This is a genomic window from Pseudomonas fragi (assembly GCF_002269505.1).
GTDB lineage: Bacteria > Pseudomonadota > Gammaproteobacteria > Pseudomonadales > Pseudomonadaceae > Aquipseudomonas > Aquipseudomonas fragi_D.
Map to the genome: position 1 here is coordinate 115343 of NZ_NQKQ01000003.1, position 115343 is coordinate 230685.

Below are 115343 nucleotides of genomic sequence, written 5' to 3' on the forward strand. Positions count from 1 at the left end.
ACCTGCAGGGCTGTCCTGTGACTGAACGGCCCGGTGTCGAAGCGCAGGCGTGCACCGGCGTCGACGGTGTAGCGCTCGACTTCGAATTTGTAATAGCCGGGAACCGATGAGGTGTCGCCGGCCGCGTTGATGATGGTCGGCGTTTGGTCGGACATTCGTGCGACGTCCGATTTTCCACCACCCGCGTGGGCGAACACGGTCAACGCCTCGCTGAGGTCGTATTCGCCGCTGAGCAGGGTCGATTTGTCACGGGTTTCGGACCTGCCCCATGCCTGGCTCACGTTTGTACGGCCATTGGCGGCGGAGGGAATGTCCACGGCCGAGGCGATCAGAAACGGTCGCGAGGCGGCATCGAAGTGTTCTTTCTGGTTGAGCCAGTCGAGGGTGGTACGCAGTTGTTCACCCAGATAGTCGATGGATATGGCGCCGATATTGATGTGACGGGATTGATCGTCGATCGCTGTGTTGCCCTGCTGAGTGCTGCCGTTGATGCGCACGCCGAACCGGCGCTCCTCACCAAAGCGTCGGCTGACATCGAGGTGGCCACCGATCTGCGAATCCAGGGCATAACTGGCGGTGAAACGGGCCAGGTCCTCATTGAGGGAGCGCTTGGGCACGACGTTGATGACGCCGCCAATCGAGTTGTTGGGCGACATGCCGTAGAGCAGGGTGCCGGGGCCTTTGACCAGCTCGATGCGCTCGGCGTATTCGGTGAATACCCGGTAGTTGGGCGCCACTCCGTACACGCCGTCGAACGCCAGTTCGCCGAGGTTGCCTTCACCAACCGGAAAACCGCGGATGAAAAACGAGTCGACAATCCCTCCCGTCTGTCCCGTGGAGCGTACCGATGAGTCGCGCTCCAGCACATCGCCGACGGTGACGGCCTGCTGATCCTTGATCAGCGTCGAGGTGTAGGTGCTGACACTGAAAGGCGCGTCCATCACATCGGTGTTGCCCAGGATGCCCAGGCGCCCGCCGTTGGCGACCTGACTGCCGAAATACACGGGTGGCAGGGCATCGGTGCGTTTGTCGGTGCCGATGACGGCCGTTTCATCCAGCGTCACCCGGCGTTGCACCAGTGTGTAGCTGCCGTCGCGGTGTAACACCATGTCCAAGCCACTGCCCTCCAGCAAGCGAGAGACCGCCGCTTGGGTGGAGTAGTTGCCGACCAGTCCGGGGCTGATCAGGCCTTCGGTCAACGATGGCTGGAACGACAGCGCGATGCCGGCGTCCACGGCAACGCTCGACAGGGTCGCGCCAAGGGGGGCGGTAGGAATGTCATAGGCATGGACCGCGACAGAATCCAGTTGCGCAGGCACGAAAGCCGAGGCAAACGGGCACATGGAACCGCTCAGGACAAGGCTTAGCACCGCACTGCGAAAAACTGGGCTGAACTGACGATCCGGGCGCAGGAGGCGTGCAGCGAACATGAATGGATGAACCTATAAGCAGGACGAAAAAGTACCTCTTCTCCCTTGCCAGTCGAGATCAAAAAAAGTATCACCTGTGCGCACTTTTTTTGGCTCAGGCCGGGGAGAGCATGACCCAGAAGCTATTCAAGTGGCCGCTGACGAGGATCGGATAGGTCTGCGCCAACATGTTCAACGTGCGCTGGGTGTCGCTGATCGGATAGGCACCGGAAATGCGCAGATCGGCAATTGCCGGATCGAGACGCACGAAGCCATGGCGATAGCGGGTCAGTTCGGCGACGAAATCGGCCAGGCGCATCTTGTCGGCCATCAGCATGCCTTGGGCCCAGGCGCCGATGTTGCGATCGGTGGCGGTGACCAGGCCAAAGGTGTCGGCCGAAAAGTCGGTGCGTTGTCCGGCATTGATGATTGATGGCGATCTCTGGTGATTGTCGGCAAGTTCGACCTGCACCGCGCCTTCCAGCACAGCAAGGTGAGTGCATGACTGCAGATCTCGAACGGTGAACCGGGTACCCAGTGCCTGCATCCGGCCCTGGCGGGTGCTGACCAGAAAAGGCCGCGTCAGCGGGGAAATGTCCGGCGCGGTCTGCACCAGTATTTCGCCTTCGCGCAGGTGGATGAGCCGTTGGTGGACATCGAACAGTACGTCGATGGCGGTATCGGTGTTCAGGGTGATGTGTGAGCCATCGGCCAGGGTCAATTCACGTCGCTGGCCGACAGACGTGCGATAGTCGGCCGACCACTGCCGGGACTCTGCCAGTTTCCAGCTGCCCCAACCGGTCGGCAGGATCGCCAGAATCATCGCCAGTTTGCCCAGCGCTTCGCGACGTTGCGGGCTGCTTGGGCGATCCAGTACCGACATCGCCAGTGACGGTGGCAGGCCGCCAAATTTGCTCTGCAATAACTGCGCGCGCGCCCAGGCACGACCACGCTCGGGCGTGCTGACTTTCCAGCATTCCCATTCGGCACGTTCAGTGTCACTGAGTTCGCCCTCACTCAAGCGCATCAGCCAGTCTGCAGCTTCTTCAAGGGCTTGGTGATCGGGATGCAGCTTTTGGCGGCGACTGAGCATTTACTCCACCAACAACAGGCATTGGACGAAGGCTTGCTTCATGTAGCGTTTGACGGTGATCAGTGACACCCCCAGTTGCTCGGCGATGTCGTCGTATTTCAGGCCGCTGATCTGCGACAGCAGGAAGGCACGCTTGACCAAAGGCGGCAGGGAATCGAGCATTGCATCGATTTCGTGCAGGGTCTCCAGCACCATGAAACGCAATTCGGGCGAAGGCACTTCGGGAGCGGGCAAATGGGCGAGGACATCCAGATAGGCACGTTCCAGTGCCTTGCGTTGGTACCAGTTGATCAGTATGCCCTTGGCCACGCAGATCAGGTACGCGCGAGGTTGTTCGATGACAGTGACCCGGGAGACGAGGATACGGGTGAAGGTGTCCTGCGCCAGATCCGCCGCATCCATGGCGCTCCCCAGTTTTTTCCTCAGCGTCGTATACAGCCAGCCGTGGTGGCCGCTGTACAGGGCTTCGATCGCGCGCAGGTGATCGTTGTTGTTCGCGGGAAGGGTTTCGCTCATGGCTGCAGACCTCAGTGCAATTGAGAAGTATTCACAATGCTAGATTGCAAAGCGGCTCTGACACAAGTGGCTGGCCAGTTGTTGAATCCGTTGCCACATTGGCTCGATTCCTTGAGCCTGCGCGTATTCTACCGCTGCACCGAGGCCCAGCTTGGCGGCGACGTTGCATTCCCAGTTCTCGACGCGTCGTGTGTCAGCGCGAATCTTGAACGTGTCGGATGACAGCAAGAACGCCGCATGCATGTCGAGAAAGGCCGGCTCCAGGTTCTGGCAAAGAGAGCTTTCAACATACAAAAATTCCATTCCCCTCGGCCCAAGCAAATATTTGCGACTTGTTGCAGCGAGCATTTGACAGCCGATTTTTTGCACGTCGATCGGCATTTTCCCGACACCTTGGCAGGCATCCAGCATAAACAGCACGCCGGCGGCCCGAGCGAGGGCGCCGATCTGCTCGATGGGTTGTACCGGCCCGCCATTGGTGGCGATTACGGGCATGGAGATCAATGCGACGCGATCATCGTCGAGCATGTCATTCAGGTCTGGTAGCGACACCTGGCCCTGCTCATCATTGGGGATGATGCGGATTTCAATGCCGCGCTGCTTTTTCTACTGCAGGTAGGGAATGTAGTTGCCAGCGGCAACACCGGGCGTATCGGCACGCAGTTGTTCAATGTTCAAAGCCAAACTCCTTGATCAATCCTCGGGCGGGGCATGACTCGGTTGCATCTGCGCAGGCCAGTACCGCAGCGCAACAATCGGGATCAGTGCCACCCCGTAGGCCAGGCAAACAAACAGGTAGGTGTATTGCAAGCCATAGGCCTGGCTGAGCCAACCACCGGCCGAGATCCCCGCAATCGAAGCGAATTGGGCGGTGCCCTGGGCAATCCCCAGCACGTGACCCTGTTGTGAGCTATCGGCGGTTTTCGAGATCAGCGCCATGAGTACCGGCGTTGTGGCCCCTAGCAGCACACCCCAGATGAAGTAGGCGATGACAAACATCACAGGGTTGTGCGTGACGCCTGCCACTGCCGTCAGGGCGATGCAGCCGATGACGACGTAGGTAATGCGGTGAAAGGTTTCCTGCTGAGTGAGGTGTTCGAAATAACGCGACCAGGCCGTTGCGCAAAGAATGAAGCCCAGCGCCAACAAGCCGTAGCACAGGCCGACCACCGAGTTACTGACCTCGAACACCGAGCTGACATAGAGCGAGAAGGAGGTCTGCGGCAGCATTCGCGCCAGCAGCAGAATGCCCATTACGCCCAGCAACGACAGCAATGGAGAACCTTGCCAGAGGTTGCCCGAGCGGCTGGCCGGTGAGGCTTTGTCCGCGACCGGGTTTTTCTTCACCGGCGGTACGTCGGGCAAGGTCACGGCCGCGACCACGGTGCAAATAGCGCACAGTGCCGAGGCAATGATGTTGATCCAGAAGAACGTCGCGTAGTCGAGGATCAGTCCGCCGACGACAGCGCCGAGCAACGAGCCGACGTTGGTGGAAATCTGCAGGATGGCAAATAGCCGAGCGCGTCGCGAAGGGGTTTCAATGCTGACCCCGTAGGCTTGTGCCGGGGCGATGTACCCGGCGAATGCGCCTTGCAGAAAACGCAGGATCAGAATGCCCCAGATGTCGCTGAAGAGTGCCAGCCCAAGCTGGGTCAACGACAAGCCGGCGAGGGCGCGGATCATCATCAACTTGTGGCCGTAGCGATCGCCGATACGGCCCCAGAATGCACTGGTCAGAATAATGCCCAGCATCGGCCCGACGTACACAGCGATGCTGGCGAAGCTGAAAACCGACTCCGAGGAGGTCAGCCCACGCAGGTGGACGGGCCAGAAGGGCCCACTCATTTCCATCGCGCCCATGGACACAAGCTGGATCGCAAATAGAAGATAAATCAGGATTCTTACAGTCGAACCCTGGATGGCACCTGCATGGGACATGAATCAGCCTCGGTGGTTAAACGCTAGCGAGCGGGTTGGTCAGGGTGTGTTGCAAACGATAGTTGGAGTACTGCATCAAGTGCATGCGCAACAACGACCGGGTTGGCCATGGATCCTCCACAAACGCCAGACGTTCGATTTCCCACAGATCGGGCGAGACACGGTCGCGTACGGCCGCGAATGCAAGATCGGTTTCCTCGCGCAGAACTTCCCAGAGCCGCGTGTTGTTCAATCCGTATTCCTTGGTCAGCCACAGGGCCATTTCGTGCAGGTGCGTCAGGAACGCGGCGTCCAGCACGAACATCCGCACCGGTTCGATATCGCCTGAGAACACCGTCGGCAAAATGCCCGGCTGAACATGCGGCTGCAGGGTGTAGCCACGTGCTTCCAGCAACGGAGCGTAAGTCCTGCCATCGCCGAAATCGCGGATCAGCAGGCTACGTGCGTTGCCGTCGGGGGAGAACAGCACCATGGTGTTTTGTTGATGCGCTTCGAGCCCGATGCCATACATCAAATAGATCGCCACCACTGGGTGGGTGACCACTTTGGCGTACTCGCGGAACCAGCCTTCAACCTGGTCAGCATTGGCCCGAGCGCCATCACGCTCGATCAGATCGGTAAACAGCGGTCGGCCACTACCGGGCAACCGAGTGAACAGCGACGCCACGGTAATCGGCAGGCAATTGTCACTGCGTTCAAACGCCTGTTGACTGTTGCGATAGACCACGGAGAGATGACGCCCGGGATTATCGTCCTGGGTGATCGCATTTTTATAGCGCACACCGATTTCTTCGGGGAAGATTTCCAGGCGTTTGTCGAAGCCATTTTCGGCCTCCAGAATCCGGGTGATCACCGTGCTGATGCGCGGTCCCATGTGAATCGACTTGGCTTGCAGGCTGCGCAGTTCGCTGGTCATCCACACGGCGATAGGCAATTTGATCAGCGGTGCGCATTCGTCCAGCACCGGCATCATCGTGCGGTAGGACATGGTCGGCAGGGTTTGAATGTTCGGGCCGTCGATGATCAGGATGCCTTTTTCGATTTCCGCAGCAAACGTCTTGAGCACATAGGCCTGCAAATGCCACACGTGAATCGGCAGCGGAAGCCACTGGGTCTCATCCAGCCCTTTGCTGTTGAGCGAGGCTTTCCATTGCTCCCATTGCGCCGCAAAGTTGCTGGCGAACCACTCGTGGTAACCGGTCACGTGCGGCATGCTTTCGCTTTTCGAATGCTCGGCGCGCAAGGAGGCGATGCGCAGCGGTACCTGAGCGTTGAACTCGGGTGACAGTTGCTCGACCTCAGCATCGGTCAGGCACGGACGGGATTTCCACGTCGGGTAAAACGGATGGCCTTCCAGCGAACCCCACTGGTCCAGCAGAATGGCGGCGTCTTTGGTCGTGGCATGCTGGCGCAGATAGTCGGTGAAGCTGTTGAGGCCCTGATCATTGGCCGCCTGCTCCAGTCGCGGGTTCCATTGCTGGCGATGCTGGCGGGCGTGGGCATCATTGGTCAGGCTGTTTTCCATGTCAGCCTTGAGCCCGCTCACGCCTTCGTTGGTCGGCTCGAAGTCGAAGCTGTCACGCAACACATCCAACATATCCTGATGGCAGGTGATCACCCGGCGTACGCCTTTGTCCGTCAACAGCACTACATCACCGTCATTGACCACGGTATCGGCCGGGTGCTTGGCGATGTCGGAGAAAAACAGGTGGGTGCGGGCATCCTTTAGCGGGTAGGTGGCCTGGTTCCCTTCAACGGAAAAGCTCAGGGCCGAACGATCGAGGATGTTTTCCGCAAAAAGGCAACGGATCAAGCGTCGCATGGCGTTTTTGCGGGAGTAGGCGATCAGTGTCTTGAAGTCATCCATATCTGCTGTCTGCTGTCTGCTCGTCGAAAATAGAAGAAAGAGATCAAGCCCACGGCTCATGCCGTGCCTGGCCAGTGGCTTGGAAAATAGTCGAGCGCCGAATCGCGCAGGCCTTGCATGTAGGTAACGCTCCACTGCAAGACTTCCTCGATGTGGGGCACCTTCAGTTCAAAGCGTTTGGCCATTTCCGCCAGCAACACCAGGCCATAGGCAACGTCTTCGTTGAAGGCGCGGCTCTCGCGTTCGATGACGTACCCGGCGCGGTTGCCGTCGGCTGGCACCATGGGGGCAAGGATGTGGTTGTAGGCCCGATTGGTGCGCAGAATCGAAAGCATGCTGCTCTGGTCGCGGATCTGTTCGCCGTAGGCCTCGATAATTTCCTGTTTCAAGGATTTGACCGATGACAGGTCGATGCCCATGCGCTGGCTGATGACCGCGCACAGATCCTGGCTTTCCTGATCCATGCGTTCGAGGAAGTAGGCACCTAGTTCCGGGCACTCGGTCCACCAGCACATGCGTTGCGGGAATATTTTGCGATGCCATTGGCCAAAGGGGCCGATCAGCCCGTAGATCACCGAGCTGTGCATGATTGGGTTACCCGGCGTCAGGGTTATTTCCAGGTAATTGTCGAGCATCGTCACGCACCGGCCGTACAACACGGTGAGCATTTCCTGGAGCCGCTGACGGGACTCTTGCGATTCCCTAGCGTGCGTCGCCGCATACAACCGGCTTTTGCCGCCGCCCATTTTGATCGATCGCCCGGGGGTAAGCCCGAATGCGGTATGCGGGACGTCCTTCATCCCCCAGATCACCAGGTTTGGGCGATCGGCCAGCGTGGCCTCGGCCAGCCAGTCAAAACCGCAAAAACCCGGTATCGCGCCGACGCACACCGGTTTGTTTGAACTCAGATGAGGTGCGATGGCTTGCAAGGTTTGCGGCCGGGCATGGGCGGGCACGGTGATGATGACGATGTCGGCATCCTCAACGGCAGTCCTGGCATCGGTGGTTACCCGATCCAGCCGGGCGTCCAGTGTCGAGCCATCCGGCAATAAGGCCTGCATCGGCGTGTGACGAACGTGCTGTTCAATGAGCTCCAGATTGCTGGTAAGCATTGAAACCTGAACATTGGGAAGCTGCTTGAACAGGATGGCGTTGAGATGGCCGGTCCTGCCGCCACCACAGATGGCGACTTTCAACAGTTTCATCAAGAGGCGTTCCTCTGTGATGGGTGGGTCATGCGACGCTTAATTGAAGCGGTGCGGAAACGGACTCCAGCCACTGGGTCTTGCCCAGCCAGGCATCCATTTGCGGTGCGATGTTGGGATCAAGCAAATCACGCTCTTGCAGCCATTTATCGTCAAACACGGTGTGCAGGTATTTTTCGCCGCCATCAGCGATCGGCACGACCACGTTGCCGCTCAGTACGCCTTTGTGGATCAACTCCAGTGCCTTGAAAATCGCACCGCCGGTCGAGCCACCCACCAACAGCGCCAGGTTTCGGGCGATGTAGCGGGCGGTTTCGAAGGCTTGGGAATCGGTGACTTGCACGCCCAGGTCGATGCAGCTGTAGTCGAGCACCAGACCGACCGTGTCACCGGCCGGGGTGCCGGTTCCGGACTGATAGTAGGGATAGCCGGGATGGCCGAAGACAATGGAACCGGCCGGTTCCACCGCAACGGTCACGGTGTCGGGGTTGTGCAACTTCAAGCCGCGTGCAATGCCGGTCATCGAGCCACCGGTGCCGACGCAACCCACGTAGGCACCGATAGAACCTTGTGCCTGAGCAATCGTTTCGCGGACGAAATCACTGTAGCCACCCGCATTGGCGGCGTTGTCGGATTGGTTCATGAACACGGCACCGGGAATGTCGGTCGCGAGTTCAGCCGCCAGTCGTTGGCGCTCGACCACCGCCACTTCGTCTTCTCGATAGGTGCCTTTGACGAATCGAATGTCAGCGCCCAGCGCCTTCATCACGGCGATCTTGTCTTGAGCCGCGTGATGATCGACCACGGCGATAAACTGCAGGCCGAATTCGACGGCGGCCATGGCCAGGCCAATGCCGGTGTTGCCGGACGACGACTCGACGATGACGCCGCCGGGTTTCAGCCGGCCAGCCTTGAGCGCTGCCAGCACCATGTTCCGTGCCATACGGTCTTTGATGCTGCCACCTGGGTTGTTCTTTTCAATCTTGAGTAACAGCCTGGCGTCGGTGTCCGGAACATAAATACCCAACATCGGCGTGTTGCCAATAAGATCAGAAACTTTATTCAATATCATTTCAGTTATTCCCTTTAGTAGTCAGGTGTAAATGCATAGTTACCTTCTGTGCTACAGGTCGCCATCAATCGCCGGGGCAGGGGATGGCGATGAAACTCGTTTTCCAGCAAGTCCATCTGATAGCCGGCGGTATTGACGTAAATCAATAAGTCGCCTGTTTGAGGGGCGGTGCCAAAGTTGATCAGGCGATGGGTGATGACGTCATCGTCCAGGCAACTATGGCCTGCGATATAAGCTTGAGTCGGTGTGTGCGGCAGTGTATGTGTGCTGATAAGTATCGGATCAACGAGGTATTCCGACGAAAACCAGGTTTCACAGGCACTGAAACTACTGCCTTCAACAAAAATGACTATTTTGTTATCGGCCAGTTTTTTTGTGCGTGTGACGCGAAACAAGGAAATGGCCGCCTGATCCACGAGGCTTCGGCCGGGCTCCAGTCCCAGCGTAATCTTTTGCATGTTCAAATAGTTGGTAATGGTCAGTCCGGGCGAGTGGTCGGCCCGGAGGAATAATGTCAACCATTGAGGCGCTGTCAGTTCACTGCCATAGGGATAATAAGAGTCGGGCACTAAGTCGTTGTAATAATGATCAGGCTTATTGTCATTCTGTAAAAACCGACGATACCCCTGAGGCTCGACATAACGAATCGGCAGGCCTCCGCCGATGTCGATCATCTGCGGATTCAGCCCCATTTCACGGGCTGCCTCGACAAACTCGGTGACCTCACGGAAGGCTTGCGCACGGGATTCGAATCCATAACCGCCCAAGTGGAAATGGAAACCCTCGAACTGAAAAATCCCTGGTTGTCGGGCCAGCCGCTGAAGGCATTCAAGCAAGTCGTCAAAGCCCATTCCAAATCGGCTCTTGGGACAGCTTGCAGGCCTGTAACGCAGTAAAATCCTGGCTTTTACGAGGTTAGGGAGGGATTCGATCACTGATTTCAGGTGCTCGAATTCCTCCAGCGAGTCCACACAGATCAGTGCACCTTCGCTGATCAGCTCTTGATGAAATACGGCAGTTTTAGCGGGTCCTGTCGCACAGATGTGTGCCGCAGGCGTACCGGCTCGCAGGGCTGCCTCCAGCTCATGAATGCTCGAAACATCGACACCAATACCCGAATTCGCCGCAGCGCTCAGCATGCACTGTGACTTGTTGGCCTTGGCGCCGTAGAAGATGGCGTGGTGCACATTGTGCTGGTTCAACACCGTTTGCAGCGCCTTCGTATTCAATTCGAAAGCATGTGGCCAGACCAGATTTAAAGGTGAGCCATGTTGTTTGACCAAGTCTGTCAGTGTGCCCGGGAAGTGGTTGATTAATGTGGTAATAACAAGGTCGATAAGCGGTTTTAGCGAGTCGGGATGATGAACTTCAATTCGCTGTTCAACGAGCGGCGCATTAATGGCAGGCATAGTTAACCCTCTGGCTCGAAATAGAACGTGGCCATTGATATTCGACAGCCAGCAGTTATCGACGCAAACAGTCTATTGTCTCGTCAGGCACGAGTTTTTAATGCGTCGGAGACAGAGGCCACGCGAAACCGGAAGATGGTTTTATAGCGTGGTACGTAATAAATGGTTCACAAAACAATTGCATGAGAACCCCTTTCCATAAGTTTTGTACGGTTGCTTTTAGTGGCCACTAGTTGATGGCCATCCTGTGTAGGTGATCAGTAGCTGACATTCATGTGCCATTACTGGCATGTACTTCCCATTGCATCTGATGCCGTGCTTTGAAAAGCGGATAGTTCCTCTTGGTGGCGTGAACAATATTGCTAGCGCGAACGATTATCAAGTAAGGTTTTCAAGTATTTTTGAATGATGACCTGCACAGGGTGAATCAATGAGCGTGTATTTACACGCACAAGTACGCGTTCGTCCTATTTAAAAAGCCCCCGTAATTCCTTGATGAACAAGGCGTTGCAGGGAGGTGCGAGGAGCCATGGGCAGGCGCGGAAATCCGTCGCTGGCCGGGCCTGATTTTTTCCAGATTCAAAACGTTTCACGCCAAGGAGTAATGCCATGACATCCGATCGACCTAGCAGCAAAACCTCACTCGCGATCAGCTACCTGTTTGTGCCAGGCAACCGCCCCGAACGCTTTTCAAAAGCGGTCCAGGCGGGTGCCGATGCGATCATTTTCGACCTCGAAGATGCCGTTCATCCGGACAGCAAAGCCGCTGCCCGTGCAGCCATCCGGGCATGGCAGGAGCGTATGCCGCGCGTTTCCTGCGAGCGTTACATCCGCTTGAATCGCGTCGGCAGCGCGCTGTTCCGCCAGGACCAGAACTGGCTGATCGACATGCGCTATCCCGAACGCTGCAACGGAATTTTCCTGCCCAAGGCGCAATGCTGCGAGGCCCTTGCCCAGGTCGTCGAACGTTTGCTGGAGTGGCAGTCGGAGCTCAAGATCATCGCGATCATCGAGACGGCCAAAGGTTTACAGCAGGTGGAATCGATTGCCGCGATTCCAGGGATTGCACGCCTGGCCTTCGGCTCGCTGGATTTCGCCCTCGATATCAATTGCAGCCAGATTCCCGAAGCGTTTCTCTTCGCCCGAAACCGCATCGTGCTGGCTTCACGCACAGCGGATTTACCCTCTCCGATTGACGGCGTCACGCCGGCGATCAGCAACATGGCGATGGTCGTCAGGGACTCCCATTACGCGCGTTCGTTGGGGTTCGGCGCCAAGCTGTGCATCCACCCCTCGCAACTGGTCACGGTGCAGCGCGCCTTCCTGCCGGATTCGCGCCAATTGGCGTGGGCCGATCGTGTGATGAGGGCCGTGGCCACCGGCAGTCGTGCGGTACAAGTGGATGGCGAGATGGTTGATTTGCCGTTGATCGAACGCGCCCGACGCCTGCTCGACATGGCCAGACGATACGCGCCGATTGCCCGCGCAGTCGCTTGCTGAATCCCCGGCGAATCAGGAGATCAACCATGGAACACGGTTATCAGATTGCGTTGCGCCCGTTGTGTGAAGTGCTGCAGTCCGAGCAGGTCAACACTGCCAACGTGACGTTGCTGCGCGAGTCGATTGTGCGGGCCGGGCATTGGCTGGAACCGATCATCGTCGAGCGCTCGCAGGGCATCGTGATGGACGGCAATCACAGGCTCAACGCAGCGTTGCAATTGGGGTTGAAGAGGGTGCCTTGCATTCAGCTCGATTACACCGATCCGCGGGTGTGTGTGCGGCATTGGCAGACCGGCAAGGCGTTTGAAGTGGCGCGGATTTTTACCACGATCGCCCGCGGTGAGATCTTTCCATACAAGACCACCCGGCACGTATTTGACCCGGCGCTGCCGATGATCGCGATACCGCTGGAACGCCTGTATGCCTAACGTTGGCAGCATCGCTGCAAAAATAATTGACTGAGAGTGATACTTTTTCGCATATCGACTGGCAATAGGAGTGATTACCATTTTCCCTGTTTGAAAAGGATCCTCACGTCATGCTTGTTGTCAGTCGTCCTTGCGGTGAGCGCGTGTTAACACTCGCCATTCGTACCGCCATGCTGAATTTTGTCTTGGTTGCAGGAAGCGCCAACGCCTGGGCCGCAGCCCCCGAGCAACAGGACGTTGCCGGTGACAAGACCTCGAACATTCCGGCTGCGACACCGGCTGATCACAGCACCAGTACGCTGACGCTCGGCACCATCGATATCAACGCCAGCTATAGTGGCTCGACCGCATTGTCGGAAGTTTTCGCCGGTGGCCAAGTGGCACGCGGTGCCCGACTGGGCATGCTGGGTAACAAAGACATGATGGACACCCCGTTCAGCGTGACCAGTTACACCGCCAAGACATTGGCCGACCTGCAAACGGTGACCGTGGCCGATGCACTGGAACGTGATCCATCGGTGCGCTCCACCGGTCAGACGGGCGGCATCGTCGACTCGTTTTTCATCCGTGGCTTTCCGGTCGGTGAAGGCAACCTGGGCGAACTGGCGTTCGATGGCGTGTATGGCGTGGCGCCCAACTACCGGGTATTCACCGGGTATGCCGAGCATGTCGAAGTGTTGAAGGGGCCAGGCGCCCTGATGTACGGCATTTCGCCAAACAGCGGCGTCGGTGGTGTGATCAATATCGTGCCCAAACGTCCACTGAACGAAGACCTGACCCGTGTTACCACCAGCTACGCCTCGGACTCCCAAGTCGGTGGGCATCTGGATGTCAGCCGTCGCTTTGGTGAAGACAATCAGTTTGGCGTGCGCTTCAACGGCAACCTGCAAGGGGGAGACACGGCCGTTGATGATCAGCATCGAGACTTGGGTATCGGTGCCATCGCGCTGGATTATCGAGGCGAGCGCTTGCGCTTGAACCTTGATTACATCAGCCAGAAAGAAAGTTTCGATGCACCGTCGAGGCCATTCACCGTCGCGCCTGGAATTGATATTCCCTCCGCACCCAATGGCCGGACCAATGTGTCGCAGGACTGGGGTTGGTCAGATACGAAAGAGCAGTCGGCATTGCTGGGCGCAGAGTATGACCTGAGTGATGCGGTCACCGTATTTGCCCATGCTGGGGGCGGTAAGTCAGACGTCAAGCGGATGTCCGACCAGGTGCCGAGAATCGTCAACGAGGCAGGCGATACCAGCAACATTCCCGGGTATTACAAATTCAACGTCGACCGCTCTACCGCCGACGTCGGGATTCGTGGAGTGTTCGCAACCGGTGCGGTCACCCACACGACTACGCTGATGGCGACCCAATACCAGGATGAGCTGTCCCGAGGGATCAACAACGGCACAGAAGTTCGTTCGAACATTTACCATCCGGTGGAGGTGCCCAAGCAATTTATCAACGCGCCAAAGGTGCTGCGTATTTCCGAATCGAATTTATCCGGAGTCGCGTTGACCGACACGCTGTCCATGCTTGATGACCGCTTTCAGTTTACGCTGGGTCTGCGTCGACAAGACATCGAATCACGCAATTACAACGCGGCAGGTTCGGTCAGCTCGAAATATAACGACAGTGCCACGACCCCGCTGGTTGGCGTGGTGGTCAAGCCTTGGGTAGACGTGTCGCTCTACTACAACTATGTCGAAGGCTTGAGCAAAGGAGACATCGCACCGGGCTCGGCAGTCAACGCCGGCGAGGCGTTCGCACCTTACAAGTCGAAGCAGCATGAAATCGGCGTCAAGTATGAACACGGCACGTTCATGACCACCCTGGCGTTGTTTCAGATCGAAAAACCAAGTGGCGAAATCGGCGCCGGCAATGTGTTTTCGGTGCAGGCCGAACAGCGAAACCGCGGTATCGAGCTGAGCATGTTTGGTGAAGTGGCGCAGGGTACGCGCTTGATGGGGGGCGTGACACTGCTCGATGGCGAGTTGACCGATTCCGCCATCGCCGCCAATCGCGGTAACCAACCGGTAGGCGTGCCAGACGTGCAAGCCAACCTGTGGGCCGAATATGACACGCCTTGGCTTGAGGGCTTTACCCTCACCGGCGGTGCCATTTACACCGACAGCCAATACATCAATCAAGCAAACACCCAAGAGCTGGAGTCCTGGACTCGCTTCGATGCCGGCGCGCGTTATGCCACCAACATTGAAGGGCGGCCGACGACGTTCCGCGCCAACGTACAGAACGTGTTCGATCGTGAGTACTGGTCGGGCGTCGCCTCCTACGGCGCGTTCTCGCCTGGTTATCCGCGCACCTTTGAGTTATCTGCCACGATCGATTTTTGAGAGGGGCGCAAAGGGGTAGCGACTATATTGATCAGCAAATTTGCCCTTGGGCTCTTGGAAGAAAAAACTGGCTCTGTGTGTCACCAAGGAGGCGTCATGACGACAGCATGAAAACGTCGGCATGACACTCCATGTTCCAAGATGGATGGAGGCAGGCCCTCCGGTCAGGGCGTGTAGGCGAACTGATCAAACGACCCGATGCTGCGAGCATGTTCAGCATGTGGGTGTTCCAGACGCTCCTTTCAAAGGCTCTCCGGATCCCCGAAAAACATCTGAATCCTTGACCGCAACCAGCGCTCGCCAGGGTCGTTGTCCTGGGCCCCGCGCCAGGCCATATGCAGTTCGAAGCTTTGCGTGTCCAGCGGCGGATCTTCGGCGCGCACGCCACCCGCTGCGGTAAGGGCCTCGGCCGTATAGTCGGGCACGGTAGCGATGATATCAGTGCCTGCCAGCAGGGTACTCAGGCCATTGAACTGCGGTACGGCGAGCACCACATGACGCTTGCGGCCCATTTTTTCCAGCTCGGTATCGATAAACCCGCTCAGGTCTCCGGCGAACGAGACCAAAGCGTGGGGGCGTTCGCAGAAGTCGTCGAGGCTCAGGGGGCCTGGCATGGTGTCGGCACGCAACAGTTTGGGGCGGCTGCGACGCAGTACTTTGCGCTTGGCGTTGGCGGGCAGGTCGCTGGTGTAGCTGACACCCACCGATATTTCACCCGAGGCCAGCAGCGGCGGCATCAGGATGTAGTTGACCCGCCGGATCACCAGCACGATACCCGGAGCTTCTGCACGCAAGCGTTTGAGCAGCAGCGGCAGCAGGGCAAATTCGACATCGTCCGACAAACCGATGCGAAACACCGAGGTACTGGTCGCCGGATTGAACTCCGAAGCACGGCTCACAGCCGTGGAAATCGAGTCCAGGGCAGGCGAGAGCAAGGCGAAAATTTCTATCGCCCGCGCAGTCGGCTCCATGCTGCGTCCCGTGCGCACAAACAACGGGTCGTCGAACAGGTTGCGCAAGCGTGACAGTGCCGCGCTGATGGCCGGCTGGCCCAGAAACAGCTTTTCGGCAGCGCGGGTCACACTGCGTTCATGCATCAGGGTTTCAAAGACGATCAGCAGATTCAGATCGACGCGACGCAAGTCGTTACGGTTCATCAGGCAGGCTTCGCAGTCGGTTCAACAGGTAGTGAAGTAACGGATCTTACTGGCAAAACTGTTTTTTCGTCACTCGGTAGATTTTCTTTCTTGCTGTGCTGTGGCAGGTATAACTCCTGTTTATGGCGGTTTACCCTGCTTTTCACGGCTCACGCTTGCGGTGAACCTGTCTGCGGATCAACGCCAGGCATGTCGACTATTAATGCTGTCTGTTAGTCTTGTGCACAAAGCCCGGATAAAGTCCCGTGGTATTAGCGATTAATTAGGCGAGGTTGGTAATGTCGCGCACGATCCGTTTTCACAAGTTTGGTCCGGCCGAGGTGCTCAAGTGCGAAGAGCACGAAGTCGCCGCGCCTGCGCCCGGCGAAGTGCAGGTCCGTGTTCAAGCCATTGGCATAAGCTGGTATGACGTGCTGTGGCGGCAGAACCTGGCCCCCAGCCACGCCCGTTTGCCTGCGGGTATTGGCCATGAAATGGCGGGTGTCGTCACCGCTGTAGGTGCCGGGGTTGATGATCTGGCGATTGGAGACAAGGTCGCCAGCTTTCCGGGTCAGAGCGCCAATGACTACCCGACCTATGGCGAGCTGATTCTGATGCCGCGTTCCACGCTGACCCGCTACCCGGACGTTTTGTCTGCGGTTGAGGCCAGCGTACATTACACACCGTTGTTGATCGCCTATTTTGCTTATGTCGATCTGGCGCAGGTCAAACCAGGGCAAACGGTGCTGATTACCGATGCCAGCCACTGTGCCGGGCCTTCGTTCGTGCAGTTGGGCAAGGCGCTGGGCCTGAAGGTGATTGCCGCGACCAAGGATGCCAGCGAGCGCGAGTGCCTGCTGACCCTGGGCGCCGACAAGGTGATTGTCACCGAAGAGCAAGACTTGCTGATGCAGATCAACAAGATCACCGACAGCAAGGGCGTCGACGTTGTACTTGATGGCTTGGGCGGCCCGCAAATGTCAGTGCTGGGCGATGTTCTGGCGCCCCGTGGCAGCCTGGTGCTATATGGCTTGCAAGGCGGTAACCAGACAGGGTTTCCGGGCTGTGCGTGCTTTCAGAAAAACATCAAGTTCTTCGTGCACTGTATCGGCAACTTCACCGGCAAGCCCGAGTTGGGTATCGCCCAGGACGAAGAGGCGATGAAACGTGCCTTGCGTGAAATCAACCAGTTGACTGCTGACCGTGTGCTCACGCCGCTGGAAATCAAGGTTTTCCCTTTTGAAGACTTTGTTGAAGCCCATCGTTATATGGATGGTTGTCCGTGCCGTGGACGAGTTGCTTTGCAAGTGGCAGCGACCTGAAGCCTGGCGGGCTCCACCATACTTGATCCCACCCCCCGCATAAACGCGGCCCTGAACACTCTGTTCAGGGCCGCGTTTTTGTGTGCGCAGACCACAGGTACTTTTGCTGCCTTGCCCGGAAAGAAGATACGGCTGAAAAAGCATGTCATAAAGGTGTAGTGCAAGAAGTTATGCATTGTATTGAATGATTTTTGTAGGTTTGTTCCTGTGCATATGTGCGCCTCGTCTCTTCTGGGTCCAAGCGCTGTAGTAAATCTGGGCGCGTCTAATTGGGCATGCTGATAATGCAACGCTCGATCCGGAGGATAATCCATGAACAATTTCCATGAACAAGCCATGGGCTTTGTGTATCAACAAGTTCTGCATCGACTCCTGGGGTTTTTCAGTCGTCCCGAGCGCATTGCATTGCAGTTGTTGATTCAGCGTTTATTAGTGGCGGCCGGTGGCGTGGAGCGCATAGGGCACTATCGGGTAATGGTTGTTCATGAGGGTGGTAAGGAATGTGCCTATACATTGGCTTTTTTGCGTGCCGCACAACTGAGTATTGCCGGGCGCTCGCCAGAGACGTTCAAGTTGCGCATTGCAATACTGCGCCAGCCACGCATGACCGCCAATGTAATGGAGCGCATTCAGACCCAGTGCAGCGAACTGTTTATATATGAAGATATGCGTGTCGAGTTACTGCTTGTCGATGAGCAGGGCACGACCAGAATGCATAAACAGAGCGTTTTCGGGAACCTGCCATCAATGATGAATCGTACCCAGGTGTTGATGTCGGGACACCTGACCCAAGGCGACGCCAGAGCGACTTTTTTTTATTCCGACCTATTGGCCCGCGCCAAGCTCTACGGTCAGGCCTGCAGATGGGGCGCCAGGGTCGACGCACTGATTGACCGCCGCCCGCCCAGTCATTTGGGGCAATACGTGAGGTGGATTAAACAGGTTGCAGAGCAGCAGGGGCATGCATCGCTGGGCGTTGACCACGAAGACTTTGAAAGTGCGGTTAAACTATGCAGCCAACTGGATGATGACTATAAACAGCTATTGCAATTGCCGCCCACGTCCAGTGCCGAGTTTTCTGCGATCTGTGGCAGCAATGATGTCAGTGTGATTAATATATTTGACTGCCTGTGTCACGAAGTGGATGTCTTGCACTCACAAGTGCTGATGTTTGTGGAAGGGCCATGGAATATAAAAGCACTGGATATTGAAGAGCCACAGGCGGCGGTTGTGTTGTTGGCTGCCCATCTCCAGGGTTTGCGTGGTACTTACCAATATGGGGTGGAGTACAGCGTTGGAGCGGATGCATACTTGCGCCGGGCATCCCTGGAAAATCAGTGCAATGAGCGGTTCAAAGGGCAGTTGATAAAGAGCCTGGGGGCCTCGTTCAATACGCCGAAAAGGATAAGGAGGCTGCACGGTGTCGCCACTCAGTACCTGGGTGAGTTGCACGGTGTCAATAATGAACAGTTAGGCTGTTTTATATGTTCGCCTTTTGTGAGTAAAGCGGATGATCTTGAACAGTTTTTACAAAATCGTTACCCCGAAAAGTTGCAATATCTCCACGAGTTTCGGCGGGTGTTAATGGACCCGGACACATCGTCGCAAGTTGATATAACGTGGTTGGAGTCTGTCAGCGGGCTGCCCCTTGCATCGCTGCAAGCGTTGTATCACATGGAAAAAATAGACCTGAGAACAAGCAAATCGCTGATTGCCACATTGTGTGCCCATGATCCAGGCAAGAAGCCTTGGGGCTCAGCTCCTGCGGGCTGAGTCAGGTTATTTTCGGCCGGGTGAGTCCCCGGCGAGCGCACCGCTCATCCAATAGCATTTGCCAGAGCCCCGGGCAAACTGATATCTGTACGCATGTCCAGTACTCATGCTCAGTGGTTAGCTTTGCCCGTGATTTCCAACCCCTTCGAAGACCCGTTTTACTACCTGAAAAATTTCCGGCATGTGCTTGACTGGATCGCCGCGCGTTATGAGGACGTGCTGAGTGTCGACGAGCAGAGGTTTATCGCAGCTTTTGCCCAGTTGCCCGGCCCCTCGCAAGCGCTTTGGGTACGCATGATCATGCGCAAGGGCGAGCACTTCCGGGCTAACCGGCTCAATTACGCGGAAATCGGTGATACCGCATTGGCAGCGGCACCCTTGCTGGCCCTTGGCTGGCTGGATGATCAAGCGCCTTTAGCTTTGGTCGAGGTGTTTGATGTACTGCAAAAACCGGAAATTCTGGCCTGTTTCAGCGCCCGCATTGCGCAACCCAAGGGCAAGAAATCGGACTGGCTTGAGCAGTTGGCTGTTGACTATACCCAGCGGCAAAGCCTGGCCCAATGGCATCCCGGCCTTACCGAGCCGCTCTACACCCTTAACCACCGAGCCCTGTGTGATCGCCTGCGGTTGATGTTTTTTGGCAATCTCGGGCAGAGCTGGTCCGATTTGGTACTGGCCGACCTGGGCCTGTTTACCTATGAGAAGGTCGATTTCAGCCACGAGTCCCGTGCTCTGGGGTGCCGGGCCGATATTGAGGGTTATTTGCACCTCCATGCCTGCCGCGAGCAATTTGAGCTTAATGGTGATGCCGAGGCGGTGCTGCAACAGGTGCTCGACTACCAGGCCGCCAATCGCTGGCTGCAACGGCGCCGTGGGCGCCTGTTGTTTCAGCTGGGCCAGCATCTGGAGCGGGCAGGGGATTTGAACCGGGCGCTAGAGGTCTATCAGCAAAGCCGCCATCCCGAAGCGCGCCAGCGCAGCATTCGCGTGCTCGAACGTCAGGAGCACCATGCACTGGCGTTGAAGCTGGCCGAAGACGCGCAACAGGCCCCACTGACTGATGCCGAGCTTCAGCATCTGCGACGAATCATCCCGCGATTGCGACGCAAGCTGGGTTTGGCGCCATTGCCCGCTACCAGGGCCGTGGCTGCGGATCGGCTTGACTTGAGCCTGCCACAGGGCGAAGCGATCTGCGTGGAGCTAAAGGTAGCCGCGCATTTGCACCGCACTGCGGAGCCTGTGCATTACGTGGAAAACACGCTGGTCAACGGGCTGTTCGGTTTGCTGTGCTGGCCGGCGATTTTTGCGCCTTTGCCGGGGGCATTTTTTCACCCTTATCAAAGTGGTCCGGCTGACTTGTTCGAAGAGGACTTCTATCAGCAACGTGCCGACAGGTTCGAGGCTTGCCTGGCGCAGCTGGATGATGGTCGTTACCTGGCCACTATCCTGGACACCTATGCCGCCAAGTTCGGTGTGCAATCGAATTTCGTGGCCTGGAATTCCCTGAGTCAGGAGCTGCTGGAAGAGGCGCTGCTGTGTTTGCCACCCGCGCATTTGAAACTTTGGTTCCGGCGCCTGTTGCTGGATATCAGGGCCAATCGCAGCGGCATGCCCGACCTGATCCAGTTTTTCGCGGCGCAAAAAACCTACCGCATGATCGAGGTCAAAGGCCCGGGTGACCGCCTGCAGGACAACCAGCTGCGCTGGCTGGCCTTTTGCGAAGAGCACCGGATGCCGGTGACCGTATGCTACGTGCAATGGCAGGAGCCGCAGGGGTGAGTTATCGCGTGGCAGTGCGTGCCTTGTGTGAGTTCACCGCCAAGGCTGGTGATCTGGACTTGCGTTTTACCCCTTCGCCTACGGCCCAGCAGGGGATAGCCGGGCATCGCACGGTTGCCTCCCGGCGCAGTGCCGGGTATCAGGCAGAGCTGAGCCTGGAAGGCCAGTTCGGCGCGCTGACCGTACGTGGCAGGGCAGACGGCTATGACTGCGTCGCCAATGTGCTGGAAGAGGTGAAAACCTTCCGTGGCGATTTCGGCGCAATACCTGCCAATCACCGTGACTTGCACTGGGCTCAGGCCCGCGTCTACGGCTGGTTGTTGTGCCAGAGCCTGCAACTGCCACAGGTTGACCTGGCGCTGGTGTATTTCGACATCGTCAGTGAAAAGGAGTACCGCCTGCAGGAAACCTGGTCAGCGACTGATTTACAGCGCTTTTTCGAACAGCAATGCGGGTTGTTTCTGGCCTGGGCCGAGCAGGAGCTGGCTCATCGTCAGGCCCGCGATGCCGCCGCCCGTGCCCTGGCGTTTCCCCACACGCAGTTTCGTAGCGGGCAGCGGTCATTGGCCGAAGCGGTGTACAAAACCGTCAGCACCGGGCGCTGCCTGATGGCCCAGGCACCCACCGGGATCGGCAAGACCATCGGCACCCTGTTTCCGTTGCTTAAGGCCATGCCCGGCCAGCAGCTCGACAAGCTGCTGTTTCTGACGGCCAAGACGCCGGGGCGCAAGCTGGCCCTGGATGCGGCACAGGTGCTCTATCCCCGGGAGCAGCACGCAGTATTGCGGGTGCTGGAGCTGGTGGCACGGGACAAGGCTTGTGAATACCCGCAAAACGCCTGCAATGGCGATTCCTGCCCTCTGGCCAAGGGCTTCTACGATCGTTTGCCCGCTGCGCGAATGGCTGCAGTCGCCCGATCCCCCCTCGATCAACAGACCCTGCGCAGCGTCGCACTTGACCACCAGGTGTGCCCTTATTACCTGAGTCAGGAGATGGCGCGCTGGGCTGATCTGGTGATCGCCGATTACAACTACTACTTCGACTTCAGTGCATTGCTCTACGGTCTGGCCCAGGCCAATCAGTGGACAGTCGCGACCCTGGTGGACGAAGCCCATAACCTGGTGGAGCGGGCACGGGGGATGTACAGCGCAAGCCTCGATCAGCAGACCCTCAACAGCCTGCTACGCACGGTCCCGGTAACGCTGGACAAGCCTTTCAAACGCCTGAACCGCGAATGGAATGCCTTGCACAAGGAGCAGGCGGGCCCCTATCAGGTTTATCCGCAACTGCCGGCTAAATGGCTGAATGCCTTGTCTGCCTGCATCACCGCCATCGGTGACTACCTGAACGATCATCCCCAGGGCCTGGCGGGCAATTTGCAGGCGTTCTACTTTGAAGCCTTGCAGTTCAACCGGGTGGCGGAGCTGTTCGACGGCAATTATTTATTCGATGTCAGCCTGCGTGAAAACGGCAAGCGACGCCTGTCGCAGCTCAACCTGCGCAACATTGTACCCGCCGGTTTTATCGGGCCGCGCCTGGCCAGTGCCCGTAGCAATGTACTGTTTTCGGCCACCCTGAGCCCGCAAACTTATTACAGCAACTTGCTGGGCTTGCCTGCAGATACGCTGTGGATGGACGTTGAATCGCCATTCAGGGCCGAACAACTTGATGTGCAGGTGGTTAGCCGGATTTCGACCCGATTTGTGCATCGGCAGGCTTCGTTGGAGCCGATAGTGCAACTGATTGCCGCTCAGTACCAGCAGCGCCCAGGCAACTACCTGGCGTTTTTCAGCAGTTTTGACTACCTGCAACAGGTTGCCGAGTTGCTGGCCGAGCGCCACCCGCAGGTGCCGCAGTGGCTGCAGGCACGGGGAATGGATGAGCACGCCCGCCAGGGCTTTCTAGACCAGTTCACCCTGAGCAGTCAGGGTATCGGCTTTGCCGTGCTCGGTGGCGCATTCGCTGAAGGCATTGATTTGCCGGGTGCGCGCTTGATCGGCGCGTTTGTCGCGACCCTGGGGCTGGCCCAGTTCAATCCGGTCAATGAACAGATCAAACAACGCATGGGCGCATTGTTTGGCGCCGGTTACGACTACACCTACCTTTACCCGGGGGTGCAAAAGGTGGTGCAGGCCGCCGGGCGGGTGATTCGTACACAGAGCGATCAGGGCACGCTGTTTCTTATCGATGACCGCTTTGCCGAGCCGAAGGTGCAGCAGTTGCTACCGCGCTGGTGGCGGCTGGACTGAACGATACCTCTACAAACCCCAGCCCTGTCCCGGCGGGAGAGGGTGAGGGCAGGGGGCGCATGTCAGTCGCGGTAAAACACTTGCACCAGGTGGTAGCCGAACTTGCTCTTGACCGGGCCATGCACCACTCGCAGCGGTTTTTTGAAGATGATCTGGTCGATAATGCCAACCATCTGCCCGGGCCGCACTTCGCCCAGATCGCCGCCGCGTTTGCCTGAGGGGCAGGTAGAGAATTTTTTCGCCAGCACATCGAAGGCTTCGCCCTTGGCAATGCGTTGCTTGAGCGATTCGGCTTCTTCGGCGGTTTTCACCAGGATATGGCGGGCTTGAGCTTTCATGTGATCTGTACCTTGGAACAGTGGGGCATAGTGCGCGGGCGCGGATTATGCCTGAGTTTTTGCCTGCGGGGAGTGATGACGCGGCAGGTACAGGCACACCCGCGTGCCTTGCCCGCTTTGGCTGCTGATGCTGACATGGCCGCCAGACTGCTGGGCAAAGCCGTAGATCATCGACAAGCCGAGCCCGGTACCCTGGCCCACCGGCTTGGTGGTGAAGAAGGGGTCAAACGCCTTGGCAAGGGTTTGCGGGCTCATGCCCGTGCCATTGTCGCTGACTTCAAGCATCACGTAGTCGCCAGAGCTGACGGACTCCAGGGTGCCAAGATCACTGGCATCCAGGTATTGATTGGCGGTCTTGACCAGCAGGGTGCCACCGTCGGGCATGGCGTCGCGAGCATTGATCATCAGGTTGAGCAGGGCACTTTCAAGCTGGCCAGTGTCGGTATTGATGGGCCAGATGTTTTGCCCCAGTTCCAGGACCAGGTCAATCTGCGAACCCTTAGTGCTGCTGAACAATGCTTGCAGTGAACGCACCAGTTGATTGGGGTCCAGCGGCCTGCGGTCCAGTGACTGGCGGCGGGAGAATGTCAGCAGGCGGTTGGTCAGTGCGGCAGCGCGTTGCGCCGAGTTGACCGCGGCATCGGCAAAACGCTCAACCTCGTCAATGCGCCCGGCGGCGATATACCGCTTCATCAAGTCCAGGCTGGCGATGATCCCGGTAAGCATATTGTTGAAATCGTGGGCAATGCCGCCGGTCAGTTGGCCTACAGCCTCCATTTTTTGCCCGTGGCGCAGGGCTTCTTCGGCCCGTGCCCGCTCGAGGATCTCGCACTGCAATTGCAGGTTGGCCTCGGCCAGCGCCCGGGTGCGTTCGGCAACGCGTTGCTCAAGGGTTTCGTTAAGCTCAAGCAGAGCTTGTTCGGTGGCAGTGGCCTGCAGACGCTGGCGGCGCCTTGAACTCTTGATTGCCATGGTCGTTCCCGGGTTTGAATCTGTGAGTCAGTGTATGTAATGCCGAATACCGGCTCAAGGCTATCAGCCTTGCTGCAAGGTGCGGTCTTGACCGTTCGACTAAGGTCGAATGAGGCTTGAGCTTAGCCTTTCGTACAATTGCGCCCCTTTTTTTGATTGAGGACGCTGGCTGTAATGCCGGGCGTACCTGCGATCGTTTTCACCTTGCCAATGATTGGCTGCTGGAGCTTGTACATGGTTCATCCTTTTTCATTGTTGGCGCACCGCCAGGTTACCCGCCTGGGCGCGCTGGCAATGTGTGCCGGCTTTGCCGCACCGTCACAGGCCGGCGGTTTTCTTGAAGACAGCAGCGCCAAACTGGAAGCGCGTACGGTGTACTTCAACCGTGATTTTCGCGATGGCAGCAGCTCAAACCCCCAGGGTGCTTCCAAGCGCGATGAAACCGCGCAGGGCTTTATCCTCAACCTGCAATCGGGCTATACCGAAGGCACTGTCGGTTTTGGCCTCGATGCACTGGGCATGCTGGGCCTGAAACTGGACTCCAGCCCTGCTGACAGCAATAGCGGCCTGTTGCCTTCGACCGGCAGCGACCCGCGTCGTTCCAAGGACCAGTACGCAAAATTTGGCCTCACGGCGAAAATGCGCGTATCCGATACCGTGCTCAAGTATGGCGCGCTGCTGCCTGACCTGCCGCTGCTCAAGTATAACGATGGTCGCCTGCTGCCGAACATGTTCAACGGCGCCATGCTGGTGTCTCAGGAAATCAAGGGGCTCAAAGTCATGGCCTCGCGCCTTGACCGCTACACCGCACGGGATTCCACCGACTCCCAGGACCTGCGCCTGAACTGCAAGAACAAGCGGTATGGCTGCAACATCACCGCCGACCACTTCAGCATGTATGGCCTGGATTACAAGGTTAACGAGCGTCTGACTGCGCAGTACCACTACGGTGAATTGCAGGACATCTACCGTCAGCAGTTTGTCGGTTTGCTGGCCAGCCAGCCGGTCGGCCCTGGTGTGTTGTCGGCCGATGTTCGCTTGCTTAAAAGTGATGATTCGGGTTCAGCCAAAGCTGGCAATATCGACAACCGCGCATTGGGCGCCATGCTCGGGTATTCGCTGGGCGGGCACAAGGTCAGTGCCGGCTGGCAGCGCATGAACGGCGATACCTCGATGCCGTACCTGGATGGCAGCAACCCGTACCTGGTCAACTACCTGCAGGTCAACGACTTTGCCAATGCCCAGGAGCGTTCGTGGCAACTGCGTTACGACTACGACTTCAAAGCCATTGGCATTGACGGCCTGTCGTTCCTGACCCGTTATGTCAATGGCGACCATATCAAGGTGGTCGGCAGCAGCGAAGAGGGCAAGGAATGGGAGCGTGACAGCGAGCTGAAATACATCGTGCAGAGCGGTACGTTCAAGGACGTCAGCCTGCGCTTGCGCAATGCGACCTACCGCACCAACTACTCCCAGTTTGCCCGCGATGTGGATGAGACCCGCTTGATCGTCAGCTATAACCTGTCGATCTGGTAAGGGCTGTAGTCGCTGAGGAGCGAAGCGATGCTGCGATGGGTTGCGCAGCGACCCTGAAATCTTGAAGGTCCTGCGGCCCTTATCGCAGCCTCGCTTCGCTCCTCAGCGACTACAACGGTTACAGCAGCTGCGCACGATAGGGCAGGTCCGGGCCGGTTTTGCTGCAGGTGAGTGCTGCAGCCCGGCTGGCAAAGTCGAGCAGGGCGTCCAGTTGCAACGCACTCAGGTCCTGTACACCTTCGATCGAGTCCAGTTGATGCTCGGTCAGCCAGGCAATCACCGCGGCCTGGAAGGTATCGCCCGCACCCACGGTATCGGCCACTTTCACCAGGCTTGCCGGCACCGAACGCTGGCCATGTTCGCGGCTGAGCACACTGGCGCCCTGGCTGCCACGGGTCAAAAACACCAACTGGCAACGATGGTTGAGCCATGACTGGGCAATCTGCTGCGCGTCTTGCCCCGGGTACAACAGCTCCAGATCTTCATCACTGACCTTGATCACATCGGCGTAGGGGATCAGTTCCTTGATCCGCTGGCGCCAGCGGTCGATATCCGGCTCGGGATTGAGCCGCACATTGGGGTCAAGGCTGATCAGCCGTTTCCCGCTCTCGCGCTTGACCAGGCCCAGCAGGGTATCGCCTACCGGCTGCACTACCAGCGAAAATGAACCCACATGCAAGCCCCGCACCTCAGGCCCCAGTACCGGCAGGTGACGGGCGTGCAATTGCCGGTCGGCGCAGCCCTCACCGCGAAAGCTGTAGGCGGGCGAACCGTTGCTATCCAGGGCGACCATGGCCAGTGTCGTGGGCGCGTCCAGATCATGCAGGTAGCGTGGGCTGACGCCTTCGTTGAGCAGTACCTGTTTCAGCCGCCGGCCCAGGTAGTCGGTCGAAAGGCCGGCAAACAGTGCCGTTTCGACGCCCAGGCGGCGCAGACCCACGGCTACGTTGAAGGGTGAGCCGCCCGCAATGGCCTTGAAGTCCACCTGGCCCGTCGCCGTGTTCTCGGGCGACTGGGCAAAAAAATCGAATAAGGCCTCTCCGCAAACCAGATACATAACATTCACTCGGTTAAGGCTGCGACCTGTAGTCGGTAGCGTTGATAGAAGTGTTCGTAGGCCCGTACGTTATCGGCCACGGGCCAGGTTTCGCCAGCAGGATCAAGGCGAACGCAGCGCTGGCACAGCTCACTGAGTGTCAGCGAGCCTGCACCCAGGCACCAGGCTGCCTGAATCGCCGCGCCCAGTGCAGCGGCTTCGCTTTGCTCGGTGCAGACCACCGGGGTGGCCATGATGTCGGCCACCATCTGGCGCCACAAGGGGCTTTTCGAACCGCCGCCCACCAGCCGGATGGTGCGGCTTTGCAGGCCATTGCGGCGCAACAGATCCAGCCCGTAGCGCAACCCCCAGGTGGTGCCTTCCATGGCCGCACGGCACAGATTGGCCCGGGTCAGGTTACCTGCGGTCAGCCCCTGAAAACTGCCCGTGGCATCGGGCAAGGCAGGCACCCGTTCGCCGTTGAGGAAAGGCAGCATGCTGACCCCATCGGCCCCCACGGGGGCCTGGCTGGCCAACTGGTTGAAGGCCTCCAGTGACAGACCGAACAGCTCGCGTACGGCTGCAGTGACATTGGTCAGGTTGAGGGTACAAATCAGCGGCAACCAGCCACCGCTGCTGGAACAGAAGCAAGCTAGCGCGGCATCGGGGCTGACCTGTGGTTGCGGCGCAAAGGCATACACAGTGCCCGACGAGCCCAGGCTCATGGTGATGATTCCCGGTTCGATATTGCCGGTGCCGATCGCTGCCATCATGTTGTCGCCACCCCCACTGGATACGACGGCTTTGGGGTTCAGGCCCAGTAACTTGGCGATCTGCGGGCGGATGCGCCCGACTGGCTGGCGCGGCTCGATCAGCTCGGGCAAGGCCCGCTCCAGGTGGCCGTCGGGGTCAATGTGACGCAGCAGCTCGCGGTCCCACTGGAGGGTGCGCACATTGAAATAACCGGTGCCGGACGCATCACCGTATTCGCTGCAACAGCGGCCTGTGAGCCAGTAATTAAGGTAGTCGTGGGGCAACAGGATATGGGCCGTGCGCGCCAACACCTGCGGATGATGATTTTTCGTCCACAGTAGCTTGGAGACCGTATAACCCGGTGCGATGACCAGACCCAGCCGCTCCAGGGAGCCGGCCTCGCCGCCCAGCCATTGCAACAGCTGGCTGTTTTCGTCATTTGATTCGGTGTCACACCACAGCTTGGCCGGGCGCAAGACTTCGCCTTGGCTGTCCAGCAGCACCAGCCCGTGTTGCTGGCCCGACACGCCGATGCCCTGAATCTGTTGGCCGCTGATGCCGGCTTGCACCAGGGCCTGGCGGGTAGCGTCTTGCAGTGCGTGCAGCCATTGCCCGGGGTCCTGCTCACGCCGCCCCTGTGCGTCCTGGATCAGCGTGTGTGCGGCGCTGCCCAGCCCCAGCACCTGGCCGGACTCGCTGTCGAGGATCAGGGCCTTGGTGCCCTGGGTGCCGCAATCGATGCCCAGATATAAGTGGGTAGTGGTCATGGGAACCTGCTTTTAACCAGATCAAAAGCCCCTCACCCGAATGGAGAGGGAACTGATTGGGGATAGCTGTGCGCTTGTATCTACCCCCCAGCCCTCCGGGGGTCGGTTCAACTATGCAGCAAATTTTCCAGGGTTTTACTCACCCCGGCATCACGCAAGCTGTTCAGGCACCACTCGAACGCGGCCACAAACTCGGCAGACCGGGGAATGGCGCTGCCAAACACCTCTTCAACGCTTAGTAAGCGCTGTACGATCAGCGCGTCATCGGCCACCAGCGCCTGACAAAATGCAGCCCGTGGATCGGGAATGGCATAGATCTGGCCATTTTCATCGACGCCCTTGAGGTACAAGGCCCAGGCCGCTACCACCAGGGCCGCTCGCTTGAGCTCAGCGCCGTCGGCGATCAGGCGGTTGATGGTCGGCACAGTGAACTTCGGAAGTTTCGAGGAGCCGTCCGAGCACACCCGCTCCAGCTGGTCGGCGATGGCCTGGTTGGAAAAACGCTGCACCAGGGTGTTTTTGTACGCCTCAAGATCGATCCCCGGTACCGGTGCCAGTTGCGCAGTCACGTCCTTGTCCATGTAGGCGCGCATATAGGCCACAAACAGCGGGTCGTTCATGGTTTCGTGAACAAACCGATAGCCCTTGAGGAACCCCAGGTAGGTCAACGCCAGATGGCTGCCATTGAGCAGTTTGATTTTCATTTCTTCGTAGGGCGTGACGTCATCGGTGAGTTGCACGCCCACGGTTTCCCAGGCCGGACGGCCGTCGGCAAACTTGTCTTCGAGTACCCACTGGATAAACGGTTCGCACACCACTGGCCAGGCGTCGTCTATGCCCAGTTCATCGTGCAGTTGCAGGCGATGGGCGTTGCTGGTCATGGGCGTGATGCGGTCCACCATCGCATTGGGGAAGCTGACATGGGCGCCGATCCAGTCATGCAGGCCGATATCGCTCAGCGCGGCAAAGGCCAGCAATGCCTTGCGGGCCACGGCGCCGTTGTGGGGCAGGTTATCGCAGGACATCAGGGTAAAGGCCCGGGTGCCATTGGCCCGGCGTCTGGCCAGGGCGGCGCAAAGCACGCCGAATACGGACCGGGGTGAATCAGGGTGGGCAAGGTCATGCTGGATTTGTGGCAGTGCCGACATAAATTCGCCGCTGCTGTCATCGATGCAATAACCGCCTTCAGTGATGGTCAGCGAAACAATGCGAATCCCCGGGCTGGCGAGCTTTTCGATCACTGCCTGGATGCTGTCTTCAGCCAGCAGCATATCGCTGATCGAGCCGATGATACGGCTTTGCGTGTCGTCGCCGTCGCCCAGTTCGAACAGGGTATAGAGGTAGTCCTGGCTGGCCAGGTCATCACGCACTTTGCGGTCTTCGTCGCGCAGGCCGATGCCGCAAATGCTCCAGTCCAGATCGCGGCCGCGGTTCATCAGCGCATCGGTATAGAACGCCTGGTGGGCACGATGAAAGCCGCCCACTCCGATATGGGCGATGCCATGCCGGGTTTGGCTGGCAAGGTAGGCTGGCTTGGCTACTTTGTCGGTGAGACTGGCGAGGTTACGGCGATCAAGTTTCATGGGTGCAATCTCGGTCAATTAGGCAGCTGCGCGCAATGGGCGGGTGAGGGCCAGCCCGTCAGCATCGAATAAATGGCAATGTTCACTGTCCAGGTGCAACTGCAGCTGTTCGCCATAACGGCTGGCCATATCGCCGCGGATGCGCAGGGTCAGCGGTTCGCCGCAGGCGGTAATCACATGGCAGTAGGTGTCACTGCCCAGGCGTTCGCCGACATCGGCGGTGACGGTCAGCGCGCATTCGCCGGGCTTGGCCAGGTTCAAGTGTTCAGGCCGGATGCCCAGGGTGACCGGGCTGCCCGTGCTTAGCGACGGGCCGCTGAGGGGCAGCTGGATGCGCGTACCGGCATCTAGCTCGACCTCACAACTTTGCGCATCCAGGCGGCTGACCCGACCTTTGAGAAAGCCCATTTTCGGCGTGCCCAGAAAACCCGCGACAAACAGATTGGCCGGCTGGTGATACAAATCCAGCGGCGAGCCAACCTGCTCGATTCTGCCGCCATTGAGCACCACCACCTTGTCGGCCAGGGTCATGGCCTCGACCTGGTCGTGTGTCACGTAAATCATCGTTGCCTGAAGCTCCTGGTGCAAGCGCGCCAGTTCCAGGCGCATTTGCACCCGCAGTGCCGCGTCGAGGTTGGACAACGGTTCATCGAACAGGAAGATCTTGGGGTTGCGCACAATCGCCCGGCCTATGGCCACGCGCTGACGCTGGCCACCCGAAAGGTGTTTGGGCTTGCGCTCAAGCAAAGGCCCCAGTTCAAGAATGCGTGCGGCTTCATTGACCTTTTTTTCCACCTCGGTCTTGGGCACGCCCGCCAGATCCAGGGCAAAGGACATGTTTTTCCGTACGCTCATGTGCGGGTAAAGGGCGTACGTCTGGAACACCATGGCCAGGTCACGCTTGGCCGGGCTGACTTCGGTGATGTCGCGCCCGTCCAGCTCGATGGTGCCGTCAGTCACTTCCTCAAGCCCGGCAATCAGGCGCAGCAGGGTGGATTTGCCGCAGCCCGACGGCCCGACAAAGACCACGAATTCACGGTCGTTCACCTCAAGATCAATGCCTTTGATGATCGAGAAGCCTTCAAAACCCTTTTGCAAATTTTTGATTTTCAGGTTGGCCATGACGGGCCTCCAATCAGTGTTTTTATTTGACTGCGCCGAAGGACAAGCCCCGTACCAACTGCTTCTGGCTGATCCAGCCAAAAATCAGGATCGGTGCACAGGCCAGGGTCGAAACGGCAGACAACTTGGCCCAGAACAGACCTTCGGGGCTGGAGTAGGACGCGATGAGGGCGGTTAGCGGTGCGGCGCTGGAAGAGGTCAGGTTGAGTGACCAGAACGCTTCGTTCCAGCACAGGATCAGCGACAGCAGCAGGGTCGACGCCAGGCCGCCCTTGCTGATGGGCAGCAGCACGCGAATTACTTCTTGCCACAGGCTGGCGCCGTCCAGGCGGGCGGCCTCGAGGATGTCCCTGGGGATGTCCTTGAAGTAGGTGTAAATCATCCACACCACGATCGGCAGGTTGATCAGGGTGTAGATGATGATCAGCGCCGCCCGTGTGTCCAGCAGGCCAAAACTCTTGGCCAGCAGATAAATGGGCATCAGCACGCCCACGGGCGGCAGCATTTTGGTGGAGAGCATCCACAGCAGCGTGCCCTTGGTGCGTTTGGTCTCGTAGAACGCCATCGAATAAGCCGCGGGAATGGCGATCAGCATGCACAGGGCCGTGGCGGTGAACGAAATCACCACAGAGTTCCAGGCGAAGTGAAAATAACCGCTGCGTTGTTCGATATGCAGGTAGTTCTCCAGCGTGGGGGTAAAGATGAACTGTGGCGGTGTGGCGAAGGCGTCAAGTTCGGTTTTAAAGCTGGTCAGGACCATCCAGAAGATCGGAAAAAAAATCAGGATGGCGATGGCCCAGGCCAGGGTGCCCAGCAGCAGGCTTTGCAGGCGGCGCGATTGTTGAAGTGTCATCACTGAGCCCTCACGGCTTGTCTGTCAGGTTTTTGCCGAGCATGCGCACCAGAATGATGGCGGCAATATTGGCGATGACCACGGCGATCAACCCGCCAGCCGAGGCCATGCCCACATCGAACTGCACCAGCGCCTGGTTGTAGATCAGGTACGCCAGGTTGGTGGATGCATAGCCGGGGCCGCCGTTGGTGGTGGTAAAAATCTCGGCGAACACCGAGAGCAAAAAGATCGTTTCGATCATCACCACCACGGCGATGGGGCGAGCCAGATGGGGCAATGTCAGGTGCCAGAAAATAGCGATGGGCCCGGCCCCGTCCAGACGCGCAGCTTCTTTTTGCTCCTGGTCGAGGGACTGCATGGCGGTCATCAGGATCAGGATTGCGAACGGCAGCCATTGCCACGACACAATGATGATGATCGACAGCAGCGGGTAGTGCGCCAGCCAGTCCACCGGCTGGGCACCGAACAGCTTCCAGACCGCAGCCAGCACGCCGGACACCGGATGAAAAATCAGGTTTTTCCAGATCAGTGCGCCGACGGTGGGCATGATGAAAAACGGCGAGATCAACAGCACCCGTACGATGCCGCGGCCCATGAATTCGCTGGCTTCGAGCAGGGCACTGATCAGCACGCCGAGCACCACGCTGATCAGCAGCACGCTGCCCACCAGCAGCAATGTGTTGGTTGCGCCGGGCAGGAAGCCTGAATCGGTGAGGAAGTAGGTGAAGTTCTCCAGCCCTACGAACTGGTTTTCACCGGGATAGAGCAGGTTGTAGCGAATCAGTGAGAAGTACAGGGTCATGCCCAGTGGCACGATCATCCACAGCAGCAACAGCGCCACTGAAGGCGTGACCAGCAACCAGCCGGGGTTGAACAGACGCGCACGCCGCGCCGCTGGCGGGGCGTCGAGCGCTGCAATAACAGTCGAAGACGTCATCGTGAGTACACCTCAATTGCTTTGTGTGGGAGCGAGCCTGCTCGCGAAGGAGCCGGTACGGTTTTCGCGAGCAGACTCGCTCCCTCAGGCCAAGGTTTGCCGGTGGCAGTGCTACTTGGGATAGCCCGCGCGTTTCATTTCGCGCTCGGTGCTCTGCTGGGCGGCGGCCAGTGCCTGGTCCACCGTGGTCTGGCCAATCAGCGCAGCGCTGAACAGCTTGCCAACCTGGGTGCCCACCGCCTGGAACTCGGGGATGGTGACCAACTGGATGCCCACATAAGGCACGGGCTTGAGGGTCGGGTCATTGGGGTTGGCGACTTTCAGGGATTCGAGGGTCACTCTGGCAAAGGGTGCCGCCTTCAAGTACGCATCGGTATAGGTCGAAGCACGGGTGCCCGGCGGTACATTGGCAATGCCGTCTTTTTCTGCCACCAGAGCACCGTATTCTTTGGACGTGGCCCAGGTGCTGAACGTCCTGGCGGCGTCCTTGGCTTTGGAACTGGCGGGTATGGCCAGTGCCCATGAGTACAGCCAGGCACTGCCTTTATCGGTCACGGCATGGGGTGCGAAGGTGAAACCGACATGATCGGCGACCTTGCTTTGACTGCTGTCGGTGACAAACGAACCGGCGACACTGGCATCGACCCAGATCGCACATTTGCCGCTGTTGAACAGCGCGAGGTTTTCGTTGAAACCGTTGCTGGTCGCGCCGGGTGGGCCTGAGGCTTTCAGGGTGCTGACGTAAAAATTCAGCGCGTTTTGCCACTGCGGGCCGTTGAACTCCGGTTGCCACTGTTCATTGAACCAGCGTGCCCCGTAGGCGTTGGCGATGGTGCTGATCAACGCCATGTTCTCGCCCCAGCCAGCCTTGCCACGCAGGCAGATGCCGTATTGTTCCTGGTCAGGTTTGTTGAGGGTGCGGGCAAAGCCGGCAATCTGTTCCCAGGTCGGATGCTCGGGCATGGTCAGGCCCGCCTCCTTGAACAGGTCAGTGCGGTAGTAGGTCATCGAGCTTTCGGCATAGAACGGCAGGGCATAGAGCGTGCCCTTGACTGACAGGCCGTCGCGCACCGCCGGGAACACATCGTCGATGGCATAGGCGGCGGGCAGGTCGGTCATGGGTTCGAGCCAGCCCTTGGCTCCCCAGAGTGCGGCTTCGTACATGCCGATGGTCAGCACGTCAAACTGTCCGCCCTGGGTGGCAATGTCCGTGGTCAGGCGCTGGCGCAATACGTTTTCTTCCAGCACCACCCAGTTGAGCTTGATGTCGGGGTGCTCGCTCTCGAAGGTTTTCGCCAGTTTTTGCATGCGGATCATGTCGCTGTTGTTGACCGTGGCGATGGTCAGGGTTTGCGCGCCCTGGCTCATACCGCTCAGGGTCATGCATGTGGCGACACATAACGCTTTGACAGGAATATTCATTGAGCACTCCACTTCAGCAGCCTGGCGGCTTTTGAAGGACGGTTATTGTTTTTATAGCGTCTTGCACGGGGCAAGCGCCTGGGCCGATTACAGCCTTCAATTACCGGCGTGACAAATCACTGGTAGCACTCAAATCGATACTATTTTGCACTGCGCTGACGTTCCCTCGGCGCAGGGTGGTTTTGCTCGGTCAAACGCTGCACCGCCAGGCGGCGATAGTGTGACGGGGTCATCCCTTTGAGCTGTTGAAAGCGCCGGTTGAAGTTGGAAATATTGTTGAAACCGGACTCGAAGCACACGTCGGTTACGGGCTTTTCGCCATCGGCCAGCAATTCGCAGGACTTGCTGATGCGCAGGCGATTGACGAACTCGATAAAGCAGCGCCCCGTGGCCTGCTTGAATACGCGGGAAAAGTAGGTGGGCTTCATGCCCATGTAGTCGGCCACTTCTTCAAGCGGCAGCTCGCGGGCATAGTGGCTGAAGATATAGTCCACGGCGCGGTTGGTGCGGTCGATGGTCTGCTCGTCGGCCAGATGGCTGGCAGTCACCCCGGACAGCAGTTGGTAGTCATCACAGTCGGCCAGCAACTCGAGCAGGATCAGGAAATGCCCAAGCCGGGTGATGCCGGCGGAATCGGCAATGGCCTGCATCAGGTCCATGGCCTTGTGGATGGTGGCTTTGTCGCGGAACTCGATGCCGTAGCGCGCCCGTTCGAGCATGGGCGCAAGGGTCTTGAGCTCGGTAAGCACCGAGGCGGCACCTTCGAGCAGTTCATCAGTGAAATTGACCAGCATGTCGCGGGTGGGCACCACTTCATCCTCGGCCACCTGGCTGATCCAGTTATGGGGCAGGTTGGGGCCGGTGAGGAATAATGTTTCGGGGTAGAAATTACCGATATAGTCGCCCACAAACACTTTGCCGCTGCTGGCCACGATCAGGTGCAGTTCGTACTCCTTGTGAAAGTGCCAGCGCACCAGCGGGCAGGGGAAACCATGCTGGCGATAGATGATCGACAGGCCATTATGGTCGTCCATCAGTTCATAGGACGGGTCTTTGGCACGGGCGGGTCGGGTCATGGTCGGGGCCGCTGGCAGTCTTGTTATGGCGTGGATCATGCCGGTTCCTGCGGTTAAGTCCAGTCGGATTTGAGGGCAATTCAAGATGAAGACACTGTTACTGATCGGTATTGGTGCCGGTGACCCGGAGCACATCACGGTGCAGGGGATCAACGCGCTGAACCGCGCCAATGTGCTGTTTGTGCTGGACAAGGGGCAGGCCACCGAAGACCTGGTACGCATGCGGCTGCAGATCTGCCAGCGCTATATACGCGAGCCGGGCTACCGGGTGGTGCAGGTCAGCGACCCGCAACGCGACAGCTCAACGGCGTGCTACACCGATGGCGTCGAGGACTGGCACGAACAGCGGGCCGAAGTGTTTACGCACCTGATCGAAGACCAGTTGGCCGATGGCGAATGCGGGGCCTTCCTGTTATGGGGCGAGCCCGCACTGTATGACAGTACGCTGCGTATCCTCGACCGGGTCCGGGCCGGGGGCTGCAACGACTTCGATCATGAAGTGATCCCCGGGATCAGCAGTGTGCAGGCGCTGGCCGCGCGGCATCGTATTGCGCTCAACACCATCGGCCAGCCAATCCGCATCACCACCGGGCGCAAGCTGGTGGTCGGGGACCTCGACAACGTGGTGGTCATGCTCGATGCGCACTGTGCCTTTGCAGCCTTTGTCGATGAAAACGTCGATATCTACTGGGGTGCCTATATAGGCACCCCGGACGAGATCCTCATCGCCGGCAAGCTAAGCGAGGTGTGCGAGCAAATCAGGCAAGCCCGCAGCGCAGCCAGGGCGCGCAAGGGCTGGGTGATGGATACCTACCTGCTGCGCAGGCGAGTGACTGAGTAAATTCCTACGTGTTTTGTGGAATTGGATTATGGAGGTGTGTCGTATCAAGCCGTTAATGTTCGGGCCTTGTATCACCCTATCTACTTGGGTTCGCCATGAGCATATTTTCTCTTGATGTAGTACGCAGCCTTGCGATTCGGTGGCTTTTGTTTCTGGCTTCGTTGATGTTTGTTGCATCTAGCCTAGCCAGTGCTCCAGTCATCAAGCCTGTAGCGCCTGTCGAGCAGGGGGCCAGCGCAGCAATGGATGCAGCCAATGCCGGGCCCTTGAAGGTAACGGACATAGTGAACTGGGCGAGTTTTCTTGCGGCTTTTGACAGGGCCCGCAGCCAGCCCGGGCATATGGCTGCAAAACTATGGGAAAGCTTTGATCAGCCTGCGCGCACGGTGTATGACCTGAGTCTCTCAAGTACGCGGTCACAGGTTCGAGAGGTTTCTGCGTTCAATCAACTGATACTGATCCAGGCACTCAATAAAGGGTTGCGTCAATTAGTGCCGGAGCCATGTCCGAACGCAACCTGGCCGTCTTATGACACTGATGGCCTGCCGCTTTTGTTCGATTCCTGTCATCTCAGCGACCACGGCAAGCACGTACTTTTTCCATAATTTATCCAGATCCGGCAGACTGACTGGACTCGCCCTGGCGATTCTTGGCCTCGATCCACTGCGACATGTATTGGGTACTTTTATGCTGATGATGGCGCAGCATGGCACCGGTGAAGTTGTTACGCCGATGCTGTTGCAGCCCGGCGCGGCAGGCATCGATGCATTCCACCAGCGCCGGGCCGTGGCTGCTCTGCAAGTAACGTTGCGCCAGTAGTACCTGGCCGCGCGACTGGGCCTGATGCCAGTCATCGGGGTTCTGGTACAGCTGCACTGCCGCTGCGGCAATCGCACTGGCGCTCTGCTCGATGGCGCCGGCCCATGGCAGGTCACCGTGCATGCCTTCTGCGCCCACCGGGGTGGTGACGTTGGGCGTGCCGCAGAGCATGGCATCGGCGATTTTGCCCTTGATCCCGGCACCAAAGCGCAAAGGCGCCATGCAGATACGCGCCTTGCTCATCACTTCCAGGGCATCCTCGGCCCAGTTGAGCACATGAAAACCCTGCGCCGGGTTGTGCAGTGCAGTGGCCTTGGGCGGGGTGTAGGCACCGTAGACATGCAGTTGCGCGGTGGGCAGTTGCTGGCGGATCAACGGCCAGATTGCTGTTTTCATCCAGAGCACGGCATCCCAGTTGGGGGCGTGGCGGAAGTTGCCGATGCTCAAAAAATGCTGGCGCTGTTCATAGGGGACGAACTGCGCGGGTACACTGTCGACCATCAGCGGGCACCAGTGCAGCAGGGCGCGGGGCACGTTGAAGTGTTCTACCAGCAGGTCGATCTCATACTCGGAAATCATCAGGTTGAGGTCGCAGCGGTAGATGGCCGCGATCTCCCGTTGAGCCAGATCGGTGCCGGCCATCTGATTGAAGGTGTCCCGTTGGGCCGGGGCGAACAGGCTGCTGAAGTCGTCGTTGCCCGTGTCGTCCTTGAGGCGTGCCTTGAGTTGCTGCTGGCGGGCGTCACGCAGGCTTTGCAGGTCGGACGTTTCGAGTATGCGCAGGGCATCGGGGCAGTGTTTTTCGACACGCCAGCCGAATTGCTCTTCCATCATGAAACGGTCGAACAGGACGATGTCCGGGGCCAGTTCGCTGATAAAGGTATCGAAGCTGCTGTTATTGAGCTCAATACCGACCTCGTCGATGCCCAGGCTGGCCAGGTCCGCCTTGTGTTCGCCAATTCCGGCCGGGCTGCTGAACGTGATATGCCAGCCGCGCTGCAAAAAACTCTCGATGATCTGCATCATGTGCCCGCCCGCCGCCGAAGAGCGTGGCTCGGGCCACACGTAGCCAATAATCAGGACGCGGGTTGGGCGGGTGGACGGCATGGGCAGATCCTTGAAGCGCTGGGGCTGATAAAAGGCGGCAATTAGAACACATGTGCAACGAAATGCCCGCTCCCACCATAGATGTGTCACAGCTGCGCATTGACCTGTTACATAGCACTGCGTAGCCTTGCGCGTTCGAGGTTCTTCGCAGCGCGAAGCTAAGAAGGGAACGCGGTATGCCGCGGCTGCCCCCGCAACTGTAAACGGTCATTGATCTTGCACTGCCACTGCCCAACAGGCGGGAAGGCGCAAGGTAGGTATCAGCCGTAAGCCAGGAGACCTGCCTCGTGACAGATTCTTACTTCAACCGGGCGGGGTGATCCGGTGGCGAAGACTGACCGCGCACTGCCTGCGGTCGTCGTCCCGTATGCCCGCCGTTTTGCCAAAGGGCATCCGATGAAAACACTGGCCAAAACCCCCGTCACCATCGTCACCGGCTTTCTTGGCTCGGGCAAAACCACGTTGCTGCGCCATATGCTGGACAACGCCCAGGGCCGCCGCATTGCCGTAATCGTCAACGAGTTCGGCGAGCTGGGTATCGACGGTGAAATCCTCAAGCAATGCTCCATCGGCTGCACCGAAGAAGAAGCCAATGGCCGCGTCTACGAGCTGGCCAATGGCTGCCTGTGCTGCACTGTGCAGGAAGAATTCTTCCCTGTGATGCGTGAGCTGGTGGCGCGCCGTGGCGATATCGACCATATCCTCATCGAAACCTCGGGCCTTGCCTTACCCAAGCCGCTGGTACAAGCCTTTCAGTGGCCGGAAATCCGTAGCGCCTGCACGGTTGACGCGGTGATCACCGTGGTCGATAGCCCGGCGGTGGCGGCGGGTACGTTCGCAGCCTTCCCGGACCAGGTAGACGCCCAGCGCAAGCTTGACCCGAACCTGGATCACGAATCGCCCCTGCATGAGCTGTTCGCTGACCAACTGGCCAGTGCCGACCTGGTAATCCTCAACAAAGCCGATCTGATCAGCCCTGAAGACCTGGCCCGTGTACGTGCCGAAGTGGCTGAAGAGTTGCCACCGGCGGTGAAAATCATCGAAGCCAGCAGCGGTCGCTTGCCCCTGGACGTGCTGCTGGGTCTGGAAGCAGGCTCGGAAGACCATATCGATGGCCGCCACAGTCACCATGACCATCACCACGATGGCGATGATGACCATGACGACCACGATCATGATGCCTTCGATTCGATCTCCATCGAGCTGCCACAGGCCGAAGAACGTGCCCTGATGGAGGCCCTGACCCAACTGGTGGTCAAGCACGGCATCCTGCGGGTCAAGGGCTTTGCCGCGATCCCGGGCAAGCCGATGCGCCTGCTGATCCAGGGCGTGGGCACGCGCTTTGACAAGCACTTCGATCGCGCCTGGGGCAGCGACGAAGCGCGCACCACCAAACTGGTGCTGATCGGCCAGGACCTGGACGCGGCCTTGCTCGAGTCCACCTTGCTTACAGCGTTGAGCGCCTAAACCATGCATTTGCTCAGGACCCAGCCCGGCGGCTTTGTAGCGGACGACAATATTGCCGACCTCGGCCAGACCCCCGCCGAGCTGGTGATCCTGTGCAGCGGTGATTCAAGCCTGGCCCTGCTGGCCGAAGCGGCGCAGCAGTTGCCTGAAGATTATCCAAGCCTGCGTCTGGCCAACCCGATGCAGGTGCAAAACCACGGCTCGGTCGACCTCTACTTTGAAGAGGTCTTGCAACACGCCAAGGTGATTTTACTCTCGTTGCACGGTGGCATCGGCTACTGGCGCTACGGCATTGAACGGCTGGTGCAACTGGCTGAACGCGGTGTGACCCTGATTCTGGTACCGGGAGATGACCGCCCCGACCCGGAGCTCAGCGCACTGAGTACCGTACCCGCCGAAGACGGCGAGCGCCTCTGGCACTTTTTGCGCCAGGGCGGGCGGCATAACGCCCTGCAGCTTTATCGTTGCCTGGCCAGGCAATGGCTGGGCCGCGACTATGCCTGGGACGAACCGCAAACCTTGCCCCGTACTGCAATCTATCATCCGGCCCATTCCAGCCCCGCACTGCAGGACTGGCAAGCCGACTGGCAGCCGGGCCAACCTGTGGCGGCGCTATTGTTCTATCGCTCGCATTTGCAGGCGGCCAACACGGCATTTGTCGATGTGTTCTGCCAGCGGCTGCAGGCGGCAGGGCTCAATCCGCTGCCGATTGCCGTCGCCAGCCTGAAAGAGCCGGGCTGCATGGCGGTGGTACAGGACTTGCTCGATGAAGTCGGTGCAGGGGTCATTCTCAATACCACCGGGTTTGCCCAATCCAGCCCGGAAGCTCCGCATTTGCGCCCGTTTCGCCGCAATATCCCGGTGATCCAGGCCATTTGTGCCCAGGACAACCAGCCCGGCTGGCAAGCCAGCGAGCAGGGTCTGGGGCCACGTGACCTGGCCATGCACATTGCCTTGCCGGAGCTGGATGGGCGGATCATCAGCCGGCCGATCAGCTTCAAGGATCTGGCTTGGCGCAGTGAGCGCAGCCAATCGGATGTGGTTTGCTATCGAGCGCACCCCGAACGGATGGATTTCGTCGCTGAACTGGCGCGGCGCTGGGTGGAGCTGGCCCGTGTGCCTAACCCGCAAAAGCGCATCGCCCTGATCCTGGCAAACTACCCGACCCGCGATGGCCGAATTGGCAACGGTGTGGGCCTGGATACTCCGGCGGCAGCGTTGAACATCTTGCGTGCCCTTCAGGCTGAAGGTTACCCGGTGGATGCTGAACTCCCGGAGACCGGCACCGCGTTGATTCAAGCCCTGTTGGGCGGGGTCAGCAACGACCTCGACAGCCTCGACCTGCGCCCGTGCCATCAAAGCCTTGGGCTGGATGAATACCAGGCGATGTTTAACCGTCTTCCCGAGGCCAATCGCCAGGCGGTCATAGAGCGTTGGGGCGAGCCACTGCACGACCCGATGTTTCGCAGCGGTCGCCTGATGATTGCCGGACTGCGTTTTGGCCTGACCTTTGTCGGCATTCAACCGGCGCGGGGTTATCAGGTCGATGCCAGTGCGGTCTACCACGACCCGGACCTGGTGCCGCCCCATGCCTATCTGGCGTTTTATTTCTGGCTGCGCAACACCTACGGCGCCCATGCGGTAGTGCATGTGGGCAAGCATGGCAATCTGGAATGGTTGCCGGGCAAGGGTGTCGGGCTGTCTGAACATTGCTGGCCAGACGCCATTTTGGGTCCCATGCCCAACGTCTATCCGTTTATCGTCAATGACCCGGGCGAGGGCGCACAGGCCAAGCGTCGTACCCAGGCGGTGATTATCGACCACTTGATGCCGCCGCTGACCCGGGCCGAAACCTACGGGCCGCTGCGCGACCTGGAACTGCTGGCTGACGAGTATTACGAAGCGCAACTGCTCGATCCGCGTCGGGCGCGTGAGCTGCAGCGCGACATTCTCAAGCTGGTGCGCGATACCCATATCGACCGCGAGCTGCAACTGGACGCAAACCTCGACAGCGACACCGATGCTGCAATCTGGCTGCCACGGCTGGACACCTACCTGTGCGACCTCAAGGAATCACAAATCCGCGACGGTTTGCATATTTTTGGTGAGTCCCCAACCGGGCGTTTGCGCATCGACACCTTGCTGGCCTTGTTACGCATCCCCCGGGGCGATGGCCGCGGGGCACAGTCGAGCGTGTTACGGGCACTGGCCAAAGCCTTCGAACTGGGCTTCGACCCGCTGGACTGTGCGCTGGCCGAACCCTGGACGGCACGCCGCCCAGCGCCATTACAAGCCGTCAGTGAAGCGCTGTGGCGTACTGCGGGTGACACTCGCGAGCGTCTCGAACTGCATGCTGCGCAATTGATCGAACAGGCGCTGCAAGGCACCCTGCAATTGCCCGACAGCGCACAGTGGGACGAGACACGAGCCATTTTTGATGCATTGCTGGAGCAGGTGGCACCGCGCCTGGATGCCTGTGGCCCGGCCGAGATGCACGGGTTGCTGGATGCCCTCAGTGGCCGTTTTGTACCGGCGGGGCCCAGTGGTGCGCCGAGTCGGGGGCGCCTCGATGTACTGCCCACCGGGCGTAATTTCTTTTCAGTGGATGTGCGCAACCTGCCCACCACTACGGCCTGGCGTATTGGTTTTCAGTCGGCCAACCTGATCCTGGAGCGTCATTTGCAGGATCACGGCGACCACTTGCGTCAGCTCGGCCTGTCGGTTTGGGGCACCGCGACCATGCGCACCGGTGGTGATGATATCGCCCAGGCCATGGCGCTGATGGGTGTGCGCCCGGTATGGGCCACGGGCAGCCAGCGGGTGGATGACTTCGAAATCCTCCCGGTGAGCCTGCTGGACCGCCCTCGGGTAGATGTGACCTTGCGGGTGTCGGGGTTCTTTCGCGATGCCTTTGCCAACTTGATCCGTCTGTTCGATGCCGCCGTACAGGCGGTGGCTGCGCTGGACGAACCCGATGATCTCAATCCGCTCGCGGCAAAAGTGCGCAGCGAGCGTGAGCAGCTGGAGCGCGAGGGACTGGCCCCGGAACTGGCGGCGCGTCAGGCAGGCTGGCGGGTGTTTGGTGCCAAGCCCGGGGCTTACGGCGCCGGGGTGCAGAACGCAATCGATGGGCGTTTGTGGCAAAGCCGCGACGACTTGGCCGAGGTGTATCTGAACTGGGGCGGTTATGCCTATGGCGGCGCGGATGAAGGCACGGCGGCCCGTGGTCAGTTTGCCCAGCGCTTGGGGCAGATGCAGGCGGTGGTGCAAAATCAGGATAATCGCGAGCACGATCTGCTCGATTCCAATGACTACTACCAGTTCCAGGGTGGCATGCTGGCGGCGGTAGAGAGCTTGCGCGGCGAGGCGGCGGCCAGCTATCACGGCGACCACAGCCAGCCCGACCTGCCGAAGATTCGCACGCTCAAGGAAGAGTTGAACCGGGTCATCCGTTCCCGTGCGGCCAACCCGAAATGGATAGAAGGGGTCAAACGCCACGGTTACAAAGGCGCGTTCGAAATGGCCGCGACCCTGGACAACCTGTTTGCCTTTGATGCAACCACACATTTGATTGACGATCACCAGTATGCGTTGTTGGCGGATGCTTATTTACTGGACCCGGATACCCGTGAGTTTGTGCGTGAGCACAACCCGCACGCTCTGCGTGACATGACCGAGCGCATGCTTGAAGCGCAGCAGCGCGGGCTGTGGAGTGAGCCGGGGGAGTATCGCGAGGCGCTGGAAAACCTGCTGCTGGATATAGAAGAAGAGTAACCAAGCATCCCTCACCCTAACCCTCTCCCGGAGGGAGAGGGGACTGATCGGGGGATGTTCAGGATTTGCGCCTCACCACAAATCGGCCCCCTCTCCCTTTGGGAGAGGGCTGGAGTGAGGGGCTTTGGAGGCCGATCAATATTCTAAAATCTGGAGCCCGAAAACATGACTGACACCCCACATTTCCCGTTATCGGCGGTGGTCGGCGCGGACTCATTGAAACTGGCGCTGTGCCTGACTGCCATTGACCCGAAAATTGGCGGCGTACTGATCGAAGGCCCGCGCGGCATGGCCAAGTCGACTCTGGCCCGCGGGCTAGCCGATTTGCTCGCCAGCGGTCAGTTCGTCACCTTGCCGTTGGGCGCAACCGAAGAGCGTCTGGTGGGCACCCTCGACCTGGATGCTGCACTGGGGCAGGGCAAGGCGCAGTTTTCGCCGGGCGTACTGGCCAAGGCCGACGGCGGCGTGCTCTATGTCGATGAAGTCAACCTGCTCGCCGACCATCTGGTGGATGTGCTGCTGGATGTGGCAGCCAGCGGCACCAATGTGGTCGAGCGTGATGGTATTTCCCATCGCCATGCCGCGCGCTTTGTGTTGATCGGCACCATGAACCCGGAAGAAGGCGAGCTGCGCCCGCAGTTGCTCGATCGTTTTGGCCTGAATGTGGCCATGAGTGGCTTGCCGCAACCTGCCGAGCGCAGTGAAATCATCCGTCGTCGCCTGGACTTTGACGCTGATCAGCAGGGTTTTTGCGCCCGTTGGGAGGCCGCGCAAACGGCCTTGCGCGATCGTTGCCAGCAAGCCCGTGAACGTTTGGCCAGCATTGCCCTGGATGATCAGTCGCTGGCCGAGATAACCGAGCGGTGTTTTGCTGCCGCAGTGGATGGCATGCGCGCCGACCTGGTCTGGCTGCGCGCCGCACGTGCCCATGCTGCATGGCGCGGTGCAACGGCGATCGAGCTGCAAGACATCGATGCCGTGGCCGAGTTTGCCTTGCGCCATCGCCGTCGTGAGCAACAGCCCCAGGCACCGGCACCCGAGCAGCAACAGTCAGCGGCGCAAGCCTCGACCACCAGCGCGCAATCAGGCCAGGGTCAGTGGGGTGAATTACCAGCCCAGGCCCAGCCGATGGGCGCACGCCGTGAAGTGCCGAGCTGGCCAAAAAAGCCCTAGGCATCCGCCCTCAAACTGTTGCGGGGGCGGATGCCAGACCCCGGTCAGGTCAACTCTCTTCGGGCAGGCAAGGCGCAAGTCGCAGCGCCGACAGCGGGATGATCGACTGGGTGCAAACCTTGCTTGGTGGTCGTCCCCGGATGCGTGCTGATCTGGCCTGGAAAACCCGGCAAAGTGCCGCGCAGGAACTGTGGCTGGTGGTGGTGGATGCATCTGCTTCTACCCGCCGGAATCAGGCACTGAGTGATGCCAAGGGCTTGCTGGCACAGCTGTTCGAAGATGCCTATCGCCAGCGCGCGCGAGTGGCGGTGATGACGGCCAGCGGCAGTTCGCCTGTGTGGCAGGTCAGCGGGGAAAAAGCTTCGGCCGCGCTCAATGACTGGCTGGCACAGCTGGGCGCCGGTGGTGGTACACCGTTGCTGCAAGCTCTGGAGGAAGTCTCGACCTGGCTGGGTATGCGACGCAAACGATTCGCACAGGAACAGCAGCGTTTTTTACTGGTGACCGACGGGCGCTTGAAAGCCTGGTCGGCTCTGCCTGCAATCGATTGCCCGGGGCTGCTGATCGATATCGAACGAGGCCCGATACGTCTGGGTCGCGCGCCTCAATTGGCGGCGGACTTGAATGCAGATTACCTGCACATTGATGGCTAGAGGCTAAATAGCCCGTGGGAGCAGGCCCGCTCCCACAGGGGCAATCAAACAGCTTTATGCAGGCATGACCCATGGCTGCAGGGTGTGGCCTTCGCTGCTGATCTCGGCGCGGGCTTGTGCCAGCAGGCTTTCGAGTTGAGCGGCGTCTGCGCAGGCGCTGCGCGGGATCTGCTTGCGGCCGATACGGGTGTTGGTGCGATCAATCACGGTCAGGCTCAACTCGCCGTGACCATCCTGTGCAGCCCAGGCAACGCATTGAAACGGTTCAAAGGCGTGGCCGGCAATCAAAAGAGCTTCGTTGAAACGGAGCGGGGCGTTCATAGGGTTTTCTCTCAAGTATGCCCATCAAGTGATTAACCGTCGGCTGGGCTTACCGTTCGGTTGCTTACTTGTACTGATGACTTCAGACCGTCATCAGGTCACACACTTTGCTCATTTTTTTGAAAGTTTTTTTATATGACTGATCCAGATCAATTTTCAGTCAGTGTATCTATCGTCTTTACGCTTTGATCGACCCTGCACAGTTTGATTGGCTATTAGCGTTATAAACAAATGATCCTGAAAGCGCCCAATGCCTTGCTAAGGTTACGCGTAAGTCGAACAAGGGACTGTTTTTAATGCTGTTTTATGTTTTTCTGGCGCCAAGGAACAGTCATGCTTGCACTGTCATCTCCCCGACGTCTGCTGGTGGTTGATCCCTGTAAGGATTGTCATGAATTACTCCCCGGCCTGCGCACCATTGGCTGGGCAGTAGACAGCTGCACGCTGGAAACGGTTGTCGATCGTTCGTGCGACGTTGGTTTGTTCAGGTTGCAACCTTTTCATCTGCAGCACCCCGAAGCCGTAAAAGACATGATCAGTCGCAGTGGCACCGAGTGGATTGCGGCGCTGACCCCTGATGTTCTTAAAATGAGCAATGTGGGGAATTTTGTCTGCGAATGGTTTTTTGACTTTCACACCTTGCCCTTTGATGTCTCCCGGGTGCAGGTCACCCTCGGCCGGGCCTTTGGCATGGCATGCTTGCGCGGGCTAACGGCAGGCGCGGCCGATGTACAGCAAGATGAATTGCTCGGTGACAGCCGCTCGATGCGTGACCTGCGCATGATTGTGAGCAAATTTGCACCCACCCAGTCGCCTATCCTGATTCGCGGGGAGAGCGGCACAGGCAAGGAGCTGGTCGCCCGCACACTGCACCGTCAATCCCAGCGCAACGGCAAACCCTTTATTGCCATCAATTGCGGCTCCATACCCGATCACCTGATCCAGTCTGAACTGTTTGGCCATGAGAAGGGCTCCTTCACCGGCGCCCATCAACGCCGGGTTGGACGTATCGAGGCCGCTAATGGCGGTACGCTTTTTCTCGATGAGATCGGCGATCTGCCGCTGGAGTTGCAAGCCAGCCTGTTACGCTTTTTGCAGGAAAAGCATATCGAGAGAGTTGGCGGCAACCAGCCGATCCCCGTCGATGTGCGGGTTCTGGCGGCGACCCATGTCGATCTGGAGGCTGCGGTTGCCAACGGCCAATTTCGCGAAGACCTGTATTACCGCCTCAACGTGTTGCAACTCACCACCTCACCCTTGCGCGAGCGTCATGGTGACCTGGCCATGTTGGCCGGGCATTTTTCCCGTTATTACAGCCTGGAAACGGGTCGTCGCCCGCGTACTTTCAGTGATGATGCCCTGATTGCCATGGGCAGTCATGGCTGGCCCGGGAATGTGCGCGAGTTGGCCAACCGCGTACGTCGCGGGCTGGTACTGGCTGAAGGACGGCAGATCGAAGCGCATGACCTGGGCCTGGAGTTGCGCCCGTTGCTTGTCGGTACGATGAACACCCTTGAACAATACAAGGACCGCGCCGAACGCCAGGCGCTGTGCGAGGTGTTGAACCGGCACAGTGACAATTTGAGTCTGGCTGCCAAGGTGCTTGGCGTTTCACGGCCGACGTTCTATCGGTTATTGCACAAGCATCACATCCGCTGAATATGAGGCCCGCCGCGCTCAAGCGCGACAGGCCCTGGCACTCAGAAGTAGTACGGGAATTTCAGGCTGAAAGTGAAGTCCGGGGCATCGTCGGTCAGACCAATCGACAGGTTGGGCACGATCGTCAGGTTATCAGTCGCCGCCACGGTCATGCCAATGTTGAAGTAACCGGCGTTGGCATCACTGGTGGTAACTGTTTGCCAGTCACCGCCATCCTGCTTGAGTTTGCTCTTTTTCTGAATCAAGTCGGATACGGAAAACGACATACTCATTTTTTCGTTGAGGGCAAAAGCCACGCCCGCGCCAATCTGGAAGCTGTCACCCAGTTTGACCTTGCCGGGTTGCTTGAGGTTTTGCGTGGAACTGATGTCGTCAAACGACTCTTCCAGGTTGTGGGTGTACGACAGGGAGCCGAACAACACTGCGGGGTCGAACGTCTTGACCAGGGAAATGGCAGGGCTGATTGACCATACGCCGTTGCCTGTAGGGAGATCTTCAGGGGTGAACACGTTGGTGTTGTCAACCGACTGAACCAGCTTGATCGCGAACGGGTCCTTGCCGGTCGGTGCCTTGACTCGCACGCTGAAGACCGCATCCGGGGTGTTGACCGATTCGTCGAGGAACTTGTACGCCACGCCGAAGTTGATGTCACCGATGGTCGGGTCCCGGGTGACCGTTTGCTCTGATGTTGATTGTGCATCACCGCCGTTGGCACCGCCGGACTGGTAGGTCGACTCGCGGTAAATCACAGGTACGTTTACGTCAAATTGCCAGCGGTTGTCCAGGTTGTAACGACCGGTGAGGTCCAGTGTCCAGTTGTCGGCCTTGATCCGGTCAAGGTTGAGGTTACCCAGGAAGATCGAGTCCAGGGCCAGAAAACCATTGAGGATCAACTGGCGGGTGTCATAGCGTGAATAGGTGACACCGGTTTCGAAGCTGAACTTGCCACCGCCGAAGAACCCGCTGGCTTCATCGTAGAGGTTGACCACGCTTTGCGCCGGGGCGGAGTCATCCTTGAGCGCTTGCCCATAAGAGCTGCCCGATGCCGCCGCAGCGCCCGCGCCACCAGCCGCGCCACCACTGGCTGCGGCTGCGGCGATGCCCTGATTGCCTTTCATGTCGGCCGGCGATTTGGCCAGTCGCTTGGGAGGCGGGGCCGCAGGCTGGTCTTCCACTTGTCGAACCCGCTGTTCAAGTACAGCCAGGGCTTTTTGTTGCTGATCGTAACGCTGGCGAAGCTCCATGAGTTCTTTTTTTAGTAGCTCTACATCACTATCAGGCGCTGCGTAGAGCAGGGCTGACGGGAAAAGAGTGCTCATACATACAACTGCGCGAAAAGTAAGCGTTCGATGCATGAAATAGGCCGTCCACAATAACTCGAATTGTAAGAATCTGAGCCTAGTTCAATATCCCGTATTGCGAAGACCTTTTAAGGGATTCAGGTCACAGTTCAGCGCACCTGTGCTGGGCATGTTGTTACGCAGTACCACATTAAGTTGAGTGAGGTTGTTAACCATATTGCTGCCGCCCAGTAGCGTAGTGTTCTGCAACACGCCGCCCTGAGCTATTTGTTGCAATGAGCTGCCCTGGTTGTTGTTTGCCTGGATGGCCATCTGCACGCCACCACCGGCAGTGGAGACGGTCAGATTGCCAGCACCGCCGGTTTGCGTGATAGGGGTGTTGGCGGTCAACAAGGTGCCTTGCTGGTTGACCACAGGCGCCTGGTTGGCCTCGCTGACATTGATGTCGACGTTGTTATAGGCAGTATTATTGTCACCCGCAGCCCTGACGCTCTGGGTGACGCCCTGGCCCGTGGTAAGCCCTGTGCCACCTGTCACCAAACCGGTACCGGCTGAAACGTGTGCACCGTTACCGGCCGTGCTGTAGGTCGATACATATAAGCGCGGCTCAACCGTACTTTGCACCGTCATGGCGGCTTTGGCGCCGATAACATCGCCATTGCTGCTGGTCCAGGTGCTATTCATCACCACGCCGAAACTGATGATGCGCCCGGGCATGACAAAACGGCCTCGCAGCTCGGACATTTCCTGGTCTTTCAATTCGACCGGTTTAAAGGTCGATGCTGCCTGGACGGGCAGGCTGGTCGCAAGGCAGGCGGCAATCAGCCAGATGGGCGTTTTCATGTGCTGCTCCAGGAGCGTGGGGCTCCGTAGTCATGCTGCGCACCTAAAAAAAGTCGCTTTGGATAAAACCGAAGTCCATGAGCTCTGCATCCTTGACCGGGCTGAAACCATCGAGCTGGTTTTTCGCCGTCAGCGGAGCTGGGGGCGTCAGTAGCGCATTGGTCTTGTCGTAACCAGGACCGATGATGGCGAACACAATGCCATTCCAGCCCTTGAGGAAATCTTCATGGGAGTAACGTTTGTGACCGAGTACCGGGTCGCCGATGTATACCCAGTCTTTCTGGGTGCGTTGCAAGACCACAAAGTGCTTGTAACCACGAATGTCCAGCAGCACCACAACCGGTATGTTGACACTTTCCAGGCTTTGGGCCGGGATGCGGTAACCCCGGGCGCGCATACCGATGCTTTCGACGTAACGCTTCATATCGAGCATGGAAAACCCCTGGGTGCGCACCAATTCCTGATCCGAGTTTTGCAACATCCCCTTGATGATCTGGTCTTCGTTAACATCCAGCCAGTAGGCTTGACGCAAAATCGTGGCCAGTGCTGCTGCGCCACAACTGAAGTCGGTTTTTTGCTCGACGATATCCGCAAAGCGTCGCTCACGAATGCTTTGTACGTGCTTGAACACCAGATTGCCCCCAGGCATGGCGGCGATAGGCATTTGCGCGGCCTGGCTCAGGCCGCACAGGCAGAGCAACAGGCTGAGGGCGACAATACGCATGGTTGTTACGCCTGGCTGGGGAGTGAAAAGGGTCTCGTGAACGAGACCCTCTGTGTGCTGTCGCGATTACATGCAGACTTTGCAGCCAGCTGCGATGGACAGCGAGTTGCTTTGCTGGTTGCCCACACCTGCTGCGATGTTGGCACCGCCATTGCCCGAGATGCCATTGAACGAGTGGTCCATGGTGGCATTGTTGACGACTGGCGTTTTGTTGTTGTTCCAGCTTGGCCCTTGCGACCAGGTATTCACATTGCTCAGATAAGAGGCACCGGCCTCGTTGATCACCGACAGGTTGTTCGAGGTTTGGCTGGCAGTTGCGCCAGCGGTGGCGATGCGGCCATTGGAAACGGCGATGGCCAGGTTGTTTTTCTGTTGGTTGAAGTCGCCGGCAGCCACGTTTATACCCACGTTGCCTGAACTGCCATTGCCGGAACTTTTGAGCAGGGCGTTGTTTTGTGTGCCGTAGTTGTGGTCGTTGTTGTGGCTGTTGGTCTGGGTGGCGCTGGTCAGGGACGCAGCAGTGCCAAACACAAAGGATTCATCTGAGGTAGCGATGGCGGCAGCGTTATCTTGTTGGTTGCCGGAGCCGGCCGCAGCGTTGACCCCCATGTTGCCTTCAGCGCCTTTTACCGAGTCTTTTACCGTCGCAGTATTTTTGATCGCCTTGTTTGTCACTTTGTTGTTGTGACTGTTTTGCGAATCAATCACAACCGCTGCAGCCGCCGCATTTGGGTCCAGCGTGTAGGACGGTGGAGTCGATGGAGGTGGTGGGCCATCGTTGTGGGCCTGTGCTGCAACGGACAGAAGGGCGGCCATGGCGAAAGCCAGAGGTTTCAAAGCGCTTGAAGGTTTCATGGTGATTCTCCGTGCTTCATTAGTTGTGTTAAGTGTTGGCACTTTCTAATTGCACTGCGTTGTTGTCGGGTCAGTCAGCAACCCGGATATTCAGGGTGTTAGCCATGCGGTTCCCCACCCCGGCACTCTGGTTCAACTGCACCACCCCACGGCTGCCGGTGAAGGCCTGATCGCTGTTGACGATCTGGCGACTGCCGCTGGCGGGGGATGCACTACCCGAGTCTGGAAGCAGCGCCACGTTCTGTTGCGACAGGGCGCTGTCGTCGATACCTTGCGGCTGGGCACTGATGCCGACCCGCACTGCATTGACCATCTGGTTGTTGGCCCCGGCTGACTGGTTGATACCAATCACGCCGCTGCCGTTACTGAATGAGTTGCCGCCAATAGCCGCCCTGGCATTGAGCGAAGGATCGGCCGGGGTAGTGATTTTTTGGGTCACTGTAGTGCTGGTCCTGGCCCCTGTACCGATAGCCACTGCGCGCACGTTGACCTGTTGCTGCTGGTCGCCGGCTGCCTGGTTGAGAGTGACGTTGCCGTGGTAACCGGCACCGGAATTGTCGATCGTGGCGTTGTTATCTGAAGCGCCGAATGCGGTGCAACTGGCAATCAGCGCGGCAATCAGCACAGGCAGGCGATAGCCAGTCATGTCATTTCCCCTGGCTCAGTGCAGAGAGCGGGCGCATGCCCTGTTCGATGCTGTTGCCAATGGTGTTGGAAAGGGTGCCGCCGCTACCGCCGCCATGGCCGTTGGTCATGCCTGGCAGGCCGTTGCTGGTATTGAGGCCGGGCAGTGAGCTGCCATTGGGCAAGAGGGTGTGCCTGATCGAGGTGCCTGTACTCACGCCTGCGAAATCGCCATCGGTGAGTTCATGGGTGGCCCCCATGACCTGCGGGGACGGATTGGCATTGACGGTATTGGGATCGGGATCCGGATGCATGGGCGGATTACCCACCGGGTGAGGCTGCACGATACGAGTCAGAACAATCTCGCCATTACCACCGGCCAGTGCGGCGCCGCACACGCCCAGCAAGGTGCTCAGGCTGCAAGCGAGCAGCAGGTAATGTTTACCACGACAGACAGCTCTCATGATTGTGCCCCCTTGATCGACGCTGACCGGGTCAGCGTGATAGTTAGAGAGCATGAGCTGTGCCACTTGTAATTTAATCTTTGAAAACAACGGAGCACAACTCAGAGGCTGTTGGAGGCGGGATAAAGTGTAACGAACATGAGATTTCCGCTTGCACGCCAAGCCCTTGCACAATAAGGGCCTGATTGTTTTTAAGGCGGGGCAAGAGCGTGTCTCAATACCGTTACAACTTCACATGTCGTGCTGAAAGCCGCTGTTTGAACGCCTTCACGAAATTTTCATGTAACAGCAACGGACATGGGTAAAGTGCTGAAACCATTAAGTAGCTTGTTTGTCAGCTGCATGTTCTAAACAACACTACTTAATGACTAATACTTGCTGAATAAGTTTCCCCGCAAGCCAATAATTGTTCGACTGCGGCACAGGCATGCTGTTGCCGGGCCAGCCAGTCGCCGGTTATCACTTGCACGGGTTGTTGATGATCGGTGAGCCATTGAAGGCTGTCCGCAAAAAACGCCTGGCGTTCCGCCAACGAGGGTTGGCAGCGTTGGCCGTCAGCGGTCCACTCCACATCATCGGGGGACAGCAGCAAATGCAAGTCGTAGTGACGTTTGAGCAGTTCGGCTTCAAGCCACGGCGGGCAGTCGCCAAACAGGGTCTGGCTCCAGAGGATATTGCTGAGTAAATGGGTATCCAGAATCAGCAGCTCGGGTTGTTTGGCCCGCGCTTCGTCTTCCCATCGAAGCTGACCGCGAGCGATGTCCGGAATATCGGCCAGGCAGGTATCGCGAGGGTTCTGCTCGATAAAGTAGCGCACATACTCGCCCACCATGGTGCCGCCAAAGCGCTGCTGCAACAGTGCGGCGAGCCAGCTCTTGCCACTGGACTCCGGCCCCGCCAGTACAACCACCTTCATGTGCGCAACGCCGGATCGCGGCGCCAGTCACGCCAGCCCTGGATGGCGATCAGGGTAAACAGCGCGTACAGGCCTGCGGTGAAGTACAGGTCCTGCCAGGCGAAAAAACCTATATAGAGCACATCGATCACGCACCACAGCGCCCAGCATTGCAGGCGTTTTTGTGCCATCCACAATTGCGCGACCAGGCTGAATGCGGTCAGCGTGGCATCTGACCAGGGGAACGTGGAGTCGGTCCAATGGGCCATTGCGGCGCCGAGAGCGACGCTGCCGATGGCGCCTGCAATCACGCCGCCGAGTACTTGCAATGGGCTTAACCGGCTCACTGCACGGCCTTCATGCTGTGTACCTGCGCGGGTCCACTGCCACCAGCCATAAACTTGCAACAGGGCAAAAAACACCTGCAAAAGCATGCCTGAATACAGTTTGATCTCGAAGAAGATCCAGCTGTAGAGCAGTACCATCACCAGGCCAATGGGCCAGCACCAGGGGTTCTGTTTGACTGTCAACCAGACGGCAATGACGCCGAGCGCGGCGGCAAACAGTTCAAGCCCTGACATTGGGATTCCTTGGGGGAGAGATAAGGGCGGGGATTGTACCTGCAGCCGCAATGTTTGTGCTCTGCCGTTTTGCCGTAGTTGTGGGAGCGGGCAAGCCCGCTCCCACAGGATCAAGGCAAATGCAGCAACACGTAGTCGTTCTTGTCGAAACGACCGCTCAGCGTCGGAGCAATATTGCCTAGCTCACTGCCTTGCAAAGCTTGATAGTCCTTGCGATCCATCACGATCCAGGCCGGGGACGGCAATGCTGCCAGCTCAGCGGATGACTGGGTAAACAGCGGCAGCAGGTCACGATCCACGTTAACCATGAACTTGATCGCCTTGGCGTCCTTGCCCATGCCGTGCAATACCACTGGAGCCGGGGCCTGATCGATCAGTTGCATGGCCTTGAGGGTAAAGGTGCGCGTATCGTAAAGGCTGCGTTCGGCAGGTTCGAAGACCATGATGTAGCTGCTCCACATCGCCAGTACCGCACAGGTTGCCAACCCTGCAACACGCCATTGGGCTTTGAACAGCACACCAAGGGCCAGCACCTGCAGCACGGTCAGAGCCACGAAGATGACGGTCAAGGGTGGCAACTCATCACCAAAACGTTTACGTACTACCATCAGGCCGACAATCAGCAAGCCCGGCAGCAGCAGGAACAGCCCTTGAATCAAGCCGCGCAGGCCAGCAAACACTCGCCCTTGCATGGCCTGGAACGGGTAGGCCGCAATAATCGCCGCCATCGGCAGCATGGGCAGCAAGTAACGGGCCTTTTTTGCCTGTGGGATAGACAGGCCGATCATCACGATCAGGGCTGCGCCAACGCAGTACTTGACCAGTTGCAAGGCAGGCCCCGAAGGTTTGTTCCCGCTAACCAGGATTGCCAGCAACACGACAACGGCCAGCGGATAGGCCAGCGCGTAGTTACCCATGGAACTGGTGAAGTAATACAGCACGCCGCTAGCGCCTTCGGTGCCATCCATGCGCCCGGTGACTTGCATGCGAATGACTTCATGCACAAAGGCCTCACCGCCACTGATCCAGGCCAGTATCAACAGTGTGCCAATGCACAGGATCAGCAGTACAAGCGCTTGCAGGCCAAAGCTGATCAGGCGCCGCCACTGGCCATTGAGCAGGTAATAGCTGCACAGGATACCGGTGGGAATGACCAGGCCGATCGGCCCACGCACGGCAAAACCCAGTACCAGCAGGGCCAGCAGCCAGAAATGACGGCGCGGCGCAGCAAAGTGATCATGGGAATAAGCCAGATAAAAGGCACTGAAACTGACGGCCGCAAGCATCTGATCCAGCGATACGGCGCGGGTTTCGGTGATAAACGTCATGCTCAGCAACAGCAATGCCACACTGACCAGCGCCCAGGTGCGCGATTGCGGCGCAACCAGGCGATACATCAAGGTCACAATAGTTGCACTGGCAATGGCCGTGGGCAGCCAGGCAGTCAGGCTGGTGACTTTGCCAAAGGGCAGGGACAACAACCAGGTAAACAGGGTCGAGGTAGCGCTGTAGTCCGCGTAAGGTTGGCCGTAGGTGGTCGGGAAAAAACCGGGACCGTGGCGCAGCATTTCGTTGGCGAACATGACAAAGCGCGAATCAAAGCCGATCGCGGCTTCCTGATGGTTGCCCAGGATAAACAGCAGCAAGGCGAGCGCGCCAAGAATCAGCGATTGCCTGCGTAAGGTGAGCAGGGCCGGGGAGGTGACATCGGCACGCATGTCGAGTTTCCTTGTCTTGTCGGGGCGCACAAAAAAACGCCGCCATTGTTACCAATGGCGGCGCTGCTGGATCATCAAAGGGCTGTTGAACCTACCGGCAAGTTGCACGACTCGCCACGCCCCATCGGGAAGTACTGCAAGCCGATTTTGGCCAGACGCTCACCGTCATACAGATTGCGCCCGTCAAAAATCACCGGGGTGTTCAGGCGCTGCTTGATCAGGTCGAAGTCCGGCGCCTTGAATTGCTGCCACTCGGTACACACGATCAATGCGTCGGCGCCATTGAGGGTCGACTCCGGCGTGCCCATCAGGCTCAGCCGCGGCTCGTCGCCGTACAGGCGCTGGGTTTCCTGCATGGCTTCGGGGTCGAAGGCACGTACATTGGCCCCGGCAGCCCACAGGGCCTCCATCAATACGCGGCTGGGTGCGTCGCGCATGTCATCGGTGTTGGGTTTGAACGCCAGGCCCCACAATGCAAAGGTCTTGCCTTCCAGGTTGCCCTTGAAGTACGCGTTGATGCGCTCGAACAGCTTGTGCTTCTGCCGCTCGTTGATCGCTTCGACCGCTTGCAGCAGATCGCTGGAGCAATTGACCTGCTGGGCACTGTGGATCAGCGCGCGCATGTCTTTGGGGAAGCACGAACCGCCATAGCCGCAGCCAGGGTAAATGAAGTGATAGCCAATGCGCTGGTCGGCGCCAATGCCCAGGCGCACAGCTTCGATGTCGGCCCCCAGGTGCTCGGCCAGCTCGGCGATCTGGTTGATAAAGCTGATCTTGGTTGCCAGCATGCAGTTGGCGGCGTACTTGGTCAGTTCGGCGCTGCGCAGGTCCATGAATATGATCCGGTCATGGTTGCGGTTGAACGGCGCGTACAGGTCGCGCATGACTTCACGCACTTCTTCACGAGCACAGCCAATGATGATGCGGTCCGGGCGGCGGCAATCAGTGACGGCCGAGCCTTCCTTGAGGAATTCCGGGTTGGACACCACGTCAAATTGCAGCGAGCGTCCGGCTTGTTCCAGGGCCTTGTTGATGTGTGCGGTCAGCGCGTCGCCGGTACCCACGGGAACAGTCGACTTTTCAACCAGAATCAAGGGTTCTTTGCGGTGGCGGGCAACGGCGTCACCCACGGAGAACACCTGGCCAAGATCAGCCGAACCATCTTCACTCGGCGGCGTGCCGACGGCGATAAACAATACCTGGCCGTGTTCGACGGCGGTTTTTTCATCGCTGGTAAAGCGCAGGCGTTTGCTCTCGAGGTTTTCGCGCACCAGGGCGGACAGCCCCGGCTCGAAAATGCTGACGTGGCCTTGTTGCAGCGACTCGACCTTTTTCTGGTCAATGTCCATGCAGATCACATCGTGGCCGACTTCCGCCAGAACCGTCGCCTGCACCAGGCCTACATAACCACTACCAAATACACTGATTTTCATGCGCAGTTCCTGCGGGTACGTCGAGAATTGATGGTCAGCACCCCCAGAATGACCAAAGTCACTCCAAGGGTTTTCGAAAGGGTGAAGCTTTCATGGAATACCGGCAGGCTCGCCGCCAGCAGGTACACCAATGCATAACTGATACTGAGCAGCGAATAGGCGCGGCCCAGCGGCAAGTCGCGCAAGGCCAGCAACCAGCAGAGCATCGACAGCGCATACGCGATAATCGCGGCAACTACCATGGCCAGTGCCGGCAGCGAGACATCTCCCTGACTGATTGCATCCAGCCATTGGGAGGGCTGCGGCAAGCGGGTCATGCTCCAGCGCATGCCCAGTTGGGCGCCGCTGACCAGCAACACACTGCCCGAGGCAAAGGCAAATCCACGGTACAGGCTCATGCGTGTTGCCCCAGCAAAACCACCCCGGCTATTACCAGCCCAACGCCCAGCCAATGGCGCAGGTCGATGGTTTCCTTAAACAGATAGCGGGCCACCAGGGTGATCAGTACAAAATTAAGGCTGAGCATCGGGTAAGCAACCCCGACCTCGAGCCGTTGCAACACTAGCAACCACACCAGCAAACCCAGGCCAAGGCATAACAGTGCCAGCCATAACCAGGGCGAACGCAGTTTTTGCGCCACCCCGCTGTCAACCCCGCGCCAACCTTCGACCGCGTACTTCTGGGCGATCTGGCCAGCACAGGTCAACAGACACGCCAACAGCAATAGCGTCAGGGTCATGGAGCAATCTGCGGGTAAATCAGAATCACCATATTGCCTTCGTCATAACGCTTGGCGTCTTTGGGCAACTCGTCCATTTCATGGCTTTCATCGCTGTCCTTGACGCGCATTACCACACCGACCGGGCCTTTGCGGCGGGCGTCAGCCATCCACGGGCCTACCTCGGCCAGACCAATGCTTTTGCCTTTGGCATCGTCGTAGGTAAGACCGTACTTGACCTCACCCTGGGTGTTGTAGAGTGTCACGTCAGGGCGGCGCAGACGCCACGCCAAAGCAGAGGCAGCGCCCAGGTCGTTGCTCAGAAATGTCTTGGCCTGGGACAGCTCATCCATATGTTCCAGGACAAACTGGTCAGGCATCTTGTTGTGAACCACGCTGCTCGGCATGGCTGCCGGCAGTACCAATACCAGAACACCCATTGCCAGTGCCGGCGCAGCCCACATTTTCAACGGTTTGCTCAATGTCAGCAGGCCGGTGATGATCCACGTCAGTAACACCACAACCAGCAGGGCCAGGTGCAGCGGTTCGTTGTCATAGAACGGTTGCTTGACCTGGAAGTACACCAGAGCCAGCAATGCCGCACTGCCGCCGATCAGGTTGATCGCGCCATTGAAGCGCAGGGCGCAGGTTTTGGCCTGTTCAACCCGTTGCATCATTGCGTGCCCCAGCAGCAGTGCCAGAGGCAACATGCACGGCATGATGTAGGTCGGCAGCTTGCCCTTGCTCAGGCTGAACAAGCCCAGCGGCAGCAGCAGCCACAGCAGCACGAACACAATGCTGGCATGGCGCTTGTTGCTCCAGGCGTCCTTGAAGGCGACCGGCAACAACGCAGCCCAGGGCAGGCTTGATACCACCAGCAGCGGCAGGTAGAACCACCAAGGGCGACCGTGCTGGGCATCGTCACCGGCAAAGCGGCGGATATGCTCGTGCCAGAAGAAGAAACGCCAGTAGTCAGGCTCCTGAGCATGCACCGCAAGCACCCACGGCAGCGATACCAGAGCCGCGACCAGCATGGCCACCAGACCGTACTTGACCAGTTCCAGGAAGCGTTTTTGCCAGAGCATGTAAGGCAGGGCGATCAGTACCGGCAGCAGCAGGGCCAGAAAGCCCTTGGTCATAAAGCCCATGCCGCAGGCAAAACCCAGCACCGCCCAACTGATCAGGCGATCACGGCTGGAGCTGCTGTCGACGGCAAACCACAGCGCTACCATGCTCAGGTTGACCCACAGGGTGAACTGCGGATCGAGGTTGGAATAACCCGCCTGACCGGCAATCAGGCCAAAGGTCATGTACACCAGGGCACAGGCAAAGCTCTTGCGCGGGTCATTCCACAGGCGGCGGGCCACGGCATAGGCCAGGAACACGCTCAAGCCGGTGGCGATGGCCGAGGCAATGCGCACACCGAACAGGTTTTCCCCAAAAATCGCCTGGCCGATGGCAATCATCCAGTAGCCGGCAATCGGCTTCTCGAAGTAGCGCAGGTCCATGAAGTGCGGCGTGACCCAGTTACCGTCGATCAGGATTTGCTGGCCGATTTGCGCATAGCGCGTCTCGTCAGGAATCCACAGGCCGTGAGTGCCCAGCGGCAACAGGTAAAAAGCAATAAAGGCCAGAACCAGCAGCGGTATTGTCCAGCGTGAAGTCATGGCTTCTGCACTCCCAGCCAGCCTTCACGGCCTTCCAGTACACCACGGCTCAACTGCCCGGCGGGCAGGCTGTCGAGATCGGCGGGCAGCAAGTCCCGCAGGGGGTGAAAATGAATGTCACGGGCACTGGCCTGCGCCAGCAATTGACGGAAGTCGTTGGCCATAAGAATCCCTTCTACTTCAGCATGAATGGTGTACGCATTCAGCTTTTGCGGGCTGAAGCGATCAAGAATGAATGAGTTGAAATCGGCGGCACTCAGCTCGGGCCCGACCACTTCATCGAATGTGGGTAGATCCACAGGGATTTGCGGCGAGCCCAGCCTGCCGTCAGCCAACCTTGGCCGAAACAGACTGTGCCCGCGACAATCACTGTTATAGCGAAAACCAAAGGTTTCCTTGGCCTGGACTACGCGTTCATCGGCACGCCAGCCTGCGGCAGCCGAGCACTCGACGGCCTGCCCTGTGATGTCGCTCAGGGTGTCGACACCCCGACGGATCTGCTCGATCAGTTGCGCCTCGCTCCAGCGCGCGGTATTGGCCTGCCAGCCATGGTGATCCCAGGCGTGCAGGCCAACCTCATGGCCGGCGGCCAGGGTCTGGCGCATCAAGTGCCCCAGATCCTTGCCGATCGGTTTGCCCGGCCAGGCAGTGCCGGCCAGCAAAATATCCCAGCCATAAAGACTGGCAGCCTTGGAGCGCATCATTTTCCAGAAAAATTGGGGCTTGATCAGCCGCCATAAATGGCGACCCATGTTGTCCGGCCCCACGCTGAAAAAAAACGTGGCTTTGATCTGGGCTTCGTCGAGCAGTTCGAGTAGCCGAGGCACCCCCTCGCGGGTGCCTCGGTATGTGTCGACATCGATACGTAGTCCAGCTTGCATTAGCGTTTTTCCGCGATTTCTACCATGGCTTCACGCAGGAAGAAGTCCAGGGTCTTGCCAATGGTTTCGCTCAGCTCGGTGGTTGGTGTCCAGTCGATAAGACGACGGGCGTTTTCCACGCTTGGCTTGCGATGGCTGACGTCCTGGTAGCCAGTGCCGTAGAACGACTGGCTTTCAACATCACGGAAGCCGGCAAACGGCGGGAAGTTGTCACGCAGCGGGTGCGCTTCGAACTGACGCAGCAACTCTTCGCCCAGCTGACGAATGCTTGCTTCGTTGTCCGGGTTGCCGATGTTGATGATCTGGCCGTCGCACTTGCCACCCTTGTTGTCGATGATGCGGGCCAGGGCTTCGATGCCGTCGGCCACGTCGGTGAAGCAGCGTTTTTGTTCGCCGCCGTCAACCAGACGGATCGGGGTGCCTTCCACCAGGTGCAGGATCAGCTGGGTGATGGCGCGCGAGCTGCCAACCCGTGCCGAGTCCAGACGGTCAAGGCGCGGGCCCATCCAGTTGAACGGACGGAACAGGGTGAATTTCAGGCCTTTCTGGCCGTATGCCCAGATAACACGGTCCAGCAGTTGCTTGGATACCGAGTAGATCCAGCGCTGCTTGTTGATCGGGCCAACGATCAGGTTGGAGGTGTCTTCATCGAAGTTCTTGTCCTGGCACATGCCATACACTTCGGAGGTGGACGGGAAAATCACGCGCTTGTTGTACTTGACGCAGTAGCGCACCAGCTTGAGGTTTTCCTCGAAGTCCAGTTCGAATACGCGCAACGGGTTGCGGGTGTATTCGATAGGCGTGGCGATGGCCACCAGCGGCAGGACCACGTCGCACTTCTTGATGTGGTATTCGATCCACTCGGTGTGAATGCTGATGTCGCCTTCCACGAAGTGGAAGTTAGGGTGGCTGCGCAGACGCTCGATGGCGTCGGAGCCGATGTCCAGGCCGTACACTTCGTACTGGTCGTCTTGCAGCAGACGCTCGGACAGGTGGTTACCGATAAAGCCGTTGACGCCCAGGATCAGCACGCGGGTGCGGCGCGCCGGGCGGCCGGACTCAGCACCACGCAGGCGCGAACCTTCAACCAGGCCCAGCTCACGGGCCAGTTGCGGGCCGCTCAGGTACAGGCCGTTGTCGTTGCGCTGACCGGCAGTGATGACCAGCGAGTCCTGGCCGCAGGCAATGCGCAGCGGTTCGCAGCTGATAACCTGGCCAGGTGCATGGCCTTGATTGCCAGCAACCACTTCGGCGCCCCAGACGATCAGTTTGTGCTCGCCCACGGCGCAGAACGCACCCGGGTATGGCTGGGTAACAGCGCGTACCAGGTTGAACAGCTCTTCTGCAGGGCGGTTCCATTGCAGCAAGCCGTCAGCCGGAGTGCGGCGACCAAAATAAGTGGCTTTGGATTCGTCTTGCGGGGTTTCAGTGAGCTTGCCTTGTGGCAGCAGCGGCAGGGCTTCGGCCAGCAGTTGGGCGGCGGTTTCGCGCAGCTTGGCGTGCAGGGTCAGGGCCGTGTCCGAGCGCTCGATGCTGATGCGCTGCTGGGCCAGGATGTCGCCCGCGTCGGCGCGCTTGACCATGCGGTGCAGGGTCACGCCGGTTTCGGTTTCGCCGTTGACCAGCACCCAGTTGGCCGGTGCGCGACCACGGTAGCGTGGCAACAGGGAGCCATGCAGATTGAAGGCGCCTTTGCTGACGCTGGCCAGCAGCTCTTCGCCCAGCAGGTGGCGATAGTAGAACGAGAAAATGTAGTCGGCGTTCAGTTTGCGGATGCGCTCGATCCACAGCGGGTGGTTGGCGTCTTCAGGGGCGTGAACCGGAATGCCTTTGCGTGCGCACAGTTGCGCGACCGAGCCGTAAAAGTTGTTTTCCTTGGGATCGTCAGCATGGGTGAATACAGCAGCAATTTCGTAGCCAGCATTGAGCAAGGCTTCGATGCCTGTGCAGCCAATATCGTGATAGGCGAAAACAACGGCTTTCAAACTCATGATTGGACCTGTGTCGAAGTAGAAGAAGTCGGGTTGCTAGTTGTAACGGAAGAAGTTGCTGGTTCGGCGCGCACGATTTTTTCAATAAAGAACCGTGGCCGTGCCCGTACATCGCTGTACATGCGACCCAGGTATTCACCCAAAAGGCCCATGCCGATAAATTGGCCACCGGTGAACACGAAGAGCACCGCAAACAATACGAAAGTACCGTCGCCGGCCCAGCTTGCCCCGAAGATCAGGCGCAACATGATCAGGGCAATGGCGAATACCGCGCCTAATGCAGCCATGCTGAAACCGATAATGCTCAGCAGACGTAATGGCGTAGTGGTCATGCAGGTGATCAGGTCAAACATCAGGTTGATCAGGCGCATGGCGCTGTACTTGGAGTCACCGTGCTCGCGCTCGGCGTGCTCGACCAGCACCTCGGTGGTGTGGCGGGCAAAGCTGTTGGCCAGGATCGGGATGAAGGTGCTGCGCTCGCGGCAGGCGAGCATGGCGTCGACGATGCTGCGGCGGTAGGCGCGCAGCATGCAGCCGTAGTCGCTCATGGCAACCCCGGTGGAGCGCTGCACGGCCAGGTTGATCAGGCGTGAAGGCCAGCGGCGCCAGGCAGAGTCCTGGCGGTTGTTGCGTACTGTCCCGACCACGTCGTAGCCCAGTGCAGCCTGGGCCACCAGGCGCGGAATTTCTTCCGGCGGGTTTTGCAGGTCGGCGTCTAGGGTGATCACCACGTCGCCTTTGGAATGTTCAAAGCCGGCCATGATCGCGGCATGCTGGCCGTAGTTGCGGTTGAGGATAACCGCGACAACCGGGCTGCCTTCACGGGCTGCGGCGTCTTCAAGGATTTGCGCCGATTTGTCCCGACTGCCGTCGTCAACCAGGACGATTTCGTAAGCCTGGCTCAGTTGTGCGCAGGCCGCTTCGGTGCGACGCAAGAGTTCGGGCAGACTTTCTTCTTCGTTGTAGACCGGAATAACGATCGACACACACTGGATTGGGTAGGGTTTCAAGAGATTCGTTCCAGTCAGTTTCAATGGCACAAGACGACATGTCTTTGTCGACCAAACTCAAGGCACCTAAAGGTTAGGGCCCTTTACGAGTAAAGCCGGTATTTAACAAAGGTAAAGTCGTTCTAAAGCGTTATCTACATGATTTTGTTGCAAACTCTTCGGGCTTTGCCTGATGGGCTGGTGCATACGTTAAACGCCTCCTTGTGAAAAACCTATGAAAGTTGGATCAACAGTGCGTCCTTTCTAAACGCTAGACAGGTGCTATTCAGGAAAGTATTTGCAGTACCCAAACATTGTCTGACCGGACAAGAGTTTTTTTCATGAACAAGAATATTCTTACAGTGATTGAACGCTTTTGAACAGTGTTCAAACACAGGTTGTATGTTTGATGAGTAACAAATACTGGCGCTAAGCCACAGCACCAACCTGCAGGTATGTGACGTGAGTCACATCGGTTGGTGCTGTCAAAAGTCTTTAATTCAGTTCAAACCCAGCTTGCCGCGCAGGGTTGACAGGTCTTCGGCCAGGGTATTGACCGGCCCGACCAGGGCCTTGCGATCGTTTTCCTTGACCTTGTCATAGGTTTCAAATCCGCCGTCGGCAGTTTTGTACTTGGCCAGGATGCTGTTAACCGTGGCGAAGTTCTTGTCGACCTTGGCCGCGAAAGCTTTGTCACTCTGTTCGATTTGTGCGCGGAACAGGTCGAAGATTTTTTTTGCACCATCAACGTTGCCCTGGAAGTCATACAGGTCGGTGTGGCTGTAGCGGTCTTCCTCGCCGGAAATTTTAGTGGCGGCCACTTCTTCCATCAGGGCGGCAGCTCCGCCTACGACTTTCTCGGGTGGGAACGTCAGGCTGGCCACCCGGGCCTGCAGGTCTTTGACATCCTTGTTCAAACCGTCGGCCAGTTGATCGAGGCCCTTGGTGCTGTTCTCGGCGAACAGGCTGTATTCGATGCGGTGAAAACCGGTGAAGTCGGGGGCGGTGACGCCTTTTTCGTGATCGTCAACGCGCGAGTCGATCGAGGCATCCAGGTCGCTGAACAGTTCGGCAATCGGCTCGATTGACTCGTAGTACACCCGGGTTGGCGCATAGAGTTTTTTCGCCGTCGCCAAATCGCCTTTTTTAACTGCGTCGGTGAATTTTTGCGTGTTGCTGGCCAGCTCATCCAGTTGCTCGGTGACGTAGATCTTGTAGTCGGAAACAGGTTGCACCAAATCCAGTGGTGCAGTTGCCGCCATTGCCGAGAACGGGGTGTGGAGCAAGCCCAGGGCCAGGAACAGTGCGAGCGGGGTCTTTTTCATGGGACTTTTTCCGGTTGGGTTGAGGTTCAGGTGCGGGTCAGGGGCATGGCGGCATCGAGCAACGAGCGCCCGATGAAATCCTGTTCGTCGCGTACGCCCGGCAGGGTGAAGAAATAGCCGCCACCGACAGGCTTGAGGTATTCCTCCAGCGGTTCGCCGTTGAGGCGGGTTTGCACGGCGATAAAGCCTTGCTCCAGGTCTCGCTGGTAGCAAATGAACAGCAGGCCCATGTCCAGCTGGCCGTTTTTGTTGACGCCATTGGAGTAATTGAACGGCCGGCGCAGGATCAGGCTGTTGCGCGTTTGTGCCGTGCGCGGGTTGGCCAGGCGGATATGGGCGTCCAGCTTGGTGACTTTGCCGTGGGGGTCCTTACTGTAATCCGGTACGTCGGTTTCCCGGGTGCCGTCCATGGGCGCACCGTTGGCCTTGGTGCGGCCAAAGATGCTTTCCTGCTCTTGCAGGGGGGTGCGATCCCAGCGCTCAACGAAGTTGCGGATGATACGCACCGCCTGGTAGCTGCCATTGACTGCCCACTGCGGTTCGTCATTGCCGGGCTGGACCCAGACAATCTGGTTCATGGTTGTGTTGTCGTTGGAGTCCGGGTTGGCCGAGCCGTCACGAAAACCCAGGAAGTTACGCGCACTTTGCGCAGGTTCACCGGGTTTGACCGGGGCTTGCGGTGGTACGGTGCCTTCCTGCTTCCAGCGCACCAGCAGCAAGTCGGGCAGGTTTTTTACAATGTCACGCAAAGCGTGGATGTTGGTGTCCGCGGTATTGGCGCAGAACTGCAGGCTCAAGTCGCCATGGCATTGGGCCGGGTCCAGGGCATCGTTGGGAAAGCCTTGCATGCGGCTCAAGCGCTTGGGCTTGACGTTGGCCAGGGCAAAACGCTCATCGAACAGGGACTCGCCCACCGACACGGTGATGGTCAGGTTGTCCGGGGTGACCACCGGGCCGAGAATGCCCGAATCCACCGGCGGCAGCTTGGGGTCGACCTGGGCGACCGGTCCGCCTTTTACCAGAAAGGCGATTCGCTCATTGAGCGTTCGCAGCAGGCGTTCGAGGTCTTCGCGGTTCGTGGCCAGCACATCAAAGGCCACCAGCATGCCCGCGGCCGGGCGTGGGGTGACGATGCCGTATTGATGCTGGCCGTGAAAGGCGTGATGGTCCTGGGTCTTGTCGCTGCTGGGTGCCTGGGTGACTTGCGTACTGCCGGGGTTGTTGGCAGCCATGGCCGGACAGCTTAATGCACCGCCGGCCAGTGCGGCGCCGGCGACCCCCATGCCCATGAGGATGCGCCGGCGTTGCAGGTTGAACTCGTTCGGGGTGTGTTCTGAATCGCTCATGTGGGTCTCGTCTGCAATTACAGGCCGCTAAGGCCGAGGGCGGGATCGATTCCATCGAGTGCATCGGCCAGAGCCTTGGCCTTGTGACTGATTTGCTGGCGTTGCCCGGCACTGACCGTGTCATAGGTGTGGAAACCCTGCGGGGTTTTCAAACCGTCGAGTTCGGCATCCAGCGCTGCGCTGGCCTCATCGATGGTGCGCAGCAAGTCGGCATTGTTCTTGGTCAGCAGGGGGCGCAGCAGATCGACCACTTTGTGCGTTGCTTGCAGGTTGGCGGCAAAGCCATTGAGGTCGATGTGGCTGTAGCGTTCTTCTTCACCGCTGCCGGCACGGGTATCGGCCAGGTTGTGCAGGGTGCGGGCGACAATGCTGACCAGTTGCTCGGGTGGCAGCGACTGGGCCAGCAACTGCTGTTTGAGCAGTACGGTATTGGCCTGCAACTGCTGTGCAATTGGGGTCAGTCCCTGGGTGGTGTGCTGCTCGAACAGGCCGTATTCAAGACGGTGGAAGCCGATAAAGCCCGGGTCCTGTTCGCGTTTTTCGAAATAGTCGGCGCGGGCGTTGATGCTGTTGTCCAGTTCGGCCAGGCGCTGTGCTGCCGGGGCCAGGCGCTGGTACGCCTCGCGAGCCGGTACATATAAGGCTTGTGCCTGAACCAGGTCGCCTGCGGCAATGGCCTGGGACAGGGCATCTACGGCCTTTGTAAGGGCGCTGCCCTGGCTGCTCAGGTAAACCCGGAATTCCGACAGTGGACCGATAAAAGCCACCATGGCCGGGCGGGCCCTGGCGCTGGCTTCGGACGCCGCGGTTGGGGTGACATGCAAGGTGCCGCGCGGATTGCTGAGCAAGCCGCAGGTGATCGCGTAGTCGCCGGGTGCGAGGGTGGCATTGATTACCTGGCTCAGGCCCGGGGCGATATTTTCCCGTTCTTCGACGACCAGCACGCCATCGAGGATTTCCCATTCCACGGCGCGTTCGGACGCGTTGACGATGCGGAAACTGTTGAAGCCGGCGGGCACGGTCAGGGCATTGGGCTCGCAACTGTGCGGGTGGATGGTGACCGTGACTTCGTTGCCGTGAACCTTGCGCTTGGCCGCAGCCAGTTGCGAGGCGTAGTAGAACAACCCGCCGGCCGCGATCATCACGATTACCGAGCCGGCCACAGCCCAGCGCAAGGCGCGTGGCGGTGTACCGCTTGCAGGGGTAGGCATGCTTGACCTTATGGGTTTGTTACTGAGGAGGAGTGCGCGGTGCTGGTCGGCGCCGGTGAGCGAAAGAACATCACCAGCGTGACCACCAGATAAATCACATAGGCACCGAGTACGCTGACCGTGGGAGCGTCCTGGTAACCGAACATCCCAGCGAGCACCGAGCCCAGCGGGCCATCCATTGGCAAATGGGCGCTGATATCAAAGACCACGTCTTGCCAGTGGTTCCACAAGCCTGCCTCGTGCAGCGCCTGCACTGAATTGGCCAGAATGCCTGCGGCTACCACGAGGATGAAGAGGCCGGTCCAGCGGAAAAACAGCCCGAGATTGAGGCGCATGCTGCCGCTATAAATGGCGAAGCCCACGCCGATCGCCAGGATCAGCCCAAGCAGGGCGCCAATCGGTGCGCCGGGACCTTCGCTTTGCTGGAAGACGGCGAGCAGGAAAAATACGGTTTCGAGCCCTTCGCGGGCGACGGCGAAAAAGACCATGGCGATCAGGGCTGTGACCTGATGTTTGGAGCCGGCGAGGGCGTGGTCGAGGGATGAATGCAGCGAGTGTTTGATTGAGCGCGCGACCTTGCGCATCCAGAACACCATCGAGCTGAGAATGCCGACTGCGACAAGGCCGACAATGCCTTCAAACAGTTCTTGCTGCTTTTGCGGGAATTCAGCGCTCATCAATTCCAGGCCGCCACCCACCAGCAACGACAGGGCGGCGGCCAGAAACACGCCGATCCATACAGCGGGCATCCACTGGCCGCGGCCGGTTTGCTTGAGGTAACTGGCAATGATGCCGACGATTAGTGCGGCCTCAATCCCTTCGCGCAGCATGATCAGAAATGGAACCAGCATGGTGGGCTACCGCGTCACAAATTAGTTAGGGTGCTAATTTGTAACATACTGATACGTATTGCCAAACAAGAATCGATTGCATTTGCTGAACGGTAGCTGAACGAAGATGGGTGTGCCAGCGCAGAGCCTTTGTAGCCGCTGACGAGCGGAGCGAGGCTGCGTCCGGTTGCGAAGCGACCGTAAAACCTGAGCCCGGGATATATCTGAACGAGCGCAGTATCCGGTTCTACGACGGCTGCGTTGCCTTGGCGCACCAAACCGGTCGCAGCCTTCGTTCCTCGACAGCGGCTACAGGAAAACAGTTAACTCGAGTGCATATCGCGGCTCTCCCGGCATCCATGCCGGGAGGCCCACTGCGCAGAACCTCCTCTCGGCCTCCCGATGGGGCGGGTAGATCAAGATCAAAGTCCCGCCGAGGCGGCCGCCCGGCCGCCCTGTTGGCGTCAGTGTGTGCTGCACAATCTTTGTAACTGTTACGGTGAAGTCTTGCTTTCTTCTTCGGGTTTTTTCAACGCCTGCAAGCTTTCCAGTGCGGCTTCAGCTTTGATAGCGCGCAGGGAAAGGGCTGCGTGGCTTTCCTGGATCTGGGCGTGGGCCTGCTTCAACCCTTCGCTTTCCTCAGTCGCAACCCGCAGACGCTCCTCAAGCAGGGTGCGCTCACTCTGCAGTTGGCCAAGCTGGGCGGTGAGCTGGCTATTGAGGTTGGTCAGCTTGTGTTGCTGGTCACTGACCTGATTCAGTTCCTTGTTCAGGGCGCGGCTCTCGCTCAGTACACGTTCATTGTCGCGATGTAGCTGGGTGATTTCGTCCTGGCGCACCAACGCACTTTGCTGGGCCTGGCGCAGTTCCATCTGCACTTGCTGCAACTGGCCTTCGTGGCGACGCTGATCCTGTTCGCGCTGTTCCTTGACGGCGTTACGGTAATGCTCCAGTGCATCGCGGGCATGCAGGTGCTTTTCTTCCAGCGAGCGGATCTGCTCGTCACGGTCCTTGAGGCGCAGGTCAAAGTCGCTGCACGCCTGATTCAGGGCGGCATTGCGGGTCTGCTCGGTTTGCAGCATGGAGCGGGTGGCGTCGAGGTTGGCGCTTTCCTGCTGCAGTGCTGTGCCCTGAATCTCAAGTTGCTGCTCCAGTTGAGCGCGGGCGTCCTGTGTTTCGCTGAGCTGCGTCTGCAGTTGCACCTTGAGCTGTTCGTAATGCGCCTGGGCCCGGTCAATGGGCTCCTGCGCCTGTTCCTGCAGGCGTTGGGCGAGGCGGGCGACCAGTTCCGTCAACTCGTCGTCCAGATGCTCGCGTGGTATGGCGCGGCGCGAATCCGCCTCGTCCAGCTCTTTCAGGTAGCGGTGGATCGTGGTCTTTGACCCGGTATTTCCCATCTCGATACGTACCGCATCAATGCTCGGGTGCTCGCCACGGGCCAGGATCGCCGTGCGTGCAATTTGTACTACTGCCTTGTTTACACCGCCACGGGCCATGGCTGTCTCCTACGATTATGTACTGTGGTATGTATCATGTAATTACGTACTATATTAGCACAATAATTTTGCTTAATTTTGTTAAAAATGACACGGGATATACTGGTATTATCCCGTGTTAGAGCCTTGGAACTGCTTTTAAGGCCCGTTTTCAGTACGCCAGACAAGAGAACTGCCCCATGAGCGAGCTGGATCGCTATTTAAATGCTGCGACCCGCGACAACACCCGTCGCAGCTATCGGGCTGCCATCGAACACTTCGAAGTGAGCTGGGGCGGGTTTCTGCCCGCCACCAGCGACAGCGTGGCGCGCTATCTGGTGGCCCATGCCGGGCAACTGTCGATCAACACCCTCAAGCTGCGCCTGTCAGCCATTGCCCAGTGGCACAACAGCCAGGGGTTTGCCGACCCGACCAAGGCGCCCGTGGTGCGCAAGGTGTTCAAGGGCATACGGGCATTGCATCCCGTGCAAGAAAAGCAGGCTGCGCCCTTGCAATTGCAGCACCTTGAAAAAGTGGTCGAATGGCTGGAGGGTGAGGCCCTGGCGGCGCTAGCCTGCGGTGATCAACCAGGGTTGTTGCGCGCAAGGCGCGACGCCGCCCTGATCCTGCTCGGCTTCTGGCGCGGGTTTCGCAGTGATGAGTTGTGCCGCTTGCAAGTTGAGCATGTGCAGGCTGTAGAAGGGGCCGGCATTACCCTGTACCTGCCGCGCAGCAAAAGCGACCGCGACAACCTCGGCAAAACCTTTCAAACCCCGGCGCTGCTGCGGCTGTGCCCGGTACGCGCCTATATCGAATGGCTCAATACGGCAGCGCTGGTGCGCGGCCCCGTGTTTCGCGGGATCGATCGCTGGGGCAACCTGGGGGAGGAGGGGTTGCACGCCAACAGCGTGATCCCGCTGCTGCGCCAAGCCCTGGAGCGCGCGGGCATCCCGGCCGAGCAATACACCAGCCACTCATTGCGTCGCGGTTTTGCAACATGGGCCCATCAAAGTGGCTGGGACTTGAAGTCGCTGATGAATTACGTCGGCTGGAAAGACATCAAGTCAGCCATGCGCTATGTTGAAGCCAGCCCGTTTACCGGGATGAGCATCACCGCGCAAAAAAACATCGGCAACTGATCGACATCAAGTTGAAACCTGTTCAGGTGGATCATATTTAGTTTTCGGCTATTTATAGGTACGCCTGATAGCTAAAACCAATCGTCAGCATCAGCTTTGCCAATGAGCCAGATACGAAATGTGTTGTTAGGATTCACCCCATCAACTTTTCAACCCTGACGGAGAGTCAACGATGCCTATCATCAACAGCCAAGTTAAACCATTCAAAGCAACTGCCTACAAAAACGGCAGCTTCGTGGAAGTGTCGGACGCTGACCTGAAAGGCAAGTGGTCTGTCGTGTTCTTCTACCCAGCCGACTTCACCTTCGTTTGCCCAACCGAACTGGAAGACCTGGCTGACAACTACGAAGAGTTCAAAAAACTCGGCGTGGAAATCTACAGCGTGTCGACCGACACCCATTTTGCCCACGCTGCCTGGCACAACACTTCGCCAGCCATCGGCAAAATCCAGTACACCATGATCGGCGACCCTACGCTGACCATCTCGCGCAACTTCGACGTGCTGATCGAAGAAGCTGGCCTGGCTGACCGCGGTACTTTCGTGATCAACCCAGAAGGTCAGATCAAGATCGTTGAACTGAACGACGGCGGCGTTGGCCGCGACGCTTCCGAGCTGCTGCGCAAAATCAAGGCTGCTCAGTACGTCGCTGCCCACCCGGGCGAAGTGTGCCCGGCTAAGTGGAAAGAAGGTGAATCCACCTTGGCTCCATCGCTGGACCTGGTCGGCAAGATCTAAGTCTGTGATGAACCCTAGGGCGGTGATCCGCACCTGAGTTGCAAGCAGCATCGCCCTCAAAACGCCCGGGCGACATTCGCTCGGGCGTTTTTTTTACACAGAATTCAGTATTAAGGAGATCGCCCGTATGTTGGACGCCAATCTAAAAGCTCAGTTGAAGTCATACCTGGAGCGGGTCACGCAGCCGATCGAGATTGTTGCTTCTCTCGACGACGGTGCGAAATCCCGTGAAATGCATGACCTGTTGAAAGAAATCGCCAGCCTTTCCAGCATGATTACCCTGCTGGACAACGGTAATGATGCGCGCAAGCCTTCGTTCTCGCTGAACCGCCCGGGCGGCGATATCAGCCTGCGTTTTGCAGGTATCCCCATGGGCCACGAATTTACGTCGCTGGTGCTGGCCTTGCTGCAAGTCGGCGGCCACCCATCGAAAGCCAGTGCCGAAGTGATTGAACAGATTCGCTCCCTTAAAGGCGAGTTCAACTTCGAGACCTATTTCTCGCTGTCCTGCCAGAACTGCCCTGACGTTGTGCAGGCACTGAACTTGATGGCAGTGCTTAACCCGAACATTCGCCACGTAGCGATTGACGGCGCCCTGTTCCAGGACGAAGTCACCGAACGCCAAGTGATGGCGGTGCCCAGCGTTTACCTCAACGGTGTCAACTTTGGCCAGGGCCGCATGGGCCTGGAAGAGATTCTTGGCAAGCTGGACACCAGTGCCATTGAGCGTCAGGCCGAAAAAATCAGCGCCAAGGAAGCCTTTGACGTACTGGTGATCGGTGGCGGCCCGGCGGGTGCAGCAGCGGCTATCTATGCTGCGCGTAAAGGCATCCGCACCGGTGTGGCAGCCGAGCGCTTCGGCGGTCAGGTGCTGGACACCATGGCCATCGAGAACTTTATCTCGGTGCAGGAAACCGAAGGGCCGAAACTGGCCACTGCTCTTGAAGAACACGTCAAGCAATACGACGTCGATATCATGAACCTGCAGCGTGCCGACAAGCTGATTGCCGGCAAGCCGGGTGAGTTGCACGAAGTCAAATTTGCCAGCGGTGCTTCGCTCAAGGCCAGGACCGTGATCCTGGCCACCGGTGCCCGCTGGCGCGAGATGAATGTGCCTGGCGAGCAGGAATACCGCAGCCGTGGCGTTGCCTACTGCCCGCACTGTGATGGCCCGCTGTTCAAGGGCAAACGCGTTGCGGTAATCGGTGGCGGTAACTCCGGCGTTGAAGCGGCCATCGACCTGGCCGGCATTGTGGCGCACGTGACCTTGCTGGAGTTCGATACCAAGCTGCGCGCCGATGCCGTCTTGCAACGCAAGCTGCACAGCCTGCCGAACGTGAAGGTCATCACCAACGCGCAAACCACCGAGGTCACCGGTGACGGGCAGAAAGTCAACGGCCTGCGCTACAAGGATCGTCAGTCGGGTGAAACCCACACGGTCGAACTGGAAGGTATCTTCGTGCAGATTGGCCTGTTGCCAAACACTGATTGGCTCAAAGGTACGGTCGAGCTTACGCCACGCGGTGAGATCGTGGTCGATGCGCGCGGCGAAACGTCCATCCCCGGCATTTTTGCTGCCGGTGACGTCACTACCGTGCCGTACAAGCAGATCGTTATTGCTGTAGGTGAGGGCGCCAAGGCCTCGCTGAGTGCCTTTGATCATCTGATCCGCACCTCTGCGCCGGACTAAGCGCGCAGAAACAAAAAAAACCCATGAGCAATCATGGGTTTTATTATGCGTCCGGTTTTTTACATCGGTTGCGGCTGGATGATCTCGACCCAGTAGCCGTCCGGGTCCTTGACGAATGCCAGGGACTTCATGCGGCCATCGTTCAGGCGCTTCTGGAAGTCCACGCCCAGCGCTTCAAAGCGCTCGCAGGCAGCGCGGATATCCGGCACCGAAATGCAGATATGGCCAAAACCGCGCGGGTCGGTATTACCGTTGTGGTAGACCACGCTGTCGTCGGTTTCCGAACCGTGGTTATGGGTCAACTCCAGAATGCCGGGGATGGACTTCATCCACAATGTGCGAGCTGCATCGTCAGCAGGGATCTGCGCTTTGTCGACCAGCGCCAGGAAGTACAGGCTGAACTCGGCTTCAGGGAAGTCGCGCTTCTCAACCAGGGAGAAACCCAGGACGCGGGTATAGAAATCCAGGGATTTCTCGATATTCTTTACGCGCAGCATGGTGTGATTGAACACGAAGTTTTGCGTAGCGCTATCCGGGGAAGCAGTAACACCGGGAATGTTGTTCAGGTCTTGCAGGCTCATGAACCCTCCGAAAATGATGCAGGGGTGATCGGTCGCTACGGTGAGCGTGATGGGCGAATGATACGGAATGTGACGTCTGGCGCCAAACCTGTTTTCAGAAGCGCAGGCGGTCTGGGGCAGGGTGTGAGTAGGGCGCCGGGCAAATCCCGGGCGAAAAGAAGCCCGCCGAAGCGGGCATGGGGCGCTAGTCCTTTAGCAGCCTCTATCCTGTGACCCGCGATGTGAAAAAATTGTGAAGCGTCAACTTGTTTAGGCCCATTTGGTCGCTTAATTCCTACAAAGCATTACTGCTTTAGGCGTAGGCCATCTATTGTTGGCGCGCAGGCGGGCCAGTTAGTTGCGCCATCCAACGATAGAAAGGGTGACATCGATGTCACTGACCGGCATCTTCACGCTTTGTTTGTGTTTTCAAACAATATGGCATCAGGCAGGGGAATGGGAGGGAGAATGAAGTTGAGTTATGTTCAGCCTTTTAAGTTGAACCCCGTCAATGGATTTCAGGGATGAAAAAGCCCCGCACTGGCGGGGCTTTTATTGGGTACGGGCTTTACGTGCGAAGCCAGCTATCCACCGTGGCAGCGCCGTACTCTTCTTTCCAGGCTTTCAAACCGCGGTGATTGCCGCCTTTGGTTTCGATCAGTTCACCGGTGTGCGGGTTTTGGTAAACCTTAAGCACCCGCGCCTTGCGCTGTTTGGGTGCGGATGTGCCTTTTGACGCAGAGGGGTTGGGGTCAAGGATGGTGATGATGTCCCGAAGGCTCTTGCCGTAGGTTTTCATCAAGGCTTGAAGTTTTTCTTCAAACTCGATTTCTTTTTTAAGTCCGGCATCATTTTTCAAGGCTTCCAATTGAGCCAGCTGTTCTTGTAGCGCTTTTTCAGCAGCGCGAAACTCAGCAAGTCTAGACAAAGTCATTACTCCATTCACAGGTTCGGTGGTATGTGACCGAGGCGAATTAATGATGTTTGGTTTGGAATACACAAGATTTACAGTGCGTGCATCCAGGATGCTTTGCTCATGGGTTGCACGCCTGCTGATGCAATCATTAAAAGTTAGTGCCGCGACAAAAAAATTGTAGTTGTTAATTCTTGTGCTGCCAAGTCCTGAAGGTGGGCGCTCTGAAAAAAGTTTTCAACTGCAAGCCTGTTTGTTATTAAGTCACGGTTAACTGCGCCTGCAAGGCCTGGATAAACTCGCTCGGCGGCATTGGCCGGGCAAATAAATAGCCCTGTAAAAAATCAACCCCATGGTCGGCCAGATACTGGCTTTGCTCTTGTGTTTCGACCCCTTCGGCGACAATGCCCAGGTCCAGCTTGGCGCTTAGTTCAATAATGCTGTCCAGAATATGTCTGGACAATGCATCGGCACCGATCATGGCGACAAAGCTCTGATCGATTTTCAAGTAATCAACGTTGAACTCGCGCAAGTAACTCAAGCTTGAATGGCCGGTGCCAAAGTCATCAATGGCGATCATCACCCCCAGCAAGTGCAACTGGCTAAACAATTCATGGGTTGTGGCGCTCGGTTCGATCAACTCGCGCTCGGTTAGTTCCAGTACAAGATTGATATGCCCTGCCGGGAACGCTTCGAGAAAGCGGCGGCAGTCCTCTACCAGTTCGAGATTCCGGCAATGGTGAGCGGTAATATTGAACGCGAGGTGAAAACCGCGCTCCATGCAATTGGCATGGGGAGCCAGCAAGAGTGCGGTTTGCTCCATCAGCGAGCTCGTCATCGGCACAATCAATCCCGAATGTTCTGCGAACGGGATAAACAGATCGGGACGAACCAGCCCTTCTCTGGGGTGTTGCCAGCGCATCAACACTTCGGCACCGGCCCATTCTTTGGTGTCGCCCCTTACAACCGGCTGCAAGTAAGGAATGAATTCGGCTGCGTCCAGGGCGCGCTGCAGTTCATGAGTGGGCGAAGTGGCGCGCTTTTTGAGTTGATGAACTGTCGCCGCAGAAATAACCCCCAGAAAAATCAATAAAGCCAGCAAGCCCGGGTATTGCGAGGCAATATAACGCCAGACTTCTCCCTCATTAAACCCGGCCACCACGCGGTAGGGGTAATCGATTGAAGGCACTATTGCTTGCGCTACAGGTAGATGAGGTGGCGGTGAGTGGCGCACCAGGCCATAACGATCGATCCAGACATTGCCAACCTCAATCAATAATTGGGTTTTCTGATTGATCAGGCCCAAAACATTAACCAGATGGAAACCATACAGGCTGATCAGTGCTCCGCGCTTGTCATTATTCTGCCGGTAAACCAGCACAGGGTCATTAGGCGTCACCAAAGTACCCGGCATCAGCCACAACACACCGCCTGCATAGTTTCCAGGGGTCACGGCTTCCTTGTAACGGCCAAACAAAGAAGTGCAGTAAATCTGGTTGTCCCACACCAGGTTAACCGAGCGCACGAAAGGTCGGCGCGTGACCTGATCACGCAAGGCCAGTTCAACCTGTTCGCAGTCCTGGCCTGCCAGCGGCAGAACAACATCGGCAGCAAGCTTTGCATTGTCCAGCATCAAGTCAAACTGACGCACTGCTTCTTGGGCGGTTTGTGTGGTCTCCTGTTTGAGTGAGCGGTTGGCCTGCCAGACAATGATCAGAACCCCCAGCACCACTGGCAACATGCCGCTAAGGACAATCAGGGCGTAGCGATCAGTCCATTTTCGGCTCAGCTTCAGAGTCAGTGGCATGCAGAATCCTGGTAACACGTAGGGAAGGCTTGGTTGCCAACTTACAAAACAATAGTAAATGCATGCGCCGCAAACAGGGAAATTTCACATGCCCAGGACAAATTTGATTACGCCATGTAGAATTGTCTTACGCATACAAGAATAACGACTTCTGCCAGCAGAAGCCCTACCGCGTAAGAGATGGATCGAAATGAAGCGATTCGGGTTGCAATTGATCTACGGTGATTTTCTCGCGCGCAGTGTACGCGGGATTTCCTGCGCGCCTCCCGCCAGCATCAGCATTCTTAGCGAATAACTCCCAGTTAATTCTAAAAATGACCATGATGAGGCGCCAAAATGGCTGATCTATACGAAAACCCGATGGGCCTGATGGGCTTTGAATTCATCGAATTCGCGTCCCCTGTACCCAATACCCTCGAGCCTGTGTTTGAAATCATGGGCTTCACCAAGGTGGCAACCCATCGCTCCAAGGACGTGCACTTGTATCGTCAGGGCGATATCAATCTGATCCTCAACAATGAGCCCCACAGTGTTGCGTCGTACTTTGCGGCCGAGCACGGCCCTTCGGTCTGTGGCATGGCCTTTCGCGTGCGCAATGCGCAACAAGCCTACAACCGTGCGCTGGAACTGGGTGCGCAACCGGTGCATATCCCTACAGGACCAATGGAACTGAACCTGCCGGCCATTAAAGGCATTGGCGGTGCTCCGTTGTACCTGATTGACCGTTACGGTGAAGGCAGCTCCATCTACGACATCGACTTTGTCTTTATCGAAGGTGTCGACCGCCACCCGGTAGGTGCGGGGCTGAAGATCATTGATCACCTGACCCATAACGTTTACCGCGGTCGTATGGCGTATTGGGCCAACTTCTACGAGAAGCTGTTCAACTTCCGTGAAATTCGTTATTTCGACATCAAGGGCGAATACACCGGCCTGACCTCCAAGGCCATGACTGCACCGGACGGCATGATCCGCATTCCCTTGAACGAAGAATCGTCCAAGGGCGCAGGCCAGATCGAAGAATTCCTTATGCAGTTCAATGGCGAAGGCATTCAGCACGTGGCATTCCTCAGCGATGACCTGATCAAGACCTGGGACGCACTGAAGAAAATCGGCATGCGCTTTATGACGGCACCGCCAGAGACCTACTATGAAATGCTTGAAGGTCGCCTGCCAAACCACGGCGAACCGGTTGAAGCGCTGCAGTCACGGGGGATTTTGCTGGACGGTTCGTCTGACTCGGAAGACAAGCGTCTGCTGCTGCAGATCTTCTCGGAAACCCTGATGGGCCCTGTGTTCTTTGAGTTTATTCAGCGCAAGGGTGATGACGGCTTTGGTGAAGGTAACTTCAAGGCGCTGTTTGAATCCATCGAACGCGACCAGGTACGTCGTGGTGTGTTGAGTACTGACTAGCGACTAAAAGCCGACTTGAATCACAACCCCCTCACCCCAGCCCTCTCCCAAAGGGAGAGGGAGCTTGATCGAGGGATATTTCAAGGTTGTGGCAGTCTGATAGTGCCGAGTTGAATCCTGCATCAACTCGGTCAGTCCCCTCTCCCTCCGGGAGAGGGTTAGGGTTAGGGGCTTTTTGTTGCCCTCTAAAACAATCCCGCCGCAATATTGATCGAAAACCCCAGCACGGCCGTGTTGAACAAAAACCCCAGCAGTGAATGCCCCAGCACCGCCTTGCGCATTTCGCGGGTGGCGATACTCACATCAGCGGTCTGTACCGCAACGCTGAGGGTGAAAGAGAAGTACATGAAGTCCCAGTAGTCCGGGTTCAGTTCCCCTTCAGGAAAGCGCAGCGCCGGCTCAGTCCTTTCGTTGTTATAGAACAGCCTCGCGTAATGCAGGCTGAATATAACCCCGATCATCAGCCACGACCCCACCACCGTCAGTCCCGTGAAACCGTAATGCATCAGGCGATCGCCATCGCTGAGCTTGTTGCCTGACAGTTCCAGGGTAACGGCAGCCAGGCTGGCAATCGAGGCAATGCACACGGTGATTAACACCATGCTGGCGTTTTCATCTTCCACTTCGGCTGTGCTTTTCACGTCACAGGCTTTGGCGCGGATCACCAGCCAGAGCGTCATTGCCAGATACAGCCAGACCCCGGCATTCCAGCCCAGCAGAAACTTGGTGGTCAGTGTGGAGGCGGGGGCGAAAATGCCGACCGCCACCCCGAGCAGGGTGGCGACGGTGAGGCGAGGATGGGTGCGAGCAAGGTGCGACATAAACAATCCCTGTTACCAAGTAATGCAGCACCTTAGCACGCACCGCGCTGGCTTAACGCTGGCGAGGCTTGCTTCTTGTCAGTTTCATGACCACCACGAAGAACACCGGCACAAACACCACCGCCAGGGTGGCGACGATCATGCCGCCGATCACACCGGTACCAATGGCCTGCTGGCTGGCCGAGCTGGCCCCCGTGGCAATGGCCAATGGCACCACGCCGAGAATGAACGCCAGCGATGTCATGACAATCGGGCGCAGACGCAGGCGGGCAGCCTGGACGGTAGCGTCCACCAGATCATGACCTTCGTCGTACAGGGTCTTGGCAAACTCGATGATCAGGATGGCGTTCTTCGCCGACAAGCCAATGATCGTAATCAGGCCTACTTTGAAGAATACGTCATTGGGCATCCCGCGCAGCGTTACCGCCAGCACGGCACCGAGTACGCCCAGTGGCACTACGAGCAAAACCGCAGTCGGTATCGACCAGCTTTCATACAGTGCGGCCAGGCACAGGAATACGATCAGCAGCGACAAGGCCAGCAGAACCGGTGCCTGCGCGCCGGAAACCTGCTCCTGCAACGACAGTCCTGTCCATTCCAGGCCCATGCCTGCAGGCAACTGGTCGACCAGACGCTGTACCTCTACCATCGCCTCGCCAGTACTGTGACCGGCAGCCGATTCACCGGAGATGCTGATGGCCGGGTAGCCGTTATAGCGCGTCAACTGTGATGGCCCCTGGATCCAGCGGGCTTCGACAAAGGCCGAGAGCGGTACCATCTTGCCCTGGTCGTTGCGCACATTTATTTTCAGCAAGTCTTCGACCTGGCTGCGCTGGTCACCTTCAGCCTGGACCACGACCCGCTGCATGCGCCCCTGGTTCGGGAAGTCATTGATGTAGGCCGAACCCACGGCCGTCGACAGCACGGCACCAATGTCGGCAAAGGAAACCCCCAGGGCATTGGCGCGCTTGCGATCGACTTCAAGTTGCACTTGCGGGCTCTCTGCCAGCGCTTCTTCACGGACATTGGCCAGTACCGGGCTTTTTTCCGCCAGTGCCAGCAGTTCGCTGCGGGCTTGCATCAATGCGTCATAACCCACCCCGCCGCGGTCTTGCAGGCGGAACTCAAAACCACTGGACGTACCCAGGCCGCTGACCGGAGGCGGCAAGATGGCAAAGGCAATCGCGTCCTTGAGTTCACTGAAGGCCGCGTTGGCCCGATCGGCAATCGCCGCTGCCGAATCGCTGGCTCCGCGCTGCGACCAGTCCTTCAATGTGGTGAAGGCCAGTGCCGCGTTTTGCCCGCTACCCGAAAAACTGAAGCCCAGAATCATCGTGGTATTGCCTACGCCGGGCTCGCTGGCGTTGTGGGCCTCGATCTGCTCGACCACGTTGATGGTGCGGTTCTGGCTGGCACCCGGCGGCAGTTGAATATCGGTGATGATGTAACCCTGATCCTCGACCGGCAAGAAAGAGGAGGGCAGGCGTGCAAAGCACACCACCAGAATCACCAGCAAGGCACCGTACAGCAGCAGATAGCGGCCGCTGCGCTTGATCAGATGCACCACCCAGTTTTCATACCCTGCGCTCAGGTGCTCGAACTTGCGGTTGAACCAGCCAAAAAAACCGCCCTTGGTGTGATGCTCACCCTTGGCGATCGGCTTGAGCAGGGTTGCGCACAGCGCCGGGGTCAATGACAGGGCCAGAAATGCCGAGAACAGAATCGAGGTCGCCATCGATAGCGAGAACTGCTGGTAAATCACCCCCACCGAGCCGGGCATGAATGCCATGGGAATAAACACCGCCACCAGCACCAGGGTGATGCCGACAATCGCGCCGCTGATCTGGGTCATCGCCTTGCGTGTGGCCTCGCGGGGGGACAGCCCCTCGCTGACCATGATCCGCTCGACGTTCTCCACCACCACAATGGCATCGTCCACCAGAATCCCGATGGCCAGCACCATGCCGAACATGGTCAGTACGTTGATCGAGAATCCCAGTACCAGCATCGTGGCGAACGTGCCCATCAGTGCCACCGGCACTACCAGGGTCGGGATCAGGGTGTAGCGAATGTTCTGCAAGAACAGGTACATCACCAGAAACACCAGCACCATGGCCTCGACCAGGGTGTAGATAACCTTGGTAATCGAGACTTTGACAAAGGGCGTGGTGTCATAGGGGATGGTGTACTCGACACCGGCCGGGAAATAGCGGCTGAGTTCGTCCATCTTGGCGCGTATCAGGTTGCCGGTGTTCAGCGCATTGGCCTCCGGGGCCAGCTTGACGCTGAAGGCGCTGGCGGACTTGCCGTTCAGCCGCGTGCCGTACTGGTATTCCTGGCTGCCGATCTCAACCCGGGCCACATCGCTGACGCGTACCGTTGAGCCGTCGGGGTTGGCGCGCAGGACGATATCAGCAAACTCTTGCGGCGTTGAGAGCTGGCCCTTGACCAGAACCGTGGCGGTGATTTCCTGGGTAGAACGACCCGGCAAGTCGCCGATGCTGCCTGCCGATACCTGGGCGTTCTGGCTGGCAATCGCCTGGTTGACATCCGCCGGGGTCAGGTTGAAACCGATCAGCTTTTGCGGGTCGATCCAGATGCGCATGGCCCGCTCGGCACCATACAACTGGGCCTTGCCGACGCCGTCGATACGCTTGACCTCGTTCATCACGTTGCGCGCCAGGTAATCGCTGAGCGCGACCTCGTCCAGCGTACTGGTGCTGTCTGCGGTCAGGGTCACCAGCATCAAAAAGCCCGAGGAGATCTTTTCGACCTGCAAGCCTTGCTGGATAACCGCCTGGGGCAGGCGCGACTCAACTGCCTTGAGACGGTTTTGCACGTCGACCTGGGCCATTTCCGGGTCAGTGCCGGGTTTGAACGTCGCAGTAATGCTGGCACTGCCAAGGCTGCTTTGGGATTCGAAATACAGCAGGCCGTCGGTGCCGTTGAGCTCCTGCTCAATCAGGCTGACCACGCTTTCGTCCAGGGTTTGCGCCGAGGCCCCCGGGTAAATCGCGTACACCTCGACTTGCGGCGGCGCCACGTCGGGGTATTTGGCGACAGGCAGCTGCGGGATGGCCAGGGCCCCCGCCAGCAGAATGAACAACGCAACGACCCAGGCGAAGACCGGGCGGTCGATAAAGAACTGCGGCATGCTCACCGATCCGTGGAGTGTGCGAGAGGGAGTGTCGGGTCATCGATTTGGACTTGTTCGCCCGGGCGGGCGTGTTGCAGACCTTGAGTGACAATCCTGTCACCGGCCTTGAGCCCCGAAGTGACGGCCCAGCGATCATTTTGCGCGCCGCCCAGTTGTACCGGCTGCAATTGCACGCGGTTGTCGGCATCGATCAACAGCACCTGGGCGATACCGGCGCTGTCACGCAGGATTGCCCGTTGCGGCACGCTGATACCTTCCTTGTTGACGGCCTGCTCCAGGCGTACCCGCACAAAGCTGCCGGGCAGCAAGTCATAGTCGGGGTTGGGGAATTCGCTGCGCAGGATGATCTGCCCAGTGCTCGGGTCAACCGTCACATCGGTAAACAGCAACTTGCCCGGCAGCGGGTAAGCACTGCCATTGTCACGAATCAGGGTGGCCCGGGCCTGTTGCTTGCCAACTTGTTGCAGTTCGCCAGCACGGAACGCTTCGCGCAGGTTGTCCAGGTCGCGAGTGGACTGAGTGAGGTCGACATGGATCGGGTTCAGTTGCTGGATGCGCGCCATCGGCGTGACCTCGCCCTGGCCGACCAGTGCACCTTCCGTTACCAGCGCCCGGCCTATGCGCCCGGAAATCGGCGCAGTCACGGTGGCATAACCCAGGTTCAGCTTTGCGCGCTGCACGGCGGCCTTGTTGGCGGCCACATCGGCGTTGGCTTGCTGCGCTGCCGCGCGTGCGTTGTCATGGTCCTGACGGCTGATGGCGTTAATGCCGATCAGCTCGGCATAGCGTTGATCCTGCAGTTTTGCCTGCAGGGCCACTGCCTCGGATTTGCGCAGTGCTGCCTGGGCGCTGTCCAGATCGGCCTGAAACGGTGCAGGATCGATCAGGAACAGGACATCGCCTTGTTTGACCTCACTGCCTTCGGTGTAAACGCGCTTGAGCACCACGCCCGCGACCCTGGCACTGACTTGCGCCACGCGCGGGGCGACGACGCGCCCGCTCAATTCGTTATTGACCGACAGTGGCGCCGTGGCGATGACTTCGGTGCGCACTTTGGCCAGTGGCGGCCGGGTTTCAGCGACCGGGCTTTTGTCACAGGCGCTGATGGCCAGGGCCAGGGCCGTGAGAAATAGAGGGGCGAAGAGCTTTTTCAACGATCGTGCCTTCTGAAATGTACGGGCTGTTTCTGTTTGGCATGCTAAGCGCAGCACGCAAGGGGCGTTGTGAAGCTATGTAGAGGGTGTGTGAAAAAGTGTGAAGGTTATGCGGCTATCCGTGCCAGGTTGTATATCCTTCGGGTTTCCCCCGGTTGTAAGCAGTTATTATGCCCACTATTTTGCTGGTCGAAGACGATGCCGCACTTTCGGAGCTGATTGCCAGCTATCTGGAGCGCAATGGCTATCAAGTCAGCGTGATTGCCCGCGGCGATCAAGTCTGTGACAGGGCAAGAAGCAACCCCCCGGACCTGGTCATTCTTGACCTGATGTTGCCGGGCCTTGATGGCCTGCAAGTCTGCCGTTTGCTCCGTACCGAGTCGGCAAGCCTGCCGATCCTGATGTTGACGGCCCGCGACGATAGCCATGATCAGGTGCTGGGGCTAGAGATGGGTGCTGACGATTATGTGACAAAACCTTGCGAGCCCCGCGTCCTGTTGGCCCGCGTGCGCACTCTTTTGCGTCGCAGCAGCCTGGCCGAGCCGCAGATGGCCAGTGACCGCATCATCATCGGCAACCTGTGCATCGACCTGTCGGAGCGCACCGTCAACTGGCGCGGGCAGACCGTCGAGCTGTCCAGCGGCGAGTACAACCTGTTGGTGGTGCTGGCCCGGCACGCCGGTGAAGTGCTGAGCCGCGACCAGATTCTGCAGCGTCTGCGCGGCATTGAGTTCAACGGTACTGATCGCTCGGTCGATGTGGCCATCTCCAAGCTGCGGCGCAAGTTCGACGACTGCGCCGGTGAAGCCCGCAAGATCAAGACCGTGTGGGGCAAGGGCTATCTGTTCAGCCGCTCCGAGTGGGAATGCTGAGTCCATGTTCAAGATCCTGATACGCCTCTATCTGGTGACCATCGTGACGTTTGCCATGGCCAGTTATCTGGTGCCCGGGGTGATCGTGTCGCTGTTTCATGAGCGCTTCATGAACTACAACATCGACATGTCGCGGGGCATGCAGGCCCTGCTGGTCAAGCAGTTCCATCACTTGCCCGCGGAACAATGGCCCGATCTGGCCCGGGAAATCGATACGCAGTTCCAGCCGATAAGAGTCAACCTGTTGCCCATCACCGATGCCAAGTTCACTGCCGACGAGCAACAGCAGTTGAAGCAGGGGCAGGGCGTGTTGCGCATTGGCGAGTGGGGCTGGCGTACGCTGGTGGTTTCACCGCTGGACGATCAGGTTGCAATCGAATGGGTCATGCCGCCTGACCCGTTTGACATGAATGTGCTGTATTGGAGCATCAACGTGCTGATCGGTGCCGCCATGCTCGGTGGCTTGCTGTTGTGGTTGCGACCGCACTGGCGCGACCTGGAACGTCTCAAACTGACGGCGGCACGCATCGGCCAGGGGCAGTTGAGCGAACGCACGCAGATCTCCCAGCGTTCCAATATTCATGGTCTGGCCACGGTGTTTGATGCCATGGCACAGGATGTCGAGCACCTGCTCAACCAGCAGCGTGACTTGCTCAATGCGGTGTCCCATGAACTGCGCACCCCCTTGACGCGGCTGGACTTTGGCCTGGCCCTGGTGTTGTGTGACGACTTGCCCGAAGCCAGTCGTGAACGCCTGCAAGTGCTGGTGGGGCATATCCGTGAACTGGACGAACTGGTGCTTGAGCTGTTGTCTTTCAGCCGCCTGCAGAACCCGGCGCTGCTGCCGGAGCGGATTGACGTGTCGCTGGATGAGTTTATTGACAGCATCCTAGGCAGTTTCGATGAGGAGCTGGAGGCCCCCGATATCGTCCTCGATGTGTTGCTGCAAGGTACTCAGGAGCGCTTTGCCCTTGATCCGCGCCTGACCGCCCGGGCGCTGCAAAACCTGCTGCGCAATGCCATGCGCTACTGCGACCGACGTATACAGGTGGGTGTGAACGTCACTGCCCAGGGCTGCGAACTGTGGGTGGATGACGATGGTATCGGCATTCCCGAACAGGAACGCGAGCGGATCTTTGAGCCGTTTTACCGCCTGGATCGCAGCCGCGACCGCGCGACCGGGGGCTTTGGCCTGGGTCTTGCCATCAGTCGTCGTGCCCTGCAAGCGCAGGGCGGGACGCTGAACGTCGAGCAATCACCGCTGGGCGGTGCCCGCTTCAAACTCTGGTTGCCGGTTTGAAGCGGGGTGTTGCGGCCTAGATGGAGCGGCGCTGACGGCTCACGTGTTTCAAGCCTTCAATGATCAGTACTACCACCGCCAGCCAGATCGGCCCGTAGGTCAGCCATTGACCGTCTTGCAGGCTGTCGCCCAGCAGCAGGGCGACGGCCACCAGCAGTACCGGTTCGACATAACTGAGCAAGCCAAACAGGCTGAAGGGCAGCAGGCGGCTGGCCAGGATGTACGAGAAGCCGGCGGCCGCACTGATGATGCCCATCAGCGGTACCAGTGCATACAGTGCCTGGCGTTGCTCGCCAAGATCGATATGCGGCCCTGCCAGCACAAACCACAGTGACGCCGGAACCATCAGCAACATATCCAGCCAGAGGCCACCCAGGTTGTCGATGCCGATCTTCTTGCGCAGCACAAAGTACATCGGGTAGCCGATGGCGACCACCAGGGTCGTCCATGAGAAGCCGCCGGTGCGATACAGCTCATTGGCCACGCCGACCACGGCCAGCGCCGTGGCGATTTTTTGCAGGTGCGACAGGTGCTCGCCGTACACAATGCGGCCGGTGAGGATCATCGTGAGGGGCAACAGGAAGTAACCCAGCGAAACATCCAGACCGTGACCGTTGAGCGGCCCCCACATAAACATCCACAGCTGCAGGCCAACCAGGAAACTGGTGAGCAGTACGCATGGAATCAGTAGAGGTTTATCGCGTAAGCGTTTGAAAATTATGGGAACCCATTTCCAATCGCCAGAGAGGCAGATAAACAGGGTCATAAAGGGCAGCGAGATCAGTATTCGCCAGCCGAAGATTTCCTGACCATCAAGGGGCCAGAGAAGGGAAGTGAACCAGTACAGGACGCCAAACAAGCAGGAAGCCAAAATCGATAGAACAATGCCTTTAGACACAACAACCTCAATGGATCTACAACGTTACTCATGTGAGTGGGCGCATAGCTTGAGGCTGTTGGAGGTCATTGGCAAACGCCTTTTAAACCAACTACTTGGGACTGATTCTTGTTGGGAATGTTGAGCTTGTAAAAGCCCAAGCAATTACTGGGCCAAAGTCGTTTTAAACGAGCGTTCGTGTTATGAAAAAAACTGATTAACGGTGGGCTGTTACTGTGCAAAAGGGCAGATTGTGGGAGCGAGCCTGCTCGCGAAGCAGGCAACGCGACCATTGCGGGAAATCGCAGTGATGCCTTCGCGAGCAGGCTCGCTCCCACTGTTTACACAGATCGGCGCTGGCGAACCAGATGCTTGAAGCCTTCAAAAATCAACACCAGCACCGCCAGCCAGATCGGCAGGTAGGTCATCCATTGCCCCGCGCTGATGCTTTCGCCCAGCAGCAATGCGACCAGTACCAGTAGCACCGGCTCTACATAGCTGAGCAAGCCGAACAAGCTGAAAGCCAGCATCCGGCTGGCGAGGATGTAACTGATCAGTGCCAGGGCACTGATGCCCCCCAGCATCGGGATCAGTGCATACAGCGCCGGGCGATGGCTGGCCACATCGAAGCCCTGCTCGCCGCTTTGCACAAACCACCATGCCACCGGAATCAACAGCAACATGTCGACCCATAGCCCGCCCAGATTGTCGGTGCGGGCGCGTTTGCGCAGGACAAAGTACAAGGGGTAGCCGATGGCCACCACCAGCGTCGTCCAGGAGAACCCGCCCACGCGATACACCTCGTTGGCAACCCCGAGGGTCGCCAGTGCCGCCGCGATTTTTTGCAGGTGGGACAGTTGCTCGCCATACACCAGGCGCCCGGTGAGCAGCATGGTCAGCGGCAACAGGAAATAGCCCAGCGATACGTCAAGGCTGTGGCCATTGAGTGGCGCCCAGAGGAACAGCCAGAGCTGCACACCCACCAGTGCACTGGATGCAACCAGCACCGCAACGAACCGGGGTTGCTGGCGCAGCCGCGAAAAGATCGCCGGAATCAATCGCCAATCGCCGGAAAAGCACATGAACAGGGTCATGCAGGGCAGGGTCAGGAGCATCCGCCAGCCGAAGATTTCGGCGCCGCTCAAGGGCCAGAGCAGGGATGTGAAGTAATACATGACACCGAACAGGCTCGATGCCAGAACAGACAGAACAATACCTTTGGACACAACAGCCTCGTTGAAACACGCATTTTGATTATTAGAAGTGCGTAGCTTGAGGCTCGGCGGGCTGTAGGGCAAATAACAACAGCAAATGCGTAGAAATCATGTAGCCGCTGACTCGCGCAGCGAGGCTGCGTCCGGTTGCGAAGCGACCGTAAAACCTGAGTCCGGGATTTACCTGAAGAACCTCAGTTTCCGGCTTTACGACTGCGCCGCCGTGGCGCACCAAACCGGTCGCAGCCTTCGTTCCTCGGCAGCGGCTACAGGAAAACAGTAAACTCGAGTACATATCCGGCATCTGCATCAGACTGCAATATTGGTTTCGCCCTTACGGCGAGTCCCTTTTGTCAAACAGCCACAAAAGGAACCAAAAAGGCCTTGCCCCTGGCGTACGGCCTTCGCTGCGCTCAGGTTCCCTCCTTCCGGTCCCGCTCCGTGGGCCCGCCGCCACGGGCCATCCATGGCCCATCGCGGCTCTCCCGGCATCCATGCCGGTCGACCCACTCCACAGAACCTCCTCTCGGCCTCCCGATGGGGCGGGTAGATCAAGATCAACAGCAGATCAAAAGCCGCCGAGGCGGCCGACCGACCTATTTGGCGCAAGTGTGTGCTGCGCAATCTTTGAAGCCGCTCTCGATCGCAGCCTCGCTGAGGCTACAAAGTTTGAAGGAAACTTCAACTGTAGGAGAGGGAGCTGATCAGTGGAGATAGTGATGTCGCGTGCGGTCAGTTCCCTCTCCCTCCGGGAGAGGGCTAGGGTGAGGGGCTCTTGATTACGTAGGGAGGCAGGTTTGACCTGCCACAGAGTATCTACAGGGTCTGAAGAAAACTTCAACTGTGGGAGCGAGCCCGCTCGCTCCCACAACAAGGCTTGTCTATGCGTTCTTGATCCCGCGGGTCATGCGCAGGGCCAGCAGGCTGCCGACCACGATCACCGCCGCCAGCAGGTACAGGGCCACGTCAGTGGAGCCCGTAGCGTCTTTGACAAAACCCACCAGGTACGGGCTGAGGAAACCGGCCATCTGCCCCATTGAGTTGATCAATGCCAGCCCGCCCGCTGCCGCGCCTGCACTGAGCATCGCTGTCGGCACCGGCCAGAACATCGGCAAGCCGGTCAATGCGCCCATGGTTGCAATGGTCAGGCCCAGAATCGCAATGGCCGGCTGGGTAGCGAAGTTCACCGCAATTACCAGCCCCAGCGCGCCCATCAGCATCGGCACCACCAGGTGCCAGCGACGTTCTTTGTGCAAGTCCGCCGAGCGACCGACCAGCAGCATGAATACCGCTGCCAGCAGGTAGGGAATGGCGCTGATCCAGCCAATCACCAGGGTGTCGCTAAAGCCCAGGTTCTTGATGATCGACGGCAGCCAGAAGTTGATCGCGTAAACACCGCTCTGAATGCAGAAGTAAATCAGGCCAAAGGCCCAGATCGCCGGGTTTTTGAACACGGCCAGCAGCGAGTCGGTGGAAGACGCCGGCTTGCTCGCCGCATCCAGGCGATGGTCAGCTTCCAGTACTGCCCGCTCGTGGGCGCCCAGCCATTTGGCGTTGGCGAAACTGTCACTGAGCAGGTAGATCGCCAGGCCGCCCAGCAACACCGTAGGCACGCCTTGCAGCAGGAACATCCACTGCCAGCCGGCCAGACCACCCTGGCCTGCAGCGAAATGGCTGAGGATCCAGCCGGAGAATGGCCCGCCAATCAGGCCCGAGACCGGAATGGCGCACATGAACAGAGCCATGATGCGGCCACGGCGAAACGTCGGGAACCACTGCGAGAGATACAGCACCACGCCCGGAAAGAAGCCCGCTTCGGCCGCGCCGGTGAGTAGGCGCAGGGTATAGAAGCCGGTAGGGGTGGTGACAAACATCAGGCAGGTCGACAGCGTGCCCCAACTGATCATCATCACCGCAATCCAGCGCCTTGGGCCGAATCGGGTCAGAGCCAGGTTGCTCGGTACGCCACACAGCACGTAGCCGATAAAGAAGATCCCGGCACCAAGGCCGTACACTGTTTCGCTGAACTTGAGGGCGTCGAGCATCTGTAATTTGGCAAAGCCAACGTTTACCCGGTCCAGGTAATTGAACAGATAGCAGATGAAAATGAAGGGGATCAAACGCAGGGTGATGCGCTTGTAAATGGCGTTTTTATCGTCATCGCTGATCGGCGATGCGCTGGCGCTCTGTGACATCTTATGTCTCTCTTTATTATGTTTTTTCACGATCCAGGGGTAACGTTGACCGCAGCTTGAGTCTCGGTCACCACAACGCCGCTGTCTTTGTGCTGCCGCACAGCTTTTTGCCGCGTCGCCTGTGCCCGTGAACAAATGTATTCAAGGATAGTCACCCCATGTTTGAACTGGACCACGATTTGGCGCAGGACATCGTTGACCGCGCGATGGCCATCTTGCCTTACAACGTAAACGTTATGGACAGCCAGGGTTTGATCCTGGGCAGTGGCGAGCCAGAGCGTATCAACACCCGGCACGAAGGGGCGCAATTGGTGCTGGCCAATGGACGGGTGGTGGAAATCGACGCCCAAACCGCCAAATGCCTCAAAGGCGTACAGCCGGGTATCAACTTACCGTTGCTGCTCGACCAGCGCCTGATCGGGGTACTGGGCCTGACGGGCGAACCCGAGCTGCTGCGTACCTATGCCGAATTGGTGCGCATGACCGCCGAAATGCTGGTGGGCCAGCGCTTTCAGCAGGCCGAGCAACAATGGCGACGTCAGCGCTGTGATGATTTGGTGGCGTTGCTGCTCGGCGAGGGCGGTGATTCCCCGCGGCTGATCGATGAAGCGCAGCAATTGGGGCTCAAGCCACAGTTGTCGCGAATCCCCTATCTGTTTGAGCTGGGCCAGGGTCAGAGTGCCGAAGCCCTGAGTGCCTGGCTGCAATCGCGCTACCCCGATAGCTGGTGTGTGTGCCCTGCAACCGGATCCCTACTGTGGTGTCGGCCTGCAACGGCTGCTCTGGATGATCTGCGTTTGCTGGAGAGGCTCGACGGCCAGGGCTGGAAGGTGTTGCGCATTGCGGCTGGCGGGCAGGCCGATGCCCTGAAGGGCTTGCGCCGCTGTTACCGGCGTGTGGGTGACCTGTTGGCCTATGGCCGCGATGTGCTACCGCAGACCCGTTTGCTGACCCTCAATCGCTATCGTTTGCCGGTGATGCTGTGGCGCCATCGAAATGACGACGCCCTCGAAGAATTGCTCGGGCCGTTGCACAAAGTGATGGCCAAGGACGCCAATGGCCAGTTGATTGCCACGTTGCGCAGCTGGTGTGAGCACGACGGCCAGAGCCAGGCCTGCGCCGATGCGCTGGGGATTCACCGCAACAGCCTGCGTTATCGCATGGAACGCATCGCAGAGCTGAGCGGCGTTGACCCCTTGAGTCTCAACGGCATGCTGGCCTTGTATCTGGGGGTGCAGTTGCTGGCGCAGGGTTGAGCGCCTTGTCCAAATGAACAACAAAGCCTGTGATTGCTTGTGCGCCCGACTGGCGTGTTTTCGCCCGGTTGCTGGCAGCATGGAAGGCATAAGAACTGGAGATTCGCCCCATGAAAATCGTGATTGCCCCCGACTCGTTCAAAGACAGCCTGAGCGCCGAAAAAGTCGCCGATGCGATCGCCGCCGGCCTGGCTGATGTCATGCCCCACGCGCAGTTGGTTAAATGCCCGATGGCCGATGGTGGCGAAGGCACGGTCGAAGCGATCGTCGCCGCCGGTAATGGCCAGTTGCGCCGCAATCATGTGCAAGGCCCGCTGGGCGCACCGGTCGAGGCCCATTGGGGCTGGCTGCCGGACAGCCACACGGCAATCATCGAAATGGCCGAAGCCAGTGGCTTGCAGTTGCTCAAACCGGAACAGCGCAATGCCTGTATCACCAGCACCTTCGGCACTGGCGAGCTGATCAAGGCCGCGCTGGATGCCGGCGCCCGCCGGGTGATCCTGGCCATCGGCGGCAGTGCCACCAATGACGCCGGGGCTGGCGCTCTGCAAGCGCTGGGCCTGGGCTTGTTCGACGCCCAGGGTAACAGTCTGCCGCGCGGCGGCCTGGCACTGGCCCATGTGGCGCGTATCGAGCTGTCAGGCCTGGACCCGCGCCTGGCCGAGGTACGCTTTGAAATTGCCGCCGACGTCAACAACCCGCTGTGTGGCGAGCACGGTGCTTCGGCAATCTTCGGCCCGCAAAAGGGTGCATCCGCCGAGCAAGTGCAGTTGCTGGACCAGGCGCTGGGGCACTTTGCCGATCACTGTGCAAACGTGCTGCCCAAGGATGTGCGCCACGAGCCGGGCTCGGGCGCTGCCGGCGGGCTGGGGTTTGCCGCCAAGGCGTTCCTCGGCGCACAGTTTCGTGCCGGGGTTGAAGTGGTCGCCGAGCTTGTAGGGTTGGCAGAAGCGGTGAAGGGTGCTGACCTGGTGATCACCGGTGAAGGCCGTTTCGATGCCCAGACCCTGCGCGGCAAAACCCCCTTTGGCGTGGCGAGCATCGCCCGTGCTGAAGGTGTCCCGGTCGTGGTATTGGCCGGCACGTTGGGCGATGGGTATCAGGCGTTGTACGAGCACGGCATCAACGCTGCATTTGCAATTGCCAGCGGCCCGATGACCCTGCAGGACGCCTGCACCCGGGCGGCGCCATTGCTCACCGACCGGGCGCGAGACATTGCGCGCTTGCTGATCCTGGCCCGGGGTTAAATCCCCCCCTGTGGGAGCGAGCTTGCTCGCGAAAGCATCGCTGCGGTTTGCCAGACAGACCGCGTCGCCTGCATCGCAGGCAAGCCTGCTCCCACATTGAGGCCACATAACACAGAATCGTGTAAGCTTTGCGGCTCTTCGCATTCGACCCTTAGCGAGCCCTATGCCGTCGCTCTTCAAACGCTCCTTGCTGCCTAAACTGCGCAGCTTTCCGTTGTCCGCCGATGCGCTAAGCATCTTGCCCAGCCCTGCGGACTTTCGTCGCTGCCTGCTGGAGCAGATTGCAGGTGCACGCCATCGCATCACGCTGGTGGCCTTGTACCTGCATCAGGATGAAGCCGGGCAGGAAATCCTCGATGCCCTGCATGCGGCCAAGGCTGCACGCCCCGAGCTGGAAATTGCCGTGGTGGTTGACTGGCTGCGCGCCCAGCGCGGGCTGATCGGTGCCGGCAAACAACCCGGCAACGCGGCCTGGTATCAGGCACAGACCGCAGCACACCCCACCCATGTGCCGATTTATGGTGTGCCGGTACAAACCCGCGAGCTGTTCGGGGTGTTGCACCTCAAGGGCTTCATTGTTGATGACTGTGTGATCTACAGCGGCGCGAGCCTGAACAATGTGTACCTGCACAAGCTCGACAAGTATCGCTTCGACCGTTACCACCTGCTGCACAACAAGCAGTTGGCCGACACCATGCAGCGCTTTGTCGAGCAAGACCTGATCGCGAGCAAGGCTGTGCATCGTCTCGACCTGCCCACATTGCCGACAACCCGAAGCCTGCGCAGCGCCATCGGGGATTTTCGCAGCCACCTGAAAAAAGCCAGCTACGACACCAGCGCCGGGACTGTCGGCCACTTTGGCTTGTCGGTCAGCCCGCTGCTGGGGGTGGGTAAAAACAATCAACTGAGCCGGGTGATTTGCGAACTGATCGCCAGCAGCCAGCAACAGCTGACCATCTGCACCCCGTACTTCAACCTGCCATTGCCGGTGACTCGCGAAATCAACCGGGCCCTGGAACGTGGAGTGCGCATTGATATCGTGGTTGGCGACAAGACCGCCAACGACTTCTATATCCCGCCGAGCGAGCCGTTTCGGGTGATCGCAGCGCTGCCGTATCTGTATGAGCTGAGCCTGCGCCGCTTTGCCAAGAGCCATCAGCGGATGATCGACAATGGCTTGTTGAACCTGCATCTGTGGCGCGAAGGTGACAACACCTACCACCTCAAAGGCATGTGGGTGGATGACCGCTACACCTTGCTGACCGGCAATAACCTCAATCCACGGGCGTTTCGTCTGGATCTGGAAAACGGCCTGCTGATCGACGATCCACGCCGTGAGTTGCTGGAGCCGCGCCGCAAGGAGCTGGAAGCGATCTTCGCCCACACGCAGCGTATCGACAACTTCAAGAACCTGGAAACCCTGGCCGATTATCCGCCAGCGGTGGCCAAGTTCCTGCGTCGTGTCAGCCGGGTGCGGATCGAACGTCTGCTCTACCGGATTCTCTAAACACCTGTGGGAGCGGGCTTGCTCGCGATGGCAGCGCGAGCAAGCCCGCTCCCACAGGGTGCCGAGTCGAGTCGGGTCAGTGCGTTTGGGGGATATACACCACGCTGCCACCCTCACGTTTGTGCATTAACCGGTCGCCGTTGTCCGGCTGGCTGGTGACTGTCTGGTGATCCACGCTCAGATAGCCCAGGGGCAGGGGATCGCCACTACGGTACTGGGCAAAGATCAGCGTGCGTTGCGGGTTGAAATGCTGGCCGCTGGTTTTGTCCAGCCAGGCCATGAACCCGGCACTGTCGCCATCGCGGGGGTAGTCCTGGCTCTGGTCGATATAGAAGAACGGTTCGCCTTCATTCTGCACGTACATGGGCAGTTTGTTGTCGACATCGATCATCACCATGCGCCACTGATTCCAGGGCGCCTGCTCGCTGGCCCGGGCTTTCACGTCCTGGCCGAACTGTATAACCCCACCGCCGCCGTTGGACCAGGGGTAAAACACCCCGAGCACCAACAACAGCAACGTTGCGCTCAAACCGAAGCTGATGTTCCAGCGGCGCAGGCTGGTTTTGCCTTGTGCAAGGCGTCGGGTCACCCACCAGGCAGCCAGTAGCTGGGCCAAAGGCACTAGCGGCAACACGTAATAACTGCGCCGGCTGCCACTGGCGGTGAAAAACACAAACAGCAAACCCAGGCCCCATACCAACCAGCGTGTATTGGGCTCGATCTGACGCCACTGACGCAGGGCAACCCACAGCGCGATCATCCAGAACGGTGCCCAGGGCAAGGTGTACGCCGGCAGGTATATCAGATAGGTGTAAATCGGCCCCATATGATCGAAGGGGTTGAAGAAGCGCACCACGTTTTCACGCAGAACCAACCCCAGCCCGCTCTCGCCATAAGTAGGCGCGCCATACAGGTGTGACAGTACAAAGGGCAGCATGTACACCGCCCCGGCAACGACCAGGGCCAGCAGCAGACGCAGGTTCAGATGGCGCTTCCAGCGTTGTTCGCTCAGCAGGTGAGGCAACAGCACCAGCCCTGGCAGGATAAAGCCGATCAAACCCTTGAGCAGCGAGGTTAATGACAGCAGTAAAAAGAACACGCAATAACGGCTAAAGCGCGTGTCGTCAGGCCCGCGCCAGTACCACCACAGCGCTGCCAACAGGCCGAACAAGGTGAGAATGTCGGCCGTGGCCACCCGTGCCCAGAATACAAAGTAAAAGGTCGTGGCCAGCATCCAGCCAGCAATCAGCCCGGTGCCTTTGCGAAACAGGCGCTCTCCAATCAAATACACCAGCCATACGCTCAGCCATGCGGCAATCACTGAAGACAGACGCAACGACCAATGCCCCAGGCCGCCCATCAGCCCGGCACTGGCCGTGATCAGCCAGTACGAGGGCAGGGGCTTGTCGTAGTAGGGCGAGCCCTTGAGATAAGGGTCCAGGTAATCACCGCTTTGCAGCATCTGCAGGGCGATATTGGCCCAGCGGGTTTCCGGGCCCCACAGCTCCCGTGAACCCAGGCCCAGCAACAAGAGCAGGGCAGATACGGCCAACAACACCAGCAGGGCTTTTTGCTCGCTGTTCCAGCGTTTGATCAGAATCATTCAGGCTGAACCTTGGGGAAGATGAAAATCGCCAGATCACCGCGTTCGTAGCGCTTGCCACCCAGCGGCAGCAGCTCGACTTCGTGGGTTTCCAGCGCCGAATGAACCCGCATGACTACGCCGACCGAGCCGCGTAAACGTGCCTCCTTCATCCAGCGATCGATGTTATCCATATCAACCTGACGCCCGGCTGAATCGGCATAACCCAAACCATATTTAAGCTCACCAGTAGTGTTATAGAGCGTAATTTCAGGTCGGCCCAGGCGCCAGGACAGGGCCGATGCCGCGCCCAGGTCATTGCTGAGCAGCGTACCGGTCTGGCTCAGCTCCTGCACATGTTCGGCAATAAACTGATCGGGCATTTTGCTGTTGACGATCACTCCCGGCATCGCCGCGGGCAACAGCGCCACCAGCACACCCATGCCCACCGCAGGTGCAGCCCACAGCAGCAAAGGGCGCAGGGCTTGCAAGGCATTGCTCAGCAGCCAGCCCAGCAACACGATATAGGCCAGCGACAGGCTGAATACCTCGGTGTTCTCATACACCGGACGACTGAATTGCAGGTAAGCCAGCCCCACCAGCCCGGCCACCGCCAACAGCACATTCAACAGCCCGTTGATACGCAAGGTGCGGCCCTTTGCCTGCTCGATCCATGAAACTACGGCATGGCCCATCAGCAGCGCCAAAGGCAGCAGGCACGGCATGATATAGGTGGGCAGCTTGCCCTTGCTCAGGCTGAAGATTGCCAGTGGCAGCAGCATCCACAACAGCAGATAGCCGATCGCGGGTTGGCGCTTGTGCTTCCAGGCATCGATCAGGGTTTTGGGCAGCAAGGCCGCCCAGGGCAGGCTGGCGGCCAACAGGATCGGCAGGTAGAACCACCAGGGCTGGGTGTGTTGCGCATCGGCCGCGCTGAAACGGCGTACGTGTTCGTTCCAGAAAAAGAACTGCCAGAAGTCCGGCTCCTGATGGTGGATCACCAGCGCCCACGGCAGGCAGACAGCCACTGCAACAAAGATCGCCAACGGGCCATAGCTCAGCACCTCCTTGATGCGTCGCTGCCACAAGGCATAGGGCACGGCGATCAACACGGGCAGTAACCAGGCCAGAAACCCCTTGGTCATAAAGCCCATGCCGCAGGCTATGCCCAGCACGGCCCAGGCGCCGAGGCGGGCACGGCGAGTGGTGCTGTCAAAGGCATACCAGAGTGCCACCAGACTGAGGTTGACCCAGAAGGTGAACTGAGGGTCGAGGTTGGCATACCCGGCTTGCCCGGCCACCAGGCCAAAGCTCATGTAGAGCAGGGCACTGGCAAAACGCTTGCGCGGGTCACGCCACAGGCGCCCGGCAATCAGCCAGGCCAGCCAGACACTCAGCCCGGTACTCAGTGCCGAGGCGATCCGCACGCCAAACAGGTTGTCACCGAATACGGCTTGCCCGATGGCGATCATCCAGTAACCGGCAATCGGCTTCTCGAAATAGCGCAAACCCATAAAGTGCGGGGCCACCCAGTTGCCGCTGTGGAGCATGTCCTGGCCGATCTGGGCGTAGCGGGTTTCGTCGGGTATCCATAAGCCGTGGGTCATCAGCGGCAACAGATAAAACACTACAAACGCCAGGATCAATCCGGGTATTGCCCAGCGCTCAAGATCTTGAGTGCGGGTATTGCGAGGTACAACGCCAGCCATGCTTTCCATCTGCGCGCCTGTTATCGACGTAAGTGATGGCCGGCACGTTAATCGGGAGCAGGTGGCAGGGAGGTGAAGCCGATGTGAAAAAAATGCGGGTCAAACGGGGGTTACACCCGGCGGTGTCGCGCATGGCCACCAGTAGGTGATTGCCCATAGCGCAAAGCGCTGAATCCGCCAGAAATCAGACCTGTGTCGATTTGTCGCATGCCTTGCTGCATCCCGCGGTTTTACGGGCTGTCGGCGTTGCCATGCACCATTTAGGGGCATGACTGCCGTGCGACAGACCTGCGACAGTGGTAAATTCTGTGCCCATGCAACACGTCTACCCCACAGCAATCGTGCGCGCCGAGCCGGTCACTCCAGGCATCGGGCAGCGTACCCACCTGCCTGATAATGCGCAGGTTAAAGGCCTTTTTCGTTGGAAAAGGCCGCTTAAAGGAACCTGACATGAATGATTTACTGACTCGCCGCCGCGTAGTCACTGGCCTTGGCTTGCTCAGCCTGGGTTTGCTCGCAGGTTGCGACCCCGGCAGTGGTTTGTCATACAAATACGGCAAAGACCTCAGCAATGAAATCCTGGGGCGCAAGTTCAAGCTCAGGGATGCCCAAGGCAACGAGATGATGCTGGGCAGCTTTCGCGGGATGATGCCGATGATTTTCTTCGGCTTTACCCAGTGCCCGGCCGTGTGCCCGACTGCTCTGGCCCGCGCCGCCCAGGCGAAGAAAATGATGGGCCCCGACGGTGACCGCCTGCAAGTGGTGTTCATCACCCTGGACCCGGAACGTGACAAACCGGCGATGCTCGATGCCTATGTAAAGGCTTTCGACCCGAGCTTTATTGCCTTGTCCGGCACCCTGGAAGAAACCGCGGCCACGGCTAAAGAGTTCAAGGTGTTTTACGAAAAGATCCCAACGGGTGATTCGTACACCCTGTCGCACACAGCAACCAGCTTCGTTTTCGATTCCCGTGGTGTGTTGCGTCTTGGCCTGTCGCCTTCGCTGTCAGCCAAGCAGTGTGCCGAAGACCTGCTCACCGTGATGTCAGTCTGCTGATCCTACGTACTTTGGAATGAGCCAAACCTATGAAGCCTGTTAAGTATCTACTGTTGTCACTGTTGGGCATGAGCCTGCACGTTTCTGCGCAAACCGTTGTTGATGACGCCTGGGTACGCGCCACCGTGGCCGGTCAGCCTTCGACCGGTGCCTTTATGCACATTACCTCGAGCACAGACAGCAAGCTGATTGAAGTCCGCTCCCCCGTGGCCAAGACCGTACAGATCCACGAATCGAAAATGCAAAACGACGTGATGAGCATGCAGCCAGTGACATCGGTAGCCTTGCCGGCGGGCAAAAGCGTGGCTATCGAACCTGAGGGCTACCATGTGATGCTGATTGACCTGGTCAATCAGGTCAAAGCCGGTGATCAAGTGCCCTTGACCCTGATTGTTGAAGACAGCAAAGGGATCAAGGAGCAAATTGAGGTCAAGGCCGAGGCGCGTGCACTCAACAGCATGCCGATGCACCATGATCATGGTTCGATGCACTAAAGTTTTCCTGTAGTCGCTGCCGAGGAACGAAGGCTGCGATCGGGCGTGCAGCGCTGGTAAACCTTGAGCACCCGGTGTGCCAGTTGACTTGTTTTGCCGCCGCTGCGCGTGCGATCGCAGCCTCGCTTCGCTCCTCAGCGACTACAGTGTCATAGGCGGTTACTGATCAAAACCGCCCCGTTAGCGGGTATTCGACCGCAAGGCGTATCTGGTCCGTATCCAGTTCGGCCTGTGCGGTGTTGCCGCGATGAACGTTGTGTCGCAATGACATGATGGTGCCCTTGGCCGCGCCGCTCTGCACCACATAGCGCGCTTCCATATCCCGCTCCCAGTGTTTCCCGCCTTTGCCATAGCCCAGATACGCATAGCCGCCCCGCGGGTCAACGTGGCTGCCGTCGATCTGGCTGCCACGTACATAAGCGGCGCTGAATACCAGTCCCGGCATGCCCCAGGGGGTCATCGCCAGGTCGTAGCGCGCTTGCCATGATTGTTCGTTGGGGGCGTTGAAGTCAGACAGCTGCACTGCATTGGTCAGGAAAATCGCCCCTCGGGTCACGTAGTCAAAAGGCGTATCGCCGTGCACTTTTTGATAGCCCAGGCTGAAGCTGTGCGGGCCCTGGGCGTAGGTGCTCAACAGGCTCCAGGTGGTGTTGTCGATATTGCCCGACAGCGCCTTCCCTTCATCAGTAGTGCGGTACAGGTTGAGGTTTAGCGACAGCGAGCGGTTCTCATCAAGCGCGTGGCTGAAGACGGCGCCCAGGTAGTGCTGGTTCCAGGTGTCTTCGTAGCGTGAGCTGTAGAGGCTGGCGCTGAAATTTTTGCCAGGGGTATACACCAGGCCTGCGAGGTCGAATGCATCGCCCTTGGGGCCGTTGGAATAATTGACCACAAACCCCTGATCATGACTGCTGGCGTTGCGATCGGTGCTCCCGGTGAAATGCCCGCCGACCATTTTCAGGGCATTGAACTCGTTGCTGGTGAGGAACGCGCCGGTGGCGGTTTCCGGCAACAAGCGGCTGTCGGATGAGCTGAAAACCGGAGTCTTGACCCGTTGTTCACCGTAGGACAGCACCGTATTGGACATGCGCAGTTTGAGCGCCGCGCCGCCGCGCCCGTAGTTGTCCTTGGGATAGCCGTCGTTATCCAGGCCCAGCAGGCGAGCCTTGCCGGCACGACCGCCACCGCTGTCCAGCTTGAGGCCCATATAGGCGTGGGCATCCACCCCGACACCGATCAGGCCCTGGGTAAAACCTGACTGCAAGGTGCCCATCAAGCCGTAGGCCCATTCTTCGGCATAGCCATTGCGTTCGGTGCGTGGTTTGTAAGCATTGCGTGCGCCGCTGTTGCTGGCACCGTGGCGATACTCACGGCTGTCGTAGACCGTACGGTTGACCAGGCTCCAGGTACTGTCTTCGATAAAGCCCTTGGCCTGCTCCTGGGCCGACTCCGCCAACGCCAGGGGGCTGGCGAGGGCGATCAGGATAGCGGAGCGCGTGCGCACGGTACTCATTTCGCCACCTGCTGTGCTTGCAGGGTTGCAGCCAGGCGGTCAAGCGCGCGTTTGGGCAGCGTGGCGGGTAGCACCGGGAGCTCTGCAGCAGGTTCGCCCACCTGGATCAGCATGACCATACCCATGGCCAGGTGCGGGGTGCATTGAATACCGTAGAGGCCGGGCACGCTGAAGGTTTGCTCCACCTCCTGATTGATCTTGCCCTTGAAGGGTTGTGCGCCGTCAGGCAGCAGCTCGGGCATTGTCGCGGCATTATGGCCGCTTTGTGTGGGGATGAACTTGACTGTGTCGCCAGGGGCGATCCGCAGGTAATCCGGTTCATAGACCATTCCGGCATTGGCGCTGCGGGTGAGCATTTTCACTTCGTGGGTTTGTGCCAGCGCCGAGGTGCAGAGCAGGGCGGTGGTCAACAGCAGGGTCAGGGATGCAATACGCATGGTGTGCTCTCTTAAATATAGTATTCAAACGCGCATGCGCAGGATCTGCGCGCCGTCAAATGGATCGGTCAGGTAGTGCGCCTGTACCCCGAATGTGGCCTGCAGCCGTTGTGGGGTCAGGACTTCAAGGGGTTTGCCCAGTGCAATCAAACGGCCGTGTTGAAGAATTGCCAGGCGATCACAACTCAGGGCCTGATTGAGATCGTGCAGGGCAATCAGGGTGGTCACGGGCAGGGCCTGTACGGTTTTTAAAATGGCCAGTTGATGCTGGATATCCAGATGATTGGTGGGTTCATCCAGCAGCAGGATTTGCGGGCACTGCGCCAGAGCCCGAGCGATATGCACGCGTTGGCGCTCACCCCCCGAGAGTCCGCGCCAGGTGCGGTTGCGCAGATGCGTCGCATCCACATCGGCCAGCGCCTGCTCGACAATCGCCGTGTCGTTGGCCGACCACGGGCTTAGCGCCGACAGCCAGGGTGTACGGCCCAGGGCAACAGCATCGAACACGCCGATGGCGTCATGGGTGTCGGCATGTTGTTCAACCACCGTCAGTGTTTGCGCAATAGTGCGCTGGCTGATTTTGCGCAGCGGTTGCCCGTGCAGTAACACCTGGCCCTGGCCGGGCACCCGCAGGTTGGCCAGCAGCTTGAGCAATGAAGACTTGCCCGAACCATTGGGCCCGACAATCCCCAGGGTCTCGCCGCGCTGCACACTGAGGGTGATGCCCTGCAACAGTTGGGCATCACCCAGGCGGTAACTCAGGTCGCTACAGCTCAGCACTGTCATCGCGCATGCCTCCTGCCGATCAGGATTAGCGCAAATACCGGTGCGCCCACCAGGGCGGTGACCACGCCGACGGGGATCACCTGGCCTTTTATCAAGGTGCGTGACAGTACATCGGCGGCGATCAGGAACAAGGCTCCGCCCAGGGCGCTGGCGGGCAGCAGGCGGCCATGCCCGGTACCGGCCAGCAGGCGCACAGCGTGGGGGATGACCAGCCCGACAAAGCCGATGGAGCCGACAATCGACACCATCACCGCCGTGACCAGCGCCGCACAACTGATCAGCAACAACTGCACCCGGCGCACCGGGATGCCCAGTGAAGCCGCCGAGTCGGCGCCAAAGGTGAAGGCATCCAGCGCGCGCCGGTGCCACACGCATATAACCAGCCCCAACACTGCCGCAGGCACTGCCATCCATACCGAAGGCCAGCGCACGCCACTGAGGTTGCCGAGCAACCAGAACATGATCCCGCGGGCCTGCTCGGAGCTGGCCGATTTGGTGATCATGAAGGCCGTGATTGCGTTGAACAACTGCGAGCCTGCGATACCTGCCAGGATGATCTGGGCACTGGTGCCGGTTGGCCCGCTGACCCGTGCCAGCAAAATAACCAGGGCGAAGGCGCAAATCGCTCCGGCGAAGGCCCCGGCCGACAGTGACACAGCCCCCGCGCCCAACCCCAGCACCGCCACCAGCACGGCACCGGTCGAAGCACCGGCGGAAATCCCCAGCAGGTAGGGGTCGGCCAGCGGGTTGCGCAGCAACGATTGCAACACCACGCCACAGGTGGCCAGCCCCGCACCGCAGGCCGCCGCTACCAGGGCACGGGTCAGGCGGTAGTTCCAGACAATCCCTTCGTCAATCGGGTCCAGCACATACCCGGCCCCCCACAACTTGTTGGCCAGAACCTGCAGCACCACTGCGGGTGCGATCGGGGTTTCACCGATGGCAACTCCGGCGAGCACTGCCAGCAGCAGTGCTGCACAGGCCGCGAAGACAAGTATCAACCGTGCAGTCATTTAGACAGGTCGTGTTGGCTGATGGCAGTGGCGAGTGTTTCGATACCGTCGAACAGGCGCAGGCTGGCCTGCATGGCATGGGCATCGAGGACGATGACGCGGTTGTTTTTCACAGCATCCATATTGCGGGTTACCGGGTCGGTACGCAGGAACTCGAGTTTTTTCTCGACGTCATCTGCCGGGAAACGTCGACGATCCATGCGTGCGATCACCAAAAATGTCGGGTTGGCCTTGGCCAGGGTTTCCCAGCCAACGGTTGGCCACTCCTCATCGGACTCCACGACATTACGTACGCCCAGGGTGTTGAGCATAAAGTCGGGGATGCCTTTGCGTCCGGCAACATAGGGGTCGATATCCATGTCCGCACTGGAGAACCAGAACAACGCGCTGGTGGAACTCAGGTCCTTGCCCTTGAGCGAGGCAACGGATTTTTCCAGGCTGGCTTTGAGCTGATTGTTGAGTTGTTCGCCACGCTGCTGCACATCGAAGATTTCGGCCAGCTGGCTGATGCTCTTGTACACACTGCCTATGCTGAACGGCTGCATGCGTGTGCCGTCGGCGCCGACCAGGTTGTCCTTGCCCTCACAGTCCGAAGGCATCAGGTAAGTCGGGATATTCAGTTCGGCAAACTGCTCACGGGTACCCACTACACCCTGCGGGCCCACCATCCACTCCAGTTGCACGGCCACCAGCTCCGGGCGCTTGCCAATGACGGCTTCAAAGCTCGGGTCATTGTCGGCCAGGCGCTCAACCTTGTCGTTCTGTGCCTGGTATTGCACAGGGACATCGTTGAACCACAGCGAAGTACCCACCAGCCTGTCACCCAGCCCCAGGGCATAGAACATTTCGGTGCCGGCCTGGCCGATGGTTACCGCGCTTTTCGGGGCATGTTGAAATGTCAGTGGGCTGGCGCAGTTCTGCAGGGTCAGGGGGTATTGTGTGGGGGCCGCATGGGCCAGTGCCGGCAAGGCCAGGGTAGCCATGAGGGCAGCAACGCGGTGCAACAGCATGATGCAATCTCCATTTGATCGTACACGAGGCACAGGTGCACGGTCGGGAATGCATCATCGGGTACTGCTGCAACAACAGTACAAAGCAGGATGCCTCCCCGGACACCCCGCCGGTTAGTGTGTGGACTTTGCCGGCAGGTCTCCTGACTGATGGGTCATCGCTTGCGCCAGCCTTCCCGGGGGTTAACCCAGTGGCAATCTTGGCGCAGGCTCGTCATCTACAGTTGCGGGGGCAGTTCCGTTGGGTGCTGTAAAAGCACTGCGGATTCCCTTTTAACCCCCCGCGAGGGGGGGACCGGCGCCGGGATGATAATCGATCCTGTTTGTTAAAGGGGGGGCGCCGTCAGAATCAGAAATACTTGAGCCAGGTAATATCCCGGCGCCGGGCTTTCAAATTGGCGAACCAGCGCACCGGTAAATACAGGAAAATGGCCAGTAACACTGCGGTTAACCACACCGAGCCGATGCTGTCGAAACCGAAATAATCGCCTTGATTCAAACCAAACAGGGCAACGCTGGCCAGGTACAGCACTTTGAGTGCATACAAATGCAACAGATAGAAAAACATCGGCGCTGCGCCAAATACGGCCAGGGTGCTGATCCATGTGCGTTGTTGTAACCGCTCAAAAGCCAGCAGCAACAACAGGCCAACGCCCAGGGTCAAGGCCAGAAACAACAGGGAAGGCGGGTACTTGGTGATGTTGAAAAAGCTCATCAGGGTCTGTGTGGTATCGGCATGGCTGGCCCAGGGCGCCTCGCCGTAACCGTTGAACAAACGCAGCGCAACAAAACCGAGCAGGGCACCGCTGCCTGCGAGCAATAGATAGCGCTGGCGCAAGGCTGCCGGGGCGGAGCGGGCAAACCAGGGCCCCAGGCAATAGCCCAGTGCGATTACACCGATCCACGGCAATACCGGATAGGAGGTGCGCATGCGCAAGCTGTCACCCACTTCAATCCAGCCGCGATCATGCAAAATCGCCCAAGGCACATGCATCACTGACCCCGGAGCAAAATGCAGGGTATCAAGCAGGTTGTGCCCGGCGATTATCACCAGGCCGAGTACCAGCAGAACCGGGCGTGGCAGCCACACCAGGGCGGCAAGGGCGATCATGCTGACGCCAATGGCCCAGATCACCTGCATGTAGATCACCGACGGCGGCAATTGGAAAGTCCAGGCAAAGTTGACCAGGGTAAATTCCAGCACCACCAGAAACAGCCCGCGCTTGAACAGAAACGCCGATACATCACGCTTGCCCTGATATTTTTCGCCATACAGATACGCCGACAGACCGGTCAGCAAGACAAACACCGGCGCACAGATATGGGCCAGGGTGCGACTGAAAAACAGGGCTGGGTCGGTGATCTCGATATTCATCGGGTCGGCCACTTGCCGGTGCAGAAAGAACGTCTCGCGCACATGGTCAAGCAGCATGAACAGAATCACCAGCCCGCGCAGGGCATCGATGGACAGCAGGCGCTGATTCAAGGAGGGAGTAGGGGCAGTCATTGAGGGTCACAGGCAAGGGAATGTTATAAGGCACTGATACAATATAACATTTCTCTCTGCGCTGTCACCCCTTTGGGAAATATTCGCAATGGCTGGATGCATCTAGCGCCGTACTTTCACCGACATCGTCATTTTTCGGGGCGGATCAAACAACGCTGGTCAGGCCTCCGTCCACAAACAGGGTTTGACCGTTGATAAAGTCCGAAGCCGGCGAGGCCAGAAACACCGCCGCGCCGCACAATTCGTCAACCCGCCCCCAGCGACCTGCCGGAGTGCGCTTGCACAGCCACTCGGAAAACTCCTGGTTGTCGACCAGTGCGCGGTTCATCTCAGTGGCAAAGTAGCCCGGGGCCAGGCCATTGGCCTGGATGCCATGCCGTGCCCACTCGGCGCACATGCCTTTGGTGAGCATTTTCACTGCCCCTTTGGAGGCGGCATAAGGGGCGATGGTCGGGCGTGCCAGCTGGCTTTGCACCGAGCAGATATTGATGATCTTGCCGCGACCACGGGCAATCATGTGCCGCGCCACGGCCTGGGACACATGGAACACCCCGTCCAGGTTGGTGCGCATCACATCGTGCCAGTCGCTGGCGCTGAAATCCTCCAGCGGCGCGCGACGCTGAATCCCGGCGTTGTTGACCAGAATATCGATGGCGCCGACATCGGCCTCAAAGGAGTTGATCGCGGCAAGCAACTGCTCGCGGTCAGTCACATCGAATGCCACGGCTTCAGCCTTCAGGCCTTCGTCACGCAATTGAGCGGCAACAGCGCGGGATTTTTCGATATTGCGAGTGTTGATCACCACGGTAGCCCCGGCAGCGCCCAGGCCGCGGGCCAGCTCCAGGCCGATACCCTGGCCCGATCCGGTGATCAGGGCCCGATGCCCCCCAAGCTGGAAGCTATTAATACTGAATGACATGGTGTTCTCCACAAATGGCCGTTTGTTATTTTGAGCGGCCCTGTGGTTACTTCACCTCAGGCTAAAGGTGCAGTCCAATCGTCATTGCTGATCTCGTAATCAATATTTTTGATATTGGCATTGGAACGTACTGCAGCGCGGGCTTGTCCATTAAGCCTGTACTCCCATACGTTGAGGTGAACATGCGCAGCTTGATTTCTGCATCGATAGTGGCTGGTTTTTTGTGTGCCCTGCCTTACGCAGCGCAGGCTGACGATGCCAAGCCAGGTGACTGCAAGCCAGGGCAGATATTGGCCGAATCCATGGACCTGAGCAGTTGCTATGGCCACGGTGACAAGGCACCGGATCAATACATCCGGGACGACGTTGCGATCATGGACTGGAAATCCAAAGGGCTGCCCAAACCTGAAGAGCATGAGCAATGGGTGCAAATCAGCGGGCATTATGTGCTGGTCAATCGGGTCAATGCGGTGATCAAGGAGATCCGCACAAAAGATGCCAAGGTACTGCGCAAGTAACGCCTGCTACCCGGGCAAGCCGGCTCCCACAGATTGCGCTGCTGGCAATCAGGGTGGGAGCGAGCTTGCTCGCGATGATGTCAACGCCAATCAGCTTTAACCCGCTGCGCGGCCATGGGCTGCCGTGGCCAGTTGCCCGGTATCGACGCGTACAAAAATCGAGTCGCCCACCGCCGTCAGTACATCCCCGGCATAGACCTCGCAGATGATCCGCGTTTTGCGTCCCACGTCGCCTTCCACCTTCGCCCGCAGGGTCAGCGGCACGCCCATGGGCGTCGGCTTGATAAATTTGATTCCCAGGTTGCCCGTTACGCAATTGATCCGCGGCAGGCTGGCGGCATCGCGCTGTTCCATGCGGTAGTGATACGCCATGGCCGTCCAGTTCGAATGGCAGTCCACCAGCATGGCGATCATGCCGCCGTATACCAGCTCAGGCCAGCCGCAATACTTGGCATCGGGCAGGTGCTCGGCAATCACATGCACACCGTCTGCGTGCCAGAAGCTCTTGATATGCAGGCCGTGGGGGTTGTTGCTGCCGCAGCCATAACAAACGCCTTGCGGCGCCGCTGAGTCTTGCAAGGAAGTAGTCAACTGAGACATGTCCGATCATCCATAAAAAATGCAGCCTTTACGTTAACGTAAAGTAAGGGGCGGTTGCAGCATTTGCGTTAGCATCGCAGCGCAGCAATACCCATGGGCCATCGTGGCTCTCCCAGGGTCTGCATCGCAGGCAAGCCAGCTCCGACACGTTCTGTGATGTCATGCCTCCCTCAGGGTTCAACCACCTCCCGGTGATGGGCAGTGCCGATAAACATGTACATCGCCGGCACCATGAACAGCGTCAGCAGGGTGCCAATGGACAGCCCTGCGAAAATGACCAGGCCCATGTCATGGCGCCCTGCAGCACCGGCACCGGAAGCCCATACCAGCGGCACTACGCCCAGTACCATGGCGGCCGTGGTCATCAGGATTGGCCGCAGCCGTACGCCGGCGGCTTCTTCAATGGCCTCACGCTTGCTGCGGCCTGCGCGTTGCAGTTCATTGGCAAATTGCACGATCAGGATCCCGTGTTTGGTGATCAGCCCCAGCAACGTCACCAGGCCCACCTGGGTATACACATTGATCGAGGCAAAACCCATGGTGATAAAAGCCAGCGCACCAAACAGTGCCGGCGGCACCGAGAACAGGATCACCACCGGATCGCGAAAGCTCTCGAACTGGAAGGCCAGCGCCAGGTAGACGATCAAAATCGAGAACATCAGCAAGCCGACAAAACCACCTGACTCTTGCATGAACTGACGCGACTCACCGGAAAAGTCCGAGGTGTAACCCGAGGGCGCAATATTGCTCAGAATGGTGTTGAGCTTTGCCAGCAACTCGCCCTGGGACACGCCGCTGACGCCCGAGAGGGTCGCCGAGTTCAACTGCTGGAAGTGGTTGATCGACTCGGGTTGGGTCGAGGTTTCGATATGCGCCACGGTGCGCGCCGGAATCATCACACCGGCGGGCGTACGGATGTAGTAATCGAGAATCTGCCCGGGGTTGAGCCGGTCAACCTGCAGCACTTGCGGGATGACCTTGTATGAGCGCCCGGCGGTTGAGAAGTAGTTTACGTAGTTGCCACCCAAAGCCGCGGACAGGGCGGCACCGACATCAGCCTGGGTCATGCCCAGCGCAGCAATTTTTTCCCGGTCGACTACCAGTCTGGCCTGCGGCTTGTCCAGTTTCAGGTCCATGTCGGCAAACCAGAACAGTTGTTGTTTCTGAGCCTCAGCCATTACCGCCTGAGCCACTTCGTTGAGGTTCTCTACCGAGTCGGTGGTGGTGATCACAAACTGCACCGGCAAGCCCTGGGCGCCTGGCAACGAAGGCAATGGAAAGGCGGCGACGGTGGCCCCCGGCACTTGATTCCATTTTTTCTGCAGGTCCATGATCAGCTCGGCCTGGGAGCGGGTGCGTTCGTTCCAGGGCTTGAGCAAGACCCCGCCCAGGCCCTGATTGAGGGCAGGCAGCCCGGTCAGCTGGAACATTTGCGCGTATTCAGGTTCCTTGTTGGCGATCTGGAACGCCTGGTCGGCGATGCGCTCCATCTGCTGGGGCGCTGCCGTCGGCGGGCCTTTGATCATCATAAACACCAGCCCCTGGTCCTCGGTCGGTGACAGTTCGCTCTTGGCGGTCATGCCACTGGCGGCAACCAGCACAAACAGGACAAAACCAAATGTCACCAGCACTGGCCAGACGTCCAGGCCAGCGGACAGGACGCGATGGTAACGCCGGCGCAGCCAGTCAAAGTATTGATCGAGCCTGCGCGCGAAGCGACCTTCATCCTGCCCGGATTTCAACAACCGGGAGGTCATCATCGGCGACAGCGTCAAGGCCACCACCGCCGACACGGTTACCGCACCGGCCAGGGAAAAACAGAACTCCTTGAACAGTGCCCCCGTCAGGCCGCTGCGTAGCCCGATCGGCACGTAGGCGGCAATCAACACGACGGTCATCGCAATGATCGGGCCACCCAGTTCCCGCGCCGCCACCAGTGCGGCTTCAAATACACTTTTGCCTTGCTCCTTGATATGCCGGTCAACGTTTTCCACCACGATAATTGCGTCGTCCACCACCAGGCCAATGGCGAGAACCAGTGCAAGCAAGGTCAGCAGGTTGATCGAATAACCCAGCAGGTACATGACAAAGAATGTGCCGACCAACGACAGCGGTATCGCCACCAGAGGCACGATCACGGCTCGGAAGGAACCGAGGAACAGGTAAATGACCACTGACACAATGACCATGGCTTCGGCCAGGGTCTTGACCACCTCGACAATCGACGTGTTGATGAACGCCGTAGAGTCGTAGACGATTTCGCCGCGCACGCCGGCAGGCAATTGCGCCTGCAGTTCGGGGAAGGCGTTGCGCACGCTGGTGGCGACGCTGAGGATGTTGGCATTGGGCGCTGCCTTGATACCGATAAACACCGAACGTTTGCCGGAAAACGCCACGCTGCTGTCGTAGCTTTCTGCGCCCAGGGTCACGGTCGCGACATCTTCCAGGTACACCAGGGCATCGTCGTTGTTCTTGATCACCAGCCGTTTGAATTCATCCACCGTGTGCAAGTCGGTGCCTGCCGTCAGGTCGACCGTGACCATCTGCCCTCGGGTCGAACCGACGGCAGATAAGTAGTTATTGTTGGCCAGTGCCGTGGCTACGTCCTGGGCGGTGACGTCATGGGCGGCCAGTTTGTCCGGGTCCAGCCAGGCGCGCAGGGCGAACTGGCGCCCGCCGAGGATTTCTGCGGTTTGCACGCCCTGGATCGAGTCGAGCTTGGGTTTGACCACCCGCACCAAGTAGTCGGTGATGTTATTGGTGGGCAGGGTGTCGCTGTAGAACCCCAGGTACATGGCATCCGTGGTTTGCCCGACCGCGACAGATAGCACCGGCTCCTGGGCCTGGGCCGGTAGCTGGTTTTTCACCGAGTTGACCTGGGTGTTGATCTCGGTCAGGGCCTTGCTGGCGTCGAAGTTCAGCCGCAGCGTGGCGGTGATGGTCGAGACCCCGGTAATGCTCGACGACGACAGATAATCGATGCCCTGGGCCTGGGCGATCGCCGACTCCAGCGGCTGGGTGATAAAGCCGGCGACTGTGGCCGCATCGGCACCGTAGTAGGCGGTTGTAATGGTCACGACCGCATTTTCGGTGCGCGGCCATTGGTTGACGGGCAGCTCGAAAATCGAACGCAGCCCCAGGATGAGAATAAACAGCGAAACCACCACGGCCCAGACCGGGCGCTGAATAAAGATATCGGTGAGCTTCATGGGTCACCTTTAGTGTTCTTGAGGCGTTGGTGCCGCATCGTTGAGCGGCGCGGCACTGTTATCGATCTGCACCGGCGAGCCATTTTTGAGTTTCATCTGGCCACTGGTGATCAACAGGTCGCCTTCCTTAACGCCGGACAGGATGGCGACCTGATCGCCACGGGTCGGTCCAGTCTTGATAAAGGTCTGTTGCGCCGTGAGTACGTCTTCACCCTTGTCGTTCTTGCTCGACAACGCGATAAAAACGGTGGTGCCGTAGGGGTTATAGGTGACCGCTGTCTGTGGCACGGTCAGGTAGCGCAGCACCGCCCCCGAGTCGACAACCGCACGGGCAAACATGCCAGGCACCAGTTTTTTGCCGGGGTTGGCAACGCTGGCTTCGACCGTGACGTTGCGCGTGGTCGGGTCGAACCGGGTGTCGATGGTACTGACCTGCCCCGTGAAGGTCTGATTGGAGAGACCGTCGGCGCTCACCGAAACTTTTTGCCCGACGACAATCGCTTCCAGTTGGGTCTGGGGCACGTTGAAGTCGATGTAAATGGGGTCGAAGGTCTGCAGCGTGGCGATTTTATCGCCCGGGTTGAGGTATTGCCCGGGGTTGACGGCGGTAATCCCGATACGTCCGGCGAAGGGGGCGCGAATGGTTTTTTTCGCCACCAGTGCGCGCTGCTGCTCTGCAGCGGCCAGCTTGGCTTTAAGGTCGGCGCTGTCGCTGTCCACTTGTGCCTGGGACACGGCGTTGACCGCCAGTTGCGCGCGGTCACGCTTGAGAACAATGGCAGCCAGGTCCGCCGTGGCTTCCAGCGAGTGGAGCTGGGCGATGTCCGAGTCGGCATTCAATTGCACCAGCAGCGCCTGGTCTTGCACCTCCTGGCCCGGAGTAAAACCGACACTGCGCACAATACCGCCCACTTCGGTGGTCACATCCACCCCGCGCACGGCCTTCATCGAGCCGATAGCGGAGACCGTTGGCTGCCAGTCGTCAAACGGCACCTTCAGGGCCGTGACCACGGCGGCGGGCAAGGGCTGTTTCGACTGGGCAATCATTGCTGAAATCTGGGTGAACTTGACCCCGGCGATGATCGCCACGATGACCAGCACGACCACAACCATGATGATCATCGGCCGCCACAGCCGACGCTTGCGCGGACCGCCGGGTGCGGTGGGCTCGGGAGGCGGGGCAGAGGCAGTCTTGTCATCAGCCATGGGGGTACTCGCTGTATCAGTGAGCCGGTCAGTCGAACCGGGTGGGGGCGGCAGGCACGGTCTTGTTATGGGCCGGCATCAGTTCTTCCCGGGTTGGCAGGCCGAAGCGGTCAGGGCGACCCTGGGTGCCAGGGTCAACGTCGCGGCGATTCCACCAGCCGCCGCCCAGCGCCTGGAACAGTGCTGCGCTATCGCTGTAGCGCACGGCCTGGGCCTGGACCCGGGTGAGTACGGTGTTCTGGTAGGTTTGCTGCGCCGTGAGCAGGTTGATATAAGCCACTGCACCCAGGCGATACTGCGCCTGCACCAGCGCAAGGCTGGCCTGGGCCGAGTGCTCCGCAGCCACTTGCTGCTTGAGCGCCTCGGCATCGGCCTCTAGCGCCCTGAGCGCGTTGGCCACATCCTGGAACGCGGCAATCACCGTACCGCGGTACTGCGCCGCGGACTGGTCATACGCCGCCACAGCCGCCCGTTTACGGTGTTCCAGCGCACCGGCATCGAACAGCGGTTGGGCGATACCCCCTACCAGGCTCCACACGCCCGAGCCTGCGGAAAACAGCTTGCTGCCACTGGCCACCGAGGAACCCAATGAGCCGGTGATGCTGAACTGCGGCAGTTGATTGGCCACCGCCACGCCAATATCGGCACTCGCCTCATGCAGTTGCGCCTCTGCGGAACGCACGTCCGGGCGCTGGCCGACGAGTGCCGAGGGCAGGCTTAGCGGTAACTCTTGCGGCAGATGCAGGGAGGCCAGGGTGAAACGCTCGCCCTTGTCCTGATTGGGGAACCTGCCCAGGTAGGCCATCAACTGGTTACGGGTTTGCGCCAACTGCTTTTGCAATGGCGCCAGAGTCGCGCGGGTCTGCGCCAGGGCGGTTTGCTGGGTCAGCACATCGGTATCGCCAATCGCGCCGAGGCGCCGCTGCGCCTGCAACAGGTCGAGCTGGTCGCTCTGTAGCTGGATGATTTGCCCGGTCGCCGCGATCTGATCGCGCAGGGACGCCAGATTGACTGCGGTATTGACCACATTGGCAGTGAGCGTGAGGTAGGTGGCCTCCAGCGCAAAGCGCTGGTATTGGGCCTGCGCTGTGGAAGATTCGATTTGCCGGCGCGTACCGCCAAAGACATCCGGCGCATACGACACATTCAGGGATGCGGAGCTCAGGGTCAGAATCGGCGCAGACGCAGCGCCGGTACTGGCCCCGGAGACCTTCTCACGGGTTTTCGACAGGTTGGCGCCCACCGAGGGAAACAATGACGCCTGATCGGCATAGACCCGCTCATTGGCCTGACGCAAGGCTGCTTGTGCGGCGCTGACATTGGGGTTGGCGCGCAACGCTTCTTCAACCAGTGCGTTCAACTCCGGCGAGCGGAACAGTGTCCACCATTGCCCGGGGATATCCATGCCGGCGATCAGCCGTTGCGCGGCGCCTCCTGCGGCGATATCGGCCTGCGCGGTGGTGGTAAATGCCTGTTTTGCGTAGTCGGCGTGCGCAGCCAACTCGGGCCGTACGAAGTCCGGCCCCACGGTACAACCGGCGAGGGCAATCATCAGCAAACTCAGCGGCAAACGCCGGGACATCCAGCAGCCCTCCTGAAAGGGCACGTAGTGACTGGCTTCAAGTCACGTTGGCAGGTGGATTGAACGTTAATCCAGGCGCGTGATAACTGCCAATAGAAGAAACCTTGGCCAGCCCGGGTTATGCGCGGTTCGAGACTATCCTGGCGGCCCCGATTGCCCGGTGAGCAAGCAATGGCGGCCCAATCGTCCACATGGACGAGGCGCCCGGCGCAAGGACCGGGCTAGCTTTCGGTTCGGGCGTTGTGCAGGCCCTTGTTCAGTTGAGGAGGCATCCATGAGTTGTGCAATTTCTGCCGTCGAAGGCCTGTCGGCCCTGTTGTTTGAACAAAAAGCCGCGTTCAACGCCCAGGGCGCCGTCAGTGCTTCACTACGTCGCGCGCGGATCCAGCGGGTGATCGACATGCTGGTGGATCATCATCCGGCGCTGGTCGACGCGATGGATGCCGATTTCGGCGGTCGTCCACGCGGGTTCTCGTTGATGAATGACGTACTGGGTGCACTGGGTTCCCTCAAGCACGCCCGCGACCATCTTGAAGGCTGGATGCAGGATGAACCGCGGCAGGTTTTCAGCCCTTATGACCAGCTCGGCGCCCAGGCCTGGGTGATGTACCAGCCCAAGGGTAGCGTGGGCATTCTGGGCACCTGGAATGCGCCGCTGTACACACTGCTCAGCCCGCTGGCGTCGGCGCTGGCGGCCGGTAACCGGGCCATCCTCAAGCCCTCGGAAGTGGTACCGCGCACGGCTGCGCTGGTATCCAGACTGATTGGCGAACTGTTCGACCCGCTGGAGGTGGGGGTCGTCACCGGTGACGCCGATATGGCCCAGGCCTTTACCGCACAACCCTTCGACCATCTGGTATTTACCGGCAGCACCGAGGTGGCTCGCTCGGTGATGCGCAACGCGGCACAAAACCTGGTGCCGGTGACCCTGGAGCTTGGCGGCAAGTCGCCGGTGATCGTGGCCCGCAGCGCCGACCTGGACACGGCGGCGTTTCGCATTGCCCTGTCCAAGACCACCAACAGCGGTCAGGTCTGCATCAACCCGGACCTGGTATACGTTCCACGTGAGCAGCTGGAAGGCTTTATCGAGGCCTTTGCCAGCGCTTACCGCAGGTTTGTGCCCGAGGTCAGCGACAACCCGGATGTGGTCGCAGTGGTCAACCTCCGGCACCTGGCCCGGGTCGAAAACCTCGTTAGCCAGGCCCGCCAGGCAGGTGCCCGGGTGCTGAGCCTGCCCTATGCCCTGGCGGCAGATGGGCAAAACCGTCGGCGCCCGCTGCAACTGGTCATCGACCCGCCTCAAGACAGCCTGATCATGCACGAAGAAATCTTTGGCCCGGCCATGGTGGTACTGCCGTATGACGAGGTTGACCAGGTGATTGCGCAAATCAACGCGCGACCACGACCGCTGGCCCTCTACTACTTTGGCAACGACGCCCGCGAGCAGCGTTATGTGCTGGAGCACACGCTGTCCGGTGGTGTCACCCTCAATGACGTGATGATGCACGCTGCTTTGCATGATGCCCCGTTCGGCGGTATCGGCGGCTCGGGCATGGGCCACTACCACGGGCGCGAAGGTTTCCTGCAGTTCAGCCACCTGCGCACCGTACTCAAGGCACCTGATCACGACCCGCGCGGCGAATGGGGTTTGTTGCCGCCCTACAGCGAGCATTTCGAAGCGGCGATGCTGGCGCAGATCACCCGGGATTGATGCTGGCAGACGGTTGTTTTGTTCGTCCATACAGACGAAGCGGCGAGGCGTGTTCAGCCCTAGAGTGAGCCGCACACAAGCACGTTTTCTAACATCCGGAGGCGCGTCCCCATGTTTGTCGATCTCACCCCTGAACAGCATGCCCTGCGGCTCAAGGTCCGGGACTATTTCCAGAACCTGATGACCCCCGAGCTACGTCAGCAGATGCGCGGTACCGAAGGTGGCGAGCTGTTTCGCCGCACCATCGCGCAAATCGGTCGTGATGGCTGGCTGGCGGTTGGCTGGCCCAAGGCCTATGGCGGTCAGGGCTATGGCCCAACCGAGCAATTGATTTTCTTTGAAGAAGCCAATATCGCCGGTGCGCCACTGCCCTTCGTGACCATCAGTACCGTAGGCCCGGCGCTGATGGCCCACGGCTCAGCGCTGCAAAAGGAAAAGTTCCTGCCGGGGATCGCCGCCGGGGACATCAACTTCGCCATCGGATATTCCGAAGCCAGCGCCGGCAGCGATCTGGCGGTCTTGAAAACCTCCGCCCGCGAAGATGCCGACGGTTTTGTGGTCAATGGCAGCAAGCTCTGGACATCGGGCGCCGATGCGGCGGACTTTATCTGGCTGGCGGCGCGTACCGATCCCGAACAGGCGCGGCACAAGGGGATTTCGATCCTGATTCTCGACACGCTTGCCCAAGGGTTCTCCAACACGGTCATCCCGACCTCCGGCAACCCTACGGCGGCGACTTATTACGATAACGTGCGGGTGCCACGCAACATGCTGGTGGGCGAGCTGCACGGCGGCTGGAAACTGATCACTGCGCAGCTCAACCACGAACGCCTGGGCCTGGGAGCCTGGTCAGACAAAGTGGTCAGCCTGTTCAATCGCGTCTACCTCTGGGCACGCAGCGCCGATGAGCAGGGCCATCGCGCCACTGATCTGGCCTGGGTCAAGCGCGATCTTGCCGAGTGCTATGCGCGGCTTGAGGCCATGCGCCTGATCAACTTTCGCATCGCGGCCGACCTTGAGCGTGACCGGGTGGACGTCGCCCTGGCGTCCACCACCAAGGTCTATGGCTCGGAGTCGGCGATCGAGATCCTGCGCAAGCTGTCAGCCATCCTCGGTGCCAGCGGCCTGACCAGAACAGGTTCGGCAGCGGCTTATCTGCTGGGTGAGCTGGAGTATGAAGTGCGGGCATCGGTGAACCTGACCTTCGGCGGCGGCACCAATGAAATTCAGCGCGAGCTGATTGCCCAGTTCGGCCTGGGCATGCCCCGCACACAACGCTGAGTCACGCCGTGGCGTAAACATTGGAGATAAGGATGAACGATTTCAACAACGCAACCCTGCTGTCCAGTGCCGAGCGCGGGGTAGTGCCGCGGGAGCAGACGCAGGCAACTCTCGATCTGCGGGCCGCTGCCAGCGCCCGGATCAAACCGGCTGATCGCTACACCCTTGCCGATCGCCTTGAAGAGCAGGCCCTGCGCCACGGTGAACGGCCTTTTATCATTTACGGCG

General features: G+C 58.9%; 94 protein-coding genes, 1 pseudogene and 2 riboswitches (2 of these 97 running past the window's edge). Of the genes and pseudogenes, 30 read left to right on the forward strand and 65 right to left on the reverse strand.

Translation table 11 applies throughout. The features are described 5' to 3' along the window. The 9 genes from CJU81_RS04380 to CJU81_RS04420 all read right to left on the reverse strand — a co-directional run. Positions 1-1430: the 5' portion of a TonB-dependent receptor gene (locus CJU81_RS04380; protein ID WP_095035644.1), read on the reverse strand. It extends 985 nt beyond the left edge of the window; the window shows 1430 of its 2415 coding nt (coding positions 1-1430); it begins with the start codon at positions 1428-1430; its stop codon lies off the left edge, out of view. 94 nt (positions 1431-1524) lie between these two features. After that, the gene (locus CJU81_RS04385; RefSeq protein ID WP_095035645.1) at positions 1525-2502 is read right to left on the reverse strand and encodes a FecR domain-containing protein; all 978 of its coding nucleotides are present in this window, start codon (positions 2500-2502) and stop codon (positions 1525-1527) included. Further along, a complete protein-coding gene (locus CJU81_RS04390) occupies positions 2503-3018 on the reverse strand; it encodes a sigma-70 family RNA polymerase sigma factor (protein ID WP_095035646.1) in 516 nt (171 codons plus the stop codon). 39 nt (positions 3019-3057) lie between these two features. Beyond that, a complete protein-coding gene (locus tag CJU81_RS04395; RefSeq protein ID WP_254924781.1) occupies positions 3058-3609 on the reverse strand; it encodes an aminotransferase class V-fold PLP-dependent enzyme in 552 nt (183 codons plus the stop codon). 102 nt (positions 3610-3711) lie between these two features. Next, complete coding sequence (locus tag CJU81_RS04400; RefSeq protein WP_095035647.1) at positions 3712-4956, reverse strand: MFS transporter; 1245 nt, start codon at positions 4954-4956, stop codon at positions 3712-3714. Between the two features lie 16 nt (positions 4957-4972). Beyond that, entirely contained in the window at positions 4973-6823 is a 1851-nt protein-coding gene (locus tag CJU81_RS04405) for an IucA/IucC family protein (protein WP_095035648.1), read from the reverse strand. Positions 6824-6879: 56 nt separating this feature from the next. Further along, positions 6880-8028, reverse strand: a complete 1149-nt coding sequence (locus CJU81_RS04410; protein WP_095035649.1) for an NAD/NADP-dependent octopine/nopaline dehydrogenase family protein — start codon at positions 8026-8028, stop codon at positions 6880-6882. A 28-nt stretch (positions 8029-8056) separates the two neighbouring features. Continuing rightward, a complete protein-coding gene (locus tag CJU81_RS04415; RefSeq protein WP_095035650.1) occupies positions 8057-9100 on the reverse strand; it encodes a PLP-dependent cysteine synthase family protein in 1044 nt (347 codons plus the stop codon). 14 nt (positions 9101-9114) lie between these two features. Next, entirely contained in the window at positions 9115-10509 is a 1395-nt protein-coding gene (locus CJU81_RS04420; RefSeq protein WP_095035651.1) for a Y4yA family PLP-dependent enzyme, read from the reverse strand. 609 nt (positions 10510-11118) lie between these two features. On the opposite strand from CJU81_RS04420, the gene CJU81_RS04425 reads away from it, so the two are divergent. The 3 genes from CJU81_RS04425 to CJU81_RS04435 all read left to right on the forward strand — a co-directional run bounded on the left by CJU81_RS04425 (position 11119) and on the right by CJU81_RS04435 (position 14788). Beyond that, positions 11119-12009, forward strand: coding sequence for an HpcH/HpaI aldolase/citrate lyase family protein (locus tag CJU81_RS04425; protein WP_095035652.1), 891 nt, complete (start codon positions 11119-11121; stop codon positions 12007-12009). A gap of 26 nt (positions 12010-12035) precedes the next feature. Next, entirely contained in the window at positions 12036-12437 is a 402-nt protein-coding gene (locus tag CJU81_RS04430; RefSeq protein ID WP_095035653.1) for a ParB N-terminal domain-containing protein, read from the forward strand. 110 nt (positions 12438-12547) lie between these two features. Next, positions 12548-14788, forward strand: a complete 2241-nt coding sequence (locus tag CJU81_RS04435; RefSeq protein WP_095035654.1) for a TonB-dependent receptor — start codon at positions 12548-12550, stop codon at positions 14786-14788. Positions 14789-15030: 242 nt separating this feature from the next. Here CJU81_RS04435 and CJU81_RS04440 read toward each other — a convergent pair whose 3' ends face one another. After that, the gene (locus CJU81_RS04440; protein WP_095030723.1) at positions 15031-15945 is read right to left on the reverse strand and encodes a LysR family transcriptional regulator; all 915 of its coding nucleotides are present in this window, start codon (positions 15943-15945) and stop codon (positions 15031-15033) included. 278 nt (positions 15946-16223) lie between these two features. Here CJU81_RS04440 and CJU81_RS04445 point away from each other — a divergent pair, with 278 nt between their 5' ends. The 4 genes from CJU81_RS04445 to CJU81_RS04460 all read left to right on the forward strand — a co-directional run bounded on the left by CJU81_RS04445 (position 16224) and on the right by CJU81_RS04460 (position 23047). Next, positions 16224-17246 (forward strand): zinc-dependent alcohol dehydrogenase family protein, encoded by a 1023-nt coding sequence (locus tag CJU81_RS04445; protein WP_095035655.1) that lies wholly within the window; start codon positions 16224-16226, stop codon positions 17244-17246. A 312-nt stretch (positions 17247-17558) separates the two neighbouring features. Further along, positions 17559-19019, forward strand: a complete 1461-nt coding sequence (locus CJU81_RS04450; RefSeq protein WP_095035656.1) for a hypothetical protein — start codon at positions 17559-17561, stop codon at positions 19017-19019. Positions 19020-19112: 93 nt separating this feature from the next. Continuing rightward, complete coding sequence (locus tag CJU81_RS04455) at positions 19113-20798, forward strand: VRR-NUC domain-containing protein (RefSeq protein ID WP_095035657.1); 1686 nt, start codon at positions 19113-19115, stop codon at positions 20796-20798. Continuing rightward, positions 20795-23047, forward strand: coding sequence for an ATP-dependent DNA helicase (locus tag CJU81_RS04460; protein WP_095035658.1), 2253 nt, complete (start codon positions 20795-20797; stop codon positions 23045-23047). The genes CJU81_RS04455 and CJU81_RS04460 overlap by 4 nt, the downstream gene beginning before the upstream one ends. Positions 23048-23109: 62 nt before the next feature. On the opposite strand, the gene CJU81_RS04465 is transcribed toward CJU81_RS04460, so the two are convergent. Beyond that, positions 23110-23385, reverse strand: coding sequence for a peptidylprolyl isomerase (locus CJU81_RS04465; protein ID WP_083369510.1), 276 nt, complete (start codon positions 23383-23385; stop codon positions 23110-23112). A gap of 72 nt (positions 23386-23457) precedes the next feature. After that, positions 23458-24309 (reverse strand): annotated as a pseudogene (locus tag CJU81_RS04470) (sensor histidine kinase); the annotation flags it as partial. A gap of 282 nt (positions 24310-24591) precedes the next feature. Here CJU81_RS04470 and CJU81_RS04475 point away from each other — a divergent pair. After that, entirely contained in the window at positions 24592-25893 is a 1302-nt protein-coding gene (locus CJU81_RS04475; RefSeq protein ID WP_095035659.1) for an OprD family porin, read from the forward strand. 118 nt (positions 25894-26011) lie between these two features. Here CJU81_RS04475 and CJU81_RS04480 read toward each other — a convergent pair whose 3' ends face one another. The 8 genes from CJU81_RS04480 to CJU81_RS04515 form a co-directional block, all read right to left on the reverse strand. Then, a complete protein-coding gene (locus CJU81_RS04480) occupies positions 26012-26950 on the reverse strand; it encodes a carbohydrate kinase family protein (RefSeq protein WP_095035660.1) in 939 nt (312 codons plus the stop codon). Positions 26951-26955: 5 nt separating this feature from the next. Further along, complete coding sequence (gene xylB / locus CJU81_RS04485) at positions 26956-28449, reverse strand: xylulokinase (protein ID WP_095035661.1); 1494 nt, start codon at positions 28447-28449, stop codon at positions 26956-26958. Between the two features lie 107 nt (positions 28450-28556). Continuing rightward, positions 28557-30032 carry a mannitol dehydrogenase family protein gene (locus tag CJU81_RS04490; RefSeq protein ID WP_095035662.1) on the reverse strand — a complete coding sequence of 492 codons (1476 nt, stop codon included), beginning with the start codon at positions 30030-30032 and terminating at the stop codon, positions 28557-28559. An 18-nt stretch (positions 30033-30050) separates the two neighbouring features. Further along, the gene (locus tag CJU81_RS04495) at positions 30051-31154 is read right to left on the reverse strand and encodes an ABC transporter ATP-binding protein (RefSeq protein ID WP_095035663.1); all 1104 of its coding nucleotides are present in this window, start codon (positions 31152-31154) and stop codon (positions 30051-30053) included. A 22-nt stretch (positions 31155-31176) separates the two neighbouring features. Continuing rightward, positions 31177-32010 (reverse strand): carbohydrate ABC transporter permease, encoded by an 834-nt coding sequence (locus CJU81_RS04500; protein WP_095035664.1) that lies wholly within the window; start codon positions 32008-32010, stop codon positions 31177-31179. Between the two features lie 7 nt (positions 32011-32017). Beyond that, entirely contained in the window at positions 32018-32944 is a 927-nt protein-coding gene (locus CJU81_RS04505) for a carbohydrate ABC transporter permease (RefSeq protein WP_095035665.1), read from the reverse strand. Between the two features lie 111 nt (positions 32945-33055). Beyond that, a complete protein-coding gene (locus CJU81_RS04510; RefSeq protein ID WP_095035666.1) occupies positions 33056-34366 on the reverse strand; it encodes an ABC transporter substrate-binding protein in 1311 nt (436 codons plus the stop codon). Positions 34367-34506: 140 nt separating this feature from the next. Beyond that, entirely contained in the window at positions 34507-35442 is a 936-nt protein-coding gene (locus CJU81_RS04515; protein WP_095035667.1) for an AraC family transcriptional regulator, read from the reverse strand. Positions 35443-35527: 85 nt separating this feature from the next. On the opposite strand from CJU81_RS04515, the gene cobF reads away from it, so the two are divergent. Further along, positions 35528-36283 (forward strand): precorrin-6A synthase (deacetylating), encoded by a 756-nt coding sequence (gene cobF, locus CJU81_RS04520; protein WP_095035668.1) that lies wholly within the window; start codon positions 35528-35530, stop codon positions 36281-36283. Between the two features lie 95 nt (positions 36284-36378). Then, a complete protein-coding gene (locus tag CJU81_RS04525; protein ID WP_141232565.1) occupies positions 36379-36888 on the forward strand; it encodes a hypothetical protein in 510 nt (169 codons plus the stop codon). A gap of 1 nt (position 36889) precedes the next feature. Here CJU81_RS04525 and CJU81_RS04530 read toward each other — a convergent pair whose 3' ends face one another. Beyond that, on the reverse strand, positions 36890-38209 hold the full coding sequence (locus CJU81_RS04530) for a glycosyltransferase (protein ID WP_095035670.1): 1320 nt from the start codon (positions 38207-38209) through the stop codon (positions 36890-36892). Positions 38210-38330: 121 nt separating this feature from the next. Continuing rightward, a riboswitch (cobalamin riboswitch) is annotated at positions 38331-38511 on the forward strand. A gap of 94 nt (positions 38512-38605) precedes the next feature. Between CJU81_RS04530 and cobW the strand changes: the two genes are divergently transcribed. From cobW to CJU81_RS04550, 4 genes are all read left to right on the forward strand, one after another. Continuing rightward, a complete protein-coding gene (gene cobW / locus CJU81_RS04535; RefSeq protein ID WP_095035753.1) occupies positions 38606-39676 on the forward strand; it encodes a cobalamin biosynthesis protein CobW in 1071 nt (356 codons plus the stop codon). Between the two features lie 3 nt (positions 39677-39679). Further along, entirely contained in the window at positions 39680-43450 is a 3771-nt protein-coding gene (gene cobN / locus CJU81_RS04540) for a cobaltochelatase subunit CobN (protein ID WP_095035671.1), read from the forward strand. A 165-nt stretch (positions 43451-43615) separates the two neighbouring features. Then, positions 43616-44623 (forward strand): ATP-binding protein, encoded by a 1008-nt coding sequence (locus CJU81_RS04545; protein ID WP_095035672.1) that lies wholly within the window; start codon positions 43616-43618, stop codon positions 44621-44623. 98 nt (positions 44624-44721) lie between these two features. Continuing rightward, positions 44722-45276 (forward strand): vWA domain-containing protein, encoded by a 555-nt coding sequence (locus CJU81_RS04550; protein ID WP_095035673.1) that lies wholly within the window; start codon positions 44722-44724, stop codon positions 45274-45276. Between the two features lie 54 nt (positions 45277-45330). On the opposite strand, the gene CJU81_RS04555 is transcribed toward CJU81_RS04550, so the two are convergent. Beyond that, complete coding sequence (locus tag CJU81_RS04555) at positions 45331-45597, reverse strand: hypothetical protein (RefSeq protein WP_095030737.1); 267 nt, start codon at positions 45595-45597, stop codon at positions 45331-45333. A 333-nt stretch (positions 45598-45930) separates the two neighbouring features. Here CJU81_RS04555 and CJU81_RS04560 point away from each other — a divergent pair, with 333 nt between their 5' ends. Further along, on the forward strand, positions 45931-47256 hold the full coding sequence (locus tag CJU81_RS04560) for a sigma-54 dependent transcriptional regulator (protein WP_095035674.1): 1326 nt from the start codon (positions 45931-45933) through the stop codon (positions 47254-47256). Between the two features lie 41 nt (positions 47257-47297). On the opposite strand, the gene CJU81_RS04565 is transcribed toward CJU81_RS04560, so the two are convergent. The 21 genes from CJU81_RS04565 to CJU81_RS04665 form a co-directional block, all read right to left on the reverse strand. Continuing rightward, positions 47298-48611 (reverse strand): hypothetical protein, encoded by a 1314-nt coding sequence (locus CJU81_RS04565; RefSeq protein ID WP_095035675.1) that lies wholly within the window; start codon positions 48609-48611, stop codon positions 47298-47300. Between the two features lie 48 nt (positions 48612-48659). Next, a complete protein-coding gene (locus CJU81_RS04570; RefSeq protein ID WP_095035676.1) occupies positions 48660-49400 on the reverse strand; it encodes a hypothetical protein in 741 nt (246 codons plus the stop codon). 43 nt (positions 49401-49443) lie between these two features. Next, a complete protein-coding gene (locus tag CJU81_RS04575; protein WP_095030741.1) occupies positions 49444-50124 on the reverse strand; it encodes a C39 family peptidase in 681 nt (226 codons plus the stop codon). Between the two features lie 66 nt (positions 50125-50190). Further along, positions 50191-50979 (reverse strand): hypothetical protein, encoded by a 789-nt coding sequence (locus CJU81_RS04580; protein WP_095035677.1) that lies wholly within the window; start codon positions 50977-50979, stop codon positions 50191-50193. 70 nt (positions 50980-51049) lie between these two features. Beyond that, complete coding sequence (locus tag CJU81_RS04585) at positions 51050-51625, reverse strand: adhesin (protein WP_095035678.1); 576 nt, start codon at positions 51623-51625, stop codon at positions 51050-51052. Between the two features lies 1 nt (position 51626). Further along, positions 51627-52067, reverse strand: a complete 441-nt coding sequence (locus tag CJU81_RS04590; RefSeq protein ID WP_095035679.1) for a hypothetical protein — start codon at positions 52065-52067, stop codon at positions 51627-51629. Between the two features lie 361 nt (positions 52068-52428). Continuing rightward, positions 52429-52983: an AAA family ATPase gene (locus tag CJU81_RS04595; protein WP_095035680.1), complete on the reverse strand. Its 555-nt coding sequence runs from the start codon at positions 52981-52983 to the stop codon at positions 52429-52431. After that, entirely contained in the window at positions 52980-53543 is a 564-nt protein-coding gene (pnuC, locus tag CJU81_RS04600) for a nicotinamide riboside transporter PnuC (RefSeq protein WP_095035681.1), read from the reverse strand. The genes CJU81_RS04595 and pnuC overlap by 4 nt, the downstream gene beginning before the upstream one ends. Positions 53544-53653: 110 nt before the next feature. Next, positions 53654-55261 (reverse strand): ArnT family glycosyltransferase, encoded by a 1608-nt coding sequence (locus CJU81_RS04605; protein WP_095035682.1) that lies wholly within the window; start codon positions 55259-55261, stop codon positions 53654-53656. A 74-nt stretch (positions 55262-55335) separates the two neighbouring features. Then, positions 55336-56694 (reverse strand): UDP-glucose dehydrogenase family protein, encoded by a 1359-nt coding sequence (locus tag CJU81_RS04610; RefSeq protein ID WP_095035683.1) that lies wholly within the window; start codon positions 56692-56694, stop codon positions 55336-55338. Further along, positions 56691-57092, reverse strand: a complete 402-nt coding sequence (gene arnF, locus CJU81_RS04615; protein ID WP_095035684.1) for a 4-amino-4-deoxy-L-arabinose-phosphoundecaprenol flippase subunit ArnF — start codon at positions 57090-57092, stop codon at positions 56691-56693. The genes CJU81_RS04610 and arnF overlap by 4 nt, the downstream gene beginning before the upstream one ends. Beyond that, entirely contained in the window at positions 57089-57433 is a 345-nt protein-coding gene (arnE, locus tag CJU81_RS04620; protein WP_095035685.1) for a 4-amino-4-deoxy-L-arabinose-phosphoundecaprenol flippase subunit ArnE, read from the reverse strand. Before arnE ends, arnF begins: the two co-directional genes overlap by 4 nt. After that, on the reverse strand, positions 57430-59079 hold the full coding sequence (gene arnT / locus CJU81_RS04625; protein ID WP_095035686.1) for a lipid IV(A) 4-amino-4-deoxy-L-arabinosyltransferase: 1650 nt from the start codon (positions 59077-59079) through the stop codon (positions 57430-57432). Before arnT (CJU81_RS04625) ends, arnE begins: the two co-directional genes overlap by 4 nt. Continuing rightward, a complete protein-coding gene (gene arnD, locus CJU81_RS04630) occupies positions 59076-59960 on the reverse strand; it encodes a 4-deoxy-4-formamido-L-arabinose-phosphoundecaprenol deformylase (RefSeq protein WP_095035687.1) in 885 nt (294 codons plus the stop codon). Before arnD ends, arnT (CJU81_RS04625) begins: the two co-directional genes overlap by 4 nt. Continuing rightward, positions 59960-61951: a bifunctional UDP-4-amino-4-deoxy-L-arabinose formyltransferase/UDP-glucuronic acid oxidase ArnA gene (gene arnA / locus CJU81_RS04635; protein ID WP_095035688.1), complete on the reverse strand. Its 1992-nt coding sequence runs from the start codon at positions 61949-61951 to the stop codon at positions 59960-59962. Before arnA ends, arnD begins: the two co-directional genes overlap by 1 nt. Beyond that, complete coding sequence (gene arnC, locus CJU81_RS04640) at positions 61948-62961, reverse strand: undecaprenyl-phosphate 4-deoxy-4-formamido-L-arabinose transferase (RefSeq protein WP_095030754.1); 1014 nt, start codon at positions 62959-62961, stop codon at positions 61948-61950. The genes arnA and arnC overlap by 4 nt, the downstream gene beginning before the upstream one ends. Before the next feature lie 479 nt (positions 62962-63440). Then, positions 63441-64265, reverse strand: coding sequence for an iron uptake system protein EfeO (gene efeO, locus CJU81_RS04645; RefSeq protein ID WP_095035689.1), 825 nt, complete (start codon positions 64263-64265; stop codon positions 63441-63443). A gap of 26 nt (positions 64266-64291) precedes the next feature. Further along, positions 64292-65611 (reverse strand): iron uptake transporter deferrochelatase/peroxidase subunit, encoded by a 1320-nt coding sequence (gene efeB / locus CJU81_RS04650; RefSeq protein WP_095035690.1) that lies wholly within the window; start codon positions 65609-65611, stop codon positions 64292-64294. A gap of 17 nt (positions 65612-65628) precedes the next feature. Further along, positions 65629-66822, reverse strand: a complete 1194-nt coding sequence (efeO, locus tag CJU81_RS04655; RefSeq protein WP_095035691.1) for an iron uptake system protein EfeO — start codon at positions 66820-66822, stop codon at positions 65629-65631. 8 nt (positions 66823-66830) lie between these two features. Further along, positions 66831-67673 (reverse strand): iron uptake transporter permease EfeU, encoded by an 843-nt coding sequence (gene efeU, locus CJU81_RS04660; protein ID WP_095030758.1) that lies wholly within the window; start codon positions 67671-67673, stop codon positions 66831-66833. Between the two features lie 473 nt (positions 67674-68146). Further along, positions 68147-69148, reverse strand: coding sequence for a DNA-binding protein (locus tag CJU81_RS04665; protein WP_095035692.1), 1002 nt, complete (start codon positions 69146-69148; stop codon positions 68147-68149). A 179-nt stretch (positions 69149-69327) separates the two neighbouring features. On the opposite strand from CJU81_RS04665, the gene CJU81_RS04670 reads away from it, so the two are divergent. The 3 genes from CJU81_RS04670 to ahpF all read left to right on the forward strand — a co-directional run bounded on the left by CJU81_RS04670 (position 69328) and on the right by ahpF (position 72692). Next, positions 69328-70266: a site-specific integrase gene (locus tag CJU81_RS04670; RefSeq protein ID WP_095030760.1), complete on the forward strand. Its 939-nt coding sequence runs from the start codon at positions 69328-69330 to the stop codon at positions 70264-70266. Between the two features lie 172 nt (positions 70267-70438). Beyond that, a complete protein-coding gene (gene ahpC, locus CJU81_RS04675) occupies positions 70439-71002 on the forward strand; it encodes an alkyl hydroperoxide reductase subunit C (RefSeq protein ID WP_016780891.1) in 564 nt (187 codons plus the stop codon). A gap of 127 nt (positions 71003-71129) precedes the next feature. Continuing rightward, positions 71130-72692: an alkyl hydroperoxide reductase subunit F gene (gene ahpF, locus CJU81_RS04680; protein ID WP_095035693.1), complete on the forward strand. Its 1563-nt coding sequence runs from the start codon at positions 71130-71132 to the stop codon at positions 72690-72692. A 59-nt stretch (positions 72693-72751) separates the two neighbouring features. Here the strand turns inward: ahpF and gloA are convergent, their stop codons facing one another. The 3 genes from gloA to CJU81_RS04695 form a co-directional block, all read right to left on the reverse strand. Continuing rightward, on the reverse strand, positions 72752-73273 hold the full coding sequence (gloA, locus tag CJU81_RS04685; protein WP_095030762.1) for a lactoylglutathione lyase: 522 nt from the start codon (positions 73271-73273) through the stop codon (positions 72752-72754). A gap of 547 nt (positions 73274-73820) precedes the next feature. Beyond that, the gene (locus CJU81_RS04690; protein ID WP_095035754.1) at positions 73821-74180 is read right to left on the reverse strand and encodes a histone-like nucleoid-structuring protein, MvaT/MvaU family; all 360 of its coding nucleotides are present in this window, start codon (positions 74178-74180) and stop codon (positions 73821-73823) included. A gap of 244 nt (positions 74181-74424) precedes the next feature. Further along, a complete protein-coding gene (locus tag CJU81_RS04695) occupies positions 74425-75972 on the reverse strand; it encodes an EAL domain-containing protein (RefSeq protein ID WP_095035694.1) in 1548 nt (515 codons plus the stop codon). 336 nt (positions 75973-76308) lie between these two features. On the opposite strand from CJU81_RS04695, the gene hppD reads away from it, so the two are divergent. Further along, on the forward strand, positions 76309-77385 hold the full coding sequence (gene hppD / locus CJU81_RS04700; protein WP_095030764.1) for a 4-hydroxyphenylpyruvate dioxygenase: 1077 nt from the start codon (positions 76309-76311) through the stop codon (positions 77383-77385). Between the two features lie 185 nt (positions 77386-77570). Here the strand turns inward: hppD and CJU81_RS04705 are convergent, their stop codons facing one another. From CJU81_RS04705 to CJU81_RS04715, 3 genes are read right to left on the reverse strand one after another with little or no spacing between them, the layout of a single operon-like run. Then, complete coding sequence (locus CJU81_RS04705; RefSeq protein WP_095035695.1) at positions 77571-78206, reverse strand: DUF1345 domain-containing protein; 636 nt, start codon at positions 78204-78206, stop codon at positions 77571-77573. 52 nt (positions 78207-78258) lie between these two features. Continuing rightward, positions 78259-81360: an efflux RND transporter permease subunit gene (locus CJU81_RS04710; protein ID WP_095035696.1), complete on the reverse strand. Its 3102-nt coding sequence runs from the start codon at positions 81358-81360 to the stop codon at positions 78259-78261. Positions 81361-81362: 2 nt separating this feature from the next. Continuing rightward, the gene (locus tag CJU81_RS04715; RefSeq protein WP_095030767.1) at positions 81363-82517 is read right to left on the reverse strand and encodes an efflux RND transporter periplasmic adaptor subunit; all 1155 of its coding nucleotides are present in this window, start codon (positions 82515-82517) and stop codon (positions 81363-81365) included. A 170-nt stretch (positions 82518-82687) separates the two neighbouring features. Here CJU81_RS04715 and CJU81_RS04720 point away from each other — a divergent pair, with 170 nt between their 5' ends. Together CJU81_RS04720 and CJU81_RS04725 are read left to right on the forward strand one after the other, a co-directional pair. Further along, positions 82688-83389 (forward strand): response regulator transcription factor, encoded by a 702-nt coding sequence (locus tag CJU81_RS04720; RefSeq protein ID WP_016780901.1) that lies wholly within the window; start codon positions 82688-82690, stop codon positions 83387-83389. A 4-nt stretch (positions 83390-83393) separates the two neighbouring features. Continuing rightward, positions 83394-84689: an ATP-binding protein gene (locus CJU81_RS04725; RefSeq protein ID WP_095035697.1), complete on the forward strand. Its 1296-nt coding sequence runs from the start codon at positions 83394-83396 to the stop codon at positions 84687-84689. A gap of 16 nt (positions 84690-84705) precedes the next feature. Here the strand turns inward: CJU81_RS04725 and rarD (CJU81_RS04730) are convergent, their stop codons facing one another. From rarD (CJU81_RS04730) to CJU81_RS04745, 3 genes are all read right to left on the reverse strand, one after another. Further along, entirely contained in the window at positions 84706-85587 is an 882-nt protein-coding gene (gene rarD / locus CJU81_RS04730) for an EamA family transporter RarD (RefSeq protein ID WP_029611407.1), read from the reverse strand. Positions 85588-85907: 320 nt separating this feature from the next. Then, positions 85908-86792 carry an EamA family transporter RarD gene (rarD, locus tag CJU81_RS04735; RefSeq protein ID WP_095035698.1) on the reverse strand — a complete coding sequence of 295 codons (885 nt, stop codon included), beginning with the start codon at positions 86790-86792 and terminating at the stop codon, positions 85908-85910. A gap of 869 nt (positions 86793-87661) precedes the next feature. Then, complete coding sequence (locus CJU81_RS04745) at positions 87662-88975, reverse strand: MFS transporter (RefSeq protein ID WP_095035699.1); 1314 nt, start codon at positions 88973-88975, stop codon at positions 87662-87664. Positions 88976-89133: 158 nt separating this feature from the next. On the opposite strand from CJU81_RS04745, the gene CJU81_RS04750 reads away from it, so the two are divergent. From CJU81_RS04750 to pssA, 3 genes are all read left to right on the forward strand, one after another. Beyond that, positions 89134-90231, forward strand: a complete 1098-nt coding sequence (locus CJU81_RS04750; protein WP_095035700.1) for a sugar diacid recognition domain-containing protein — start codon at positions 89134-89136, stop codon at positions 90229-90231. A 110-nt stretch (positions 90232-90341) separates the two neighbouring features. Then, positions 90342-91478 (forward strand): glycerate kinase, encoded by a 1137-nt coding sequence (locus CJU81_RS04755; protein ID WP_095035701.1) that lies wholly within the window; start codon positions 90342-90344, stop codon positions 91476-91478. 163 nt (positions 91479-91641) lie between these two features. Next, positions 91642-92985, forward strand: coding sequence for a CDP-diacylglycerol--serine O-phosphatidyltransferase (pssA, locus tag CJU81_RS04760; RefSeq protein WP_095035702.1), 1344 nt, complete (start codon positions 91642-91644; stop codon positions 92983-92985). Between the two features lie 76 nt (positions 92986-93061). Here the strand turns inward: pssA and CJU81_RS04765 are convergent, their stop codons facing one another. Further along, positions 93062-94588 (reverse strand): ArnT family glycosyltransferase, encoded by a 1527-nt coding sequence (locus tag CJU81_RS04765; RefSeq protein ID WP_441007399.1) that lies wholly within the window; start codon positions 94586-94588, stop codon positions 93062-93064. Next, positions 94585-96285, reverse strand: a complete 1701-nt coding sequence (arnT, locus tag CJU81_RS04770; protein WP_095035703.1) for a lipid IV(A) 4-amino-4-deoxy-L-arabinosyltransferase — start codon at positions 96283-96285, stop codon at positions 94585-94587. The genes CJU81_RS04765 and arnT (CJU81_RS04770) overlap by 4 nt, the downstream gene beginning before the upstream one ends. Before the next feature lie 441 nt (positions 96286-96726). Here arnT (CJU81_RS04770) and CJU81_RS04775 point away from each other — a divergent pair, with 441 nt between their 5' ends. Both CJU81_RS04775 and CJU81_RS04780 read left to right on the forward strand, forming a co-directional pair. Next, positions 96727-97332, forward strand: a complete 606-nt coding sequence (locus tag CJU81_RS04775; protein ID WP_095029296.1) for an SCO family protein — start codon at positions 96727-96729, stop codon at positions 97330-97332. 29 nt (positions 97333-97361) lie between these two features. Beyond that, positions 97362-97826, forward strand: coding sequence for a copper chaperone PCu(A)C (locus tag CJU81_RS04780; protein WP_095035704.1), 465 nt, complete (start codon positions 97362-97364; stop codon positions 97824-97826). Positions 97827-97992: 166 nt separating this feature from the next. On the opposite strand, the gene CJU81_RS04785 is transcribed toward CJU81_RS04780, so the two are convergent. The 7 genes from CJU81_RS04785 to CJU81_RS04815 form a co-directional block, all read right to left on the reverse strand. After that, the gene (locus CJU81_RS04785) at positions 97993-99336 is read right to left on the reverse strand and encodes an OprD family porin (RefSeq protein WP_095035705.1); all 1344 of its coding nucleotides are present in this window, start codon (positions 99334-99336) and stop codon (positions 97993-97995) included. After that, the gene (locus CJU81_RS04790; RefSeq protein WP_095035706.1) at positions 99333-99773 is read right to left on the reverse strand and encodes a pseudoazurin; all 441 of its coding nucleotides are present in this window, start codon (positions 99771-99773) and stop codon (positions 99333-99335) included. The genes CJU81_RS04785 and CJU81_RS04790 overlap by 4 nt, the downstream gene beginning before the upstream one ends. A gap of 24 nt (positions 99774-99797) precedes the next feature. Beyond that, positions 99798-100559 (reverse strand): ABC transporter ATP-binding protein, encoded by a 762-nt coding sequence (locus tag CJU81_RS04795; RefSeq protein WP_095035707.1) that lies wholly within the window; start codon positions 100557-100559, stop codon positions 99798-99800. Further along, a complete protein-coding gene (locus CJU81_RS04800; RefSeq protein ID WP_095035708.1) occupies positions 100556-101572 on the reverse strand; it encodes a FecCD family ABC transporter permease in 1017 nt (338 codons plus the stop codon). The genes CJU81_RS04795 and CJU81_RS04800 overlap by 4 nt, the downstream gene beginning before the upstream one ends. Continuing rightward, positions 101569-102582, reverse strand: a complete 1014-nt coding sequence (locus tag CJU81_RS04805) for an ABC transporter substrate-binding protein (RefSeq protein ID WP_095035709.1) — start codon at positions 102580-102582, stop codon at positions 101569-101571. Before CJU81_RS04805 ends, CJU81_RS04800 begins: the two co-directional genes overlap by 4 nt. A gap of 116 nt (positions 102583-102698) precedes the next feature. Then, positions 102699-102897, reverse strand: a riboswitch (cobalamin riboswitch). 34 nt (positions 102898-102931) lie between these two features. Next, complete coding sequence (locus CJU81_RS04810; RefSeq protein ID WP_095035710.1) at positions 102932-104089, reverse strand: DUF1624 domain-containing protein; 1158 nt, start codon at positions 104087-104089, stop codon at positions 102932-102934. Between the two features lie 145 nt (positions 104090-104234). Beyond that, entirely contained in the window at positions 104235-105008 is a 774-nt protein-coding gene (locus tag CJU81_RS04815; protein WP_095035711.1) for an SDR family NAD(P)-dependent oxidoreductase, read from the reverse strand. Between the two features lie 182 nt (positions 105009-105190). Here CJU81_RS04815 and CJU81_RS24195 point away from each other — a divergent pair, with 182 nt between their 5' ends. After that, a complete protein-coding gene (locus CJU81_RS24195) occupies positions 105191-105526 on the forward strand; it encodes an RcnB family protein (RefSeq protein ID WP_095035712.1) in 336 nt (111 codons plus the stop codon). A 96-nt stretch (positions 105527-105622) separates the two neighbouring features. Here CJU81_RS24195 and CJU81_RS04825 read toward each other — a convergent pair whose 3' ends face one another. The 4 genes from CJU81_RS04825 to CJU81_RS04840 form a co-directional block, all read right to left on the reverse strand. Beyond that, positions 105623-106126 (reverse strand): PaaI family thioesterase, encoded by a 504-nt coding sequence (locus tag CJU81_RS04825; protein ID WP_095035713.1) that lies wholly within the window; start codon positions 106124-106126, stop codon positions 105623-105625. Positions 106127-106296: 170 nt separating this feature from the next. After that, positions 106297-109335 carry an efflux RND transporter permease subunit gene (locus CJU81_RS04830; RefSeq protein ID WP_095035714.1) on the reverse strand — a complete coding sequence of 1013 codons (3039 nt, stop codon included), beginning with the start codon at positions 109333-109335 and terminating at the stop codon, positions 106297-106299. A gap of 9 nt (positions 109336-109344) precedes the next feature. Beyond that, positions 109345-110457 carry an efflux RND transporter periplasmic adaptor subunit gene (locus CJU81_RS04835; RefSeq protein ID WP_176464800.1) on the reverse strand — a complete coding sequence of 371 codons (1113 nt, stop codon included), beginning with the start codon at positions 110455-110457 and terminating at the stop codon, positions 109345-109347. A 112-nt stretch (positions 110458-110569) separates the two neighbouring features. Further along, positions 110570-112123 (reverse strand): efflux transporter outer membrane subunit, encoded by a 1554-nt coding sequence (locus CJU81_RS04840; protein WP_095035716.1) that lies wholly within the window; start codon positions 112121-112123, stop codon positions 110570-110572. Positions 112124-112397: 274 nt separating this feature from the next. On the opposite strand from CJU81_RS04840, the gene CJU81_RS04845 reads away from it, so the two are divergent. The 3 genes from CJU81_RS04845 to CJU81_RS04855 all read left to right on the forward strand — a co-directional run. Then, positions 112398-113834, forward strand: a complete 1437-nt coding sequence (locus tag CJU81_RS04845) for a coniferyl aldehyde dehydrogenase (RefSeq protein ID WP_095035717.1) — start codon at positions 112398-112400, stop codon at positions 113832-113834. Positions 113835-113945: 111 nt separating this feature from the next. Beyond that, the gene (locus CJU81_RS04850; protein WP_095035718.1) at positions 113946-115115 is read left to right on the forward strand and encodes an acyl-CoA dehydrogenase family protein; all 1170 of its coding nucleotides are present in this window, start codon (positions 113946-113948) and stop codon (positions 115113-115115) included. A gap of 32 nt (positions 115116-115147) precedes the next feature. Next, positions 115148-115343, forward strand: partial view of a long-chain-acyl-CoA synthetase gene (locus CJU81_RS04855; RefSeq protein WP_095035719.1) — the start only. The gene runs 1667 nt beyond the window's last position; only the first 196 of its 1863 coding nucleotides appear in the window; the start codon lies at positions 115148-115150; the stop codon falls past the right edge of the window.

What these genes read in the sequence shown, in the direction of transcription:
- CJU81_RS04385 (WP_095035645.1), bottom strand. Translation starts at nt 2,502, where the DNA reads ATGCTCAGTCGCCGCCAAAAGCTGCATCCCGATCACCAAGCCCTTGAA.
- CJU81_RS04390 (WP_095035646.1), bottom strand. Translation starts at nt 3,018, where the DNA reads ATGAGCGAAACCCTTCCCGCGAACAACAACGATCACCTGCGCGCGATC.
- CJU81_RS04400 (WP_095035647.1), bottom strand. Translation starts at nt 4,956, where the DNA reads ATGTCCCATGCAGGTGCCATCCAGGGTTCGACTGTAAGAATCCTGATT.
- CJU81_RS04405 (WP_095035648.1), bottom strand. Translation starts at nt 6,823, where the DNA reads ATGGATGACTTCAAGACACTGATCGCCTACTCCCGCAAAAACGCCATG.
- CJU81_RS04410 (WP_095035649.1), bottom strand. Translation starts at nt 8,028, where the DNA reads ATGAAACTGTTGAAAGTCGCCATCTGTGGTGGCGGCAGGACCGGCCAT.
- CJU81_RS04415 (WP_095035650.1), bottom strand. Translation starts at nt 9,100, where the DNA reads ATGATATTGAATAAAGTTTCTGATCTTATTGGCAACACGCCGATGTTG.
- CJU81_RS04420 (WP_095035651.1), bottom strand. Translation starts at nt 10,509, where the DNA reads ATGCCTGCCATTAATGCGCCGCTCGTTGAACAGCGAATTGAAGTTCAT.
- CJU81_RS04425 (WP_095035652.1), top strand. Translation starts at nt 11,119, where the DNA reads ATGACATCCGATCGACCTAGCAGCAAAACCTCACTCGCGATCAGCTAC.
- CJU81_RS04430 (WP_095035653.1), top strand. Translation starts at nt 12,036, where the DNA reads ATGGAACACGGTTATCAGATTGCGTTGCGCCCGTTGTGTGAAGTGCTG.
- CJU81_RS04435 (WP_095035654.1), top strand. Translation starts at nt 12,548, where the DNA reads ATGCTTGTTGTCAGTCGTCCTTGCGGTGAGCGCGTGTTAACACTCGCC.
- CJU81_RS04440 (WP_095030723.1), bottom strand. Translation starts at nt 15,945, where the DNA reads ATGAACCGTAACGACTTGCGTCGCGTCGATCTGAATCTGCTGATCGTC.
- CJU81_RS04445 (WP_095035655.1), top strand. Translation starts at nt 16,224, where the DNA reads ATGTCGCGCACGATCCGTTTTCACAAGTTTGGTCCGGCCGAGGTGCTC.
- CJU81_RS04450 (WP_095035656.1), top strand. Translation starts at nt 17,559, where the DNA reads ATGAACAATTTCCATGAACAAGCCATGGGCTTTGTGTATCAACAAGTT.
- CJU81_RS04455 (WP_095035657.1), top strand. Translation starts at nt 19,113, where the DNA reads ATGTCCAGTACTCATGCTCAGTGGTTAGCTTTGCCCGTGATTTCCAAC.
- CJU81_RS04465 (WP_083369510.1), bottom strand. Translation starts at nt 23,385, where the DNA reads ATGAAAGCTCAAGCCCGCCATATCCTGGTGAAAACCGCCGAAGAAGCC.
- CJU81_RS04475 (WP_095035659.1), top strand. Translation starts at nt 24,592, where the DNA reads ATGGTTCATCCTTTTTCATTGTTGGCGCACCGCCAGGTTACCCGCCTG.
- CJU81_RS04480 (WP_095035660.1), bottom strand. Translation starts at nt 26,950, where the DNA reads ATGTATCTGGTTTGCGGAGAGGCCTTATTCGATTTTTTTGCCCAGTCG.
- xylB (WP_095035661.1), bottom strand. Translation starts at nt 28,449, where the DNA reads ATGACCACTACCCACTTATATCTGGGCATCGATTGCGGCACCCAGGGC.
- CJU81_RS04490 (WP_095035662.1), bottom strand. Translation starts at nt 30,032, where the DNA reads ATGAAACTTGATCGCCGTAACCTCGCCAGTCTCACCGACAAAGTAGCC.
- CJU81_RS04495 (WP_095035663.1), bottom strand. Translation starts at nt 31,154, where the DNA reads ATGGCCAACCTGAAAATCAAAAATTTGCAAAAGGGTTTTGAAGGCTTC.
- CJU81_RS04505 (WP_095035665.1), bottom strand. Translation starts at nt 32,944, where the DNA reads ATGACGTCTTCGACTGTTATTGCAGCGCTCGACGCCCCGCCAGCGGCG.
- CJU81_RS04510 (WP_095035666.1), bottom strand. Translation starts at nt 34,366, where the DNA reads ATGAATATTCCTGTCAAAGCGTTATGTGTCGCCACATGCATGACCCTG.
- CJU81_RS04515 (WP_095035667.1), bottom strand. Translation starts at nt 35,442, where the DNA reads ATGACCCGACCCGCCCGTGCCAAAGACCCGTCCTATGAACTGATGGAC.
- cobF (WP_095035668.1), top strand. Translation starts at nt 35,528, where the DNA reads ATGAAGACACTGTTACTGATCGGTATTGGTGCCGGTGACCCGGAGCAC.
- CJU81_RS04525 (WP_141232565.1), top strand. Translation starts at nt 36,379, where the DNA reads ATGAGCATATTTTCTCTTGATGTAGTACGCAGCCTTGCGATTCGGTGG.
- CJU81_RS04530 (WP_095035670.1), bottom strand. Translation starts at nt 38,209, where the DNA reads ATGCCGTCCACCCGCCCAACCCGCGTCCTGATTATTGGCTACGTGTGG.
- cobW (WP_095035753.1), top strand. Translation starts at nt 38,606, where the DNA reads ATGAAAACACTGGCCAAAACCCCCGTCACCATCGTCACCGGCTTTCTT.
- cobN (WP_095035671.1), top strand. Translation starts at nt 39,680, where the DNA reads ATGCATTTGCTCAGGACCCAGCCCGGCGGCTTTGTAGCGGACGACAAT.
- CJU81_RS04545 (WP_095035672.1), top strand. Translation starts at nt 43,616, where the DNA reads ATGACTGACACCCCACATTTCCCGTTATCGGCGGTGGTCGGCGCGGAC.
- CJU81_RS04550 (WP_095035673.1), top strand. Translation starts at nt 44,722, where the DNA reads ATGATCGACTGGGTGCAAACCTTGCTTGGTGGTCGTCCCCGGATGCGT.
- CJU81_RS04555 (WP_095030737.1), bottom strand. Translation starts at nt 45,597, where the DNA reads ATGAACGCCCCGCTCCGTTTCAACGAAGCTCTTTTGATTGCCGGCCAC.
- CJU81_RS04560 (WP_095035674.1), top strand. Translation starts at nt 45,931, where the DNA reads ATGCTTGCACTGTCATCTCCCCGACGTCTGCTGGTGGTTGATCCCTGT.
- CJU81_RS04565 (WP_095035675.1), bottom strand. Translation starts at nt 48,611, where the DNA reads ATGCATCGAACGCTTACTTTTCGCGCAGTTGTATGTATGAGCACTCTT.
- CJU81_RS04570 (WP_095035676.1), bottom strand. Translation starts at nt 49,400, where the DNA reads ATGAAAACGCCCATCTGGCTGATTGCCGCCTGCCTTGCGACCAGCCTG.
- CJU81_RS04575 (WP_095030741.1), bottom strand. Translation starts at nt 50,124, where the DNA reads ATGCGTATTGTCGCCCTCAGCCTGTTGCTCTGCCTGTGCGGCCTGAGC.
- CJU81_RS04580 (WP_095035677.1), bottom strand. Translation starts at nt 50,979, where the DNA reads ATGAAACCTTCAAGCGCTTTGAAACCTCTGGCTTTCGCCATGGCCGCC.
- CJU81_RS04585 (WP_095035678.1), bottom strand. Translation starts at nt 51,625, where the DNA reads ATGACTGGCTATCGCCTGCCTGTGCTGATTGCCGCGCTGATTGCCAGT.
- CJU81_RS04590 (WP_095035679.1), bottom strand. Translation starts at nt 52,067, where the DNA reads ATGAGAGCTGTCTGTCGTGGTAAACATTACCTGCTGCTCGCTTGCAGC.
- CJU81_RS04595 (WP_095035680.1), bottom strand. Translation starts at nt 52,983, where the DNA reads ATGAAGGTGGTTGTACTGGCGGGGCCGGAGTCCAGTGGCAAGAGCTGG.
- pnuC (WP_095035681.1), bottom strand. Translation starts at nt 53,543, where the DNA reads ATGTCAGGGCTTGAACTGTTTGCCGCCGCGCTCGGCGTCATTGCCGTC.
- CJU81_RS04605 (WP_095035682.1), bottom strand. Translation starts at nt 55,261, where the DNA reads ATGCGTGCCGATGTCACCTCCCCGGCCCTGCTCACCTTACGCAGGCAA.
- CJU81_RS04610 (WP_095035683.1), bottom strand. Translation starts at nt 56,694, where the DNA reads ATGAAAATCAGTGTATTTGGTAGTGGTTATGTAGGCCTGGTGCAGGCG.
- arnF (WP_095035684.1), bottom strand. Translation starts at nt 57,092, where the DNA reads ATGAGCCTGTACCGTGGATTTGCCTTTGCCTCGGGCAGTGTGTTGCTG.
- arnE (WP_095035685.1), bottom strand. Translation starts at nt 57,433, where the DNA reads ATGACCCTGACGCTATTGCTGTTGGCGTGTCTGTTGACCTGTGCTGGC.
- arnT (WP_095035686.1), bottom strand. Translation starts at nt 59,079, where the DNA reads ATGACTTCACGCTGGACAATACCGCTGCTGGTTCTGGCCTTTATTGCT.
- arnD (WP_095035687.1), bottom strand. Translation starts at nt 59,960, where the DNA reads ATGCAAGCTGGACTACGTATCGATGTCGACACATACCGAGGCACCCGC.
- arnA (WP_095035688.1), bottom strand. Translation starts at nt 61,951, where the DNA reads ATGAGTTTGAAAGCCGTTGTTTTCGCCTATCACGATATTGGCTGCACA.
- efeO (WP_095035689.1), bottom strand. Translation starts at nt 64,265, where the DNA reads ATGAAAAAGACCCCGCTCGCACTGTTCCTGGCCCTGGGCTTGCTCCAC.
- efeB (WP_095035690.1), bottom strand. Translation starts at nt 65,611, where the DNA reads ATGAGCGATTCAGAACACACCCCGAACGAGTTCAACCTGCAACGCCGG.
- efeO (WP_095035691.1), bottom strand. Translation starts at nt 66,822, where the DNA reads ATGCCTACCCCTGCAAGCGGTACACCGCCACGCGCCTTGCGCTGGGCT.
- efeU (WP_095030758.1), bottom strand. Translation starts at nt 67,673, where the DNA reads ATGCTGGTTCCATTTCTGATCATGCTGCGCGAAGGGATTGAGGCCGCA.
- CJU81_RS04665 (WP_095035692.1), bottom strand. Translation starts at nt 69,148, where the DNA reads ATGGCCCGTGGCGGTGTAAACAAGGCAGTAGTACAAATTGCACGCACG.
- CJU81_RS04670 (WP_095030760.1), top strand. Translation starts at nt 69,328, where the DNA reads ATGAGCGAGCTGGATCGCTATTTAAATGCTGCGACCCGCGACAACACC.
- ahpC (WP_016780891.1), top strand. Translation starts at nt 70,439, where the DNA reads ATGCCTATCATCAACAGCCAAGTTAAACCATTCAAAGCAACTGCCTAC.
- ahpF (WP_095035693.1), top strand. Translation starts at nt 71,130, where the DNA reads ATGTTGGACGCCAATCTAAAAGCTCAGTTGAAGTCATACCTGGAGCGG.
- gloA (WP_095030762.1), bottom strand. Translation starts at nt 73,273, where the DNA reads ATGAGCCTGCAAGACCTGAACAACATTCCCGGTGTTACTGCTTCCCCG.
- CJU81_RS04695 (WP_095035694.1), bottom strand. Translation starts at nt 75,972, where the DNA reads ATGCCACTGACTCTGAAGCTGAGCCGAAAATGGACTGATCGCTACGCC.
- hppD (WP_095030764.1), top strand. Translation starts at nt 76,309, where the DNA reads ATGGCTGATCTATACGAAAACCCGATGGGCCTGATGGGCTTTGAATTC.
- CJU81_RS04705 (WP_095035695.1), bottom strand. Translation starts at nt 78,206, where the DNA reads ATGTCGCACCTTGCTCGCACCCATCCTCGCCTCACCGTCGCCACCCTG.
- CJU81_RS04710 (WP_095035696.1), bottom strand. Translation starts at nt 81,360, where the DNA reads ATGCCGCAGTTCTTTATCGACCGCCCGGTCTTCGCCTGGGTCGTTGCG.
- CJU81_RS04720 (WP_016780901.1), top strand. Translation starts at nt 82,688, where the DNA reads ATGCCCACTATTTTGCTGGTCGAAGACGATGCCGCACTTTCGGAGCTG.
- CJU81_RS04725 (WP_095035697.1), top strand. Translation starts at nt 83,394, where the DNA reads ATGTTCAAGATCCTGATACGCCTCTATCTGGTGACCATCGTGACGTTT.
- CJU81_RS04745 (WP_095035699.1), bottom strand. Translation starts at nt 88,975, where the DNA reads ATGTCACAGAGCGCCAGCGCATCGCCGATCAGCGATGACGATAAAAAC.
- CJU81_RS04750 (WP_095035700.1), top strand. Translation starts at nt 89,134, where the DNA reads ATGTTTGAACTGGACCACGATTTGGCGCAGGACATCGTTGACCGCGCG.
- CJU81_RS04755 (WP_095035701.1), top strand. Translation starts at nt 90,342, where the DNA reads ATGAAAATCGTGATTGCCCCCGACTCGTTCAAAGACAGCCTGAGCGCC.
- pssA (WP_095035702.1), top strand. Translation starts at nt 91,642, where the DNA reads ATGCCGTCGCTCTTCAAACGCTCCTTGCTGCCTAAACTGCGCAGCTTT.
- CJU81_RS04765 (WP_441007399.1), bottom strand. Translation starts at nt 94,588, where the DNA reads ATGATTCTGATCAAACGCTGGAACAGCGAGCAAAAAGCCCTGCTGGTG.
- arnT (WP_095035703.1), bottom strand. Translation starts at nt 96,285, where the DNA reads ATGGAAAGCATGGCTGGCGTTGTACCTCGCAATACCCGCACTCAAGAT.
- CJU81_RS04775 (WP_095029296.1), top strand. Translation starts at nt 96,727, where the DNA reads ATGAATGATTTACTGACTCGCCGCCGCGTAGTCACTGGCCTTGGCTTG.
- CJU81_RS04780 (WP_095035704.1), top strand. Translation starts at nt 97,362, where the DNA reads ATGAAGCCTGTTAAGTATCTACTGTTGTCACTGTTGGGCATGAGCCTG.
- CJU81_RS04785 (WP_095035705.1), bottom strand. Translation starts at nt 99,336, where the DNA reads ATGAGTACCGTGCGCACGCGCTCCGCTATCCTGATCGCCCTCGCCAGC.
- CJU81_RS04790 (WP_095035706.1), bottom strand. Translation starts at nt 99,773, where the DNA reads ATGCGTATTGCATCCCTGACCCTGCTGTTGACCACCGCCCTGCTCTGC.
- CJU81_RS04795 (WP_095035707.1), bottom strand. Translation starts at nt 100,559, where the DNA reads ATGACAGTGCTGAGCTGTAGCGACCTGAGTTACCGCCTGGGTGATGCC.
- CJU81_RS04800 (WP_095035708.1), bottom strand. Translation starts at nt 101,572, where the DNA reads ATGACTGCACGGTTGATACTTGTCTTCGCGGCCTGTGCAGCACTGCTG.
- CJU81_RS04805 (WP_095035709.1), bottom strand. Translation starts at nt 102,582, where the DNA reads ATGCTGTTGCACCGCGTTGCTGCCCTCATGGCTACCCTGGCCTTGCCG.
- CJU81_RS04810 (WP_095035710.1), bottom strand. Translation starts at nt 104,089, where the DNA reads ATGACTGCCCCTACTCCCTCCTTGAATCAGCGCCTGCTGTCCATCGAT.
- CJU81_RS04815 (WP_095035711.1), bottom strand. Translation starts at nt 105,008, where the DNA reads ATGTCATTCAGTATTAATAGCTTCCAGCTTGGGGGGCATCGGGCCCTG.
- CJU81_RS24195 (WP_095035712.1), top strand. Translation starts at nt 105,191, where the DNA reads ATGCGCAGCTTGATTTCTGCATCGATAGTGGCTGGTTTTTTGTGTGCC.
- CJU81_RS04825 (WP_095035713.1), bottom strand. Translation starts at nt 106,126, where the DNA reads ATGTCTCAGTTGACTACTTCCTTGCAAGACTCAGCGGCGCCGCAAGGC.
- CJU81_RS04830 (WP_095035714.1), bottom strand. Translation starts at nt 109,335, where the DNA reads ATGAAGCTCACCGATATCTTTATTCAGCGCCCGGTCTGGGCCGTGGTG.
- CJU81_RS04835 (WP_176464800.1), bottom strand. Translation starts at nt 110,457, where the DNA reads ATGATCATCATGGTTGTGGTCGTGCTGGTCATCGTGGCGATCATCGCC.
- CJU81_RS04840 (WP_095035716.1), bottom strand. Translation starts at nt 112,123, where the DNA reads ATGTCCCGGCGTTTGCCGCTGAGTTTGCTGATGATTGCCCTCGCCGGT.
- CJU81_RS04845 (WP_095035717.1), top strand. Translation starts at nt 112,398, where the DNA reads ATGAGTTGTGCAATTTCTGCCGTCGAAGGCCTGTCGGCCCTGTTGTTT.
- CJU81_RS04850 (WP_095035718.1), top strand. Translation starts at nt 113,946, where the DNA reads ATGTTTGTCGATCTCACCCCTGAACAGCATGCCCTGCGGCTCAAGGTC.